This window comes from Mesorhizobium sp. WSM3879 (assembly GCF_002294915.1).
Classification (GTDB): Bacteria; Pseudomonadota; Alphaproteobacteria; order Rhizobiales; family Rhizobiaceae; genus Mesorhizobium.
In genome coordinates this window covers 573,892-671,854 of sequence record NZ_NSFZ01000002.1, presented here as the reverse complement: position 1 = coordinate 671,854, position 97,963 = coordinate 573,892, and the positions used below count along the sequence as shown (strand labels likewise).

The window sequence follows — 97,963 nt, the reverse complement described above, 5'->3', positions numbered from 1 at the left end:
CCGGACGACACCCGCCGAGTGCTCAAACTACTTCGCCAATGCAGGATACGACCGGAGATGACTTCATCCCGCTCTAGTCCGGCTATGGTGCGTCTTCGTTGTTTCTCGCGCAGCTTGCACCCACCCCTCGCCCACGCTACCAAGAAGCTCCTCTCAACCGAGCCCTTGCCATGCGCCCGCGCCCTTCCCTTACGCCGATCGTCGGCGCGCTTCCAACCACGGTGCCGTTTGTCGGGCCGGAGGCGCAAGAGCGCGAGCGCGGGCGGCCTTTCCGCGCCCGCATCGGCGCCAATGAGAGCAGCTTTGGGCCCTCGCCGCGCGTGATTGCCCGCATGGAGAGCGTCGCGCGCGACCAGTGGATGTATTGCGACCCCGACAATTTCGACCTCAAAGTCGCGGCGGCCGCGCATCACAATGTCGGCGTCGAGAACGTGGTGGTCGGCGAAGGCATTGACGGACTGCTCGGCCTTGTGGCGCGCATGTATGTCGCGCCGGGCGACGCGGTGGTGACCTCGCTTGGCGCCTATCCCACCTTCAACTTCCACATCGCCGGCGTCGGCGGCCGGCTGGTGACGGTTCCCTACGCCGACGACAAGGAGGACCTCGACGGACTGCTTGCCGCTGTCGCCAGGGAACGAGCGCCGCTCGTCTATCTCTCCAATCCGGACAATCCGATGGGAAGCTGGTGGGAGGCGCCGGACGTCGTCGGCTTCATCGAGGCGCTGCCGGAAACCACCATGCTGGTGCTGGACGAGGCCTATGGCGAGCTGGGACCGGCATCGGCGCAGCCGCCAATCGACGTCGCGCGGCCGAACGTCGTGCGCATGCGCACCTTCTCCAAGGCGTATGGGCTTGCCGGCATTCGCTGCGGCTATGCGGTGGCCGAACGGGAAGTGATCCGCGACTTCGAAAAGATCCGCAACCACTACGGCGTCAGCCGCATGGCGCAGATCGCCGGGCTCGAGGCGCTGGCCGATCAGGACTATCTGAATTCGGTGGTGGCGCGCGTGGCCGCGGGGCGCCGGCGCATTGCGGCCATCGCCGAGGAAAACGGTCTGAAGCCGCTGCCCTCGGCGACCAATTTCGTCACCATAGACTGCGGCCGCGACGGCGCCTTCGCGCTGAAGGTGATGCAGGCGCTGCTCTCGCGCGACGTCTTCATCCGCAAGCCGATGGCGCCGCGGCTCGACCGCTGCATCCGGGTCAGCGTCGGCCTCGACCATGAGCTCGACATCTTCGCCGAGGAATTGCCTGGCGCGCTGGCGACGGCGCGGGGGAACTAACGGCGATCCACAGCCGTTGCGTTTGCGCGGCGCCGAGCCGGATTCCGTAAGGCTTCGAAGGCGGAGACGAGCATGGTCGAGCAGAAGAGAACCGTTCGGGCGCGCATCTCCGGCAAGGTGCAAGGGGTCAGCTACCGGGTTTGGGCGCGGGACGAAGCCGTGCGCCTCGGACTGACGGGCTGGGTGCGAAACGAGCACGACGGTTCGGTCACGGCGCTCATCGCCGGCGCCGACGCAGCGATCGACTCGATGGTCGATCGGCTGTGGCGGGGGCCTAGGGGCGCGACGGTCATCAGGGTCGAGGTCGAAGAACGCACGGACGACAGTGCACCTATCGGCTTCAGGATCATCGCCTAGGCAAGTCCGCCGAAATCAGCTTCCATCCACCGATCGGCAAACCGTCCGACATTGCTTCTGGTGCGATACGCACACGATATATGTGTGTATATTCCGATTTGTTACTTTAGCGCCGCATGATGAACATATTTGCTCCATAGCCGGAAAGGCGGGTGAGGGAGATCAGGGGGCTCACCAAACAGTATCAACGGGGACATCCGATGCCGCAGCACAGTGCCAACGAGCAGTATCTGCTCGAGCTCATCAATGCTGAGCGCGCCAAGGCCGGCGCCCAGCCCCTGGCCTTCGACAACGATCTCAGCGAAGCCGCCGAGGGCCACGACAAGTGGATGCTGGCCACCGACACATTCTCCCACACCGGCTCCGGGGGTTCGTCGCCGACGACGCGCATGACGAATGCCGGTTATACGCTGAGCGGCTCATGGGCCACGGGCGAGAACATCGCCTGGGCAACGACCCGCGCGCCGACCGGCTATGTCGACGAGGTCAAGCTTCTCCACACCAATCTGATGAATTCTCCCGGGCACCGGGCCAACATCCTCAATTCCAACTTCCGTGAAGTTGGGCTCGCCTTCGAGGTCGGCGACTACAAGGGCCGCAGCAGCGCCTTCGTCACCGAGGATTTCGCCAAGAGCGGCACGGATCTCTTCCTCACCGGCGTCGCTTTCGACGACAAGGACGGCGACCGTTTCTACGATCCGGGCGAAGGGCTGGGCACCATCACGGTGACCGCCAGAAACTCAGCCGGCCAGACCTTCAAGACCACGACCTCGGCCGCCGGCGGCTATGATCTAGCGCTGAAGCCCGGCACCTATAGCGTCACTTTTTCGGGTGCCAATATCGTCACTTCGACGCAGACGGCGACAATCGGCACCAAGAACGTCAAGCGCGACCTGATCGACCCGGCAATGAAATCGGGCACGCTCGCGGCGACCGGCATCGGCAGAAGATTCAGGATCCGATTCAGGCCACACCCCGGCCGCGCAGACCAGCGGATCGAACACGGGCAACGGCACCAAAAATTGGCTCGCAGACTTCTTCGGTAAGCATCCTATTGGCGACCGGGGCACGCCTGGTCTCACCGACTCCACCGACGCGCCCAAGCATGATGCGGTGGCCTTGGACGGCGACCAATTCTTGTTCCGTCACGCCTCGCACGCCAATCCGGACAACGCGCCGGATCCGTCGGACCATGTCCAGCAGGCTGTGGAACGGGCGGCAGCGGGGCTGCACGACCACCTGCCGGCCGACAATCCGGTCTTTGCCGACGCGGCCGATGCGGCGCAGTCCGCGATCACCAAGATCCTGGCGCAGATTGCCGGCCATTCCGACCATCAAACGACGGCACTCGTCGGCTGATCTTGACCGCGGGCCGCGCCTCGATCGCGGCCCGCCAACCCGCCTCAAGCCGGGCGCGGTTTTTTCGGGGGTAACCATCTGACACGCTCGCCTTTAGCTGACCTGAAACCTTCCGAGCTTCGCAAGGCGCTCGCCTCCTTCCGCGGCCCGTATGCGGCCGTCGCCGGCCTCAGCGGCCTCATCAACGTGCTGATGCTGTCCGGTTCGCTGTTCATGCTGCAGGTCTATGACCGCGTTCTGCCTAGCCGCAGCGTGCCGACGCTGGTGGCGCTGATCATTCTGGTCGCCGTGCTTTATGCCTTCCAGGGCGTCCTCGAAGCGATCCGTGCGCGCGTGCTGACACGCATCGGCGCCGGCATCGACGAGCTCATCGCCGGCCGCGTCTTCAACTGCCTCGTGCGGCTGCCGCTCAGAACGCCTGATCGCGGCGAAGGCCTGCAGGCGCTACGCGATCTCGACCAGGTCAGCGGCTTCCTTTCCAGCCCCGGCCCGGGTGCGCTGTTCGATCTGCCATGGATGCCGCTCTATGTTGTGATCTGCTTTCTTTTCCATCCCTGGATCGGCGTCGCGGCGCTCATCGGCGCGCTGCTGCTGATCGCGCTGACGGGGCTCACCGATCGCCTGGTCCGCGCCCCGACCAAGGCAATGTCGGGCTTCGGCACAAGGCGCGGCGCGATCGCGCAGGCGAGCGCCCGCAACGCCGAAGTGCTGGCCGCCATGGGCATGGGCGAGAGGCTGGCCGGGCGCTGGAGCCAAGCAAACAACGCCTTCCGCGAGGCGCAGGCGCAGGCGAGCGACCTGACGAGCGGATTGGGTGCGGCTTCGCGCATCATGCGCATGATGCTGCAGTCGATGGTCCTGGCGCTCGGCGCCTATCTGGTCATTTACCAGCAGGCCACGCCCGGCATCATCATCGCCAGTTCAATCCTGACATCGCGGGCGCTGGCGCCGATCGAGCTCGCCACCGCGTATTGGAAGCACTTCCAGCGCGCGCCAGAGCTGGCAGAGGCTGGTCGATCTGTTTGCCGCCTTTCCGGTCGACGATGGCGGCATGGAGCTTCCGGCGCCAAACGCGACACTCGCTGTGGAAACCGTCGGGGTGACGGCGCCTGGTGGACGGCGCATCCTGCTGGAGGATATCGACTTTTCGCTCGACGCCGGCTCCGGCATGGGCCTGATCGGCCCGAGCGGCTCCGGAAAATCCTCGCTCGTGCGCGCGCTCGTCGGCGTATGGCCCACGATGCGCGGCAAGATCCGTCTCGACGGCGCTGCAATCGAGCAGTGGCCGGCGCAGGCGCTTGGCCGCCATATCGGCTATCTGCCGCAGGATGTCGAATTGTTCGCCGGTACGGTCGCCCAGAACATCAGCCGCTTCGACGAGAACGCCATGCCGGAGGCGATCATCGAGGCCTCCCAGGCTGCCGGCGTGCACGACATGATCCTGCGCCTGCCCGAAGGCTATCAAACCGAGATCGGCGAGAGCGGCGCGGCACTTTCCGCCGGACAGCGTCAGCGTGTAGGCCTGGCGCGCGCGCTGTTCGGCAATCCGTTCCTCGTCGTGCTCGACGAGCCGAATTCCAACCTCGATGCCGCGGGCGACCAAGCGCTGACGCGTGCCATCGAAGGCATCAAAGCGCGCGGCGGCATCGTCATCGTGGTCGCGCATCGTCCCAGCGCCCTCGCCGCGCTCGACCACTTGCTGGTGCTGAATGGCGGCAGACAGCAGGCATTCGGGCTGAAGAGCGAGATCGCACGGCAGGCTTTGCAGCCGGTGACGAAACCGCTGCATGCGGTCGGATCGGCGGGCTGAGATGAGGTCGGCAACTCCCTATTTCAAAGCCGATGCGTTGCGCGTGGTGCGCGACATCGCATTGTCCGCCAGGGCGCGCGCGATCGCGCTGCTCGACCGCGGTTCGAAGCCGATCGAAGGTGCTTCGCCCCAGCAGCAGCGCTTGCGTCAGGCCATTCGCAGGAACGTCCGGGCGGGAGCGATCGCAGCGGCGCTGCTTGTCGGCGGGCTCGGCCTTTGGGCGGCATCAAGCAGTCTTGCTGGAGCCGTGGTCGCAGGCGGCCATCTGGTCGTCGGCTCGAACGTGAAGTCCGTCCAGCATCCGCAAGGCGGCGTCGTCGGCGCTCTCAACGTGCAGAACGGCAGCACGGTCGAGGCGGGCGACGTCCTGGTGCGGCTGGACGACACGGTGGCGCGTGCCAATCTCGCCATCGTCGACAACGGTCTCGACGAGCTCTCTGCCCGCCGCGCCCGGCTGATTGCCGAACGCGACGGCGCCCAGGCGGTGCTCTATCCCGAGCAGCTGTCGGGAAACGCGCATGCCCCTCAGATCGGTCATCTCATCGACGGCGAGAACAGGCTGTTCGCGCTGCGGCGGCAGGCGCGCGAGGGCAAGATTTCACAGCTACGCGAGCGCATCGTGCAGTTCCGTCAGGAGATCGCGGGTATCGAGGCCCAGCTCAGGAGCAAGCAGCAGGAGATATCCCTCACCAAGATCGAGCTCGAGGGCATGCGGGACCTCTGGAAAAAGAAGCTGGTGCCGATCTCGCGTCTGGCCGATCGCGAACGCGCCGAGGCAAGGCTCGACGGCGAAAACGGGCAGTTGATCGCCGCCGCCGCGCAGACGCGCGGGCGCATCAGCGAGATGGAACTGGCGATCATCCAGATCGATCAGGACCTGCGCAGCGAAGTGGCGGGCGAACTGAGGGAGATCGACGGCAAGATGAGCGAACTGCGCGAGCGTCAGATCGCGGCCGAGCAAACGCTGAAGCAGATCGATATCCGCGCCCCGCAATCGGGCCGGGTGCATCAGCTGGCCGTGCACACGATCGGCGGCGTGATCGCGCCCGGCGAGGCGATCATGCAGATCGTGCCGAGCGCCGACGCGCTGGTGGTCGAGGCGCGCGTCGCGCCGCAGGACATCGACCAGGTGCGCATCGGACAGAACGCCACGCTTCGCCTTTCGGCCTTCAGCCAGCAGATCACGCCGGAAGTCGAGGGCCAGGTTGACCGTATCTCGCCCGACCTCATCGAAGACCAGAAAGCCGGGGTCGCCTATTACGCGGTGCGCATCGTGCTGACGCAAAGCAGCCTCAAACAGGCGGGATCGCTGGAACTGAAGCCGGGAATGCCGGCGGAGGTGTTCCTGAGAACCGGCGACCGCACGGTGCTTTCCTATCTGCTTAAGCCCCTGACCGATCAGGCGAGCCGCGCTTTCCGCGGCGACTAAGTCGCTCCGCTCTACAGATCCAGCCGAGGCTTGCGTCAGACCGATTGCAGGCCATTGCCCTTCGGCCTGAACACCATCGCTTGCCCCCTTGAATTAATTGAACGTTCGTTTTATTATCTGCTTCGCAGAGGCAAACATGGCACGCACCACGGGTTCAGATGGCGAAAAAACCGAGGCGGCCGTTCGCGAGGCGGCGGTCGGGCTGATCGCGCGGCTCGGCTATGAGGCGATGTCGATGCGCCAGCTGGCGACCGAAGTCGGCGTGCAGGCCGCCGCGCTCTATCGCTATTTTCCCACCAAGGAGGATCTGCTGTTCACGCTGATGCGCGAGCATATGGAAGGCCTGCTCAAGGCCTGGGATGACGCGCGCCCGGCACCGGCCGATCCGGCGGCGCGGCTCGCCGCCTATGTCGAGAACCACATTGCCTTCCATATCGAGCGGCGCCGCGCCACCCATGTCTCCAACATGGAATTGCGCAGCCTCTCGCATGAGCGGCTGACGCAGATCCTCAAGATGCGCACGGCCTATGAGAAGGAATTGCGCGCGATCCTGCGCGACGGCGCCGACGCCGGCATCTTCGAGATCGACGATGTCGGCCTGACCGCCATGGCGCTGATCCAGATGATGACCGGCGTCATCGTCTGGTTCCGTCCGGGCGAGCGGCTGTCGATCTCTGAAGTCACGGAGACATATCTTTCGATGACAAGGCGGCTCGTCGGCGCGAAGATCGGCGCCGGCAGCGCAACGCGTCCCGTCCGACGCGCAAAGGAGGCCACGGCACTTTGATTTCGCGCATTATCCTTATCGAAGTCGATTTCGGGGTCATGCGCCGGGAGGAACGCCATGTACACGAATACGCTGAACTTCGGGCTTGATGCCGACATTGAGGCGTTGCGCGATACCGTAAGGCGCTTCGCACAAGACAGGATCGCGCCGATCGCGGCCGATATCGACCGCTCCAACGAATTCCCGGCACATCTGTGGGGGGAGCTCGGCGCGCTCGGCCTGCTCGGCATCACCGCCGATGCCGAGTTCGGCGGCAGCGGTATGGGCTATCTCGCGCATGTCGTGGCGATGGAGGAGATTTCCCGCGCATCCGCCTCGGTCGGCCTCTCCTACGGCGCGCATTCCAATCTCTGCGTTAACCAGATCAACCGCTGGGCAACGCCGGCACAGAAGGAGAAATACCTCCCTGCGCTCTGCTCGGGCGAAAAGGTCGGCGCGCTGGCAATGTCGGAGTCCGGATCAGGCTCGGACGTCGTGTCGCTGCGGCTGCGCGCCGAAAAGCGCAACGACCGCTATGTGCTCAACGGTTCGAAAATGTGGATCACCAACGGACCCGATGCCGAGACCTTGGTGGTCTATGCCAAGACCGATCCGGAGCGCAATTCGCGCGGCATCACCGCCTTCATCATCGAAAAAACCTTTGCCGGGTTTTCGGTGGCCCAAAAACTCGACAAGCTCGGCATGCGCGGCTCGAACACCGGCGAGCTCGTCTTCGAGAATGTCGAGGTGCCGTTCGAGAATGTGCTGCATGAGGAAGGGCGCGGCGTCGAGGTGCTGATGTCGGGCCTCGACTATGAGCGCGCCGTGCTCTCCGGCGGGCCGATCGGGCTGATGGCGGCCTGCCTCGACGTGGCGGTGCCTTACGTGCATGAGCGCAAGCAGTTCGGCCAGCCGATCGGCAGTTTTCAGCTGGTGCAGGGCAAGCTTGCCGACATGTATTCGACGATGAACGCGGCGCGCGCCTATGTCTACGCCGTGGCCGGTGCCTGCGACCGCGGCGAGACCACGCGCAAGGACGCCGCCGGCTGCGTGCTCTTCGCGGCCGAAAAGGCGACGCAGATGGCGCTCGATGCCATCCAGCTGCTCGGCGGCAACGGCTATATCAACGATTATCCGACCGGGCGGCTTCTGCGCGACGCCAAGCTCTACGAGATCGGCGCCGGCACCAGCGAGATCCGCCGCTGGCTGATCGGCCGCGAGATCATGGCGGAGGGAGTGTGATGTCTCCCTCCGTCACCTCAGCCGAACGCCTTGGGCAGGTCGTCGGTCGGCTTGGCGACGATCTGATGCTCATCGCGCCACAGAACCTCACGCTGGCGCCGGGACGTGATCGAGCGCACAGGCAAGCCGCCCTCCTCGATCAGCCAGGCGCAATAGCGCGCACGGCTGATGGCTTCCTTGGCGTTCGGGTGGAACCAGCAGACGCCCCAAATCGACTCACGGCGCTTGAAATGCCGCCCAACCCGGCCAGGAATGGGCAAATGCCGATTGAACCAGTCGAACTGATCCTCCAGTTCGCCATGGATCCAGTCCGGGCAGCCATTCCGGTACAAGTACCAGGACGCATGGAAAAAGCCGCTCTCTACCCGGCTCTTCGGATGGATCAGCGGCGTTACAAACCGCACATACATAGTGACACCCACAGCGCTTGCAGGCGCCGTGTTCCTTTTGCTCGAATCCGGGACGTGGAAAGCCGCCCTTCGGCGGCGTCAGGCCATGGCCGAGGGGAGACATTTGGTGAAACGCATATCGATGCCTTTCATCGTCGCCTCCTGAGGTGTCATTCGTACAAAAGATGCCGCGCTGCGCACGCAGCATCCGGGTGCGGGCTGTTACACTGGTTGCGTTGCGGCATCAAGAGGTGTGAGGAATAACGTGGCCACACTCCAAACCCAAATCTCCCCCTCCTCGGAAAGCTTCCGCGCCAATGCCGAGCGCATGCGGGCGCTGGTCGACGATATCGCCGAGAAGGCGGCGGGCATCGAGCGCGGCGGCTCGGACGAGGCGCGCGAGCGCCACCAAAGCCGCGGCAAGCTGCTGCCGCGCGAAAGATTGGCGCAACTGCTCGACACCGGCTCGCCTTTTCTCGAGGTCGGCCAGTTCGCGGCATGGTCGATGTATGGCGAGGATATTCCGTCGGCCGGCATCATCACCGGCATCGGCCGTGTCGAAGGCCGGGAGGTCATGGTCGTCGTCAACGACGCGACGGTGAAAGGCGGCACCTATTATCCGGTGACGGTGAAGAAGCATCTGCGCGCGCAGGAGATCGCGCTGCAGAACAAGCTGCCTTGCGTCTACCTGGTCGACAGCGGCGGCGCCAACCTGCCCAACCAGGACGAGGTCTTCCCCGACCGTGAGCATTTCGGCCGCATCTTCTACAACCAGGCCAACATGTCGGCAGCCGGCATCCCGCAGATCGCTTGCGTCATGGGCTCCTGCACGGCGGGCGGGGCCTATGTGCCGGCGATGTCGGACGAAACGATCATGGTGCGCAACCAGGCGACCATTTTTCTTGGCGGCCCGCCGCTGGTGAAGGCTGCCACCGGCGAGGATGTCAGCGCCGAGGAGCTCGGCGGCGCCGAGGTCCACACCAGGCTTTCCGGCGTCGCCGACCACTATGCCATGGATGACGAGCACGCGCTGGCCATTTGCCGACGCATCGTCAAGAACCTGAATCGGAACAAGGCCGTAAGCCTGAACTTACAGAAACCGGTATCGCCGCTTCACGATCCGCATGAACTCTACGGCATCGTGCCGACGGATTTGCGCCAGCCCTATGACGTTCGCGAGGTGATCGCGCGTCTGGTCGACGGTTCCGAGTTCGACGAGTTCAAGCAGAATTACGGCACCACCTTGGTCACCGGTTTTGCGCATCTGCACGGCATGCCGGTCGGCATCCTCGGCAACAATGGGGTGCTGTTCTCGGAAAGCGCGCTGAAGGGCGCGCATTTCATCGAGCTCTGCTGCCAGCGCGGCATTCCGCTGATCTTCCTGCAGAACATCACCGGCTTCATGGTCGGGCGAAAGTATGAGGCCGGCGGCATCGCCAAGGACGGCGCCAAGCTGGTCACGGCGGTCGCCACGGCACGCGTGCCGAAGCTTACGGTGATCATCGGCGGTTCGTTCGGCGCCGGCAATTACGGCATGTGCGGCCGCGCCTATTCGCCCCGCTTCCTGTGGATGTGGCCGAATGCGCGCATTTCGGTGATGGGCGGCGAGCAGGCGGCGACGGTGCTCGCCATGGTCAAGCGCGAGGGCATCGAGCGCAAGGGCGGTGAGTGGAGCGCCGAGGAGGAAGCGAAATTCAGGAAGCCGATCCTGATGAAATACGAGCATGAGGGTCACCCGCTCTATTCTTCGGCAAGGCTTTGGGACGACGGCATCATCGATCCGGCCAAAACACGCGAGGTGCTGGCGCTCAGCCTCTCGGCGGCGCTCAATACCGGGGTCGAGGAAACGAAGTTCGGCGTGTTCAGGATGTGACGATGAGCGGCGTCAGCGATAGGATCCGCGTGCATACCGGCGACATCACCAGGCTTAAGGTCGATGCCATCGTCAATGCCGCCAATTCCTCGCTGCTCGGCGGCGGTGGTGTCGACGGCGCTATCCACCGCGCCGCCGGGCCGGAGCTGGTCGCCGAATGCCGGACGCTGAACGGCTGCAGGACCGGGGATGCCAAACTGACGAAAGGCTACCGGCTGCCGGCGCGCTATGTCATTCACACCGTCGGCCCGGTCTGGCACGGCGGCGGCGAGAGCGAGGCGGAGTTGCTCGCCTCCTGCTATCGGCGCTCGCTGGAGATTGCCACCGGTAAGGACTGTCGAACGATAGCATTTCCGGCGATCTCGACCGGCATCTACGGCTATCCGAAAGATCAGGCTACCGAAATAGCCGTCGGCACGGTTGCTGTTTTTCTAGGCGAAAACGCCATCCCCGAGACCGTAACTTTCTGCTGCTTCGACGATCTGACTGCCAAACTATACAGCTCAACCGTTGCTGCGATTGGGGGAGCCTGAACTTTATGACAAAGACGTTCCACCCGTTCACGAGATCGAGATTCTTGAGTGACCATCTAGCGGCGCCGGCAAATATTCGATATTGCTCATCCTGCATTGTCTTATGGGGATGGGGTAAAAATGACACGAGAATATCTGCGGAAAGCATCCGCGTCGATACTTGCAGGAATGCTTATATTCGCCTCGTGCGGCGCTGTCGTCGCCGGGTCGCTGGCTGGAAGCGAGGGGGACAAGCGCTTTCCACCTTACATCCCACGCAATCCCAAGGATCCGTGCAACAGGGCATACAAGGCCTATTTGGCGGCGAGCGGCCATTCAGCCTACGCGACCACGCCTTATGCCCGGATCATGTCGTCTTACATCATCTGTGGTGGACACCTGAATGCGCCGTCCCAAAAAGTTGCGGAAGAGCTGGCGATGAAATCCTGCCTGGCCACGCGCGCGCACTACAAGGTGACTACGGGCGGCGCCTGCGAGATCGCCGCATCGAAGTAGGCCCGCGCCTGCCGAATTGGCGCTGCCCGTCGCAAACTCGGGAGGCTCCATGTTCGGCAAGATCCTGATCGCCAATCGCGGCGAGATCGCTTGCCGCGTCATCCGCACCGCGCGCAAGCTCGGCGTGCGAACAGTCGCCGTCTATTCGGATGCCGACGCGCGAGCGCTGCATGTCGAGATGGCCGACGAGGCGGTGCATATCGGCCCCTCGCCGGTCGGTGACAGCTATCTGCGCGGCGACAGGATCATTGCCGCGGCGCTTGCCACAGGCGCCGAGGCTATCCACCCCGGCTACGGCTTCCTTTCGGAGAACCCCGACTTCGTCGACCAGGTGACGGCGGCGGGCCTCATCTTCATCGGCCCGTCCGCCGCCTCGATCCGCGCCATGGGGCTGAAGGACGCCGCCAAGCGGTTGATGGAAAAGGCCGGCGTTCCGGTGGTGCCCGGCTATCACGGCGAAGCGCAGGAGATTGTGCTGCTTGCCACAAAAGCGCGCGAGATCGGCTACCCGGTGCTGATCAAGGCGCGCGCCGGCGGCGGCGGCAAGGGCATGCGGCGCGTCGACCATCCGGACGACTTCTCCGAGGCGCTGTCCGGAGCGCGGCGCGAGGCCAAGGCTGCCTTCGGCGACGACCGCGTTCTGGTCGAAAAATATGTCGACAAGCCGCGCCACATCGAAGTCCAGGTGTTCGGTGACAATTTCGGCAATGTCGTGCATCTTTTCGAGCGCGACTGCTCGGCGCAGCGCCGCCACCAGAAGGTGATCGAGGAGGCGCCCGCCCCCGGCATGACGCCGGCGCTGCGCAAGGCGATGACGGAAGCGGCGGTGAAGGCCGCCAAGGCAATCAGCTATTCGGGCGCCGGCACGATCGAGTTCATCGTCGATGCTTCCGAGGCCCTCAAAGCCGACCGCTTCTGGTTCATGGAGATGAACACACGGCTGCAGGTCGAGCATCCCGTCACCGAGATGGTCACCGGCGTCGATCTGGTCGAATGGCAGCTTCGTGTCGCCGCCGGCGAAAAACTGCCGAAGGCGCAGAACGAGATCGCCCTTGCCGGACATGCTTTCGAGGCGCGCATCTACGCCGAGGACGCGGCCAGGGGATTCCTGCCGGCGACGGGCACGCTTTATCATCTCAAATTCCCCGACACGCCGCCGGAGGATGCCGCCATGCGCATCGAGACCGGCGTGCGGTCCGGCGATGCGATCTCGCCCTTCTACGATCCGATGATCGCCAAGCTGGTGGTGCACGCTAGGGACAGAACCACCGCGCTTGGCGCGCTGCGCAAGGCGCTGGCCCGAACCGAAGTTGCCGGCTCGACGGTCAACACCGCCTTCCTTGCAGCACTCGCCGCCGACGCCGATTTCGCGGCGGGCGATATCGACACCGGCCTGATCGGCCGGCATCAGGATGCTCTCGTCGCTGTTCCCGCGCCAAGCGATGAAGCGATCGCCGCGGCGGCGCTGGCAGCGACCGACGCAAGCACGGCGGGTCCGGCCGCCGATCCGTGGTCCTCGCTCGCCGGCTATGCGCATTTCCATACGCTGGCGCGCCGCACCCGGTTGCGTTACGGCGAGGAGAACATCCTGGCCCGGGTATCGGCGCGGCCTGACGGCCGCTTCCAGGTGGCGCTGGAGGCGCCGCATAACGCGCTCAACGCGCACGACCTCAGGAGCATGCCGCGCAGCGCGCGCTGGCCGGGCCATGTCACGGTGTTCGAAGGAGCGGTCGGATATACATTCACGGTGCCGGATCCGCTGGCCAAGGCGGATGAGGCCGCGGCCGCGTCGGACAGCCTGCGCGCGCCGATGCCGGGATTGGTCAAGCTGGTGCGCGCGGCAGCGGGCGATAAAGTTATCAAGGGCCAGCCGCTCCTAATCCTCGAAGCGATGAAGATGGAGCACACGATCGCCGCACCCCATGATGGGGTGATTGCCGAGATCGCGGCCGAAGGCGCGCAAGTGAGCGACGGCACGGTGCTGGTGCGGTTCGAGGACGCACGGGGCTGAGCTGCCGGTCGCCTTGGATCGGCAACGGGACAAACTGGCTGGGGCAGCAGGACTCCAGGGGGGCGCCGTAGAGCGCCGAACTGGCCTCCAAATCAGTGCCAAGGCACATACGAAAACGGCCGGGACAAATCCCGGCCATTTCCAATCGATCTGCAGAACGAATTACGGCTTGATCGGCGCGTATTTGCCGTCGTGCCACTGGTTGATGTCGTAGCTGGCGTTCTTCAGGTCGCCCTTCTCGTCGAAGATCACGTCGCCGACCACGGTGCTGATCGGCTTGCCGTCCTTCAGCGCCTCGGCGACCTTGGCCGGGTCGTCGGTGCCGGCGCGCTTGACGCCTTCGGCCACCGCCTGGATCACTGCATAGGAGAACAGCGTGAAACCTTCCGGTGTGAAGCCGCCTTGCTTGATCTTGGCCACGGCCTCCTTCGCTTCCGGCTTCGACTGCGGATCCGAGGGGAAGACGAACATCGTGCCTTCACCGGCCGGGCCGGCGATCTGCCAGAATTCCGGCGAGGCGATCGAGTCCGGCATGATCAGCTGGAACTTGACGTTCTGCTCCGCTGCCTGGCGCAGGATCAAGCCGGCCTCCGGATGGTAGCCGCCGAAATAGACGACGTCGGCCTTGAGCTCTTTCAGCTTGGTGACCAAAGCCGAATAGTCCTTCTCGCCGGCATTGATGCCTTCATAGTCGACCTCCTTGAGGCCGCCTGCATTCATGGTCGCCTTGACAGCATCGGCAACGCCCTGACCGTAGGCGCTCTTGTCGTGCAGGACGACGACGTTCTTGCCGGCATATTTCTTGGCGATCCATGGACCGATGAAAGCGCCCTGCGCATCGTCACGCGTGTAGAGGCGCATAATCGTCGGCCAGCCGGCCTTGGCCGCGGCGTCGGTCAGTTCCGGATTAGACGAGGCCGGGCTCATCATCAGGGTGCCGGCTTCGGCGTAGACGGCGGAAGCGGGAATGCTCGAGCCCGAGCAGGCATGGCCGTCGACGAACTTGACGCCGTTGGCGACGATGCGGTTGGCGACCGACACGGCCTGCTTCGGATCGCATTGGTCGTCCTGGATGTCGATCTTGATCTTGTTGCCGTTGACACCTCCGGCGGCATTGATGGCATCCGCCGCGGCCTGCGCGCCCTGCTTGAACTGGTCGCCGATGTTGGCGAGCTGCCCGGTCATCGGGCCGACCACCGAAATCGTGATGTCGTCGGCGAAGGCAACCGATGCGCTCATCGTCAGGCCCAATGCGGCCGCGCTCAAAATACCCAATCTTTTCATGACAATAGAACTCCTCCACTTGCGCGCGGCCGTTCCGGCCACGCTTCTTCCAGAGAGCCGGGACAATTTCACCCTTCGCCGGAACTGTCGAGAGCACAATGTATCGGGATTTGGTTCATTTCGACGGGGAGTTCTTGGGCCAAGCCGCCGTTCCGGAGACTGCGCAAATGCAAAAGCCGTGCCGGCCTTGTCCCGGCCGGTCGCGGCTTTTGCAGTCGAGCTTCCCGGCGCCCCGCGCGCCTGAACCCGCTCGCTTCCCTGTGTTGTCGCACGGCTTGAGTTCGTTGACCTGCCGCGTTCTTGGTCTGGTTAACCGGCCGTCTTTTTGCGGCCTTGTCCCTTTAAGAGCTTTCGGGCCTTACCCCGCAAAATCAGTGCATCGTCATCCATTCGCGCGCTTCGCGCAGCGCCTTGGCGATCTCGGCCTTCGACATCGATGCCGACAATTCCGAGCGCAGCTCGGCGGCGCGGAGCGATCCCTTGATCGCGGCGATGTTGAACCATTTGTGGGCGGCAATGACGTCGGTCTCGCAATCGCGGCCGGTCGCATACATCATGCCCAGTTCAAAAAGAATGTCGGCCTGGGCAGTTGCCCCCATGGCGCCGAAGCCGGCTTCAAGCATTTCAAAGCGTGCCATTTCAATCCCCTGTCTGCTCCCGAGAGCTGCCTCCTTCTGTCCCTGGAAGTCCCCTGGGCGGGCCGCTCTTTCGATGCTTTCGAGGATGACGGCTCGCCTTGAATCCGTCGTTAAATGGCTTGCTTAATTTGAAGAAAACAAAGCTAAAACAAGAGGTAAACGCGAAGAACCGTTAAGCATAGGAATCCAGCAATTCAGCCGATCTGCGCCAAATTCGTCGAAAATTTGGGGCGCGGGAATCAAGACTTCGCTAACCACGGAAACCGAAGCCTTTTTCGCCATCCGTTCATTTTCAACGATCGACCCGGCCAAAATCCTTGCAAGCTTCCGTCGGGGCACGGCTTTCGTTTTGGCGATGGCTGGATTAGCTTTACGTTTGCGTAAGGGACAGAGAGGCGGAACGAGGCCCGCCGGAACCCTAAAGGGAGGACAAGCATGTTTCGAAAAGTCAGCCTGGCCCTGGCGGCCACCTTGATGATGGCAGGCGCCGCGTCGGCCGACCCGATCGAGGGCAATTGGAAGACGCAGGCCGGATCGACAGCGGCGATCGCCGGCGGCGGGGCGTTTTCCATCACGCTCAAGTCCGGCAAATATGCCGGCAAGACGATCGGCTCCTTCAAGGCGGCCGGCGACAACAAGTACACCGGCACCATAACAGACCCGGAAACCGACAAGACCTATTCCGGCAAGGCGACGCTTTCCGGCACCTCGCTAAAGATGAGCGGCTGCGTTCTGGGCGGACTGATCTGCAAGACCCAGACCTGGCACAAGCTCTGACAGTCGAACGGATGACGATGCAAAAACGGGGCCCGGCGCCCCGTTTTCCTTTTGAGCGCCGTTTCTGAGCCTGGACAAGGCACTTCGCAGGCCTTCGGCCGGTCATGACCCCATCAGCCAATTTGAACCGCAGATGAATATTGGTCTCAGAACCGGTTCAGAGGCGTTCGGGCATTCTCCTCGCCATCGAAGGAGAGACCAATGCTTGTCCGCCGCTTCACCATCGTCTGCCTGCTGATGAGCCTGTTCGGCATGTTCTTCGCCATCCTCGTGGCCGAAGCCGGCCGTCCGGCGCGCTCACCGCGAATGGCCGATACCTGCCGGCTGGACTGCATGAACCATTTCGGCCGCTGAAACGACCAATACTCGAAACCGGAACGACCACCATGAACCGCATCGCTGCCTCCACCCTCAAAGCTCTTCGGCTCCTGCCGCGGGCGATGCTCATCCTGATGGTGCTTGCCGCTCCTGTGCTGGCGGTGCCGATGATGCGCGCCGACGCCGGTTCGGTCATCGAGGCGCCAACGCCGAAGAAGGCAGGCATCGGCTTCGTGCTGCTGGTCAGCCTGCAGCGTGGCTGACACGGCCAGAGAAAAATACTCCGCAAGGCGGGCTTCGCGCCCGCCTCCCCCTCCCAAGCGCTCTTCCAAATCCCTATATTGGGCCATGGAAAAGCGAATCTACCCCCAAGCCATCGAATCGGTCGTCATGCCGGAGCCTTTCGGCAGGCAGAGTTTTGACGACGCCAAGAAGGCGGTCGCGGCGCTGGAGGCGCTCTACGACCGCAACACCAAATTCCTGCGCGATTCCTTCGCCAAGCTCGCCGCCGGCGGCGACGAGAGCAGGCGCTACCGGGCCTTCTATCCGCAGATCGGCGTCACCACCACCTCGTTCACGCAGATCGACTCGCGCCAGGCCTACGGCCATATGCCGACGCCCGGGCATTTTGCCACCACCATCACCCAGCCAAAGCTGTTCGAGAACTATCTCGTCGAGCAGCTTCGGCTCATCATGCGCAATCACGGCGTCCAGGTCACGGTGTCGGAATCGACGACGCCGATCCCGCTGCATTTCGCCTTCCTGGAGGGCACCTATGTCGATGGTACGGCTGCCGAGCGGATCAGGCGGCCGATCCGCGACCTGTTCGACGTGCCGGATCTCGACGGCACGGACGACCAGATCGCCAACGGCACTTTCGAGGTCGCGTTCGGCGAGCCGAGGCCGCTGGCGCCGTTCACGGCCCAGCGCATCGACTATTCGCTGCACCGCATGACGCACTACACGGCGACCAGCCCGCAGCATTTCCAGAATTTCGTGCTGTTCACCAATTACCAGTTTTACATCGACGAGTTCGTGGCGCGGGCCCGCGAGCTGATGGAGAGCGGCGGCGGCGGTTACAGCGAATTCGTCGAGCCGGGCAACCTCGTGACCAAGGCCGGGGCCGGCGCGGCGAGCGAAGGCACCCCGCCACAGCGCCTGCCGCAAATGCCGGCCTACCATCTGAAGAAGTCGGGCCATGGCGGCATCACCATGGTCAATATCGGCGTCGGCCCGTCCAACGCCAAGACCATCACCGACCATATCGCGGTGCTTCGGCCACATGCCTGGGTGATGCTCGGCCACTGCGCCGGCCTGCGCAATACGCAGGCACTGGGCGACTATGTGCTGGCCCATGCTTATGTGCGCGAGGATCATGTGCTCGACGACGACCTGCCGGTCTGGGTGCCGATCCCGCCGCTGGCCGAGATCCAGGTGGCGCTGCAGGAAGCGGTCGCCGAGGTAACGGGACTTTCCGGCTACGATCTCAAGCGCATCATGCGCACCGGCACCGTCGCCACCATCGACAACCGCAACTGGGAACTGCGTGACCAGCGCGGACCGGTGCAGCGCCTTTCGCAGTCGCGCGCCATCGCGCTCGACATGGAATCGGCGACGATCGCCGCCAACGGCTTCCGCTTCCGCGTGCCCTACGGCACGCTGCTGTGCGTCTCCGACAAGCCTTTGCATGGCGAACTGAAACTGCCCGGCATGGCGACGGAATTCTACAAGCGGCAGGTGGCGCAGCACCTCACCATCGGCATCAGGGCGATGGAGAAGCTGGCCGAAATGCCGATGGAGCGGCTGCATTCGCGCAAGTTGAGAAGCTTCTCCGAGACTGCTTTCCAGTAGCCGGGGCAACTCATCGTCTTGCCCGGGCCGCAATTTTGCCGATAAGCAGGCCTGAGCGAGACTATGTCGCTGCAAAAAGATGCCGGCGACATTCAGCAGAACACGACTGACATGACAACAGGCGGCGCGCGCTCAAACATGATGGCTGGGGTGGCATTCCTGGCGATGACGGCACTCACGGCCGCGCTGCTGGCCGGATTCCTCGGCGCGCTGCATCCAGCCCTCGATTCGTTCTCGCATTTTCGTATTCATCTGAGCGTGCTCACGGCGCTGCTGGCGGTGGCGCTGCTTGCCAGTTCGTACCGGCTGCAAGCGGCAGCAGCGCTGCTCTTCGCCCTCGCCTGCCTTGCCACGACGGCCAGCGCACTGCCCAGGTTGTGGCCGCAGCAGGCGGTCGCCAAACCTGCCGACCGTATCGTCTACAGCCTGCTGCAGATCAATCTTCGCTTCGACAATCCGACACCCAAGAAGGTGCTGTCGCTGATCGGCCGCACCAATCCTGACGTGATCACCCTCGACGAGGTGTCGGGAATGTGGACGAGAGAGCTCGGCTATATCACCGGCGCCTATCCGTACCGCATCCTCTGCCCCTACCCCAACGGCGTATTCGGGGTCGCGCTGCTCTCGCGACGGCCTTTTGCCGCCGGCACGGCGCCGCATTGCGAGCCGCGCGGCGCGATGGCTACCGCCACGATCGATTTCGGCGGCACCGGCGTCGATGTCGCGGCAATCCATTTGAGCTGGCCGTGGCCGCGCGAGCAGTACTGGCAGATCGGCGAGCTGGCGGAGCCGCTTGCCGCGCTCGGCGAAACCGCCATCATGGCCGGCGACTGCAACGCCGCGCCGTGGAGCGCTGCGGTGCGTCGTGTCGCCTCGCTCGGCGGACTGAGCGTTATGCCGTCGGCCGGGCCGACCTGGATCCATCGGAAGCTACCGGATTTCATCCGGCGCTTCGCCGGCCTGCCGATCGACCAAGTGTTCAGCAAGGGCGCCGTGACCATCCACTCGGCGACGCGGCTGGAAGACGCCGGGTCCGACCACTTGCCGGTGCTGATCGAGTTCTCGTTGCGGTCCGACGGCCGACAGCCCGAGCACGAGCATCAGTCGGCGCTGGCCGCAAACGCACAACTTGGCAAGACGGGCAGTTAGCGTCGCATTGCTTCCCGCCGCATCGCCGGTTTCTGCTTGTGCCGCTAGGGCCTGATCAAAGCAGCGACCAGGTGCTCGACATGACCGCCTTCGCGGTGCTCGCGGGCATCGAAGGCATTTTGCCTGGCCTCGTATTCGGCATAGACGGCCTGGATGCGCCGGCGCGCCTCGCTGCGCGCCTTGTAGCAATAGGGGTCGTTAGCGACCCTAAGACCGGTGATCGAGCGATCGGTGACGCGCATCATTTCCCGGGCAATGCGGCCATGGGTTCCCTCGTGGGCGCGCACGCCGGCGAAGAACCGGTTCCAGCGCTTCTTCAATGCAGGCGTGGCTGGCGACGCCAAGCGGGGGAAAGTGTAGAAGAGACTGAGCGTTCCGTTTGCCTGCCGTATCCGGCACGAGCCCTTGTCCTGGATAACGCCAAGCTCCCAGTCGGCCGTATAGGCGGTCTGGGCGATGGCATGCGTCATGAAGCCGTGCTTGGGACCTTTGCTGCCCATCGCCTCGATGAGCGCCGCGCCCGAATTGCCGGCAATGTCATAGGTGCGCGTCTGGACCAGCACCCTGGTGCCGGCCGAAGCCTGCGGCGCGCAGAGCGCGCCGAGAGCGACAAGGCATGTCAGAACCGCCATGCGCATAACCGTCTCCTCCCTATCCTTAGGGAAAGGGAACACAGGCAGGCAGCGGATTCAACAGCCTTGAGGTTGCGCCGTCGCAACCGGTATTGCTCGTAGGTGCCGCCTGTTACCCGGCTCTCGCCAGCCGCAGGATGGCGGCTGTCGAGCCGGCCCGGCCAGACGTGGGGCTCACATGCCTTGGTAGACCGGCCCCTCTCCGCCTTGCGGGGGTACCCAATTGATGTTCCGGTTCGGGTCCTTGATGTCGCAAGTCTTGCAGTGGACGCAGTTCTGCGCGTTGATGACGAAGCGCACATCCTTGGCGGACGGATCGGCGGCGGCGTTGCCGTCCTTGTCCACCCACTCATAGACGCCGGCCGGGCAGTAGCGGGTCGATGGCCCGGCAAACACGTCGTGCTCGGAACGCTGCTGCAGCGCCATGTCGCCGACGATGAGGTGCACGGGCTCATTTTCCTCATGGTTGGTGTTGGACAAAAACACCGAGGAGAGCCGGTCGAAGGTCAAGACGCCATCCGCCTTCGGATAAGCGATTTTCTGGTGCTTGGAGGCGGGCTCGAGCGTCGCATAGTCGGCCTTGCCGTGCTTCAGCGTGCCGAAGGGCGAGAAGCCGAACAGCGTGTTCAGCCACATATCGAGACCACCGATGCCGACACCGACGATGGTGCCGAAGCGCGACCACAGCGGCTTCACGTTGCGCACCTTCTTCAGGTCCCTGCCGATGTCGCTGCCGCGCCAGGCGTCTTCATAGGAGGCGAGCTCGTCATTGGCCCGGCCGGCGGCAATGGCGTCCGCGACATGCTCGGCCGCCAGCATGCCGGACAGCACCGCATTGTGCGAGCCCTTGATGCGGGGCACGTTGACGAAGCCGGCCGCGCAGCCCATCAGCACGCCGCCCGGGAATGAAAGCTTCGGCACCGATTGCCAGCCGCCCTCGGTAATGGCGCGCGCGCCATAGCCGATCCGCTTGGCGCCCTCGAAGGTGCCTCTGATCGCCGGATGAGTCTTGAAGCGCTGGAATTCCTCGAAGGGCGAGAGCCAGGGGTTCTTATAGTTCAGATGGACGACGAAGCCGACCGCCACCTGGTTGTCTTCGAGATGGTAGAGGAAGGAGCCGCCGCCGGTTTTCATGTCGAGCGGCCAGCCGAAGGAGTGCTGCACCAGCCCCGGCTTGTGGTTCTCAGGCTTGACCTGCCAGAGTTCCTTGAGACCGATGCCGAATTTGCCGGGCTCGCGGCCGTCGGCAAGCTGGTATCTGGCGATCAGCTGCTTGGCCAGAGAGCCGCGCGCGCCCTCGCCGATCAGCACGTATTTGCCCATCAGCGCCATGCCAGGGGCGTAGGCCGGGCCATGCGTGCCGTCCTTCTCGACGCCCATGTCGCCAGTGATCACGCCGGCCACGGCGCCGGCTTCGTTGTAGACAAGGTTCGCCGCGGCAAAGCCCGGATAAATCTCGACGCCGAGCGCCTCGGCCTTGGTCGCCAGCCAGCGGCAGACATTGCCGAGCGAGACGATGTAGTTGCCGTGGTTGTTCATCAGCGGCGGCATCAGGAAGTTGGGCAGGCGGAAGGACCCGGCGGGGCCCAGCACCAGGAAATGATCGTCGGTGACAGGGGTCTTGAAAGGGTGCCCTTCCTCCTCGCGCCAGCCCGGCAAAAGGCGGTCGATGCCGATCGGGTCGACGACGGCGCCGGACAAGATATGGGCGCCGACCTCGCCGCCTTTTTCCAGCACGACGACGGAAAGGTCGGGGTTGAGCTGCTTCAGACGGATCGCCGCGGCAAGGCCGGCCGGACCGGCGCCGACGATGACCACGTCGAATTCCATGCTCTCGCGTTCGATTTCGCTCATCTGCCCCTCGCTGGCTTGCCCTATTCTCGCATTTTGCTGGCTCACGCGCTGCATAGCGCATCAATTCGCGACGCGAAACCGGCGCTGACGTGACAAAGCCGATTTCGACAAAAAGTCGCGGTGTTCCATACGAAACGGCCATCGGACAGGCGACGGCGAAGCATAGGCCAGGGCCATGCAGTTGGAAGGCCAGGCCCGTCCGGCACGTTTTTAATTGTTCGACGGCTTGCTTATCGGCAATACTTGGCCCCATGCGCACTCCCGAGCCAACCGGCTTTTCATTGAAGCGCTTACTCTTCACGCCCGGCGTGCTCTGCCGCGCGGTTCTTCCGCTCCTCTTTTCGCTCGGCGCGGCCCAGGCCGATCCGCAGAAAGTCTGGGCGGCCGGCGCCTACTCCTTTTCCGACGAGCTCGGCGGCTTCCGCATCACCGGCGCTTCCGGAATCGGCACCAAGGATGACCCGCTGGTCATCACCGAGGAGCTGAATTCGGCGACGCCAGTGACGCTGACCATCCGCGCGATCAGGCCGATCGAAGCCTTCGGCAGGGCCGGCAACGTGGCCAATGGGGTTATGTACATGCGCATCGACGTGCTCAACAACAGCTCCCTGCCCTGGGTCGAGTTCCAGTTCGAGCTGCAGGAAATCCTCGACCAGCCGAGCGTGTTCGGCGACGGTCTCTCCTTCGACCAGCGCAACAAGAGTCCCGACAACATCGTCTCGAGCAACTTCGCCGATTTCGACCGCCAGTTCGAACCCTATGACCGGCTCTTGTTCAAGAACGGCAAGGTCGACCCGCTGAAGACGGCGACGTTCGAGTTCCTGATCACCGACTACACGCCGCGCTGGACATTTTTCCTGGTGCAGGATCCGCGCATACCGACGGGCTGACAGACATTGCGCTGAATGGCGAATTCCGAGCGGTTGCAAATCTTTGCCGCGCGGACGATGGTGGCGCCATGACTGCCGCCTCCCCCAACAACCCGATCGATATCGCAGAGCTGCTGGCCTTCTATGCCAGCGCCGGCGTAGACGAGGCGCTGGAAGACACGCCTGTCAACCGCTTCGCCGAGGCCAGGCCGAAGCAAGCCGAGCGCGCGCCTGCGCAGGCGGCCACCGCGCGTGAAAGCATGCCCCTGGAGCGGCCGGCATCGGAGCCCGGATTGGAGGCGGGCCGGGCGGCGGAACGGCCGGCGGCATCGACGGGACTTGACGCAAGCCAAGTGCCCGATGCGCCGCGGCGCCCGACGCTCACCACCGCCACGGTCCCCGACGAGGGGCAGATCAAGCTCGCGCGGCAGCTGGCGGCGAGCGCCTCGACGCTTGACGAGCTGCGTCAGCAGATGGCGGCGTTCGACGGCTGCAATCTCAAATTCACCGCCAAGAACCTGGTCTTCGCCGACGGCAACCCGAATGCCGACCTGATGCTCGTCGGCGAGGCGCCGGGCCGCGACGAGGACCTCGAAGGTCTGCCCTTCGTCGGCCGCTCCGGACGGCTGCTCGACAGCATGCTGGCAGCGATCGGCCTCGACCGGACATCGGCCTATATTGCCAACGTCATCTCGTGGCGCCCGCCGGGCAACCGCACGCCGACGCCGCACGAGACCGAGATCTGCCGCCCGTTCATCGAAAGGCAGATCGAGCTGGTCAATCCGAAGGTGCTGGTCAATCTCGGCGGCCCTTCCGCCAAGACGCTGCTCAACACGACCGAGGGCATCCTGCGCCTGCGCGGCAATTGGCGCGTCCACACCACCCAGTCGGGCATTGCCATTCCAGCGATGCCGACGCTGCATCCGGCGTATCTGCTTCGCACGCCTGCACACAAGAAGCTGGCGTGGCGCGATTTTCTCGAGGTGAAGGCGAAACTGAGGGCGTCGGGGTGAAGCACCTCCCCTTCTCCCACAACAAGGGAGAAGGGGAGCGATAACCTCTCAGGTAATTGAATTACTCCCCTCGCCGGCCTACTCATCCCCCATGACAACACCCGACGTCTCCGCCGGCAGCCTCATTCGCGAGTGGCGCACGCGCCGGCGCATGAGCCAGCTCGACCTCGCCATGGAAGCCGATATCTCGCAGCGGCATCTCTCCTTCGTCGAAAGCGGCCGCGCCCAGCCTTCGCGCGAGATGGTGCTGCATCTGGCCGAGCAGCTTGCCATTCCTCTACGCCAGCGCAACCAGCTTTTGCTCGCGGCCGGCTTCGCGCCGACCTTCAGCGAAAGGCCGCTGACCGATACGACGCTGGCGCCGGCGATGGCTGCGGTCGAGACGGTGCTCAAGGGCCACGAGCCCTTCCCGGCGCTGGCGGTCGACCGGCACTGGAACCTCGTTTGCGCCAACGCGGCGATCGGCCCGTTCCTGGCCGACGTCTCGGAGCCGTGGCTGCTCAAGCCGCCGGTCAATGTGCTGAGGCTCAGCCTGCATCCCGGTGGCGTCGCGCCGCGCATCGTCAACCTCGCGGAATGGCGCGCGCATCTGCTCGAGCGCCTCAAGCACCAGAACGACGCCACCGGCGACTCCATGCTGATCGAGTTGGAGAAGGAATTGCGCGGCTATCCGTCCGGGCTGAGGAGCAGCCGGCCGGCGCCGGTCGAGCCAAGCGGCATCGTCCATCCGCTCAGGCTCGCGCATGGCGATCAGGTGCTGTCCTTCATCAGCACGATCACCGTCTTCGGTACGCCGCTCGACGTGACGCTGTCGGAGCTGGCGATCGAATCCTTCTTCCCCGCCGACGACCAGACGCGGACCGTGCTGGTGCGGCTGGCGAAGGAGCGGACGGCCGCTTCGTAGGCTTACCCCTGCGGCGGCGTCGCCCTTCGGGTGCGCGTGCGCTCGAGGCCAAGTTGCCTTTCGCGCCAGATGATGAAGATGCCGGCGGCAACCACAATCACGCCGCCGATCAGCGTGTTGAGCGACGTCACATCGCCGAACACAAGATAGCCGATGACGACGCCGAGAATCATCGAGCTATATTCGAAAGGCGCCACGACCGAAGCCTCGGCGTGGCGGTAGGCGGCCGTCATCAGGATCTGACCGAGCCCGCCGCAGAAGCCGGCCATGACAAGCAGCGCGGCTTGCATCGGCGTCAGCATCTGCCAGCCGAAAGGCAGGGTGAGCAGCGCCAGCACGCTCGCCGTCGAGGAAAACCACAGCACGATGGTCGCCGTCTTCTCGGTCTGCACGAGATTGCGTACCAGAAGCATGGCGACGGCCGAGATCGCCGCGGCGATCAGCGCCGCCATGACGCCAAGCACCTCCTGGTCGTCGAGCGCCTCGTCGGAATTCAACAGCGTCAGTTCCGGCCAGGAAACGATCAACAGGCCGACGAGGCCGAAGGCGACCGCGCTCCAGCGATAGACGCGGATCGTCTCGCCCAGGAAGATCGAAGAGAACACCACGACCAGCAGCGGCTGGGCATAATTCAGCGTGATCGCTTCGGGAAGTGGCAACCTGGTCAGCGCGAAGAAGCCGAGCCCCATGGCGCCGACGCCGACGACGCCGCGCGCGATGTGGTTGAACGGCCGTTTCGTGGTGAATGCGGTGGCGAGCTGTCCCTTGAAGGCCAGAAAGGCGATGATCGGCAAGATGGCGAAGAAGGAGCGGAAGAAGACGATCTGTCCGGCGGGCACGGCGCCGGCCGCCTTGATACAGGTCTGCATGCCGACAAAGACCGCCACGGAGACGATCTTCAGCGCAATGCCGCGCAGCATATTGTGGCCGACGGCATGATCGACGGTCATCTTGCCTCGTGACGATGGTCGGAAAACGAAGCCCAGAAATAGACCTTGGCGCAGTTTTGTCGAGTGACCGTTTGGTGTAAAGAGCGCGGACTTTAGAATTCCCCCACCAGCAAAGCCTGCTGCCCACCCGAATTGATAGGAAAAACGACGGAATGCGCACAGATACCGGCCATGTCTTCAAGCTCGAAGACTACCGCCCCAGCGACTATCTCATTCCGCGGACCAGCCTCGATTTCCGTCTGTCTCCGGATGCCACCCGCGTCACTGCCGTGCTCACCGTCGAGCGACGCCAGGGGGTCGCCGCTTCCGCGCCGCTGGTGCTCGACGGCGACGGGCTGAAGCTGCTCGGCGTTGCCATCGACGGGCAGGTTCTCCCGGAAGCCGACTATCAGGCTACGCCCGACCAACTGACCATTCCGACGCCGCCGGCGGCACGGCGCTTCGAGCTTCGTCTCGAGACCGAGATCGCGCCGTCCAGCAACGAGTCGCTGATGGGCCTTTATCGCTCCAACAATGTCTATTGCACCCAATGCGAAGCGGAGGGGTTTCGCCGCATTACCTATTTCCTCGACCGTCCAGACGTCCTCTCGGTCTACACCGTGCGCATCGAGGCGCCGCACGCCGAGGCGCCGCTGCTGCTGTCCAATGGCAACCCCGTAGAAAGCGGGGCGCTCGCGGATGGCCGGCACTATGCCGTCTGGCACGACCCCTTCCCGAAGCCTTCCTATCTCTTTGCGCTGGTGGCTGGCGCGCTCGGCAAGGTCGCGGGAAGCTTCACCACCCTATCCGGCCGCAAGGTCGAGCTCGGCATCTATGTCGAGCCCGGCAAGGAGCGGCTCGCCGGCTACGCGATGGATGCGCTGAAGCGCTCGATGAAATGGGACGAGGAGGTCTTCGGCCGCGAATACGACCTCGACGTCTTCAACATCGTCGCCGTGTCAGACTTCAACATGGGCGCCATGGAGAACAAGGGCCTCAACATCTTCAACGACAAATATGTGCTGGCCGACGAGGAGACGGCGACCGATGCCGATTTCGCCAACATCGAGGCGATCATCGCGCATGAATATTTCCACAATTGGACCGGCAACAGAATCACTTGCCGCGACTGGTTCCAGCTCTGCCTGAAGGAAGGGCTGACGGTTTACCGCGACCACGAATTCTCGGCCGACCAGCGCTCGCGCGCGGTAAAGCGCATCGCCGAGGTGCGCACGCTGCGCGCGCATCAGTTCCCCGAGGACCAGGGGCCATTGGCGCATCCGGTCAGGCCGCGCCGCTACCGCGAGATCAACAACTTCTACACTGCAACAGTCTACGAGAAGGGCTCGGAAGTGGTGCGCATGATCCGCACCATCCTCGGCGCGGAGACCTTCCGCGCCGGCATGGACCTCTATTTCGAGCGGCATGACGGCGAAGCGGCGACGATCGAGGACTTCCTCAAAGTGTTCGAGGACGTTTCTGGCCGAGACCTCACGCAGTTCGCTCTCTGGTACCATCAGGCCGGCACGCCGAACCTGACGGTGAGTTCCTCCTACAATGCGGCGGCCAAGGCATTGACGCTGGAGATCGAGCAGTCGGTGCCGCCAACGCCGTCTGAAAGCCGCAAGCGACTGATGCATATTCCCCTAGCCTTCGGCCTAGTCGGCGCCGGCGGCAAGCCTGTCGCCTGGACAGCCGTCGATGGCGCCACCGTCGAGGACGGCATCATCCATGTCCGAAAGCGGCGGCACACGGTGCGCTTCTCGGGGGTTTCGGAGCGGCCTTCGGTGTCGCTCAACCGCGACTTCTCGGCGCCAATCACGCTCTCGGTGCAGCAGAAGGCCGACGACCAGTTCTTCCTGGCCAGCCATGACAGCGATCCTTTCTCGCGCTGGCAGGCCTTCAACACGCTGCTCACCGACGCGCTCATAGCAGCGTTCCGCCAGCTGCTGGGCGGCAAAGAGTCGGCCTTCGACGCAAAGCTCGCCGAGCTTGCCGGAAGCATTGCCCGCGACGAGACGCTGGAGCCGGCCTACCGGGCGCTGGCTCTGTCGCTGCCCGGCGAGGCCGATATTGCGCGCGACATCGGCCAGGGCATCGATCCCGACGCCATTTTCGCCGCCCGCGAGGCGCTGGCGCGGACGATTGCCATGGCGAACCGCGAGATCTTCTCGGCCCTTTACGCCAGCCTGGCCGACAACGGTCCGTTCACGCCCGACTCGGCAAGCGCTGGGCGCCGCGCGCTGCGCAACATCCTGCTCGATTACCTGTCGCTCCTGCCCGAAGGCACGGCGCTTGCCGCGCGGCATTTCAACGCCGCCACCAACATGACCGACCGCGCCGCGGCGCTGACCGTGCTGGCACACCGTCATGCCGGCTCCGCGCAAGCGGAGGAGGCACTGTCGGCCTTCGAGATGAGATACCGCGGCGATGCGCTGGTGCTCGACAAATGGTTCCAGATCCAGGCCGGAGTGCCGGGACCGCTGACCGTCGAAAACGTGCGCGCGCTGATGCAGCACCCTGCCTTCTCGATCGCAAATCCGAACCGGGTGCGCTCGCTGATCGGCACCTTCTCCAGCGCCAACCAGACCGGCTTCCATCTCGCCGACGGTCAGGGCTACCGCTTCTTCGCCGAGACCGTGCTGGAGGTCGAGAAGCGCAACCCGCAAGTGGCAGCACGGCTGGCGACGGCGCTCAGGTCCTGGCGCTCGCTGGAACCGGTCCGGCAGAACAAGGCAAGGCAGGCACTGCTGCAGATCGCGAACGCCGACAACCTGTCGGCCGACCTGCGCGACATCGTGGAGCGGACGCTGGTGTGATTAGCACTCTTCCCCCCTGGTGGGGGAGATCAGCAGTTTCGACGAATTTCAATCAACTTTTAATCTTTTTTGGCCGCGCCTCTGGACAAGGCGAATCACCTTTGATTCCTTATTGACGATTCGGACGTGCGGCGTAGCCGGATCGTCAAGTATGCGGCAAATCGGGGAGTGCCATTTATGGCGAAGACGGACGCGTGGGGCGCGCCCGGAGGGAGAGCTTTTGCGCGTCGCGAGGCAAGGAGCGGCGGGCCTGCCGGCAATGCGCGTCTGATCGCCGAACCCGCCTACCAGCGGCTGCTGGCGGCGGAACCGCTGCTGCGCCGCTCCATCCCCGCACTGATCATCATCTTCCTGATTGTCATCGCCGCACTGCGCTTCCTGTCGCTGGTGAACGACCGCGACGAGGTCGAACGCGACGCCAAGTCGGTGCTGGCGTTAGCCGCCGGCCAGATGGCACAGGCGATTGCGGCCGACCCGAACGCAGCCGGCGTGAATGCGACGGACCTTCTGGAGAAGACCAGCCGCCAGGGCGCCATGGGCCGCAGCCACGTGCTGGCCATCACCGACGGCGCTTTCAAGATCGTCGCGGTATCGCCATTGTCGACCGGCTGGCAGGGACGCTCGCTGGACAGCCTGGTGCTCGGCGGTCAGCCGCTGTTCATGTTCGGCGACCGCGCCGGCGTTATGGATGTCAGCATCGGCGGCAAGGACTGGTTCGCCGCCGTCAGCCTCACCGGCGACCGCAACAACGCCGCGGCGGTGCTGGTGCCCAAGGAGGCGGTGTTCGACAGCTGGCGCAAGACGGTGTCGCTCAACGTCACGTTGTTCGTGCTGACGGCCGGCGTGCTGATCGTCATCCTTTACGCCTATTTCGGCCAGGCGGCGCGCGCCCAGGCGGCCGACCGCATCTATCTCGAAGCGCATCAGCGCATCGACATGGCGCTGGTGCGCGGCCGCTGCGGGTTGTGGGACTGGGACATGGTGCGCGGCAAGATGTACTGGTCGCGCTCGATGTACGACATGCTGGGCTACGAGCCTTGCGATACGATGCTGTCCTTCGGCGAGGTCGACGAGATCATCCATCCCGACGACGGCGACCTCTTCGAGCTCGCCAACCGCATCGTCGAGCGCGAGATCGACCATATCGACCAGGTGTTCCGCATGCGCCACGCCGACGGGCAGTGGGTGTGGATGCGCGCCCGCGCCCAGGTGATCGACCCGGAAGCGCCCGAGATCCAGCTGATCGGCATCGCCGTCGACGTCACCGAGCAGCGGCATCTCGCGCTGCGCTCGGAAGCGGCGGACATGCGGCTGCGCACGGCGATCGAAAACATCAACGAATCCTTCGTGCTATGGGATGCCGCCGAACGGCTGATCATGTGCAACTCCAAATTCCAGCAGGACAACGGGCTCTCGGACCGCGACGTGATGCCGGGCGCAACCCGCGACATGCTGGAGGAGCGCATGCTCGCCTTCGCCTCGGAGCGCAGGCTGGCCAACGCCAACGGGCCGCATGGCGGTGTGACGCTGGAGCGCCAGCTCGCCGACGGACGCTGGCTGCAGGTCAACGAGCTCAGGACCAGAGACGGCGGCATCGTCTCGGTCGGCTCCGACATCACCCAGATCAAGCTGCATCAGGAAAAGCTGGTCGACAGCGAGCGCCGCCTGATGGCGACCATCCACGATCTTAGCCTCGCCCGCCGGGCCGAGGAGGAACGCGCCAAGGAGCTTGTCGAGCTCAATCGCAAATACATGAAGGAAACCGAGCGCGCCGAGGCCGCCAACCGGGCGAAGTCCGAATTCCTCGCCAATATGTCGCATGAACTGCGCACACCGCTCAACGCCATAATCGGCTTCTCCGAGCTGATGCAGCAAGGCCTGTTCGGACCGCTCGGTTCCGAGCGCTACGAGGAATATGCCAGCGACATCAACGGCAGCGGCAAATACCTGCTCGGCGTCATCAACGACATTCTCGACATGTCGAAGATCGAGGCCGGCCAGTTCTCGCTTGACCGCGAGGAAATCGACCTCTGCCCGCTGATCAGGGAAACGGTTCGCGTCATCTCGCTGCAGGCGGCGGAGAAGTCGATCACGGTAGAGACGCGCATCGCCGATGCGATGCGGCTCTACGCCGACCGCCGCGCGATCAAGCAGATCGCAATCAATCTGCTCTCCAACGCGGTGAAGTTCACCGGACAGGGCGGCAAGATCACGGTCAGGGCGCGCAGCGCCTCAGGCGCGCTGGTGCTCACCATCGAGGACAATGGCTGCGGTATCCCGAAGCAGGCGCTGAGCAAGCTCGGGCGGCCGTTCGAGCAGGTGCAAAACCAGTTCTCCAAGAACCACACCGGTTCCGGCCTGGGCCTCGCCATCTCGCGTTCGCTCGCCGAACTGCAGGGCGGCGCGCTGAAGATTCGCTCCACCGAAGGCGTCGGCACGATCGTGTCGGTCCGCATCCCGCTGAAGAAGGCGCCGCCCATGGTCAAGGTGGCGGCTTAGTTGGCGCGCTGAAATTCGAAACGCCGGCGCCAGGAAATGACGCGTGGATTAACCTCGCGAGATCGACGCTCCCGCGCGAAGCAGAAGGTCGAAATCCTTCCGAACCTTCCGCGACGTCTCCTTGAGATGCGCTTCGAGCACACCGAAATCCGGCAGGTCGGTGGCCGCCAGAAGCAGATCAGAAAGCCCCGGCGGAACATCGTCGCGCTGGAACTCGCCGGTAAGGCAGAGCCTGATCATCTGGGTCAGCGCGAGATAGAGCCTCCAGGCCTCGCAAAGCTCCTGCCGAACATCAGGCGCCGCGTAACCGGGGGCCAGTCGCGCCAGCACTTCCGCCGTCGCGGTTGCCCGCCTACCAGCCTCGACCGCGCCGGTGATGACCGCGACCTGGGCGATGAATTCAAGGTCGATCAGGCCGCCGGGGATCAGCTTGATGTCCCAGAGATCGCGCGGCGGCTTTTCCGTGTAGATCAGCGCCCGCATCTCGGAGGCATCCGCCTTCACCTTGGCGCCGTCGCGCGGCTGGGCGAGAACCGCCGCAACCTCGTCCTCGACCTCGGCGCAAAGCGCTGCGTCACCGCCGATGGCGCGTGCTCGTGCCAGCGCCATATGCTCCCAGGTCCAGGCATCCTGCCGCTGATATTTCTTATAGGCGTCGATATGGGTGGCGACTGGCCCCTTGTTGCCGGAGGGGCGCAAGCGGAGGTCGAGCTCATACAGGACGCCTTCGGCCGTCGGCGCCGAGACGGCGGCGATCAGCCGCTGCGTCATGCGGGTGTAGTAGTGTGAGGGCGCCAGCGGCTTCTCGCCATCGGAGTCTTCCGCATCCGAATCGTGGTCATAAAGCAGGATCAGATCGACATCCGAGCCGGCAGTGAGCTCGCGGCTGCCCAGCTTGCCCATGCCAAGCAGCGCGACCCTGCCCCCGGCAATCCTGCCATGGCGCAACGCGAACTCGGCGATGACCGCGTTGAGCGCCGCTTCAATCGTGAGGTCGGCCAGGTCCGAGAAGGCGCGACCGGCGCGCGCGGGATCGATGGAGCCTGCAAGCAGCCGCACGCCGATCAGGAATTTCTGCTCGGACGCGAAGATGCGCAGCCGGTCAAGCACATCCTCATAGGCGCGGTCTCCCTCGATGAAAGCCGCAAGCCGCGCGGAGAGATAGGCACGGTCGGGCAGTTCCGCGAGCAACGCCGGATCGAGCAGACCGTCGAACACATGCGGACGGCGCGTGATGATGGCGGCGAGCCGCGGGGCGGCGCCCATGATCGTCGCCATCAGCTTGAGCAGTGCCGGATTGGACTGCAAAAGCGAGAAGAGCTGGATGCCTGCCGGCAGCCCCGCGAGAAACTCGTCGAAGCGGATCAGCGCCTCGTCGGCGCGGCGCGTCTGGCCGAAGGCTTTCAGCAGCGCCGGCGTCAGTTCCGTCAGCCGCTCGCGCGCCTCCGCCGACTGGGTGACGCGGTATCGGCCGAAATGCCAGCCGCGAATGACACGGCAGATGTCGCTCGGCCGCTGAAAGCCCAGGCGATGCAAGGTCTGCAGCGTGTCGGGATCGTCGACATCACCGGTGAAGACCAGATTGCCGACGCCGGCCGACAGTTCGGGTGCCGTCTCGAACAGCGCCGCATAATGGCGTTCGACCTGCTGCAGCGAGGCGCGGAAAGCTTCCGCGAATTCCGCCTCGCCGGTGAAGCCGAGCATCAGCGCGACACGCTCCAGTTCCTCGTCCTCTTCGGGCAGGACGTGCGTCTGCTCGTCGGCCACCATCTGGACGGCATGCTCGACACGGCGCAGAAACCAGTATTGCCGGGTGAGCGCATCGCGCGCATCGGCGGTGATCCAGCCGCGCGCGGCGAGCGCGTCCAGCATTGGCACCGTCTCGCGGCCGCGCAGCTCCGGGAAGCGGCCGCCGGCAATCAGCTGCTGCGTCTGGACGAAGAACTCGATCTCGCGGATGCCGCCGCGGCCGAGCTTGACGTTGTGGCCTTTCACCGCGATCTCGCCGTGACCCTTGTGGGCATGGATCTGGCGCTTGATCGAATGGACGTCGGCGATCGCGGCGTAATCCATGTATTTCCGCCAAACATAGGGCTGCAATTCCTTGAGGAAGGCCGAGCCCGCGGCAAGGTCTCCGGCCACTGGCCGCGCCTTGATCATGGCGGCGCGCTCCCAGTTCTGGCCGCGGGCCTCGTAGTAACGAAGCGCCGCCTCGACCGGGATCGCCAGCGGGGTCGAGCCGGGATCGGGGCGCAGCCTCAGATCGGTGCGGAAGACATAGCCATGCTCCGTGCGGTCCTGCAGGATGCGCACGAGACGGCGGGTGAGGCGCGAGAACAGCTCCGTCGCATCGAGCGGATCGACCACCGCCGGCGCCTCCGGATCGAAGAAGACGACGAGGTCTATGTCGGAGGAAAAATTCAGCTCATGCGCGCCGAGCTTGCCCATGCCGAGCACAATCCAGCCCGAGCCGCGCGCCGGGTCTTCCGGATGGGGCAGCTTGAGCTTGCCCTGCCCGTGCGCGTCGAGCAGCAGGAAATCGACGGCGGCGCGTGTGCAAGCATCCGCCAGGTCGCTCAGACGGCGCACCGTCAGCGCGGTTTCGGCTTCGCCGGACAGATCGGCCAGCGCGATCAGGAAATGCGCTTCGACCTTGAACTGCCTGAGTTCCATCATCAGGCTCGATTCCGAAACATTGTCGGCCCGCGCAGCGCGATCGACCGCCTCGCCGATCTCGTTGAGACGCGCTTCGATCGTCTGGTCGAACAGCGTGTCGAGAATGGCCGGCCGGCGGCGGGCCGTATCACGCAGGAACGGCGACAGGTCGAAGATGGCGGCGAGCAATTCCTGCAGTGCTCCCTGGCCGGCGAGGAACGCGGCCAGACGCGGAAGGCCGTCTTGCTCGGCCGCGTCAGCGATCTCGGACAATTCCCTCCGGGCATGGTCGCCGCCGAGCGGGCGAAGCGCCAGCGTCGGTTGGAGTTGCCATTCCGTATCGATCTTCTTTTTTGCCATCCTGGCCGCCATCAATGCGTCTCCCGGGCCGGGAAACTCATGACTACGGACAATCCGGGATTGGCGGGCAGAAGATCAAGCCTGCCGTTATGGAAAGTCATGATCGCCTTGGCGAGGCTAAGGCCCAGACCCGAGCCCGGCTGCGAACGGCTCTTCTCCAGCCGCACGAAACGCTCGGTGACCCTGGCGCGGTCGGCATCGTCGGGAATGCCAAGGCCATTGTCGGAAACGGCGAGCTTGACCTCGCCGCCGATGCGCTCCAGCGTGACGCGCACTTTCGGGCTCTCGGCGGCGCCGGTCGAGTATTTGATGGCGTTGTCGACGATGTTCGACAGTGCCTGGCCGATCAGCTCGCGATTGCCGTTGATGGTCACCGCTTCCGGCACCGCGGTTTCCAGCACGACGCCCGCCTCTTCCGCCACCGGCTCGTAGAGCTCGACGACATCGCTCACCGTAGCGGCGAGGTCGACCGGGCCGGTTGTCTCGGAGGAATAGCCGGCCTCCAGCCGCGAGATCATCAGGATGGCGTTGAAGGTCTTGATGAGCTGGTCGGACTCGGCGATCGTTCCCTCCAGCGCCTGACGGTAGTCCGTCGTCTTGCGCTTGCCGGCAAGGGTGGCTTCGGCGCGGTTGCGCAGCCTGGTCAGTGGCGTCTTCAGATCGTGAGCGATGTTGTCGGAGACCTGCTTCAGCCCCTCGTTCAGCATGGCGATACGGGCAAGCATCGCGTTGAGGTTTCCGGACAGGCGGTCGAATTCGTCACCGGCGCCGGTCACCGGCAGCCGTCCGCTGAGATCGCCGCCCATGATGCGGCGGCTTGCGTCGGAGACGCTGTCGATGCGCTTCAGCGCGGCGCGCCCGACGAAGAACCAGATCAAGAGGCCGCCGAGCCCCATCATGCCCAGCGCAAGCATCAGCGCGCGGCGGATGACGGCGCGGAAGCGCTCGGGCTCGCCAAGATCGCGCCCGACCAGCAAGATCATCTGATTGGGCAGTCGCAGCACCAGCGCGATAGCGTTATGGCCTTCTTCGCCTTCCGACCGAGCGCTGCTGTCGCCCGGGGACGGCGCGCTCTGATCGGTGCCACCACCACGCAACCGGTCGAGTTCGCCCTCACCGAAGCGATGGTACGAAAAGGGCTCCGTCGTCCAGCCCTCGGTTTCGATGATTCCCGGCTCCAGGCTCTGCACATTGCCGGTCAGGATCTGGCCGTTGGCGTCGGCGATCAGATAGAGGTTGGCGCCAGGCTGGCGCGAGCGGGCTTCAACCACGCGCACCAGCAACGGCAGGCCGCCATTTTTGTATGCGCGAGCCAAGCCGAGGATCTCGTCATTGATCGTGTCCTGGGTCTGCGCCGTCAGCATGCGCGCCGAGAGCGACGTCATGTAAAAGACGAGCAGCACGGCGCAGAGAGCGAAAAGCAGAAGGTAAAGCGCCGAGAGCCGGGCCGCCGTCGTCTTCATGATGGCCGGCAGGGAAAGAGCCATGTGCGTCTAGATCAGGATGACGATTGGCTGCACGGTAACCCCTTGTTGCAGCATCTTTTCCGAAACGTTCCCTGACTTTCGGTTTGGGATCATGCTCTAGCCGCCTTTCAGCATGTAGCCCGCGCCGCGGATGGTGTGCAGGATCGGTTTGTCGAAACCCTTTTCGATCTTGCCGCGCAGGCGCGAGACATGAACGTCGATGACGTTGGTCTGCGGATCGAAATGATAGTCCCAGACATTTTCCAGCAGCATGGTGCGCGTCACCACCTGGCCGGCGTGGCGCATCAGATATTCCAGCAGGCGGAACTCGCGCGGCTGCAGCGTGATCTCGCGGCCGGCGCGCTTGACCGAATGCGACAGACGGTCGAGCTCGAGATCGCCGACGCGGTAGACGGTCTCGGTTTCCCGGGCGCCGGCGCGACGGTTCAACACCTCGACGCGGGCAAGCAATTCGGAAAAAGCGTAGGGTTTGGTGAGATAATCGTCGCCGCCGGCGCGCAGCCCGGTGACGCGGTCGTCGACCTCGCCCAGCGCCGACAGGATCAGCACCGGCGTGGTGTTGCCGCGCGAGCGGAGCGCTGCGATCACCGACAGCCCGTCGCGGCGCGGCATCATGCGGTCGACCACCATCACGTCATAGTCGCCGGCGTCGGCAAGCGCGAAGCCGGTCTCGCCGTCCCCGGCGACATGGGCGGTGTGGCCCGCCTCGGCGAAGGCTTTCTGCAGGTAGTCCGCAGCCTCGCGGTCGTCTTCCATGACGAGAATCTTCATGGAGCCGTTATACGCGATTTCACTGGAAGGTTGAGGGGCAGCCATGACTCAGCGCCTTTGCGTTCGCCAGCCGCATGTCGTGATCCCAGACCGGTACCCACTTGCGGGCACCGTGCTTGGCAAGCGGCAGCGGGTGATGGGAAACCCGCTGCCGCAGGAGCGAAACACGGTGACTGACTGACGTGCTCGGCCCCATGTTTTCCCGGCGGCGGCTCGGGGGTGTTGAAACCGCCGCAAGGAAAAGTCGCTGAGCAATTCCAGGAAAGGCGTGAAGCGGGTTGCCGTCCGGAATTGCGTCAAACAGAGAGTTAGAGCGGTTCTGCGTTCTCGAGGAGCGATTGAACCGCTCTATCAGATCAGCCCTTACCGACCGGCAGCGCGACGAAGCGGTTGCTATCGTCGCGGGTGATCTGCATCAGCACGGCCTTGCGGCCCGACTTGGAGGCATCGGTCATGGCCTTGGAAACGTCGTCGGTAGTGTTCACCTCGTTCGAATTGATCGAGGTGATGACGTCGCCGGGCTGAATGCCGCGGTCGGCCGCATCGCTGTCCGGATCGACATCGGTCACCACCAGGCCCTTGCCGTTTTCCGACTTGGTGACGGTGAGGCCGAGATCGGCAAGCGTATCGGCCTTGGCGGGAGCCGCCTGCTTGTTGCTGCCTTCGTTCGAGGCCTGCTTGTCGCTCGAAGGCAACGTGCCGAGGTCCACCTTGACCGTCTCGTTCTTGCCGTTGCGCCAGACAGTGACATCAACCGACTTGCCCGGCGCATAAGCGCCGATCATGCGGGCGAGTTCCTTCGGCGAGGCGACGTCCTTGCCGTCGACCTGGGTGATGACATCGCCGGCGACGATGCCGGCCTTCTTGCCGGGACCAGCGTCCTGCGCGCTCGAAACCAGCGCGCCCTTGTCCGACTTCAGGCCGAGCGACTCGGCAATGTCGGAGGTGACCGGCTGGATCTCGACGCCGAGCCAGCCGCGCTGGACTGAGCCGTTCTTCATCAGGTCTTCGACCACCTGCTTGGCGGTCGAGGCCGGAATGTCGAAGGCGATGCCGACACTGCCGCCCGACGGCGAGAAGATGGCGGTGTTGATGCCGATCACCTGGCCGTTGAGATTGAAGGTCGGACCGCCCGAATTGCCGCGGTTGACCGAGGCGTCGATCTGGATGAAGTCGTCATAGGGGCCGGCGCCGATGTCGCGGCCGCGGGCCGAAACGATGCCTGCGGTGACGGTGCCGCCGAGGCCGAACGGGTTACCGACCGCGACGACCCAGTCGCCGATGCGGATCTTGGAGTCGTCGGCGAAGTCGACATAGGTGAACTTGCCGCCGCCATCGACCTTCAGCACGGCGAGGTCGGTGCGCGGATCGGTGCCGATCAGCTTGGCGTCGAGCTCCTTGCCGTCATTGGTGACGACGGTGAAGTCGGAGCCTTCCGAAACCACGTGATTGTTGGTGACGAGGTAGCCGTCCTCGGAAATGAAGAAGCCCGAACCTTGAGCCACGGGGCGCGGCTCGCCATTGCCGTGGTTGCGGTGGTTGAAGCGGGGCATGCCGAACTGGCCGCCCTGATCGCCGAAGCCGCGGAACTCCCTGAAGAAGCGACGCAGCTGCGGATTGTCGGGCAGGTTGTCGAAGCCGTTCTGATCGTCGGAGCCGTCATCGGCCGTCGGCTGGATCTTGGCCTTCACCTTGACGCTGACCACCGCCGGCGAGACGCGCTCGACGACGTCGGCGAAGCTCGGAACCTGCGGAGCCTCGACACGCACAGCATCGGCCAGCACGGGCGCAGTGCCGGTGGCAAGCGCGCCTGCGCCGACCGCACCGATGACGGCCAAGGACGCGACAGCCGCCATCAGGCGCTTGCGGGTGCTTGAATATGAATCGGGGGCAATATTCATGGGTCTCGTTTCCTCTTTCGAAGTGGATGCGCTCAGGAGAGCATCCTCGGAAAAGAGACTTAGTGAGGCGCACATTACGGCGCCATTTCCGATATATGAAAATTTTGTAATGTTGGCGCTTTAATCGCGCAGCAGCTTGTCCAGCGCCGCCTGTTCCTCGGCGCTGAGCGTGCTGTCCGGCGCCGGGCGGCGCGAACGGGTGCTGAGCACGATGAAGATGCCGCCGGCCAGAAGCAGAAGCGCCGGGGTGCCCCACAAAAGCGCGTTGCGCAGGCTGAAGCGCGGCTTCAAGAGAACGAATTCGCCGTAGCGCGACACGATGTAATCCATCACCTGCTGGTCGGTATCGCCGGCGACGAGGCGCTGGCGCACGAGGATGCGCAGGTCGCGGGCCAGATCGGCGTCGGATTCATCGATCGACTGGTTCTGGCAAACCATGCAGCGCAGGCCTTCGGAAAGCGCGCGTGCGCGAGCCTCCAGCGCCGGATCGGGCAGCACCTCATCGGGCTTCACCGCCTGTGCCGCGCCGGCGAAGACCAACGCCAGCAGGAGGATCAGCGGGGCGAGCGAAAACTTCGCTTTCATGTCGGGCTCGCGGGTAAGGCAGCGGCAGCCGGCTTGCGGCGCCTCGCGGGGGCGCCAACGCGCAGGCGGCGGTCGAGCAGCGACATGGCGGCGCCCGCCATCATCACCAGTCCGCCGCCCCAGATCAGCGTCACCAACGGCTTCCACCACAGGCGCACGACGACCGAGCCGTCCTTGCCCTCATCGCCGAGCGACAGATAGAGCTGGTTCAAACCCAGCGTCCTGATGCCGGACTCGGTCGTTACCGTCTGCCGCACCGGATAGAAGCGTTTAGCCGAGGTGATCTCGCCATCGGCGTTGCCATCGGCGCCAATCAGCAGGAAGCGGCCGCGCTCCTCAGTGAAGTTTGGGCCTTTCTGAGGAAACAGTCCTTCGAAGCGCAGCGTGTGGCCGGAAAGTTCCACCGTCTCGCCCGCGCGCATGGTGAGAATCTTCTCGGTGCCGAACGAAAGCGTGCCGACGATGCCGAGCAAGGTGAGCCCGAGGCCGAGATGGGCAAGCGCGGTGCCGAAGACCGAGCGCGGCAGGCCGGCAAAGCGTCTCAGCATGACGGCCGGCGCCACCGAGCCTATGCCCGACTTGACGGCAAGGTCGGTCAGCGCGCCGGCAACAAGCCAGACGGCGAGGCCGACGCCAAGCGCAGCGAAGACCGAGGCGCCATCGACGAACAGGCCGGTGACCAGCATCGCGGCGATCGCCAGCCCGAAGGCCGCCATCAGGCGCTGCGAGGCGGCAAGGACGTCGCCGCGCTTCCAGGCAAGCAGCGGACCGAACGGCACTATGGCGAGCAGCGGCAGCATCAGCGGGCCGAAGGTCAGGTCGAAGAAGGGCGCGCCGACCGAGATCTTGCCGCCGGTGATGGCCTCAAGCGCCAGCGGGTATAGCGTGCCGACGAGCACCGTCGCGGTCGCCGTGGTCAGGAACAGATTGTTGAGCACGAGCGCGCCTTCGCGCGAGATCGGCTGGAACAGGCCACCTGCGGTCAGGGTGGAAGCGCGCAGCGCAAACAGCGCCAACGAGCCGCCGATGAACAGCGTCAGGATGCAGAGGATAAAGACGCCACGCGCCGGATCGGTGGCGAAGGCATGCACGGAAGTCAGCACGCCAGAGCGGACAAGAAAGGTGCCGAGCAGCGACAGCGAGAAGGTGAGAATGGCAAGCAGCAGCGTCCAGATCTTCAGCGCCGAGCGCTTTTCCATGACGATTGCCGAATGGAGGAGCGCCGTGCCGGCCAGCCAGGGCATGAAGGAGGCGTTCTCGACCGGGTCCCAGAACCAGAAGCCGCCCCAGCCAAGCTCGTAATAGGCCCAGTAGGAGCCCATGGCGATGCCGCCGGTCAAAAACATCCAGGCGACCAGCGTCCAGGGCCGCACCCAGCGCGCCCAGGAGGCGTCGATGCGGCCTTCGATCAGGGCTGCGACCGAGAAGGAGAAGCAGATCGAGAAACCGACGTAGCCGAGATAGAGCAGCGGCGGATGGATGGCGAGACCGAGGTCCTGCAGGATCGGGTTGAGATCGCGGCCCTCGATCGGCGCCGGGTTCAGCCGGATGAAGGGATTGGACGTCGCCAGGATAAACAGGAAGAAGGCGGCGCCGATCATGCCCTGCACGGCCAGAACATTGGCTTTGAGCGTCGCCGGCAAGTTGGAACCGAAGACAGCGACGAGCGCGCCGAAGAAGGTCAGGATCAGCACCCAGAGCAGCATCGAGCCTTCGTGGTTTCCCCAGGTGCCGGTGATCTTGTAGATCATCGGCTGCAGCGAATGGGAGTTTTCCCAGACGCTCGCCACCGAGAAATCGGAGCCGGCATAGGCGGTGGCAAGAGCGGTGAAGGACAGCGCGGTCAGCGCAAAGCCGGTGACCGCGACCGGGCCGCCGACCGCCATCAGCCGCTGGTTGCCGGCGCGGGCGCCGACCAATGGCACCAGCATCTGCACCAGCGACAGCGCGAAGGCGAGGACGAGCGCGAAATGTCCGGTCTCAACCATTATTGGCTCTTGCTCTCCTGCCAGACGCCCTTGGCTTTCAAGCCGTCGGCGACCTCCTTGGGCATATAGCGCTCGTCGTGCTTGGCTAAAACGCTATCGGCGACGAAGACGCCGTCCGGGCCGAAAGCGCCCTCGGTGATGACGCCCTGCTCCTCGCGGAAGAGGTCGGGCAAGATGCCGGTATAGGTGACCTTGACCGATTTCTGCTCATCGGTGACCGAGAAGGCGACGGTCGCGCCCTGACCGCGAACGATGGTGCCTTTTTCGACGAGCCCGCCAAGGCGAATGCGCTGCCCGGGCTGGACGGTTGCGGCGGCGAGGTCGGCGGGCATGTAGAAATACGAAGCCTTCTGGCCGAGCGCGTAGAAGGTAAGACCGGCAGCAGCGCCGAGGAAGGCCAGCCCTGCGAGGATCACCGACAATCGCTTCTGCTTGCGCGTCATGGCCTACTCCGTCGCCGTCACGCCGAGGGAGGCGGCAAAGGCGGTGAATTTCTTGGCCTGCTCGCTGTCGGCGCCGAAGACGGCAACCGCGCGGCCGAGCGCGTCGCGCGCCCGGTCGGCCTTGCCGAGCACTACATAGGAACGAATGAGCCGCATCCACCCTTCCTCGTCGCGCGGATTTTGTTTCAGCCGGTCGTCGAGGCTGGCGACCATGGTCTCGATCATTGCCTGCCGGTCCTGCGGCGCCATCGCTGCGCCGCCTCGACCTGCCCGGCATCCGGGCCGGTCGCCGGCTTGCCTGCCGCCGCCGGCGGCTCGGCCGTTTCGGCGAGCGCCTGCTGGACGGCGCTGCGCCAGGGCGAATCGGGCGCAAGCTGACCGAGCATCTTTTGCCAGGCGGCGGCGGCTTCCGCCTTCCTGCCTTCCTGGGCCAGGCCCATCGCCAGATAGAAATTGGCCTTGGCGTTGGCGGGATCGAGCTTCAAGGCCGCGTCGAAGGCGCCCTGAGCCTCGGCCGTGACGATCCCGCCGGCAGCGTTGGCGATCGCCTCGCCAAGGCCGGCCTGGCGCACGGCGCTGTCGCCGTCGAGGCGGATGGCGTTGCGATAGGCGGTCACCGCGTCGGCGTAGCGCTGCAGGCGCAGATAAACCGGCGCAAGCACGTCCCAGCCCTTGCCGTCCGAAGGGTTGGCGGCGAGATGCGCCTCGGCGCGGGCAACCAACTCGTCGACCGAGGACTCGGCAGGGTTCTTGGCCAGCCGCTCGGCCAGCGGCTGCGAGGGCAGATCCGGCGAGCCGAGTGAGCCGTAGAGCCCCCAGCTGACCAGCGGCACCGCCAGCACGGCGGCGGTGGCGACCAGCCTTGCGGCGCGCGAAGGGCGCGGCGCTCGCGCGCTTGGCAGGCTGTCCGAGCCGAGACGCAGAATGCGGCGGCCGATCTCGGCGCGCGCTTCCTCCGCCTCACCCGGCTGGATGAGACCGCGCGCCATGTCGCGGTCGAGTTCCGAAAGCTGATCGCGATAGACTTCGAAATCGTGATCGCCGGCGGTCGATGCGGCTTTCGTGCCGCCGGCCAGTGGCAAAAGCACCGCCAGGCTGGCGCCCAGCGTAAGGATTGCAGCTATGACCCAGAACAGCATGGCTATTCCAATAAAGGCAGAGCCCTGCCCTGCCAACACGGACGCCCTGCGACGCTTTGGCGGCAGACGCGCCGGCCGTCCTTGATCAATGTCAAATTGCACCGATCGTTGCTAATTCAGGTCAGCGGCGTCCAGCTGCCGTCGGCATTGCGGCAGGCGGTGCCGCGCGCCGTGACGCCCGAACCGCTCGTGTAAACGGTGTGGGTGTATTGGCGGCAGTCCTGCGAGCCGACCCGGTAGGGCTGGGCGGCAACGACCTCGCCATAATGGGTCGAGCTGTCGCCCTTCCACGTCACCTTCTGGCCGCTGGCGTTGTATTCCAGCGCCTTGTACTCGGCCTCGAGGCCTTTGCGCTTTTCAGCATCGCTCAGACCCGAACCGATCGAGCCGCCGATGAGCCCGCCATTCATGGCCGCGACGATGCCGGCTCCCACCTTACCGGCGGCCGGCGGCGTGGCGACGGGTGTGACCGGAGAGGTCGGGCCGGTCCTGCCCAGCGTGGTGCAGCCCGACACGGCCATCAGGGCGGAAACGAGCGCAACGCGAATCTTCATGCCAGCAACCGGTTCTCTTGAGCGGGATGGGCTTCTTGGGCGAAAAGCACTTCTGAAGCGAGATGGATCGGGAACCGCGCCAGCGGGAAGGATAGCGAGCCCATAGTATTGATATTTGTCGGAAATTTGGCCGCAAGCGGCCGCACGGAAATCGATAAAAACATTATTGAAGGCTCCGCAATCTTACCACCGCCCTCAAGCCGCCCATGCTGGACCGTTCCAGCGCCAGGGCGCCTCCATACTCGTTGACGAGGTCGGCGACAATGGCCAATCCAAGCCCCGTTCCCGGCTTCGTCTCGTCGAGTCTCTTGCCGCGTTTCAACACTTCCCGCGCGCTGTCCTCGGGAATGCCGGGGCCGTCGTCCTCTATGACAATTTCAAACAGGTTGGGGCTTCCCGCAACGGTGGCGACCGAGACGGCAACGGCGCTTTTCGCCCATTTCATGGCATTGTCGAGGAGATTGCCGAGCAATTCCTCAAGATCCTCGCGCTCGCCGGCAAAGACGATCCCGGCGGCCGGCGGCGACAGCGAAAGCTGTGTCTGCGGGTTGAGCTTGCGCAGCACGCGCACCATGCGCTCGACCAGCGGCGCCACCGGCGTGCGGAAGACGACGCTGTCGCGCTGGGCGGCGACGCGGGCGCGTTGCAGATAATGGTCGACCTGCTTTTGCATCGAGGCAGCCTGCTCGGCGATGAGCTCGCCCTTGGCGCCGCCGAGCGCGCGGCCCTCGTTGATCAGCACGGCAAGCGGCGTCTTCAGGGAATGGGCGAGGTTGCCGACCTGGGTGCGCGAACGCTCGACGATGCGCCTGTTGTTCTCGATCAGCGCATTGGTCTCGCTGGCGAGAGGCTCGATCTCGGCCGGAAAGCGCCCGTCGAGCCGCTGCGCGGTGCCCTCGCGCACCATCGCCAAAGCATTGCGCACGCGGCGCAAAGGCTGCAAGCCGAAAAGGATGGCGATGGCGTTGATGGCGATCATGCCGACGCCGAATAGCGACAGATAGGTGAGCAGCCGGCGCTGGAAGCTCGCGATCTCCTGCTCGAGCTCGCTGTGATTGCCCATCACCCGGAAGCGCGCGGCGCGGTTCTTGGCATCGAGCACGAACTCGCTCTCGAAAACCTCCAACTCCTCGCCCTTGATGCCCTCGGTCGAATAGCTGCGCTGGAAGTTCGCGTTGAACGGCACCTCGGCGACGCTCGGCGACAGGATCGAGGAGGTCATCGAGGAGGAATGGAGTTCGCCGTGAACGTCTTCGGAGGTCGGCTCGACCGACCAGTACCAGCCGGAATTCGGCTCCGAGAAGCGCAGATCGCCAAGGTCGGGCGAGCCGATGAGCGCGCCATTGTCGGAAATGCCGACTGAGCCGATCAGGTTGAACAGATGCGCCGAAAGCAGACTGTCGAAGCCGCGCTCGCTGGCCTGGCGGTAGAGCGTGGTTATGAGGGTGAAGATGACGACGAGCGTCAGGATCGCCCAAATCGTGGAAAAGGCGATGACGCGGAAGGTCAGCGAGCGCGGCCAGAGCCGCAGCTTTGAAAGCCACGTTCTCATCGTCGGCTTCAGCGGTTCCGCGTCACGCCTCCGGCTCTCGCATGCGATAGCCCATGCCTCGCACGGTTTCGATCATATCGATGCCCATCTTCTTGCGAAGCCGTCCGACAAACACCTCGATGGTGTTGGAGTCGCGGTCGAAGTCCTGGTCATAGAGATGCTCGACCAATTCGGTGCGCGATACCACCTCGCCCATATGATGCATCAGATAGGCAAGCAGCCGGAACTCGTGGGAAGTGAGCTTCAGCGGCACGCCGTTGACGTCGGCCTTGGAGGCCTTGGTGTCGAGCCGCAGCGGCCCGCAGGTGAGCTCAGAAGAGGCATGGCCGGCGGCGCGGCGGATCAGCGCCCTCACCCGGGCCAGCACCTCCTCGATGTGAAAAGGCTTGGTGACGTAGTCGTCGGCACCGGCATCGATGCCGGCAACCTTGTCGCTCCAGCGGTCGCGCGCGGTCAGGATCAGCACAGGCATCTTGCGACCGCCGCGGCGCCAGCGCTCGACGACGCTGATGCCGTCCATCTGCGGCAGGCCGATGTCGAGGACGACGGCGTCGTAAGGCTCGGTGTCGCCGAGGAAATGCCCCTCTTCGCCGTCATAGGCGCGGTCCACCACATAGCCGGCATCGACCAGCGCATCCGTAAGCTGCCGGTTGAGATCCTTGTCATCCTCGACGACGAGCACGCGCATGGTTCGTAGCCTGTTGAAGGGTGGAGGTATAGGCCGATTCCGCCGGCCAGGAAACTTAAGCCTGTTAAAGGGAATTGGGCGTCAGTCCAGCGGCACCACGATCTCGGTACGGCGCGGCCGCTGGCCCTCCTTGCCGGGGACCAGCACCACGATCACGCAGACCTGCTGCCCGCCGCGGGTCGCCTGCGAGGCCTTGGCGAGCGTGCCGCCGTTCTGCGCGGCGATCTGCTGGCCGATCGCATAGCAATCGCTGGCAGCAAGTACGACCGGCTGGTCGACCGATGGCTCGACGAGCGGCATCGCCGTCGCCTGCGACGCAAAAAGCCCGGCTGCGGCAAGCGCCAGCGCCGCGGCGCGAGTAAGGAAGCGGAGCGTTTTCATGATCACGGTACTAACGCATTTGTGCTGAACATGAAATGAACGGTGAACGGCCGAAAATCCATGCCCGCCATACCCCCTGCCCGCGAGACGAACAAATGCGAGTCCAAGTGCCTGGGCCCCATCAGGACTAGCCATGGATTGATAGCCGGAAAATCACGGGCGCGGCTACGGTTTTCGCGGCTTGCATATGCTCTAATTTGCGCCGTGAAGCAGTTGAGGACGGGGAGAATGCCATGAGCCATGACGACCTTGCCAATCTTTACAAGGACTACATTGCCTGCCTCAACGAACAGGATTGGGACAATCTCGGCCGGTTCGTCGGCGAGGAGGTGCAGTATAATGGCGAGACGGTGGGGCTTTCGGGCTATCGCCGGATGCTGGAAGGCGATTTTCTGGCCATTCCCGATCTGCGTTTCAACATCGAGCTTCTGGTTTCAGAGCCGCCGCGCGTGGCGGCCCGCCTGCATTTCGACTGCAGGCCCAAGGGCATGCTGTTCGGCCTAGCGGTGAACGGCAGGCGAGTCACCTTCGCGGAGAACGTCTTTTATGAAATCCAGGACGGGCGAATACGCGAGGTCTGGTCTGTCATCGACAAGGCCGCCATCCAGGCCCAGCTCTAGAGAAGTCCATCGTTTCAAGGAAACGCGGAATTGCTCTAACTCTTTGTTTTTTCGCACTTCCGGACGGAAAACCGCTACGCACCTTTCCTGGAATTGCTCAAGGAAAAGCTGGTCTCTCAGGCACCTTCTTGCGTCAGCGCGCGGAAGCGCAGCAGCCCGTGGTGCACCGCGAGATCGTCGTCATAGCGCGCCTCGGCGAATTCCAGCGACAGCCGCGTCTGGCCACGCGGGCCGATCGAGAGGGCCGCGCCGTCGAGGCGCGCCTTGATGCTGTCCATGATGAGCCGCGTCTCGGCCTCGCCCTGCGCCTTCGACCAGATGTGGAGCGTGATGAGTTGGTCGTCGTTGTCGTCGGCGCCGGTGTCCAGGTCGAAGGCGCTGGTGCGACCGTAGGTGACGTGCGGAAATGCGGCCTTGGCGTCGGCGCGCTCGAGCAGGCCGGCGCCGCCCAACAGCGCCGACAGCGACGCATCGGTCTTCAATCGCAGGAACAAGGCCTGCATCAAGTCGCCAGGCGTCGTCATATGTGCTTCCTCTCGCCTGCCTTGTCCTCATCACAGCGTAGCCGCCTTGCACCCGTTTCGCCAGATCGTCGGACGGCGGCTTGAGGCAATGCGATCAAGCCTTGCTGCTGATCACCCTTGCCTGATCCCTGATCACCGCGGTCACGAAACGGATGACGGCGCGCACAGGCGCCTCATCACCGATCTCGCGGCGATAGACAAGCAAAACCGGGTGGCTGCCGAGAATTTCGGGGGTGACCCGCACCGTGCGCGGTTCCGGTTCGGCCAGCATGCAGGGCATCACGCGTGTCCCGATGTGGGGCGGCACGGTTTTTGAGGAAGGCGCCGCGCAGGGTCTGGTGGAGCAATGCGACTACGTCTACACAAGGCTGCTGCCCGGCCCGACTGGAGCGCGGGTCGCTTTCGTCGCGGGGCGCAAGCTTGGCTGACGAGCGGGGCAGACTGGCCAGGGAGGCCGGAAATGAAACTTCTGATCTTTGGCGCCTCGGGCGCGACCGGCCGCGCCCTCGTCTCGGCGGCGCTGGCGGAAGGCCATCTGGTCACCGCCTTCGTCCGCACCCCGCGCAAGCTCGCCATCAGCCACGACCGTCTGAGCGTGATCGTCGGAGACGTCGCCGACTGCAAGGCGGTGGAGGGCGCGATTGCCGGTCACGACGCGGTGTTGAGCTGCCTCGGTGTCGGCGTGCCACTGAAGCACGACGCGGCGGTGATTGCCGGTATCGGCTTCATCGTCGAGGCGATGCAACGGAGCGGGCCAACCCGGCTCATTTATCAGTCCTTCCTCGGCGTCCGCGACAGCCGGCGGCAATTGGGGCCACTGCTCGGCGGCATCGTCGTGCCGCTCGTGCTGCGCCATGAAGCGGCGGATCACGAAGCGAAGGAAAGGCTCATCGCGCAGTCCGGCCTCGACTGGACGATCGTGCGACCGCCAAAGCTCGGCAACGGTCCAGCCATCGGCCGGTTCCGCCACGGCCACGGCATCCGGGCCAGATCCTTGTTGCCGACGCTGGCGCGCGCCGACGTGGCGGCGTTCATGCTTTCCCAGGTCAGCGACAAGACCTATTCGCGTACAGCGGTTGCCCTGCTGCCTTGACCTCACGACACCGGTGCCGCGCCGCCCTCTTCGGTGCGACGTGCGATGAAATCGTCGAGCACGCCGGCGGTGGCGGCAGCGGATGCGGGCGGCTGGAAATCGGAAAGAATCCGCTTCCAGATGCCGGTGGCGCGCTCCGTCGCGGTCTTGCCGCCGGATTGCGTCCAGTTGCCGAAATTCGACCAGTCGGCCACCAGCGGTTCGTAAAAGGCGGTGCGGTAGCGGACCATGGTGTGGGCGGCCGAGAAGAAATGGCCGCCGGGCTGCACCTCGGCAATGGCGTCGAAACCAATGGCGTCGGCATCACCCGGTGTCGTGGCGCAAAGCTCGGCGACCGTCTGCAGCGCCTCGATGTCGGTAATCAGCTTTTCGAACGAGACGCTCAAGCCGCCCTCCAGCCAGCCTGCCGCATGGATGCAGACGGTGGCGCCAGCAAGCACCGAGCCCCATAGCGCGAACTGCGTCTCATGCGCCGCCTGCGCGTCGGAGACATTGGCGGCGCTGCCGCCGCCGGAACGCCAAGGCAAGCCGGTGAAGCGCGCGAGCTGGCCGGCGCCCAAGGTCGCCTTGATGTGCTCCGGCGTGCCGAAGGCCGGCGCGCCCGACTTCATGTCGACATTTGAGGAAAACGAGCCATAGACCACCGGAGCGCCGGGGCGCACGATCTGGGCGAGCGTCAGCCCCGCCAGCGCCTCCGCATGCTGCAGGGTCAGCGCGCCGGCGACCGTGATCGGCGCCATGGCGCCCGCCAGGCAGAAGGGCGTGATGATCGACACCTGGCCGAACCTGGCGAAGTCGATGATGCCTTGCGCCATCGGGATATCGAGCTGGCGCGGCGAATTGGTGTTGATGACGGTGTAGCAGTAGGCGCCGTTACGAAATTCCTCCTGCGAGAGGCCGCGCGCCAGCCGGACCATCTCGAAGCTGTCCTCGACCTGCGGTGTGCCGCGGGCGAAGACGAAGGGGAACTTGTCGGACAAGGTGAGCTGCGCGCGGCCGGTGGCAAAGTGGCGAAAGCGCGTGTCGACGTCCTGCGGCTCGATGCAGGGGCCGAGCATATGCAGCACGTCGAAATGCTGCAGCAGCTTCATGAATTCCTCGAAGGCGGCGAGCGTGCCGGGCCGCCTTCCGCGCTGGAGATCGGTGACGTTGGGCGCGCCGGAGCCGGCGAGGAATGTCATGGACCCAAGCTCGAGGATAAGGTCGCGGGAGCGGTCGCCGCCATAGGCCGGGATCGAGCGCGGCGCGGACGCCAAGCCTGCCTCGACCGTGTCGCGGCCGATCCGCACCATCTGGCTGTCCTCGTCGACCAGGGCGCCGGCCTTGGCAAGAATGGCGCGCGCCTCCGGCAGCAGCACCTTGATGCCGAGTTCTTCCAGCACGCGCAGCGCCGTGTCGTGGATCGCGGCGACCTGATCGTCGGAAAAGACCGGCTGCGGCAGGAAGGGGTTCTTCAGCGAACGATAGTTCGGGCGGCGGCTGGACTCGCTACCGGCCTCGCCGGTGCGTCCGCGCCGGCGTTCGCGCCTCTGATCGCGTGCGGCCTCATCAATCATGCCCAATCCTCCCTATTGCCGCATTGCCTCGCCCTTGGGGTCATAGGGCGAGGCCGCGATGACGCGCGCCGGCCGTTCGACGCCGACAATGTGTACGGAAAGTTGCGTCCCCTCCCCGGCGAAATCGTCATCGAGCAACGCCAGGGCGACGCTCTTGCCAACCGTGTAGCCGTAGCCGCCGGAAGTGACGAAGCCGACGCGCCGGCCCTTGTGCCAGACAGGCTCGAAACCGCTGGCGTCGGCGTCGACGGCATCGACTTCCAGGGTCACGATCCGCCGGGCGACGCCCGCCTTGCGCTCCTTGAGAGCTGCTTCGCGGCCGACAAAATCGCCCTTTTCGAAGGCGACGAACCGATCGAGCCCGGTCTGGCCGGGCGTGTAGCCTTGGGTAAACTCGCGCGACCAGATGCCGAAACTCTTCTCCAGCCGCAGCGCGTTGAGCGCGTAGTAGCCGATCTCGGCGAGACCAAGATCTTCGCCGGCGGCGAGCAGCGTCTCGCGCAGCGCCCCGTGCAGGGTGGCCGGGCAATTGATTTCGAAGCCGAGCTCGCCGGCGATCGACAGCCGGGCGACCCGGGCGCGAACCATGCCGATGTCGAACTCGGCGCAGGCCATGAACGGCAGGGTTTTGGCGGAGACGTCCTGGTGCGTGGTGCGTTCGACGACCTTCCTTGCATTCGGCCCGGTCACCAGGAAGCCGGACATCGCGTCCGAGATGTCGTTAACCGAGACGCCGTCCGCCATGTGCGCCTCGAACCAGCGCATGTGGAATTCGCGCAGGTAATAGGAGCCCATGATCCAGTAGTCGCCGCCGCCCCAGTTGAGCACGGTAAGGTCGCCCTTCAGCCTGCCGTCATGGCCGAGCATCGGGGCAAGCTTCGCGCGCCCAGGCTTCGGCAGTTTGCAGGCAAGCAGCCGGTCGAGCCAGGCCTCGGCGCCGGGACCGGACACGGCGTAGCGCGAGAAGGCCGTGGTGTCGACGAGGCCGGCGGCGCGGCGCACCTGCAGCACCTCATCGCCGACGATGTCGAAGGCGTTGGAGCGCTTCAGCGTCGTCTCCTCGCGAAAACCCATTGGCGCGAAATAGGCCGGGATTTCCAGCCCCCATGAGGCCGTCCACTCGGCGCCGGCCGCGCTCATGCCGTCATAGGCGCCGGGCCGCTTCAGCGGCCGGCCCGCCGGCAGCCGCTCGTTGGGGAAGGTCATGACGAAGCGACGGGCGTAGAACTGGCGCGTGGTTTGCCTGAGATACTCGCGGTTGGCGGCGAAGGCGCCGTAGCGGGCGATGTCCATGCCGAAGATGTCGGCCTGCGGCTCGCCGTAGATCATCCAATCGGCCAGCGACTTGCCGACGCCGCCACCCTGGCTGAAGCCGGCCATGACGCCGCAGGCGACCCAGTAGTTCTTCAAGCCACGCACCGGGCCAACCAGTGGATTGCCGTCGGGGGTGAAGGTGAAGGCGCCATTGACCCATTTGCGGATGCCCGCCTTGGCCAGGCAGGGGAAGCGCTGATACGCCTTCGAAAGCTCCGGGCTGATGCGGTCGATGTCCTCGGGGATCAGCTCGATGCCGTAGTCCCAGGGCGCACCGTCCATGTTCCAATGTTTTGGGTTCTGCTCGTAGACACCGAGCAGCACGCCTTTGCGCTCCTGCCGAAGATAGGAGAAGCCGTCGAGATCGACGGCAAGGCCGAGCTCCTTGTCGAGGGCAGCGACCTCCGGAATGTCCTCGGTGACGAAATAATGGTGCTCCATCGGCGTCACCGGCAGGTCGACGCCTGCCATGAGGCCGACCTGCTTGGCCCATAGGCCGCCGGCGTTGACGACATGCTCGGCGACAATCGCGCCCTTCTCCGTAACCACATCCCAGCCGCCGTCGGCGCGCTGCCTGAGCTCGATCACGCGGTTGCGCAGGATCACATCGGCGCCGCGCTTCTTTGCGGCGCCCGCATAGGCGTGCGTCGTGCCGTAAGGGTCGAGATGGCCTTCGTTGGAATCGTAAAGGCCACCCAGCACATCGCTGACGTCGACGATCGGGCAGATCTCCTTGATCTCCTCGGGCGTCACCAGGCGGGCCGTCTCGATGCCGACCGACTGGAACACCGCCCAGGCCGATTTCAGCCATTCCCAGCGCTGCGGATCGCTTGCCATGTTGACGCCACCGGTCATGTGCAACCCGGCATCCTGGCCGGACTCGGCCTCGATCTCGCGGTAGAGCTTGATCGTGTAATCCTGCAGCGCCGCGACATTGGGGTCTGCGTTCAGCGCATGGAAGCCGGCCGCCGCGTGCCAGGTCGAGCCGGCCGTCAGCTCGGCGCGCTCGATAAGCGCCACGTCGCTCCAGCCGAAGCGCGTCAGGTGATAGAGCACCGAGGCGCCGACCACGCCTCCCCCGATGACGACTGCCCGGTAATGCGATTTCACGAGCCTCTCCCTCTCGTTGGAGAGCCTTACGATACACCTCCTGTACACAAGTGTCTAGACACAAGTGTACAGGTCGCTTGCGCGCCGCTTCCCGCCATGCCTATTGTGCGGCCATGATCATGACCGCCCCGCAGGCCGAACCGGTTCCCGGCAACATCAAGGTCACGCGCTCGGACTGGATCGATCTGGCGCTTGAGACACTGATTTCAGACGGTATCGAGAGCGTGCGCGTGCTCACCCTCGGCCAGAAGCTCGGCGTGTCGCGCTCGAGCTTCTACTGGTATTTCGAAAGCCGACAGGATCTGCTCGACCAGTTGCTCAAGCATTGGCACGACACCAACACCACTGCGATCGTCGAGCGCGCCCGGCGCCCCGCCGAAACCATCATCATGGGCGTGATGAACGTATTCGAATGCTGGGCCGACGAGCGACTGTTCGACCCGAGGCTCGATTTCGCCGTACGCGAATGGGCGAGGCGCTCGGCCGACGTGCGGCAGATGATCGACCAGGCCGACGACGAGCGCCTCAGCGCCATCCGCGACATGTACCGCCGGCACGGCTACGACGACGAGGACGCCTTCATCCGAGCGCGTGTGCTCTACTACATGCAGATCGGCTATTACGTTCTCGACCTCAAGGAACCGGTCGAGGCCCGCGTCAGCCATCTGGCCGCCTATCTGCGCTCCTTCACCGGCCAGGAGCCGACCGAAGCGGATGTGGCGCATTTCATGCGCTTCATCGCGGCGCGGTGATAACTACCCGCCGTTCACGGCCGATTGACCTCTATTCAACAAAGCTTGTGCTGTGGCTTCGCTGCCCTTGTGAGCAGTGATAAAATGGTCGAATAGTTTGGCAGGGTGCCACCTGAAACTGCCCGCATGCTGTTTTCGGGCGAAAGCGCATTGGGGCGGAAGTCTGGAATGCCAACTCCTTCGAAACCACGCAAGAGAAGAGGCCGGATCGCCTCGGCGGCTCTTGCCGTCGATGCGTGGCTCGATTCCTCGCTCTACGAGATCAGCTTCAAAGCGCGCGAATTCTGGGAGGCGGCAACCATCTTTTCCCGCCGCTTCCGCCTGCATGGCTGGCGACGCGCCATCATCGAGGTGCTGAGCGAAGGGTTCACCATGGGAGCCGGCGGCTTCGTGGTGCTGTTGGCGCTGGCCATGCCGGCGTTTGAGATCACCGCCGGCGATTGGCGCAACCAGGGCGATTTCGCCGTCACCTTCCTCGACCGCTACGGCAACGAGATCGGCCAGCGCGGCATCATCCAGCGCGATTCCGTGCCGGTCGACGAGATGCCGGACATCGTCATCAAGGCGGTGCTGGCGACCGAGGACCGCCGCTTCTTCGATCACTACGGCATCGACGTTCTCGGCCTGTCGCGCGCGATCTTTGAGAATGTGCGCGCCAATTCGGTGGTCCAGGGCGGCTCCAGCATCACCCAGCAGTTGGCCAAGAACCTGTTCCTGTCCAACGAGCGCACCTTGGAGCGCAAGATCAAGGAAGCTTTCCTGTCGCTCTGGCTGGAGGCCAATCTCTCCAAGAAGGAGATCCTTCAGCTCTATCTCGACCGCGCCTATATGGGCGGCGGCACGTTCGGCATCGAGGCGGCGGCGGATTTCTATTTCGGCAAGAGCGTCAAGGACCTGAACCTCGCCGAGGCGGCAATGCTGGCCGGCCTGTTCAAGGCGCCCACCAAATACGCCCCGCACATCAACCTGCCGGCCGCCCGTGCGCGCGCCAATGTGGTGCTCTCCAACCTTGTCGACGCCGGCTTCATGACCGAGGGCCAGGTGCTGCAGGCGCGGCTGCATCCGGCAGATGTCGTCGACCGCGGCGAGCAGAAGAGCCCTGACTATTTCCTCGACTGGGCCTTCGACGAGGTCAAGAAGATCGCCAAGCCCGGCCAACACTCGCTGGTCGCCCATACGACCTTCGACGCCAATATCCAGAAAGCGGCCGAAGAGTCGGTTGAATTCCATCTCCGCCAGTTCGGCAAGGAATACAACGTTACCGAGGGCGCGGTGGTGGTGATCGAGACCAACGGCGCGGTGCGCGCCATCGTCGGCGGCCGCGACTATGGCGCCAGCCAGTTCAACCGCGCCACCAAGGCGCTGCGGCAGACCGGGTCGTCGTTCAAGCCTTATGTCTATGCCACCGCGATGGAGCACGGCTTCACGCCGGACTCGGTGGTTTCCGGCGGCGCCGTCAGTTGGGGCAGTTGGTCGCCACACAATTACAATGGCGGCTCGGCCGGAAACGTCACGCTGCTCACGGCAATCGCCAAGTCGATCAACACCGTGCCGGTGCGGCTTGCCAAGGACTATCTCGGTATCGGCCCGATCAAGGCGATGGCCGAATCCATGGGTGTCGAATCGCCGCTGGAATCGCACAAGACCATGGTGCTCGGCACGTCCCTCATGACGGTGATGGACCAGGCGACAGGCTACAGCGTCTTCGCGCAGAACGGCTTCGTCGGCTCCCGGCACGGCATCACGCAACTCGTCACCCGCACCGGCGACGTCGTCTATGACTGGGCCAAGGACGCGCCGCCGCCGCACCGTGTGCTGTCGGAAAAAGCTCTGAAATACATGAACACCATGCTGGCCGCGGTGCCGGCGATCGGCACGGCGCGGCGCGCGCAGCTTCCCAACATCGTCGTCGCGGGCAAGACCGGCACCACGCAGTCCTACCGAGACGCCTGGTTCGTCGGTTTCACCGGAAACTACACGGCCGCCGTCTGGCTCGGCAATGACGATTTCACGCCGACCAACAACATGACCGGCGGGTCGCTGCCGGCGATGGTCTGGCAGCGGCTGATGGCCTATGCACACCAGAACATCGATCTGAAGCCGATCCCTGGCCTCGATCATCCCTGGGTCGACCCGGAGGTCGCGGCCAAGGCCGAGGAAGAGGCGAAGAAGGAGGCCGCGGATGCCGCGGCGCAGGCAGAGGCCGAGCGCCCGCCGGTGCTTTCCAGCCGCACCACGCAGACGCTGAGGGCAATGACCAAAGCCTTCCAGGCGGCGCCGGTTCTCAACGCTCCTACCCTACCGGAGACACTGTCCGCGCTTTGAGCCTTCGTTCGACGCATGCGCTTGCCCCGAAACCGGTCCCACTTTCGCGGGAAAGCTTAGCGGAGACTAGGCAATTTGAGCCCGACCCATTCGCCGGGTGGGATCTCGGCCCCGACACGGAAGTTGAACGACAAGACCCTTGTCGCATCGGCGTCGACCTCGCACCGGAAGCTTAGGCGGTACCATGTGGTTGCCGTGCTGAAGGCGGCCACCGAAGGGTTAAGGACATTGCCCACCTTCAGCGGAATGGATGGCAGCCATTTGGGAGAATAGGAGGCGCCCTGCAATTCCTCGTTCAAAACGCTGCCGCAAAGATTGGCAACCCGCTGGTCGCGAGGCACCTCGCTCATAGAGCTTGTGGCCAGCGCATCACCGGTAGCGCCCTGCGAATAGAGCTTTCGAACACCCGGAAGGCCGGAATAGATCGGCGACGCAGCAACGGCGGCGTTGGTAGAACTTGGCGTTCCGGCGCTCTTGCTTCGGGATTTCGAGAGCTTTGCAGGCCTGAACTTCAGCGCATTTGCTTGCTTGGGCTTCTGCTTTTCGGTCGCGGCCGGAAGCTCGACCTTACCGCCGCTCTTGGCATCCATCGGCGTCGGCGCCGCGGCTGTTTGCTTTTCGGCGGTTGGCGCTCCTGCCTCTTGCTTGGCTGCCTGCCGTTTGTCCGTGTCCTGGGCTGTCTTCTCGTCACTTTGCGCGGGCTCGGCGTCCGTCGCGGCGATTACCGGCTTCTCGTCAGCCGTGCTTTGATCCGCCGGCTGATCGGCATCTGCCGGCGCGGCAGATTGCTTCTGTGCAGGCTTCGCCACGGCGGGCGGCTTGGTATCGCTATCGTTGGCCGGCGACGGCGTGTTGTCCCGGTTGCCGGCTCCATCCAGGGATTTCCTGGGGCCGGTGTCCTTGTTGCCGTACTGGAAAACGGGCTTTAGCACTGCGATCGGCGGTGGCTTCGGCGGCTGCTTTTCCGGCACTGGCGGCTTTTCGACTTTTTGCTCGGGAGGTTTTTCGGGTTCCGGGAGCTTGTCGGCCTTGAGTTGCTTCGGCTGCGGTGCGGGCGGAGGCTTCGGCTTAGGTTGCTCGGGCGGAGGCACAAGCGCGACATTGACCGGCTGTTCCTGATCCGGCTGTTGGGCGGGCTTGGGCAAGGTATAGACCAGAAACGCTGCGATCAGCGCATGCAGCATCAGCGATGCGGGCAAAGCCCACGCCAAATTCCGACGCCGCTCTCCTGTCTCGCCCTTCATCCCGACCGATGTGGAACGAAATGGCGGCGGCTTCAAGCACAGGCATCGGATCGGCGCCTGACAAGTCAGTGATTGGATGGCCACGTGCAGCGCCGCCGAGAATCAGAAGGGGCGCGGTGCGGACTTGTCCGTGACAGGCCGGTCGCCGACATGGGAACGTCATACTACTGCAGGCCGCAACCACCTGAATATCGCCATGCCCAAGGCAAGCCGGCTTGCCACGAGGCCCCGCGCCGCGATATCCCGGGCAACCCTCTCAGTTCCGGCCTTCCATGCTCAAGACCGTCTCCCTCACGCTGCTTTCGCTTGCCATGGCCATCGGCCTTGGCGGCGGCAGTGTCTGGTACGCGCTCAACGCGCAGGACGGCGTCGGTGCGATCCGCATCGGCCAATGGACAGCTTTTCCTGAAATCGGCACGGAAGGCTCCGACCCCTACTCCAAGGCGCGCGTGGCGCGTGAGGGCGTGCTGGCGCTCGGCCGGGCGGAAGGGTTGTCCTTCGTCGCCGAGCGCGACGCAGCCGGCCAGCCGCTGAAGCGGGAATGCGCCTATTCGATCGAAGGCGGCTATCCGACGGCCCGGTTCTGGACGCTTTATGCCGCCGACCAGTCGCTCGGCGTGATCGACACCGGCAAGGCGAGACAGGCGGCCCTGCAATCCTACGAAGTGCTGCGCCGGCCCGACAATTCGGTCGTCATCTCCGTCGGCGACCGCCCTGCCCCGGGCAACTGGCTGCTGACGGCCGGCTTCGGCAAGATGTATTTCGTGCTGACCTTCTACGACACGCCGATCGCGAGCAGCACCGGGCTTTCCGACGTGACGCTGCCGCGCATTCTGAAGGCGGGCTGCCATGCGTAGCCTGCTGCACGCCCTGGTCCTCGGTCTGCTCGGCGCCGGCATCGTGCATATCGCGGTGCTGTTTTTGGTGCCGGAATTTTCCGAGCGCGATGCCTGGTCGCGGCTGGCAATGGCCTCCGACCTCTACAAGATGACGCGCCTGGACGCGGAGGCCGGCGGTGCACCTGTGGTGAAGTCGGTCGACCCCATGTTCTACGCGGCCGCCTGCCGCTTCAATCTCGCCGACGGGCTGGTGCGGATCCGGGCGCCCGGCAACGTGCCGTTCTGGTCGGCCTCGGTCTATGACCGCAGCGGCCATAACATCTATTCCTTCAACGACCACAATGCGAACAGCGAGAAGCTCGATGCCGTGGTGCTGACACCGGCGCAGATGATCGACGTGCGGCGCGATCTTCCCGAGGACTTGCAGGGCGCGATCTTTGTCGAGGCGCCGATCGAGGAGGGCATCTTTGTCGTCCGCGCCTTCGTGCCGGACGATAGCTGGAAGCCGATCGTGTCGCGCTTTCTCGAACAGAGTGCCTGCGAGCTGCAGGAATACTGAAGAGTCAGCTCAGTGATGCGGCATTAGTGGCGACCCAGGCTTGTCCGGGCCGTCCGGACGCGCCGCGCCGACCTGCGGCTGTGGCTCATAGCGGACGCCGGGGAAGATGATGACAGCCGCTGCCGTGTCGGTGTCGTGGGTTACTCGATTGACGGGTGCCGCTCGCGGCACGAAAGACAAGACCATTCCCATGGTTCGCGTATTCCTCTCGGTTTGACCGGAGCACAACGCAACGCCTCCAAGTCGATTAAGGCGGGCAGAGGGTTAACGGAGCGCTAACGGATCGCGGCTAATTTGATGTTTGTTCCCTGGAGACGCGAAACCGGCCCGGCCGGAGGCGCGGGGCCGGGTCTGTGTCGAGTATCGGGCGTATCCTCCGTGTCTTCTTCGGATTTCAGGCACATCGCTATCCGGACCGAAGCGGGAAAAGCCGAAAGGCTGTTCCGCGCCGCCGTGTCGGCCTTCTGCTCGCTGACGCGCCCGTCGCGGCGCGAAATCGCCCAACTCGAGGATCTGACGCTGCCGCTGTTCGACGAAGTGTCGGTCGAATCGCGCCGCTATGTCGCCGCCGCCCTTTCCGAATGCGAATATGCGCCGGCCGCGTTGGTGCGGCGGCTGGCCGAGGAGCCGGTCGAGATCGCGGCGCCGCTGCTTATCCGCTCGAACGCGCTGAGCGACATCGACCTCATCGCGCTGATCGGCCGCCATGGCCTGCCGCACGCGCGCGCAATCGCTCGCCGCAAGGAACTCAACGCAACCATCGCCCACCTGATCCGCGCGCTGGAGAAGCCGACGCTGGTCAACACGCGGCCGCCGGAGACGGTCACGAAACTCGCGCCGGTGAAACCGGCCGCTTCCGCAACAGAAGACAGCCGCCCGGATCCCGGCGTATCTGAGGAAAGCGCGCGGCGACGCCTGCGCTCGATGATGCGGCCCGCCGGCGAAAGTGCCGCTGTCAACCCGTTCCTCGGACAGCCGACTTATCTGAAGCTGCGCGAGACGGCGCTGACCGGCAACCTTGCTTTCTTCCAGACAGCGCTTGCCGACGCGCTCGACATCGATTTTGCCACAGCCCGCTCAATCACAGAGCAATCGGGCTACGCAGCGCTGCTTGCGGCGCTCAAGGCGCTCGACCTCAGCGAAGACAGGGCCTTCCTGATCGCGGTCGCGATCTATCCCGGCGAGTTCCCGCATCCCCAGGCAATCCGTCTGTTCCTCGACCGCTATCGGCTGCTGCATCGCGAGGCAGCGCTCGACATGGTGCGGGCCTGGAAGGCCGAAACGATGTCTCGGGCGATCCGCGGCAACGCCATCGAGACAGGGCGCCACGCATCGAACAGCGATGACAAGGCCGCCGGCCGCAAGGCGTCCTGACCCAATTCCAGGGAAGTGCACAGCGTTTCCGTGGCCGGTCGGGACGCCGGGCCGCCGCCTCTATTCCGCCTTCACGGACACAAGCTCCTCGACCGGAACGGAGCCGGCCTCGATCTCGACCACCCAGATGTCGGGATCGAATCTCTTTTCCTTTTCCAGCCTTGCATCGAATGCCGAGCTATCGTCGCCAGAATCGAGCAAGGTGAAGAAGCGCTCGTCGGGCTTGGCCGAATCGTAGCTCGTTTGCGGCGCCGGTCCGTACAGAGCCACCTCGCCCAGCCGGCCGCGCGACAACACGAAGACGGCGCCAGCCTCGGTCGCGCCGCGCTTGACCACGGCAGCAAAACCGCCGGCGGTGAAGACACGGCGCAGAAGGGCCGATACCCACAGATCGGTAGTCACGCGCATGGCAGGGTTCCGGATGGCATGCGCGGTTCCTTACAGCATCGGCAATGGAACCGAAAAGCCGGCAGCCCTCAGTTTGTCAGGCCGATCTCGCGCATCTTGGCATAGACCACTTCGTCCGGCTCACCGGTTTCGGGCAGGCCGAACAGCGCCTGGAACTCCTTGATCGCAGACTTGGTCCGGGCGCCTACGACGCCGTCGAGCTGCATATCGTCATTGCCGAAGGCCTTCAGGCCAGCCTGGATCTTGACGATGCGGGCGTCGGGGGCCTGCGTTGCGCCGTTGGCCGGAGAGGAGACCGGAATGGCCGCCGGTCCGGCGGCCTGGGCCGCAGCCCTGTCGGCCGGTCTCGGGGCCGGATGCGGAATGGCCGCAGTCGTTTGCCTGGCGCCAAGCTGATCGAGCAGCGCGCCGTCGATATCGCCGGAGGCGGGCAGCCCGACCTTGAGCTGATAGGCCTGGATGGCCTTGCGCGTGGCTGGGCCCGTGAGGCCGTCGACGGTGCCGTCGTAGAAATTGAGGTCCTTCAATATGCCCTGCACCTGCTGGACGACCGGATCGGGCTTGGGAGTGGGCTGCGCCTGCCGCACGATGTTGATGGTGGTCTCCGGCTCATCCGAGACGGCATGCGGGAAATTCTCGATGCTCCTGGTGGCGAAGAAGGCGCTCGTGTGTGGAAAAGGCTGGTACCAGAGCGCGTTGGCCGAAACGTAGAATAGCGTCACCAGGAAGGCGGTCGAGCCGCCGACCAGAACCGGGTTGCGCGAGATCATCTGGCCAACCGCCGCAGCGCTCTCGGCAAGCAAGCCACGCTCGGGTTCGACCACTTTAGGCCGTCTTGCGGAGCGAGCCATTGCTGTCCCCATTTGCATCCCCCTTCGGCTTTGCAATCGGCACCGGCAGCACGTCGGCCGGCGCGCCCGAGCGCCGCTTCGGTCCGTTCACCGGCAGGCTGATCGTCACCGTCGTGCCTTCGCCCGGCGCGCTCTCGATCGACATCGTGCCCTCATGCAGCGCCACCAGCCCCTTGACCAGCGACAGGCCGAGCCCGGTTCCCTCGAAGCGGCGCGTATAGTCGTTCTGGATCTGCATGAACGGCTTGCCGAGGTTGGCCATATCCTCGTCGGCGATGCCGATGCCGGTGTCGCTCACCCAGAAATGCAGCCGCGAGCCGACCCGCTTGGCGCCGATCACCACGCTGCCGCCGTCAGGCGTGAACTTCACGGCGTTCGAAACGAGATTGATCAAGATCTGCTGCACGGCGCGGCGATCGGCATTGATCTCGCCGGCGTCAGGCGCGATCTGGGCGCCGAGCGCGATGCTCTTGGCCTCCGCCAGCGGCCGCATCATCGAGCGGCACATGTCGGCCGCATCGGCGAAGCGGAACGGCTCGAGCTCGGTGGCATAGGCGCCTGCCTCTATGCGCGAGACATCGAGGATCGAGGTGACGACGGACAAAAGATGCTGGCCGGACTCCCTGACCAGGGCGACATATTCCTTCTGGCGCGGATCGCGGAAGGCGCCGAACATCTCGTGCAGCAGCATGTCGGAGAAGCCGATGATGGCATTGAGCGGCGTGCGCAGCTCGTGGCTGACCACCGCCAGGAAACGCCCCTTGGCCACTTCGGCGGCAGCCGCAGCCTCCCTCGCCGTGGCAAGCTCTTCGCGGAGCGCAGCGACCTCGTCGTTCTCACGAAGGACGAAGGTCAAGATGTCCTGCTCCCGCGCGCCGCGCAGCAATTCAAGGCGGAACGGGCGGAAATTGTCGGCCGAGCCGCCACCGTCGCGCGGCAAGCGGATGCGCAGGTCGAGCCGGCGCTTCGGCGCGCCGTCGCGCATGTCCGCGAGGGCGGTGAGATAGGCGACGCGATCGGAAAGATGGACGCGCTCGAACAAGCCGGTACCGAGCAGGAGTTCCGGCGCCAGCTTCAGAATGGAACGCGCCTTGGCCGAAGCGTCGAGTACCTCGCCCTGGCGGCCGACGCGCAGCACGACGGCATCGATCGTCTCTTCGAGACGGTCCACCGCAGGCTCAACCTGACGCGCATCGGCGGGATTGGCGAAGGCCGCCGCGCGCGGCAGGAGCGTAAGCGCCCAGGCAAGCGGCAGCAGCCAGTGCCAACCGGCGATCGCGGCCTCGCCGAGCGGCAGGAACTGGTTTGCGAAAGGCTGCAGCAGGATGGCGCCGAATGCCGCCAGCGCGCCCGAAATTGCTGCGCGGCGCGACCCGGCGATCCACCAAGACTCGACCGGCAAAGCCACGGCAAGCAGCGCGACGGGCGACGCCAGACCACCCGCCGCGGCAATTGCGCCGGCAAGCGCGAGGCCGCCCGTCGCCACCGAGGCACGGCCGGCGAGCGTCATGCGGCCGGTGGCGGCAACCAGAAGCGCTGCGAACCAGCACAGACCGAAAGCGCCGAAGATCGCAGCCACGGTAACGGCGGCACCCAGGCTTGAGGTGACCAGCGTCACCGCCGCACCCGCGGCGAGGAAGGGAGCAGCGAGCATGACGCCGATGAAGCGGCGCTGGCGCTGGCGCTCAGCCTCGTCCGTGACGGTCGGATGAACCATGCGTTCGCAGCCGGCGGCAACCGCGCCAGGCAGAGGAACGTATCTGGCCGTAATCGAACTCAACGCACTCGGACCCGGTCGTGAATTGCCCTGCTTCTGCAGGTGACTCTTGATTGGACTGAAAGTCGCATCCAGCGTTTAAGGAATGGATAAGGCAGGGAAGGCGAGCGCCCCGCCCGCGGCAAATATCGGGACGCCGGCACCCCAAAGCCCGTCGATCTGCCGCCATGGTAAATGGAGCGTTAGCCACAGCCCGGCTCGCCTGGCCTCCCGAAAACCCAGTGCCGATGCTCGCCCTTTCCAAAGTTTTTCTTTTGAAACAGCCGCATAGATGGTTATTTCAAAGTTAATACAGTGGATCAGATTTGAGTTAGATCAATAGCGTGAAAACCAATCCTTTCGACTTTATCTAAAATTTGAAGAAAATTCGCGGCTTCGGCGCAAGCCACGCTTCGCGCCTTCGTGCCATTGTCACGTCCATAAAAAGAGGTCATGCCGATGGATGCATGATCCGATCACGACGAGGCATCGAGATGGGCTTTCTGATCAGGATGGCTTTCTGGTTTTCGCTGGTGCTCTTGGCGCTGCCGCTCAGCGTCGGCCCCGACGAGGATGGCCGCGAGGCGGTCGGGCCGATCCAGGCGCTGTTTGCGGCGCGCGAGGCGGTCGGCGACATTGCCGGCATCTGCGAGCGCAAGCCGGATGTTTGCGAGACAGGCAAATCGGCCATGCACACCATCACCGTGCGCGCCAAGGAGACAGCCAAGATCGCTGCCGCCATGCTTGATGACCAGCAGTCGGAAAAGACGGCCGCGCCCGCTGCGAAGGTAGCGGAGACGTCTGGCGAGACCACCGGCAGCGTCGCCGAGGACATCGTCCTGCCCGCCAAAGTCAACATCCCGGTTATGCTGACGGCGAAGAACTGAGATTCCTTTTTCTGGAAATGCTCTAACGCCGCGGGCCCGCCCGACCTCTCGACGCCCGCGGCGTCTTTCTTTTTCCGTGACGTGGCGGCGCCGGGTCACTATATGCGGGCAATGACGACCTCGATCGAAACGATCCGCGACGATTTCTCCCTGCTCGACGAGTGGGAGGACCGCTACCGCTATGTGATCGAGCTCGGCGAGGCGCTGCCTCCGTTTCCCGAGGCGGAACGCACACCGGCCAACAAGGTGCCGGGCTGCGTCAGCCAGGTGTGGCTGACCACCGAGCAGGGAGAAGGCGTCGATCCGGTGGTCAGCTTTCGCGGCGATTCCGACGCCCACATCGTGCGCGGCCTTGTCGCCATCATGCTGGCGCTGTTCTCGGGCCGGCCGGCCAGTGAAATCCAGAACACCGATGCGGAAGTGACGCTGAAAGAGCTCGGCCTCGACGAGCATCTGTCGCCACAGCGCGCCAACGGCCTTCGCTCAATGGTCAAGCGCATCAAGCGCGACGCCGAAGCCGCCTTGAAGCAAACCGCCTGACTCTGCCCCAAGCCCGGCAACAAGCCGCACTGCGGCGGGTTCACCCGTTCGCAGCAAGACATCCGTGAAATACCTCAAAAGCAAAACGGCGCCCCGCGGGCGCCGTCGCTTTTGCCGACTTGCGGAAGCTGCTACCGGCGACCTTTGGGCTTGCGGCCGAGGCCCATCTTCTTGGCCAACTGCGAACGAGCGGCTGCGTAGTTGGGAGCAACCATCGGATAGTTGGCGTCCAGGCCCCACTTCTCGCGGTATTCTTCCGGGGTGAGGTTGTAGTGCGTCATAAGGTGGCGCTTCAGCGACTTGAACTTCTTGCCGTCTTCGAGACAGACGATGTAGTCGTCATGCACGGAGCGCTTCGGGTTGACGGCCGGCTTCTGCTTCTCTGCCGAAGGCTGCTCCGTCGTGCCGCCGACGCGGCCGAGCGCAGCATGGACGTCGGCAATCAGGTTCGGCAGTTCGCCGACCGGCACCGGGTTGTTGCTGACATAGGCCGCGACGACATCGGCAGTCAGCTCGATTAGCGCGTCCCCATTCCTTGAAGGTGTTTCGACGATATCCATTGTGCTCAGGCCCCAACGAGAGTTTGTTTTCTAGACTGCGCCCTTTTTCTGGATCGGGCATCGCGCGAAATTCATGCAGGCAAGCCCTGCGATTCGCGTCGCGTCATCTTAATGACCCTGTGCTGCAAGTAAGTCAATTCACCTATTGAATTATATTCGGCGATATTCATCAAATATTGCCCGTTCAGCTTCAAAAATTCGTGTGCCGTGTAACTTAGCGAGATTTTTTTGGCCGGACCAGTGCAGCCTGACGTGGCGCCAAGCACGCTTTTACACCTCTGGTCGCGTCAAAACAGGTTCTTTATGCTTGGCTAAACTAATGTTTGGCCGCCCGGTGGGCGAAGAATCCTATGGATCATGGCGCGGACATTCATCCTCGCGTCAAACAGCCAAGTCGCCTCGACGAACCTCTCAGTGGGGTTTGATGTACTTGCCGTAGACCCAGCCGGTAACAAAATCACCGTTCTGCGCCGGATCGTGCCAGACCTCGCACCAGCGGTAGCGGATCGCCTGCCGCTGCTTCCAGTGCGGTTGGCCGGCAATGTCGAGCAGATCTATCCCGCCCGTGCAACGGCCGGTCATCTGCAAGACAGTGCCATTCGGATAGGCCGCCTGTCTTTGCGATGTGTTTGACGGATACTTGCGCGCGTTGAGCGTGTCGCCGAACGGCACGCCAGCCACTTGCCAGGCCGCGAACACGGTTGCATGAGACTGGCCGGAAAAGGCCAGGACCGCCGAAGCGACAGCAAAAGCCACGGCGGCTCGAACATAGGATTTCATCTTTTCCCCTTTCGACTTACCTTGTGTAGACCACCTTAAACCCCGCCCTTTGAACCGCTGCTGAGCGACGCGTTCATTCGCCATTCAAGCAAATTTCAGGCAATTCCATAGCGAGACGCAATGACCAGAACCTCCGTCTTCCCGACCGCCATCCCGCCGCGGCCCGAGAAACGCCCCATCTTCGACGTTCATCACGGCATCACCCGCACCGATGACTACGCCTGGATGCGGGCCGCCAACTGGCAGGCGATGTTCAGGGACCCTGCACTGCTCGACGGCGCGATCCGCGCTCATCTCGAGGCCGAGAATGCCTACCAGGCAACGCTGATGGCCGACACGGCCGAGCTGCGCCGCAAATTGTTCGCCGAGATGAAGGGGCGCATCAAGGAGGACGACTCCACCGTGCCGATGAAGGACGGTCCCTACGCCTATGGCTCGTCGTTCAAGCTCGGCGGCGAGCAACCGCGCTACTTCCGCACGCCGCGTGATGGCGGCATTGAGGAGATCCTGCTCGACGGCGATGCGGAAGCCGAAGGCAAGCCCTATTTCCGTCTTGGCGGATTCGACCATTCGGCCGACCATCGCAAGCTGCTCTGGGCTTTCGACGACAAGGGCTCGGAGTTCTTCGCGCTGCGCGTGCGGGACATCGCCAGCGGGAAAGAACTCACCGATCAGATTCCGGATACAGGTGGCGGCGGCGTGTGGAATGCCGGAGACGACGGCTTTTTCTACACCCGCCTCGACGACAGCCACCGCCCGTCAAAAGTGTTCTTCCACGCGCTTGGCGACAATCCGGACAACGACCGGCTGATTTACGAAGAGACGGATGCCGGCTTCTTCATGGATGTCAGCGGCACGCGTTCCAACGACTGGATCATGATCGGCATCAACGATCATGAAACCTCCGAATACCGGCTTCTGCGCGCCGACGAGCCGTTCGCCGAGCCGAAGCTGGTGGCGGCGCGCGAGACCGGCCTGCAATATGACCCGGAGGAAGGTGGTGACGTCTTTTTCATCCTCACCAATGCCGACGGCGCCAAGGACCTCAAGATCATGACCGCGCCGGTCGAAGATCCGGTGCAGGCCAACTGGAAGGAACTGGTGCCGCACGAGCCCGGCCGGCTGATCCTGTCGGTGCTCGGCTTCAGGCACCACATGGTCAGGCTGGAACGCAAGGAGGGCCTGCCGCGCATCGTGGTGCGCGATCGGGCAAACGGCGAGGAGCACCTCATTGCCTTCGACGAGGAGGCCTTCTCGCTCGGCCTTTCCGGCTCCTACGAATACGACACCGAAGTCATGCGCTTCACCTATTCGTCGATGACGACACCGGCACAGGTGTTCGACTACAACATGCGCAGCCGCGAGCGCGTTCTCTTGAAGACGCAGGAGGTGCCATCGGGCCACGATCCGGAGCATTATGTCACGCGCCGGCTGATGGCGCCGGCTGCCGACGGCGAGCTGGTGCCGATCTCGCTGATCCACCATCGCGACACGCCGCTTGATGGCTCGGCGCCCTGCCTGCTCTACGGCTATGGCTCCTATGGCATCACGGTTCCTGCCGCCTTCAACACCAATTGCCTGTCGCTGGTCGACCGCGGCTTCGTCTACGCCATTGCCCATGTGCGCGGCGGCAAGGACAAGGGCTACGGCTGGTATGACGACGGCAAGCGCCGGCACAAGCTGAACACCTTCACCGATTTCATCGCCTCGGCGCGCCATCTCGTGGCCGAGCGCTACACGTCGCACGATCGCATCGTCGCGCAGGGCGGCTCGGCCGGCGGCATGCTGATGGGGGCGATCGCCAACATGGCACCCGAAAGCTTCGGCGGCATCGTCGCCGAGGTGCCGTTCGTCGACGTGCTCACCACCATGCTCGACGCCAGCCTGCCGCTGACGCCGCCGGAATGGCCCGAATGGGGCAATCCGATCGCCTCGGCCGAGGACTACGCGACGATCGCTGCCTATTCGCCCTACGACAATGTCGCGGCGCTCGACTATCCGCCGATCCTGGCGCTGGCAGGTCTGACCGACCCGCGCGTCACCTATTGGGAGCCGGCCAAATGGGTGGCGCGGCTGCGCGACCGCAAGGCGGGCGACAATCCGGTGCTGTTCAAGATCAACATGGAGTCCGGCCATGCCGGCGCCTCGGGCCGGTTCTCGCGCCTGGAGGAGATCGCGTATATCTACGCCTTTGCGTTGAAAGTGACCGGCAAGGCCTGATTTTTCCCTCGCAATCGCGAGCACCTCGCGCTACGCAATGCGCCTCGTTTTGGTCGCGGCCGGTTCGGGCCGCGCCATCCGTCATTCGCAGGGTTCGTCATGCTGCTCGTCGACGTCTATCTCGACAAATCGCCCATCCAGGGCATCGGTGTCTTCGCCAAACACCGCATTCCAAAGGGCACGTTGATCTGGAAGCTCGATCCAAGATTCGACCGCCGCATTTCGGTCGACACTTATGAGAACGAAAGCGGCCCGGTGAAGTCCTACCTCGATCGGTACTCCTATCCGGACAGGCGCGACCGGAATTATATCGTCTTCGAGGCGGACGATGCGCGCTACATGAACCATGCCGACGAGCCGAACTGCGACGTCTCCTCGCCGGAGGAAACCTACGCGCTGCGCGACATCGCGCCCGGCGAGGAACTGACCTGCGACTACAACCACTTCTTCGAAAACGGCTTCGATTTTTTGGGCGACCGCCACGCGTAATCGGAGCGACCGCGGACGAGGCGTCTCACGCCGAGAGCAATTCCGGCAAGCGCTCCATGGCCAATCTGCCGCGCAGATGTCGGATGGCGGCCAAGGCTTTGCCGGCGATGACGCCCAAAGCGACGCCGCCGGCGATCGCAAGCAGTTGGAAGCCTGGAGCCGGCAGCCAGCCTGCGACGGGTGCCATCAAAAGCTCCGGGACGAAGCGATGGACCAGGTAGATCGGGAAAGCCGCGACGGCTACCTGCATAACCGCCTGCCCCACACCAGCAGGCAGGCGAACACGCGGCAGGTAAAGAAGAGCCGAGAGCGCCGCGAAGATCGTCAAATACTTGACCGTCGTACCCAGCCAGACCGACTCCCAAAAGGCTAGATACCCCAATACGGCAGTGGCAAATGCGGTCACGACGACTTTTCTGGCGGGAGTGTCGGCCAAACCGGCGCACCAGCCGAAGACCGCAAGGTGGAAGACCCAGTAGATCGCGAAGATCTGGCGGCTGCCTAAGTCCAGGAACAATGGGACTGCAAAGCGCGCAGCGGCGGCAAACGCCAATAGTCCGATCGAGAAGGCAAAGGGTCGAGCCTGGGCGAGCTTGCGTAGAACCGGAACGGCAAAGGCGAGGGCGAAGACCAGCAGCGTCTGAGCATAGGCCTCGATGAACCAGTAGAGATACGGGATCATCTCGTGACGTTCCGGTTCGGCATAGCCAAAGTTGCCGGTAAGGGTCATCGAGGCCCAAGGGATCGCCTGCCAGGCGAGGGAGTAAGCGGCGACTATGAGAAAATAAGGGATCAGGACGCTGATCGCAGGTTTCAGCGCGTGCCGGATCCGACCGGCAAGCAAATGGACCGACTGAAAACGCGCAAGGCTGTAGCCGACAAGCAGCATCATGATGCCGGAGCCGCCCGGGATAGGCCACAGCGTCTCGTGATGCACGACCACCAGCAGGATGGCGAAGGCCCTCAGCACGATATCGACAGGCGTCTCGTTTGCCTGGTCCCGCATGAAAGACCGTTTCGCCGAATGAAGATTTGTCAGGTCTCCAACACTTAGCCGTTCCCAGCCGTCCGGCAATTCCAAGCCGAGCCGTTCGAGTTCCAGAGCCAATTGCAAAAAGCGAACGGAATCTCCGCCGAGCGACACAAAGCTGTCAGCGCGGCCCACCGGAAGCGGATAGAACACGCGGGCATAGGCTCCGGGCACGCCGCCACGTTCGGAGCGGATTTCCGCCCGTCCCAGCAACATCTCGCGCTGCAGGCAGCCATAGTCGATCTTGCCCGAGGCTAGCCTGGGAAGGTCGACACGCGTCGAAACTCGAACCAGATTGGCGGGCAAGCGGCTGACTTCGGCCAGGATACGCTGTGCCCGACCGGCCGAGCCGGCGCCGGTCACATAGGCTTCTAGGCCTCGATCGTCGCCGAGCACCGCGGCCGCAATGCCGGCCCGCTCCAGGGCCCGCTCCATGATATCGAAGCCGATCCTGAGGCCGGCGATCTTGGCAAAGCGGCTCTTGCGCCCGACGATGCGGAAGAAACCTTGCTCGTCCTGGACGGCAATATCGCCGGTGTTCAGGATCTCGACCTCAGCCCCGCGCGCCAGATCACAACGCTGCTCGGCGTAACCCATCATGACGTTCGGGCCGCGATAGACAAGTTCTCCCGGGATGCCCGAGCGGCTGACCGGCTCCCCCTTGTCGTCGACAATGCCGAGGCTGCCGCCTGGGATGGCGACGCCGATCCGCTCCTCCCGGTCGGACAGGCTCTCCGGCGGCACGAAGGCGATACGCGCCGTCGCCTCGGTTTGACCATACATGACGAAGAAACGCCCACCCACGGCGCGCAAATGATCCCTGTACAGGCGGATGACGTCGGGGCTGAGCTGTCCACCCGCCACCGTCATCATGCGCAAACCCTTGAGCTTAGCGTTGCGGAAACGCATCCGTTCCAGGAGTTCGTAGGAATACGGGACGCCGGACAGATTGGTGCAGCCACCGTCGGCGATTATCTGGAGGAAATCGCCGTCCATCGCGGAAACACCGGGGAAGAGGATGCTGCCGCCGGCAATCAGATGCGAATTGAGAACCGACAGTCCGTAGGAATAGTGCAGCGGCAGCATGAGAGCGGCCCGGTCGGCGGACGAGAGTTCGAGATAAGTCGTGATGGCGCGCGCATTGGCTTCGAGATTGGCATAGGAGAGCCTGACCGCCTTGGCGGCGCCCGAGCTGCCGGACGTCATCAGCAGCAGCGCGAGATCGGGATGCAGCGGCTCAATGTTCCTCGCGGGCCAGGCTTCCGTCACGAGACGCCAGCGGCCATCGGCTCGGCGATAGGTGAAATCCGGCTGGAAGGCTGCCAGGAAATCGTCCCAGACCCTTTTGTCGCAAGGCGGCAGCATGGCCACCGCATGACCCGCCCGCAGGGCTCCAAGATAGGCGACGACCGCATGCTCGCAGGGTTCCGCTGAGATGGCGACGAGCTGCTTTCCCTCATCCCCCAGCCGTGTGGCGAAGTGCTGCGCAAGGTCGTCAAGCTCCGCATAAGACAGGCTGCGCCCGTCGGCGAAGAGAAGTGCTGCGCGCTGCTCGCCACGGGCGAATTCAAACACAAGGTCGAGAGAGTGCATGGGCAAGGCTTCGGTCCGCCTGGAAACTGGCCGAAGCGCGTATGATACATGACTATTAAAGTCAACTAATATGGACCTGAGACATCACAGGCAGATCGCACCGATGGTGTGGCGCAGCCGATATGCGTCGGTCAGCTCGCCGGCTTGCGCGCCGGATAGCCGTTGGGATGCGGCGGAACGGCCTTCAGATAGGCGGCGATCGCGGCGCGGTCGTCGGCCGTCAACTGAGCTATGTTGCGCTGCACGTCGACCATGGCGCCGCCGACGGAATCGAAATCCGGCGTGAAACCGGTTTCGAGATAGTTGGCGATGTCGGCCTCCGACCAGGCCTTCGTGCCGCCTTGCGGGGTGATATTGGGCACCACGCCCGAGCCTTCGGCGGCCACGGCTCCCGCCAGCCATTCGGCCTTCTTGACGCCGCCGGCAAAGTCGCGCGGCGTGTGGCATTCGCCGCAATGGCCGGGGCCCTCGACCAGATAGCGGCCGGCCAGCACCTTGTCGGGCGCGCCCTCGGGCAAGGCAATGACCGGTTCAGGGCTGACATAGAGCCGCTTCCAGAGACCAATGCCGCGACGGATGTTGAAGGGGAAGGAGAGTTTGTGGCCGGGCGCCTTGCCGGCGACCGCCGGCAGCGTCTTCATGAAAGCATAGAGGTCGGCGACATCGGCCGGCTTCATGCGAGCATAAGAGGCATAAGGGAAGGCCGGATAAAAATGCTCGCCGGAGGGCGAAACGCCCTTCAGCATCGCATTGGCGAAGTCCTCCTCGCTCCAGGCGCCGATGCCGTCCTTTTGATCCTGCGAGATGTTGGGCGGTACGAAGGTGCCGAACGGCGTCTTCAGCTCCAGCCCGCCGGCAAGCTCCAGGCGGGCATCACCCTTGGACCCCGGTTTGGCGTGGCAGGATGTGCAGCCGCCGGCAAAGAAGATGCGCTTGCCTTTCGCAGCATCACCGGGGCCAAGCTGCGCGACGGTCGCGGCATCAAGCCTGACGGGCGCTGACAACGCCCAGCCGGCGACCGCGCCGGCGCCGCCCAGCACGATGACGGCGCCGACGAGCTTCTTCAGCCACGCCATATCAGGCGATCAGCCCTTCTTGATCCTGTAGGTCTCATGACAGGCGCCGCAGTCGCCGCCGATGGTGTTGAGCTGCGCCTTGAGCGCATCGACATCGGCCGGCGGCGAAGCCACTGCCGCCTTGACGTCGGCCAGGAACTTGTCCCCGGCCGCCTTGAAGCCCGGCATGTCTTCCCAGATCTTCGGCGCCGCCGTGGTGTCGCCCTTGTCGCTGCCGGCCGGGAAAAGTTTCTCGGCATCGAATTTTTCGGCGTTCGCCTCCAACGCCTTTAGCGCCGTCAGCACAGGGGCGGCGTCGAAAGCCTCCTCGCCTTTGACGACCTTGGACAACTGGCCGGCGAGCTTGCCGCGTTCCTTCATCAGGGCCTGGCGATCCTTGATCGGGTCGGCATAAGCGGCCGAACCGGCAAAAGCGAGCAAAGAGATGGCGATGACAAGCTTTTTCATTCAATTGGCTCCATGGTGAAGAGAGTTCGCGACTAGACGTTAACGGGCGTTGCAGTGGAATTATTCCCTCCGCGCCGCAACGATTTTCTTGACTGGAATTGCCCTCCTGCGCCGGCAAAAGAAAAGCCCCGGTCATGCCGGGGCTTTTGTCGAGATGGTCAGCCTTTCGCCTTCTCGTAGAGTTCCAGGACATAATCCCAGTTGATCAGGCTGTCGACGAATGCTTCGAGATATTTCGGCCGCGCGTTGCGGTAGTCGATGTAATAGGAGTGCTCCCACACGTCGACGCCGAGGATCGGCGAAGCGCCATGGACCAGCGGGTTCTCGCCATTGGGGGTCTTCGAGATCGCGAGCTTGCCGTCCTTGACCGAAAGCCAGGCCCAGCCGGAGCCGAACTGGGTGGTGCCGGCGGCGACGAAGTCCGCCTTGAACTTGTCGTAGCCGCCGAGATCGGCATCGACGGCCTTCTGCAGCGCGCCCGGCAGCTTGTTGCCGCCGCCGCCCTTCTTCATCCATTTCCAGAAATGGATATGGTTGTAGTGCTGGGCGGCATTGTTGAAGAGCCCGGCATTCTTGCCGAAGGACTGTTTCACGACCTCTTCGACCGACAGGTCGCCCATTCCAGCCTCGGCGGCCAGCTTGTTGCCGTTGTCGACATAGGCTTTGTGGTGCTTGTCGTGGTGATACTCCAGCGTCTCCTTCGACATGTAAGGCTGCAGGGCCTCGTAGTCGTAGGGCAAAGCGGGCAACTCAAAAGCCATGGATGGTACTCCCTCAGGAAAAGTCCGGTGAAACTACCGGACTAAGATAGGTCTGGAATGGGTTGGGACAACTCCGGAACGAAGCGCCGAACGCCTTTTTATCTGCTCAGGCGGCGGAAGTCGAATGTGCCCAATCCCAATAGAGCTCGCGCGCCTTCTTGGCGACCGGTCCAGGCTGAAGGCTGCGGTCCTCGATGCGCGTGATTGGCACCACCTTGGAATGGTTGCCGGTCGAGAAGATCTCGTCCGCCTCGAGGAAATCGCGGATCGACAGCGTCTTCTCGGTGGTCCTGAAACCATAGTCGCCGAGCAGGCTGATCGTGCGCGAGCGGGTGATGCCGGAGAGGAAGGTGCCGTTCGCGGCGGGCGTCATCACATGGCCGTCCTTGACCAGGAAGATGTTGGAGGTGCCGGTCTCGGCGACATTGCCCAGCATATCGAGCACCAGCGCGTTGTCGAAGCCGCGCATCTTGGCCTCGAGGATGGCGCGGCCATTGTTGGGATAGAGGCAGCCGGCCTTGGCGTTGGTCGGCATGGTCTCGATGGTCGGCCGCCGGAACGGCGAGACGCCGATCGAAAAGCCCGAAGGCGGAATCATCGGCGCTTCGTAAAGGCAGAGACAGAAGCGGGTCGAGGACGGGTCGGCCGGCACGCCCATATAGCCGCCATGCTCGGCCCAGTACATCGGCCTGATATAGACGGCGGTCTTGCCGTCGAATTTCTTCAGGCCGTCCCATGTCAGCCCGACGATCTGCTCCGTCGTCATGGAAGGCTTCAGGCCGAGCGCGATCGCCGAGGCGTTGACGCGCGCTGCGTGACGATCGAGATCGGGCGCCACGCCTTCGAACCAGCGAGCGCCGTCGAAGACGCTGGTGCCCAGCCACATGGCGTGGCTGCGCGGCCCGAGAATGGCGACATTGCCCTCGTACCAGTCGCCGTCCACATAGGTCCATGTCGCGGACTGCGCCGCTGCCGCCAGTGTCATCGTTTGCCGTCCGTATGGATGATTTCAGGCCGCCATAGGACGATGCTTTGACGGCCGGCGTCAACCGACATCGGAAAAAATCCTTGAGGCCAGAGGTACTTAAAGCGCGGCGCAGGCAAAGGGATGGGCCCATGCGTGTTGGGTTTTTGTCTTGATGCAATCCTTTCCGAAAACCGCTGCCCACTTTTGAGCGACATGCATTAACCGCAATCAGCGCTTGCGCGGCAAGGCCGGGCGCCGCAAAACTCCTCCTATGCATCATGCAGCCTATGTCTTCGACGCCTATGGCACGTTGTTCGACGTGCACGCCGCGGTACGCCGCCATGCCGGCGAGATCGGGCCGGACGGCCAGCTTCTCTCCGAAATCTGGCGCGCCAAGCAGCTCGAATACTCCTGGGTGCGGACGCTGATGGGCGCCTATGCCGATTTCTGGCAACTGACCGAGCAGGCGCTGGACTTCGCGCTGCGCAAGGTGCCGTCGGCCGATCCGGCGCTCAGGGCAAGGCTGCTGGAAGCCTATTGGCGGCTCGACTGCTATCCGGAAGTGCCGGCGGTATTGAAGGCGCTGAAAGCAGCGGGAGCGAAGCTCGCGATCCTGTCCAACGGGTCGCCGGAAATGCTGCGGGCGGCGGTGAAATCGGCCGCCCTCGACCAGATCCTCGACGACGTCTTCTCGGTTGACGAGATCAAGCGCTTCAAGACCGATCCTTCGGTCTACGACATGGTGGTCACCGGCTGGCGGCTCTATCCGGGGGCGGTGTCGTTCCAGTCCTCCAACCGCTGGGACGTCGCGGGCGCCGCCAGGTTCGGCTTCCGCACCGTCTGGATCAATCGCGCCAATCAGCCCGACGAATACCGGGACTTTCCGCCGGGGCTGATCCTGCCCTCGCTCGAAGGCCTTCTGGCAGGGGTTTGAGGGTGCTGTTGCTGCAGTGCAACAGATGTGTCGCAGTCACAGCTTCGCCTTTGTTTGTCCACCCTGAGGCCAGAATTGGAACCGCCTATCACCGCCGACTGTTAACAGCTGCCGGCGGCCGGCCCGCGGATTCATGCATTCTTGCGATTAAGACCTAGAAAAGGCAACCATGTCAGACGCTTCCTTCCGCATCAGCCGCCGTGGCTTCCTCAATCTCACGGCTCTTGGAGCTGCTTCGGCGGTTTCCGCCTGCTCGACCACCGGTCCTCGCCCGGCAGCCGTGCAGCCGCCACCGCCGGCCTCTGTCGAGCCGCCGCTCGGCGACTACGCCACCATGTATGGGCCGATGTCCGACAACGGCTTCGACCTGCCGGCCATCCCGGTAAACAAGATCGACCACAGATATTTGCGCCAGATCGTTCCCGATCCGACCGGACAGCGCCCGGGCACCATCGTCGTCGATACCACCAACCACTTCCTCTATCTGGTGCGTGAGGGTGGCCAGGCGATCCGCTACGGCGTCGGTCTCGGCCGCGCCGGCTTCGAATGGTCGGGCGATGCGGTCGTGCAATGGAAGCAGAAGTGGCCGAAATGGACGCCGCCGGACGAGATGGTCGCCCGCCAGCCGGAACTGACGGAATACAGCGCCAAGAACGGCGGTATGCCCGGCGGGCTCAAGAACCCGCTCGGGGCGCGTGCGCTCTACCTCTTCAAAGGCAACCAGGACACGCTCTATCGTCTGCACGGGTCGCCGGAATGGTGGTCGATCGGCAAGTCGGTCTCGTCGGGCTGCGTGCGCCTGATCAATCAGGACATCATCGACCTCTATGACCGCGTGCCCAACAAGACGCCGGTCGTGGTCACAGCAGATGTCGGCCAGCCGATGGCCGATATGCCCGAACGCCGGGCCATTCCGATCGACAACGGCGTGCCGGACGACTCTGTCCTGCTGGGGCCGGTGCCGCAGGAGAGCAACGAGGTCTTTTGATCCGGCGTTCGTCAGCGGTGCCTGGCGAGGATGTCCGCCAGCACCGCAACGCCGCGTCGCAACGCCTCCGCGTCGAGACCAGCATATCCCATGATGAAGCCCGTCGTTTCGGGCCGCGGCTCGGCCGGATCATAGAGCGGCGATACCGGATAGAGGCCGATCCCCGCAGCACGTGCGTCGGCGACGATCGCCGGCTCGCATCCAGGATCGATGCCGTTCAACCAGGCCACGAGGTGCAGGCCCGTGTCGGCCCCAGCAACAGTCACCTTTGGCCCGATATGATCGGCCAGCGCCCGCAGCAGGACCTCTCGGCGCTCGGCATTTTTCCTGCGGATGCTGCGGACGTGGCGCTCGTAAGCGCCGCTCGTCAGCAGGTCGGCCAACACATCCTGCTCCAGCATCGGAGCATGCCGGTCGGTCAGGCGCTTTGCCTCGCTGAAGGCCCGACGCAGGCCGGCGGGGACGACGAGATAACCGAGCCGCAAGGTGGGCGAGAGCGTTTTGGACAGCGTGCCGACATAGATGACCGAGCCTGGATCGAGCGTCTGCAGAGGCGGGATGGGGGCTATGTCGTGGCGGTATTCGCCGTCGTAGTCGTCTTCGACGACATAGGCGCCTGATGCCGTGGCCCAGGCCAGGAGGGAATGCCGCCGCGTCGCCGAAAACACGCCGCCGAGCGGAAACTGGTGCGATGGCGTGACGTAAGCCAGACGGGCCGGCGGCAGCGCATCCGTCCTTATCCCGTCAGCGTCGACCGCAACTGGCACGGCGACGCCGCCCGCAGCCGTGAAGGCATGGCGGGCCAGCAGATAGCCCGGATTCTCGATCACGAACGGATCGCCGGGGTCGAGCAGCAGCCGCGCGCAGAGGTCGAGCCCCTGCTGGGAGCCGTTGACGACGGCGATCTGGTCTGGCGCGCAGCTGATGCCGCGTGCGCGCCAGAGATAGGTTTGCAGGGCGCTGCGAAGAACAAGCGATCCCTGCGGGTCGCCATAGCGCAGCCGCGCGCCGCGCCGCAGAATGGCTTTGTTCGAGGCCCGTCGCCAAGCCAGGACCGGGAAGTCCGCCCCGGACAGGTCGCCATAGCGGAAATCCGCAACCTTGGCCGGCTGCTGTTCCACCGGCGAAGGCAGAGCCAGCAGCCTGCGCGCGAACGTCGAGAGGTTGCGTGGCGAGGCAGCCGCGATGGAAGCCGCCCCTGACGGCCTCTCCAGTCCCGGAGCCACAATGGCACGCGCGCCCTGCCGAATGATCAGATAGCCTTCGGCGTCGAGCTGGTTGTAGGCCGCCGTCACCGTGGTTCGCGACGCGCCCCATTCGGCGGCAAAGGCCCGCGATGACGGCAGCCGATCGCCGGGCCGGTAAACGCCGCTGTGGATCTGCGCCTTGATCGCCGCGATGATCCGGCGCGCCACGCCTTCCTGCTCCAACTGGACCATCGAAAACCTGCAAAACTGGATGTTCCAAGCAAGCCAGCTTTCCTGCATCTTTAAATGCAATGCAAGGAGTTTCCGCCATGTACATTCCGCCCGCCTTCCGCGATGACGACAGGGAGAGCCTCATGGCGACGATCCGCGCGGCACGGCTGGCGACGCTGGTCACCGCCACGGCGGAAGGACCGCAGGCGACGCCATTGCCGCTTTTGCTCAACGAGAGCGAGGGCGAGCATGGCACGATCTACGGCCATGTTGCGAAGGCAAATCCGCAGTGGCGCGCACCGGTTCTGGGCGATGGCCTGGCGATCTTCATGGGGCCCGACGCCTACGTGACGCCGGCCTGGTGCCAGACCAAGCAGGAGACCGGAAAGGTAGTGCCGACTTGGAACTACCTCGCCGTTCATGCCTATGGGCCGATCGAATTCTTCGAGGATGCCGACAGGCTGCTCGAGATCGTTACGCGCCTGACCAATCTGCATGAAGGCGGACGCCCCTCGCCTTGGTCCGTATCGGATGCGCCGCCGGATTTCATCCAGGCGCAACTCAAAGGCATTGTCGGCTTGCGCATGCCGATCACGCGGCTCCAAGGCAAGCGCAAGATGAGCCAGAACCGCAACGCGGCCGATCGCGCCGGTGTCGCCACCGGTCTAGCAGCGAGCGACCGGCCTTCGGATCGCGACGTCGCCCGACTCATCCCGTCATGAGATACGATCCAGTCCAATTGCCAGCGAGCCGATCATGCCGGACCTGACACAATTCGCCTTGTACTTCGCCGCGGCGCTGCTGCTCGCCATCACGCCCGGACCGGGCATCTTCTATGTCGCCGCGCGCACCCTGGCCGGAGGCCGCGCTGAAGGCATCGCCTCCAGTTTCGGGACGGGCCTGGGCGGCATGGTTCATGTGCTTGCCGGAAGCCTGGGCGTTTCCGCCCTCGTGCTCGCGAGCGCCGAACTCTTTACGGCGCTGAAGCTGATCGGCGCCGTCTACCTCGTCTGGCTCGGCTTGCGCACCTTCCAGTCCGCCCGCCGCGAGGCAAAGGCAATGCTGGAAGGTGGCGCGCCGACGCCTGCGGTCGGCGCTGGCCGAGCGTTTCGCGAAGGGGTGCTGGTCGAGGCTCTGAACCCGAAGACGGCCGCCTTCTTCCTGGCCTTCATTCCGCAATTCGTGGATCTCGGCGCCGGCCACGTCGCCTTGCAGTTCATGGTGCTCGGCTTCGTGTCGGTGACGCTCAACACGCTGGCCGATATCGTGGTCGCCTTCGCGGCCGGCCGCATCAGCGATGGCGCGGCAGGCCGGTCCGGCATGGTACGTCGGCTCCGGGAGGCGTCCGGCGGCGCGATGATCGCGCTGGGCATCGGCCTTGCCGTAGCCAAGCGCCCTGTCCTCTGATCGCCGCGCCTCAGTTGGGCGCTACCGCCCGCGCGCCAGGCTGCCTAGTATCCCGCGCACGATCGCGCGGCCGACGGAAGAGCCCACCGAACGCACCACCGACTTGATCGCGGCTTCCGCCACTGTCTGACGGTTGGAGGACCGGCGGCCCGACCCTCCCAACACATCGTCGAAGCCCGGAATTGTCCAGCGCGATCCGCCGGTGCCCGCCTGCTGCGCCTGCGCTTCGGCTTCCTGCGCCTCCCTGGTCTTCTTCTGCAGTATCTCGAAGGCCGAGTCGCGATCGACCGCTTGATCGTACTGCCCAGCGACCGGGCTCTCGGCAAGGACCTTGCGGCGCTCGTCGGGTGTGATCGGCCCGAGCCGCGACGACGGCGGACGAATCAATGTGCGCTGGACCATGGCCGGCACGCCCTTGTCCTCCAGCATCGAGACCAGCGCCTCGCCGGTGGCGAGCTGGGTGATCGCGGTGGCGCAGTCGAAATCCGGGTTGGGCCGGAAGGTTTCGGCCGCCGTCCGCACCGCCTGCTGCTCGCGCGGCGTATAGGCGCGCAACGCGTGCTGCACGCGGTTGCCGAGCTGGGCCAAAACCTTTTCCGGAATGTCGAGCGGGTTCTGGGTGACGAAATAGACGCCGACACCCTTGGAGCGGATCAGCCGCACCACCTGCTCGACGCGATCAACCAGCACCTTCGGCGCGTCCTCGAACAAAAGATGCGCCTCGTCGAAAAAGAAGACCAGCTTCGGCCGCTCGAGATCGCCGACCTCGGGCAGTTCCTCAAACAGCTCCGACATCAGCCATAGCAGGAAAGTGGCGTAGAGCCTGGGATTCATCATCAGCTTGTCGGCGGCCAGAACGCTGATCGCGCCGCGGCCGTCGCGGGTGGTGCGCATCAAATCGGCGATGCGCAGCGCCGGCTCGCCGAAGAAGTTCGCGGCGCCCTGCTGCTCAAGCACCAGAAGCGTGCGCTGGATGGCGCCGACGGAAGGCTTGGTGACATTGCCGTAGCGTGCGCTGAGCTCGTCGGCACGCTCGGCGATGTTGGCGAGCAGCGCCTGCAGATCTTTGAGATCAAGCAGCAGCAGGCCCTCTTCGTCAGCGATGCGGAAGGCGATGTTCATGACACCTTCCTGCGCTTCGGTGAGGTTCATCAGCCGCGACAAAAGCAGCGGCCCCATTTCCGAGATGGTGGCACGGATCGGGTGACCCTGCTCGCCGAACAGATCCCAGAAGATGACCGGGTATTCCTGAAACTGATAGGGATCGAGCTTCACCTGCTCTGCACGCTTGACCAGGAAATCCTTGGCCTCGCCCATCATGGCGATGCCGGAAAGGTCGCCCTTGATGTCGGCGCAGAAGACCGGGACGCCGGCATTTGAAAAGCCCTCGGCCAAGACCTGCAGGCTGACCGTCTTGCCGGTGCCTGTGGCGCCGGTAATCAGGCCGTGGCGGTTGCCGTAGCGCAGCAGGAGTTCCTCGGCGCGCTGGTAGGAATCATCAGGCTTGCGGCTGGCGCCGATGAAGATGCTGTTGTGGTCAGCCATATGTCTGGTCTCCGCAATCTCTTCCGCCAAAAAACGCCCGGTCTCATGGAGGATAGTAACGCGATCGGCGGGCGACAATGCCCATCATCAATTTTGGCGCTATTCGAATTTGACGCTGGCATCGAAATCACCTTACTGAGCTTGCGGATTTTGCGCATGTTTGGCAATCGGTTAGCGGCTGCCGGAACAACCGCGACGGATGTCGCATTGTGATATGCGGCGGGGGACCATAGACTGGTGGCTGATGCGGCCGAGAGACGAGGAGTGCGATGGGCGCCGGCGCCTTGACTAGGGATGTCGACCTTCCCAACCCGGACGCCAGGCGCTGGCTGGCGCTGGCGGAAAAAGCGCTTGCCGGCGGCGCTTTCGAAGAGAAGCTTGTTTCGCACACGGATGACGGTATCCGCATCGAGCCGCTCAGCGAGCGTTCGACGACAGCCGAGCCGCTGGTGCGCACCAATCCGAAGTCGCCATGGATCGTCAGCCAGCGCATCGACGATCCCGATCTCGCCCGCGCCAGCGCCCAGGCGCTGCAGGACATCGCCGAGGGCGCGACCGGCCTGTCGCTGGTTTTCGAGGGTGCGCCGAATGCGTTCGGCTACGGGCTGCCGAGAACCGCGGAGGCGCTGGAAACGGTGCTCGACGGCGTGCCGCTCAACCGGGTCCAGGTGCGCATCGATGCGCATCCGTGGAGCCGCGCCGTGGCGGATTGGCTGCTCGCCTTCCTGACCCGGCGCCGCTCCGATCCGGCGAAGCTCAACCTTTCCTTCGGCATCGACCCGGCGGCGATCTTCGCCGGCACCGGACGGCTGCGCACCTCGATCGAGGCGCTGCAGGAGTCAATGCCGCAATCGCTGGCGCATTTCTTCTCGATGGGCGTGCCCGGCGTGCTGCTCGAAGCGGACGGCCGCGTCTTCCACAATGCCGGCGCCACCGAAGCGCAGGAGCTCGGCACGATGATGGCTTCCGCCGTGTCCTATCTCAGGATGTTCGAGAAGGCGCGCCAGCCGCTGGTCTATGCCGCGCCCTATATCGGCTTTGCCCTCAGCGTCGACCAGGACCAGTTCCTGTCGATGGCCAAGGTGCGGGCGTTGCGCAAGCTCTGGGCGCGGATCCAGGAAGCCTGCTCGATCCCGGCCTCGACGGCGAACGTCCACGCCGAGACCTCCTATCGCATGATGGCGATGGCGGATCCGGAAACCAACATCCTGCGCACCGCGATTGCCGCTTTTGCCGCGGCGACCGGCGGCGCTGATTCCGTCTCGATCCTGCCGCATACCATCGCGCATGGACTGCCGGCCGGTTTTGCGCGCCGCGTCGCCCGCAACGCGCAGCTGATCCTGGCGCATGAGAGCCATCTCCATCACGTGGCCGATCCGGCCAGCGGCTCCGGAGCGGTCGAGGCGCTGACCGACGGTCTTTGCGCGGCGGCCTGGGAAGAATTCCAGCGCATCGAGGCCGAGGGCGGCGTGCTCAACAGCCTGCAGCAGGGCTATATCCAGAACCGTGTGCAGACGGCCGCCGCGAAGCGCAATGCCGTCTATCGGGCCGGCGAACGCGGCATCATCGGCACCACCTTGTTCCGCACCGGCAGCGAGCGCCCCGTCGAGACATTGAAAGCCGAACGCCGGCCCGCGCTGACAGAGGGCGTGGCGACCTGCGAGCCGCTGTTTCCAGTTCGCATCGATCAGTCGATCGGAGCCGGCTCATGATCCCGGATTTCAGCCAGATCGGCTGGTCGGCGCCGCGCCGCGCGCCGCTCGAGCTCAAGGGCCAGCGGATGACGCCGGAAGGCATCGCCCTGAAACACCTCTACACGCAGGGCGACCTCAAGGGCCTGGCCAATCTCGACAGCTATCCGGGCCTGCCGCCCTTCGTGCGCGGCCCCTACCCGACCATGTATGTCCAGCAGCCCTGGACGATCCGGCAATATGCCGGCTTCTCGACGGCGGAGGAATCCAACGCTTTCTACCTGCGCAACCTCGCTGCCGGCCAGAAGGGCCTGTCGGTCGCCTTCGACCTCGCGACCCATCGCGGCTATGACAGCGACCATCCGCGCGTCGCCGGCGATGTCGGCATGGCGGGCGTGGCGATCGATTCCATCCTCGACATGCGCCAGCTGTTCGACGGCATTCCGCTGAACGAGATGACGGTGTCGATGACCATGAACGGCGCCGTGCTGCCGATCATGGCGCTCTATATCGTGGCGGCGGAGGAACAGGGTGTCGCGCAGAAGGACCTTGCCGGGACCATTCAGAACGACATTCTGAAGGAGTTCATGGTCCGCAACACCTACATCTATCCGCCGAAGCCTTCGATGCGGATCGTGTCGGACATCTTCGCCTATACCTCGCGGCACATGCCGAAATTCAATTCAATCTCGATCTCCGGCTATCATATGCAGGAGGCGGGCGCGACGGCCGACCTCGAACTCGCCTACACGATCGCCGACGGCATCGAATATGCGCGCGCCGGCGTCGCCGCGGGTCTCGACATCGACCGGTTCGCGCCGCGCCTTTCCTTCTTCTGGGCGATCGGCATGAACTTCTTCATGGAGGTCGCCAAGCTCAGGGCCGCGCGGCTGCTCTGGTCGAGCCTGATGAAGAAGAATTTTGCGCCGAAGGACGAGCGCTCGCTGTCGCTGCGCACCCATTGCCAGACATCGGGCTGGTCGCTGACGGCGCAGGATCCCTACAACAACATCACGCGCACGATGATCGAGGCGATGGCGGCAACGCAGGGACATACCCAGTCGCTGCACACCAATTCCTTCGACGAGGCGATGGCGCTGCCGACCGACCATTCGGCCCGCATTGCCCGCAACACGCAGCTCATCCTGCAAAAGGAATCCGGCACCACGCGCATGATCGACCCGTGGGGCGGCTCGGCCTATGTCGAGCGGCTGACACATGATCTGGCGGCCCGCGCGCTCGCCCATATCGAGGAGGTCGAAAACCTCGGCGGCATGGCGGCGGCAATCGAGAAAGGCATTCCGAAGCTGCGCATCGAGGAAGCGGCGGCGCGCACCCAGGCACGCATCGATTCCGGCGAGCAGCTGCTGGTCGGCGTCAATGCGCATCGCCCGGAAGCCGACATCGAGGTCGATGTGCTGAAGATCGATAATGCCGAGGTCAAGGCCCGGCAATTGGCGAAGCTGCAGCGGCTCAAAGGCACGCGCGACGTCGCGGCCCTGGAGGATGCGCTAACCGCCCTCACCCGCGCGGCTGAAAGCGGCGAGAACCTGCTCGAATTCGCGATCCGCGCGGCGCGGGCCAATGCGACCGTCGGCGAGATCTCGCTGGCGCTGGAGAAAGTGTTCGGGCGCCATGCAGCCACCGTGCAGACCATCTCCGGCGTCTACCGCGACGCGCTCGGCGACAATCCGGCGGTCGATCGGCTCAAGGAAAAGCTCGAAGCCTTCGAGAAGAAGTTCGGTGCAAAGCCGCGCATCCTGGTCGCCAAGATGGGCCAGGACGGCCATGATCGCGGCCAGAAGGTGATCGCCAGCGCCTTTGCCGATCTCGGCTTCGACGTCACCGTCGGACCGATGTTCCAGACGCCGGAGGAGATCGCAAAGCTGGCGGTGCAGCATGATGTCGACATCATCGGCGCGTCCTCGCTCGCGGCCGGACATCTGACCCTGATCCCCGAGCTCAAGGAGGCGCTGAGGAAGCTCGGCCATGGCGACATCCTGATCGTCGCCGGCGGCGTCATCCCGCCACAGGACTACGATGCGGTGCTGAAGGCGGGAGCGGCCGAAATCTTCCCGCCGGGCACCGTCATCCCGCAAGCGGCGGACAGGCTGATGGATCGATTGCTGGCGGTTGGATAGCCTACATCTTCGGCATCGCCAGAACCGTGCCTTTGTGGACGGGAACAAGCGTACGGCGATGGTCGCTGCCGGTGCTGCATCAACGGCTACCACCTTACAGCTGATAACGGCACGATCTACGAATTCGTGATGGATGTCGCGGCAGGTGAAATGAGATCGGAGCCGCGGCGTTTTTCCGCGACCATACGGTCAAGCTCAAGGGCTAGTTCTCGGCCTTGTCCGACAGCTTGACGATCTCCCACTCCTTGCCGTTGACGGCAACGACCTCGCCGACCTTCTTGCCGAACAGGGCCATCGCCATCGGCGAGACGTGGGAGATGCTGCCTTTCGACGGGTTGGCCTCGTCCTCGCCGACGATGCGCCAGTGGACCTTTTTGCCGTCGCCGTTTTCCAATGTGACGCCCATGCCGAAGCGGACCACATTGCTGCCGGACTCCGGCACCGAAAGCTCCGCGCTCTCGCGCCGCGCGGTCCAGTAGCGCAGGTCGCGGGACACTATTGCGAGGCGCTCGCGATCGCCGCGTCTTTCGGCCTTGGCCATCTGATCTCGCAATTCGGAGAGGTTCTCTTCGATCATCGCGAGTCCCCGCTCCGTTACCAGATTGCGGTGCGGACTGATCGGCCGTTCGCCGACACCGGCAATGGCGTTTTCGCTGTCTTCCTCGCGGGTGAAAGCTCTACTCATAACATGAACTTAAGCTTGGTGAGGCAACTGCACAAGCGGTTTGCCTGCGAGCCGGCCTTGGCACGATTCCTGCGATGGAGCGGTTGAAACGCCAGGACCTGTGCCGATGTTGAACAGACGAACGCTGCTTGCCCGCACCACCGGCCTCGCCGCTGCCGGCCTCCTTGCCGACAAGGCATCGGCGAAGATACTGCCCGGCATCGAGAAGGCCACGATGCGCGGCTCGATCAATGCAATCGAAATCGGCTTGCAGCCGGGCGCGCTGGACGATCAGAGCAAGGCCTTCGCCAAGATGCTCAGCGACGCCAGCGACCGCGGTGCGCCGGTTTTTCTGCCGCCCGGGACCTATCTTGTCTCCAACCTGAAGCTGCCTGCCCGCGTGCGCCTTTCGGGCGTCCCGGGGGCGACCCGCATCGTCTATGGCGGCAACGGCCACCTGATGATGGCCGAACAGGCCGAGCATATCGAGCTCAGCGGGCTGGTGCTGGACGGCAGCAACCGCTGGCTGGCCGACTATACGCAAGGGCTGCTCGATCTGCGCCGCGTCGCGCATCTCGCCATCGACAATTGCCAGGTCACAGGCAGCGGCAAGAACGGGCTGGCGCTGGAACATGTTTCAGGCCGCATCGGGCGCTGCGATGTTTCGGGTGCGGCAGACGCCGGCATCTATTCGGTCGAGGCCGGCGGGCTGGAGATCTCGGGCAATACCGTCTCAGATTGCGCCAATGGCGGCATTCTGGTGCATCGCTGGCAACAGGCGGAGGACGGCACCATCGTCAGCGGCAACCGCGTGCAGCGCATCGGCGCGAGGAGCGGCGGCACCGGCCAGAACGGCAACGGTATCAACGCCTTCCGCGCCGGCAATGTCATTATCTCCGCCAACGTCGTGTCGGACTGCGCCTTCTCGGCGATCCGCGCCAACAGCTCCAGCAATCTGCAGATCACCGGCAACACCTGCTCGCGCTCGGGCGAGACGGGGATTTATTCGGAGTTCTCCTTCGAGGGCGCGATCCTCAGCAACAATCTGGTCGACGGTGCCGCCAACGGCATCTCGATCGTGAACTTCAACGAAGGCGGCCGCATGGCCGCGTGCTCGAACAATATTGTGCGCAACCTCTCGACGGTCGGCCCCTACACCGCCGACCCGCCGGGCTTCGGCGTCGGCATCAGCGCCGAGGCCGAGACCTCCGTCTGCGGCAATGTGGTGGAGAACGCGCCACTCTACGGCATGCAGCTCGGCTGGGGACCTTATCTGCGCAATGTGGTTGCAACGGGCAACATCATCCGCAAGTCCGGCACGGGCATCGTCGTCAGCGTCGTCGAGGGTTCCGGCAGCGCGGTCATTTCGGACAATATCATCGACGCCGCGCAGAACGGCGCCATCATCGGCCAGCGCTGGGCCAATCCGGTGACGGGCGATCTGGCAAGATCAACCTTTACCGGCTATGCGCATCTGACCGTCGAGCGGAACAAGGTCAGTTAGGCCAGCGCCGCCGTCGGCCGCAGCAAGCCCACTTTGGCGCCGATACGGCTTTCGACCGGCGGATTGGCAAGTCCGGTAAGCTTTGCCGCGAGCGCTTCGTCGCTGCGCAGCAGCTTGGCCAGCACGGCGGCGATCATCACCTCGGAGGCGCGGCTGGCGCCGTCATCGCATTTCAAGGCGATGCCGAGACCGAGCTCGGGCAGGGCCGCGCAATAGACGCCCTCGGCGCCGGTCTTGACGAAGATGCGGCCGGGCGCGGCCCGCATCAGCGCGAGGTCCGCCTTACCGGTGCCGGCCACCAGGAACGGTTCGGCCATGCAGGCCGAGAGCAGGCGCTTCGCCGCCTTGGCGCGTTCGGGCGCAAAGCCCCTGCCCGTCGCCATACGCGCAAAGCCCAGCGCAAAGCTCTTCAGCGGCACGGCATAGGTCGGGATCGAGCAGCCGTCGGTGCCGCAATGGTCGACATCATGCGCGGCGCCGGTCACCGATTGCATCGCGTCGCGCACCATCTCCTGCAGCGCATGGCCGGCCTTGACGTAGCCGCCATGGGCAATGCCGGAATAAACGCAGGTACAGAGGAAACCGGCATGCTTGCCGGAGCAATTGTTGTGGAGCGGGTTGGGCGCGCTGCCGGTGCGCGCCAGCGCGATCGTCGCAACGTGGCTCGACGGCCAGTGCGCGCCGCATTCGAGCGCCGTCTTGTCGAGACCGGCCTTGGCGAGCATTGCTTGCGCCAGTTCGACATGCGCCGGCTCGCCTGAGTGCGAGGCGCAGGCCAGCGCCAATTCGCGATCGCCGAAGCCGTAGGCGTCGGCAGCACCGGATTCGAGCAGCGGCAGCGCCTGGATCGCCTTCACCGCCGAGCGCGGAAACACCGGTCGCGCCGTATCGCCGATCTCCCAGACGGGCTTGCCGTCGGCGTCGAAGACAGAAACCGCGCCCCGATGGGCGCTTTCGACCACCGCGCCGCGCGTGACTTCGACCAGAACCGGATTTGCCATGCTGCCTCCCGCACGCGCGCGCCGGCGGCGGCGCTTTGATGCGGGCCGCTTCTACCTGATCCGATCGAGGATGGAAACGTAGTTGGCCACCGCAGCACCGCCCATGTTGAAGATGCCGCCGAGTTTTGCCCCAGGCACCTGAATGCCGCCGGCCTCGCCGGTCAGCTGCATGGCGGTGAGCACATGCATGGAGACGCCGGTGGCGCCGATCGGATGGCCCTTGGCCTTCAGCCCGCCGGACGGATTGACCGGCAGCCGGCCGTCCTTGGCCGTGACGCCTTCCAGCGCGAGCTTCGCGCCCTCGCCGGGCTTCGCCAGGCCCATCGCCTCGTATTCAATAAGCTCGGCGATGGTGAAGCAGTCATGCGTCTCGACAAAGGAGAGGTCGTCGAGCGTGACGCCGGCCTTTTTCAGCGCCTGTTCCCAGGCCCGCTCGCAGCCCTCGAAGGCAAGGATGTCGCGCTTCGACATCGGCAGGAAATCCTGGACATGCTCATTGGCGCGGAAGGTCACGGCGCGGCGCATCTTCAGCGCCGTCGCGGTGTCGGTGAGGACGAGCGCCGCAGCGCCATCCGAGACCAGCGAGCAGTCGGTGCGCTTCAGCGGACCGGCGACGAAGGGGTTCTTCTCACTTTCCTGACGGCAGAACTCGTAGCCGAAATCCTTGCGCATTTGGGCATACGGATTTTCGACGCCGTTTTTGTGGTTCTTGGCGGCAATCATGGCGAGCGCATCCGACTGGTCGCCATAGCGCTGAAAATATGCCTGCGCGATCTTGCCGAAGACGCCGGCAAAGCCGGCCGGCGTTTCGCCATCCTCGGGCAGATAGGAGGCTTTCAGCAGGTTCTTGCCGATCTCGGGCCCAGGCGTGGTGGTCATCTGCTCGGCGCCGACCACCAAAACGACGCGGGCGGCGCTGGAATCGATGGCGCGGACGCCTTGTCTCACCGCAGCCGAACCGGTGGCGCAGGCATTCTCCACGCGCGTCGCCGGCTTGAAGCGCAGCCGGTCGTCGGCCTGCAGCACCAGGCTCGCGGTGAAATCCTGCGGTGAGAAGCCGGCGTTGAAATGGCCGAGCACGATCTCGTCGACATCGTCAGGGCCGATCCCGGCATGATCGAGCGCGTCCACGGCGACCTTGGTGATCAAGCCCTCCAGCGTCTCGCCTTCGAGCTTGCCGAAACGCGAATGCGCCCAGCCGACGATGCATGCGGTCATGACAGCCTCCATCTGCCGCGCAGCCTAGCACGTCCGGTCGCGGCATGACATTCAATCTAGTGAACCGTTTTCCAGACCAAGGGATGGGGCCAGAGCGATACGATCGATTGATCCGATGCCGATTTTTTATTGATTGATCCGTCAATAAAAAATAATCTCGCTTCAAACCGGGCCCCTCGCATGCCGAAAATCGGAATGGAACCGCTGCGCCGCAAGGCCCTGATCGACGCGACGATCTCGGCAATCGGCGAGCGCGGTTCCCTGGACGTCACCATGTCGGAGATCGCCGGCCGCGCCGGCGTGTCGTCGGCGCTCGCCCATCACTATTTCGGTGCCAAGGACGAGCTGCTCTTCGCCACGATGCGGCACATCCTTGCCGAGCTCAACATCGATACAAGACGAGCGCTTCGCGTCGCCGCGACACCGCGCCAGCGCGTCTCGGCCGTCGTTGCGGTCAGTTTCTCCGACGAGCAGTTCCAGCCGGAGATCATCGCGGCCTGGCTCGCCTTCTATGTCGAGGCGCAGAAATCGACCGAGTTGCGGCGGCTGCTTCGCATCTATGCGCGGCGGCTCAATTCCAACCTGATGAGCGGGCTGACCGGCATTCTGCCGAGGGCCGAAGCGGACCGCGCTGCGGAAGCGACGGCGGCGCTGATCGACGGACTCTACATCCGGCGCGCGCTGAAGGACGGCGTGCCCGATGCGCAGACAGCGATCGCGCTCGTCGAAGATTATCTCGAAACCAAGCTCAGCGGACGGAGCCTGCCTTGACCACCGAACGACCCAATTTCCTGATCGTCATGGTCGATCAGCTCAACGGCACGCTCTTCCCCGACGGCCCGGCGGATTTCCTGCACGTGCCGCATCTCAAGGCGCTCGCCGCTCGCTCGGCGCGTTTCGCCAACAACTACACCGCCTCGCCGCTTTGCGCGCCCGGCCGGGCTTCCTTCATGAGCGGCCAGCTGCCGTCGCGCACCGGGGTCTATGACAACGCCGCCGAATTCTCCTCCTCGATCCCGACCTTCGCGCATCATCTGCGCTCCGCCGGCTATTACACCTGCCTGTCCGGCAAGATGCATTTCGTCGGACCGGACCAGTTGCACGGCTTCGAGGAGCGGCTGACCACCGATATCTATCCGGCCGATTTCGGCTGGACGCCGGATTACCGCAAGCCCGGCGAGCGCATCGACTGGTGGTATCACAATCTCGGCTCGGTCACCGGCGCCGGCGTTGCCGAGACCACCAACCAGATGGAGTATGACGACGAGGTGGTGTTTCTGGCCGAGCAAAAGCTGTACCAGCTTTCGCGCGAGCAGGACGATGCGGGACATCGGCCCTGGTGCCTTACCGTTTCGCTATCGCACCCGCACGATCCCTATGTCGCGCGCAGGCAGTACTGGGATCTTTACGAGAACTGCCAGACGCTCGATCCCGAAACGCCGTTCATCCCGCATGATGAACAGGACACGCATTCGCAGCGCCTTTACCGGGCAAGCGACTATCAGTCCTTCGCGATCACGTCCGAGCAGGTGCGCCGTTCCCGGCGCGGCTATTTCGCCAACATTTCCTATGTCGACGACAAGCTCGGCGAGCTTCTGGACGTCCTCAAGCGCACCCGCATGCTTGACGACACCATCATCCTGTTCTGCTCGGATCACGGCGACATGCTGGGCGAGCGCGGCCTGTGGTTCAAAATGAGCTTCTTCGAGGGCTCGGCGCGCGTGCCGCTGATGATCGCCGGCAACGGCGTGCCAGCCGGCCTCATCGAGGCGCCCGTCTCCAATCTCGACGTCACGCCGACGCTCTGTGACCTCGCCGGCATTGATATCGCTGCAATCGCGCCCTGGACCGACGGCCAGTCGCTGCTGCCGCTGCTCGGCGGCAAGCCGCGCACCGCGCCCGTTCTCATGGAATATGCCGCCGAAGGCTCCTATGCGCCGCTGGCCGCGATCCGCGACGGCAAATACAAATTCGTCCATTGCGAGCTCGACGCGCCGCAGCTGTTCGACCTGGAGGCCGACCCGCTCGAACGGAACAACCTCGCTGAGGATCCGGCGAACGCTGCCCTGGTGGCGGCGTTCATGGAAAAGGTCCGGGCGCGATGGGACATGGCCGCATTCGATGCCGCGGTGCGCGAAAGCCAGGCGCGCCGCTGGGTCGTCTACCCGGCGCTGCGCAACGGCGCCTATTACCCCTGGGATTTCCAGCCGCTGCAGAAAGCCTCGGAGCGCTACATGCGCAATCACATGAATCTCGACAACCTCGAAGAGAGCAAACGGTATCCGCGAGGCGAATGATGGAAGACGTTCTGGTTCCCACCCTCGACCGCCTGAAGCAGGCCTATGCGGTGACCTCGACGGCGACGCAAGTCACGCCGCTGTTGGACTCGGCCGCACTTGCCCGGGAAGCCGGCGCCGCGCGGGTGTTCGTCAAGCCGGAATCGCTGCAATGGGCGGGGTCCTTCAAGGTGCGCGGCGCCTATTGGCGCCTTAAGCGGCTGTCACCGGACGAAGCGAGGAAGGGCGTGGTCGCCTATTCCTCCGGCAATTTCGCGCAAGGGCTTGCGGCTGCCGGCCAGGCGCTCGGCATTCCCGTCACCATCGTCATGCCGATCGACGCGCCTGCCGCCAAGTGCGACGCGACCGCCGGCTATGGCGCGCGCGTGGTGCTAACCGATCATGGCGAGCGTGCCCGCGAGGAAGTCGCCGCCGCCAAGGCGCGCGAGATCGCCGAGACCGAGCAGCTCACCTTGCTGCATCCCTTCGACGATCCCGAGATCGTCGCCGGCCAGGCAGGGGCCGGGCTGGAAGCGCTCGACCAGTTGGCGGCGAAGAAGGCCCACGCCGATCTGGTGTTCTGCTCGGTTGGCGGCGGCGGGCTGATCGGCGGCGTTTCGCTCGCCTTCCATTATCTGTCACCGAACACCGAGATCATCGCCGTCGAACCGGAAGGCTTCAACGGCATGGGCGCGTCGCTGGCGCATGGCGCGATCGAGACGATGCCGATCGGGCCGAGATCGATCTGCGACGGGCTGATGGCGCGCAAGCCAGGCGAGGCGCCCTTCGCGGCGGTGAGTGCTGCCGGCGTTCGCGGCGTCACCGTCGAGGATGCCGCGGTGCGGGGTGCAATGAAGATCGCCTTCGAGCGGCTGAAGCTGGTGCTGGAGCCTTCGGGGGCGGCGTCGCTTGCCGCGCTGCTCGGCGGCAAGGTGGATTTGGCGGGCAAAACCGTCCTTGTGGTGGCTACCGGCGGCAATGTCTCGCTCGCCGAATTTATGGCGCATATGAACAATGCTTGAAGCGGATTTCGTCATCATCGGATCCGGCTCCGCCGGCTCGGCCATCGCCTACCGGCTGTCGGAAGACGGCAAGCATTCGGTGATCGTCATCGAGTTCGGCGGCACCGATATGGGGCCGCTGATCCAGATGCCGTCGGCGCTGTCGATCCCGCTCAACATGAGCCTTTACGACTGGGGCTTCGCCAGCGAGCCGGAGCCGCATCTCGGCGGCCGTGTGCTCGCCACCCCGCGCGGCAAGGTGATCGGCGGTTCGTCCTCCATCAACGGCATGGTCTATGTTCGCGGCCATGCGCGCGACTTCGACCATTGGGCCGAACAGGGTGCTGCCGGATGGGGCTTCGCCGACGTGCTTCCCTATTTCAAGCGCATGGAGGATTCCGACGGCGGCGAGGACGGCTGGCGCGGTCACGGCGGCCCGCTGCATGTGCAGCGCGGCACGCGCAAGAACCCGCTCTACGGCGCCTTCCTCGAGGCGGGCCGGCAGGCCGGCTTCGAGCTCACCGACGACTACAACGGATCGAAGCAGGAAGGCTTCGGGCCGATGGAGCAGACCATCTGGCGCGGCCGCCGCTGGTCCGCGGCCAACGCCTATCTGAAGCCGGCTCTCAAACGAAAAAATGTTAGCCTGCTTAAGGGTTTCGCGCGACGCGTGGTGATCGAGAATCAACGCGCCGTCGGCGTCGAGATCGAAGCTCACAAACAGATTCAGGTCGTTAAGGCGCGACGTGAGGTGATTGTGGCCGCGTCGTCGATCAATTCGCCGAAGATCCTTATGCTGTCCGGCATCGGTCCGGGCGCACATCTGCAGGAAAACGGCATAGAGGTCATTGCCGACCGGCAGGGCGTCGGCCGCAATCTGCAGGACCATCTGGAGCTTTATATCCAGCAGGAAGCGACCAGACCGATCACGCTGAATTCGGTGCTCAACCCGTTCTCCAAGGCAATGATCGGCGCGCAGTGGCTGTTCTTCAAGACCGGCCTCGGCGCCACCAACCATTTCGAGGCGGCGGCCTTCGTGCGTTCGCAGGCCGGTGTCGACTACCCCGATATCCAGTATCACTTCATCCCGGCGGCGGTGCGCTATGACGGCAAGGCGGCGGCGAAGTCGCATGGCTTCCAGGCGCATGTCGGTCCAATGCGGTCGAAGTCGCGCGGCTCGGTGAGCCTGCGCTCGCCCGATCCGAAAGCGAAACCAGTGATCCGCTTCAACTACATGTCGCATCCCGACGACTGGAGCGAGTTTCGCCACTGCATCCGGCTGACGCGCGAGATTTTTGGCCAGAAGGCCTTTGACGGCTTCCGCGGCAAGGAGATTTCGCCGGGCGCCCATGTGCGGACCGACGACGAGCTCGACGCCTTCATCCGCGATCACGCCGAGAGCGCCTATCACCCTTGCGGCACCTGCAGGATGGGCCGCGCCGACGACCTGACCAGCGTCGTCGATCCGGAATGCCGGGTGATCGGCGTCGAGGGGCTGCGCGTTGCCGACTCCTCGATCTTCCCGCGGGTGACCAACGGCAACCTGAACGCGCCGTCGATCATGACCGGCGAGAAGGCGTCCGACCACATCCTTGGCCGCACGCCGCTCGCGCCATCCAACCAGGAACCCTGGATCAATCCGCGCTGGCAGGTGGCAGACAGATAGCGCATGATCCGGCGGGCGCCCTCCCCCGCCCCGGCGATTACGAACGGAGAAGACCATGCGCGCCCAGCCAACGGCATCGCACTACGTCAACGGCCGCTACATCGAGGACGAAGGCGGCGCGCCACTGCCGGTGATCTATCCGGCGACGGGCGAGACCATCGCCACGCTGCATTCGGCGACGCCGAACGTGCTGGAGTTGGCGATCGAGGCCGCGCGCACGGCGCAGCCGGCCTGGGCACGGATGAAGCCGGTCGAGCGCGGCCGCGTCCTGCGCCGCGCCGCTGATATCCTGCGCGCCCGCAATGCCGACCTGGCGCGCATCGAGACGCTGGACACCGGCAAGGCGATCCAGGAGACGCTGGTGGCGGACGCGCCTTCGGCCGCCGATTGCCTGGAATATTTCGCCGGCGCAGTGGCGGCCTTCAACGGCGAGATGATCGAGCTCGGCGGACCGTTTGCTTACACAAGACGAGAGCCGCTTGGTGTGTGCGTTGGCATCGGCGCCTGGAACTATCCGATCCAGATCGCCGGCTGGAAGTCGGCGCCGGCTTTAGCCATGGGCAACGCCATGGTGTTCAAGCCGTCGGAGAACACGCCGCTCTCGGCACTGGCGCTGGCCGAAATCTACAGCGAGGCGGGCCTGCCCGACGGGCTGTTCAACGTCGTGCAGGGCTATGGCGATGTCGGCGCCGGCCTCGTCGGCCATGATGTCGTGGCCAAGGTCTCGGTGACCGGCTCGGTGCCGACCGGCCGCAAGGTGCTGTCGCTTGCCGGTTCGAAAATGAAGCACGCCACGATGGAGCTCGGCGGCAAGTCGCCGCTGATCGTCTTCGACGATGCCGATCTCGAAAACGCCATCGGCGGCGCCATGCTCGGCAATTTCTATTCGACCGGCCAGATCTGCTCCAACGGCACGCGCGTCTTCGTGCAGAAGGGCCTGCATGACCGCTTCGTCGAGCGGCTGATCGAGCGCACCAAAAAAATCCGCATCGGCGATCCACTCGATCCGGAAACGCAAATGGGGCCGCTGGTCAACAAGGCGCAGCAGGAAAAGGTTGTTTCCTACATCGCCGCCGGCAGAGAGGAGGGTGCGACGCTTGCCTGCGGCGGCAACGTGCCGTCGCTGCAGGGCTTCGAAGGTGGCTTCTTCATCGAACCGACCGTGTTCACCGGCGTGACCGATGGCATGCGCATCGCGCGCGAGGAAATCTTCGGACCGGTGATGAGCGTGCTGAAATTCGACAGCGAGGACGAGGTGATCGAACGCGCCAACAATACCGAATTCGGCCTCGCTGCAGGCGTCTTCACCCGCGACCTGGCACGCGCCCATCAGGTGATCGCCGAGCTGCAGGCAGGCACCTGCTGGATCAACGCCTACAATCTGACGCCGGTGGAAATGCCCTTCGGCGGCGTCAAGCAGTCCGGCATCGGCCGCGAGAACTCGCTGGCGGCGCTGGCGCACTATTCGCAGCTGAAGGCGGTCTATGTCGAGACTGGGGATGTGGCGAGCCCGTATTGACTTGGCGATTGGCCAAAAGCCCGCAGTGACAGCAATCTCCCCCGGGTAGAGATTGGCAGCTTCTGCGTTGCCGCCAGTTGCCCCCTCACCCCTTCTCCGCCGTTCCGTCCAGATACTGCGTCAGCGCGCAAACCAGATGGTAGAAGATGCTGGCCGGCACGTCGCTCGCCAATGACCGGCCGCGCTCGTCGATGCGGTCAATCCAGAGGCCGACCGGCGCCGGGTCGATGTGCCAGCGGAACAGGTGGCCGACGCGCGCCTCGATCTCCGGTTTGAGGTCCGGCCCACCCGAGCCGTCGAGCGCGATCGCAGCCTTGATCGCCTCGGCCTGCGGCCAGCTGCGCGAGACCGTGTCGAGCGGAAGGCCCTGGCGCGAGACGGCGCCATAGGCAAGGCCGGTGGCGCGGTTGAGGCCGTTGGCGACAGCCGAGGCATAGAGCTTGCGGGCGAAGCCGGTGAGTTCGGCCTGGCCGCTGCGGGCGGCGAAATCGACGAGCAGCGAGGCCCATTCGAAATGGTGGCCGGGTTCGGTCCATGTTCCTTTCTCGCCCGCCACGGGCTTCCAGCCGTCGTCGAAATACTCGCCCAGCGTCCAGCTTTCGGCATCGAAGAAATGACTGCGGAAGAGATCTATGACGCGCGCCGCGCGGCGCAGGTAGGCGCGCTCGCCAGTGGCTCTGTGCCAAGCGAGAAAGGCTTCGAGCAGATGCATGTGCGGGTTGGAGCGACGCTCGCCCTCGCCGTCGGAGGTTTCGAGGAAACCTGTCATGCGGCTGTCCTCGAGATGAGCATCGAGGAAAGCAAAGGTTTCCTCGGCGAGCCGCAACGCATCGGGATGACCCGACATATGCGCGTGCGCCAGCGCCAACAGCACGCAGGAATGGTCGTAGGCATCCTCGACCGGATCGGCGACCGAGCCGTCGATATTGAGCGTGCGCACCCAGCCGCCTTTGTCGGTGCGGCCCCGGCCTGCCATGAAGTCAAGGCCATGAGCGATCAGCCGATCCGCCGGTCCATCCCAGCCGCGCTCCTTGGCGACGGCGAAGGCATAGATCTGACGCGCCTGGGTGCGCATGCGTTTTGGCTTCATCAACGGCGCGGCGTCGAAGCCCAGCGCCTCGTGGAAGCCGCCATGGCGCTCATCGACGCCTGACCTCGACCACAGCGGCAGCGTCTCCTCGAACAGCCAGTGCCGAACGCGGCGCCGCCAGGCGCCGCTCTCGATGACGCGGTCATGCGCCGGCGTGAACCTCGTCTCCAGCCGGCCGGATTTCTCCAGTTGCTCGACGATCTTCTTGACGTGCTGGCTGTGGCTGACCGGCGCCACGAAGGTGGCGTCTGCCGTCGAGACGATCGCCACGTCCTTCATGCCGATGGCCGACAGCAGCCGGCCGTCGCCGCGGATGTAGGAGTTCTCGCAATCTATGGCCAGGACATCGCCAAGGATGACGTTACCGTGGCTGTCGGACGGGCCGACATCGAGCAGCGACTGCCACGAACCGAGATCGTTCCAGCGGAATCCGGCCGGCACCATGGCGATGTCCTTGGCCCGCTCCATGACAGCGTAGTCGATCGAGGTCGACGGGATCGCCGAGTAGAGTTCCAGCGGCATGTAAAGCCCGGAAAGATCGTTGGTCGCCGCGTGATACGCGGCTTCCGTCGCCTGCCAGATCTTGGGCTCGAACGCGGCGAAGGCAGCGCGCATGACGCCGGCGCGAAACAGGAAAATGCCGGTATTCCAGTAGAAACTGCCGGCGTCGAGATAACCCCGCGCGGTGGCGAGGTCGGGCTTCTCGACGAAGCGAGAGACGTCGAACACGCCGTCGCGGTCGGCCGCGACCTCGATATAGCCATAGCCGGTTTCGGGCTGCGTCGGCTTGATCCCGAACACCACCAGGCGACCGGCTCTCGCCGCCGCAGCACCCGCTTCAACGCTCTGCCAGAACTGGCGCGCGGTGGAGATTTCGTGGTCGGAGGGCACCACGAGAACAAGCTCGTCGCCAAATTCGGAGAGGGTGCGCAGGCTGGCAAGCGCCACGGCAGCGGCGGTGTTGCGCCCCGTGGGCTCGAACAATGGGCCGCCGCCGGCGAGATCAATGCCGGCAAGATCGGCATGGACGCGCTCGGCATGGCGCTCCGATGCGATGAGAAAGATCGGTGTCTGCCCTTCAGGCCGCGCGGCCAGCCGGCGCAAGGTCTTGGCCAGCATCGAGCCGTCGCCGGAAAGGTCGTGGAATTGCTTGGGATTGTCCTCGCGCGACAGGGGCCATAACCGCGAGCCGACGCCGCCGCTCATGACGAAACTGACGATGCGCTGGCTCATGGCTGCCCTGTCAGAAGGTCTGGTTGTAGGCGCCGACTTCGGGACTGCGGCGCAGCACGGCGTCGACGGCTTCGAACATCTGCCGGCGCCGCTCGGACGATACCGGGCTCTCGACCACCACGACAAGCTCGGGCTTGTTCGAGGAGGCGCGCACCAGGCCCCAGGTGCCGTCCTCCGCGACGACGCGCACCCCGTTGACGGTGATGAGCGTTGCGATCTTCTGGCCGGCGAAGTCAGCACCTTCGCGGTGCATCGTCTGAAAATCCGCCACGACGCGGTCGACCACGCCGTATTTCACCTCGTCGGGGCAGTGCGATGACATGGTCGGCGTACCGTAGGTCAGCGGCAGCGCGCGGCAGAGATCGGCCATCGAGCTCCGCGGATTGCGGTCGAGCATCTGGCAGACGACGATCGCTGTGATCAGCCCGTCGTCATAGCCGCGGCCGATTGGCGGGTTGAAGAAGAAATGCCCGGATTTCTCGAAGCCGGCGACGGCACCGAGCTCGGCAACGCGGCGCTTGATATAGGAATGGCCGGTCTTCCAATAGTCAGTTGTGGCGCCGTTCGCCCTGAGCACATGATCGGTGGCGAAAAGCCCCGTCGACTTGACGTCGACGACGAAGGCCGAGCCCGGATGGAACGATGAAATATCGCGCGCGAGCATAAGCCCGACCTTGTCGGCGAAGATCTCGTTGCCCTCGTTGTCGGCGACGCCGCAGCGGTCGCCGTCGCCATCGAAGCCCAGTCCGACATCTGCGCCCGTCTCCAGCACCTTCTCGCTGATGGCACGCAGCATCTGCATGTCCTCGGGATTGGGATTGTAGCGCGGGAACGCATGGTCGAGCTCGACGTCGAGCGGGATCACCTCGCAGCCGACACGCGCCAGCGCTTCCGGCGCGAAGGCGCCAGCCGTGCCGTTGCCGCAGGCGCAAACGACGTTGAGCTTTCTCGAGATGTGTTTGCCCTTGGTAAGATCATCGACATAGAGCTCCCGGAAACCGGAGATGAACTCGTAGGCACCGTCGCCGCGGAGGTCGAAGTCGGCTTCGAGCACGATCTTCTTCAACGCGCCCATCTCTTCCGGACCGAAGGTGAGCGGCCGCGCCGCCCCCATCTTGACGCCGGTCCAGCCATTCTCGTTATGCGAGGCGGTGACCATGGCGACCGAGGGTGTATCGAGCGCGAACTGCGCGAAATAGGCCATGGGGGACAAAGCCAGGCCGATATCCTTCACCCGGGCGCCCGCCGCCATCAGGCCGGAGACCAGCGCCAGCTTGATCGACAGCGAATAGGAGCGGAAATCATGGCCGGTGACGATATCCGGCCCAACGCCCAAGCGCCGGATCAGCGTGCCCAGACCCATGCCGAGCGCCTGGACGCCGATCAAATTGAGCTCCGGCGCCTT

The 97,963-nt window shown here is 64.5% G+C and carries 86 protein-coding genes and 2 pseudogenes (1 of these 88 cut by a window edge); 46 read left to right on the top strand and 42 right to left on the bottom strand.

Translation table 11 applies throughout. The annotated features are described in order from the left end of the window. Positions 1–170: 170 nt before the first annotated feature. From CK218_RS06510 to CK218_RS06480, 8 genes and pseudogenes are all read left to right on the top strand, one after another. Entirely contained in the window at positions 171–1,283 is a 1,113-nt protein-coding gene (locus tag CK218_RS06510) for a pyridoxal phosphate-dependent aminotransferase (RefSeq protein ID WP_095827203.1), read from the top strand. Positions 1,284–1,355: 72 nt separating this feature from the next. Further along, on the top strand, positions 1,356–1,640 hold the full coding sequence (locus CK218_RS06505) for an acylphosphatase (RefSeq protein ID WP_095827202.1): 285 nt from the start codon (positions 1,356–1,358) through the stop codon (positions 1,638–1,640). Positions 1,641–1,840: 200 nt separating this feature from the next. Next, positions 1,841–2,686 (top strand): CAP domain-containing protein, encoded by an 846-nt coding sequence (locus CK218_RS06500; protein ID WP_245434929.1) that lies wholly within the window; start codon positions 1,841–1,843, stop codon positions 2,684–2,686. A gap of 91 nt (positions 2,687–2,777) precedes the next feature. Continuing rightward, complete coding sequence (locus CK218_RS31055) at positions 2,778–2,999, top strand: hypothetical protein (protein WP_245434926.1); 222 nt, start codon at positions 2,778–2,780, stop codon at positions 2,997–2,999. 192 nt (positions 3,000–3,191) lie between these two features. Then, a pseudogene (locus CK218_RS06495) lies at positions 3,192–4,809 on the top strand (type I secretion system permease/ATPase). Position 4,810: 1 nt separating this feature from the next. Beyond that, positions 4,811–6,238, top strand: coding sequence for an HlyD family type I secretion periplasmic adaptor subunit (locus CK218_RS06490; RefSeq protein WP_095823693.1), 1,428 nt, complete (start codon positions 4,811–4,813; stop codon positions 6,236–6,238). 136 nt (positions 6,239–6,374) lie between these two features. Beyond that, entirely contained in the window at positions 6,375–7,025 is a 651-nt protein-coding gene (locus CK218_RS06485; RefSeq protein ID WP_066997517.1) for a TetR/AcrR family transcriptional regulator, read from the top strand. A 57-nt stretch (positions 7,026–7,082) separates the two neighbouring features. Next, on the top strand, positions 7,083–8,246 hold the full coding sequence (locus tag CK218_RS06480; protein WP_066997520.1) for an isovaleryl-CoA dehydrogenase: 1,164 nt from the start codon (positions 7,083–7,085) through the stop codon (positions 8,244–8,246). A gap of 17 nt (positions 8,247–8,263) precedes the next feature. Here the strand turns inward: CK218_RS06480 and CK218_RS06475 are convergent, their stop codons facing one another. Further along, complete coding sequence (locus CK218_RS06475; protein ID WP_066997523.1) at positions 8,264–8,656, bottom strand: hypothetical protein; 393 nt, start codon at positions 8,654–8,656, stop codon at positions 8,264–8,266. A 244-nt stretch (positions 8,657–8,900) separates the two neighbouring features. On the opposite strand from CK218_RS06475, the gene CK218_RS06470 reads away from it, so the two are divergent. From CK218_RS06470 to CK218_RS06455, 4 genes are all read left to right on the top strand, one after another. After that, positions 8,901–10,508: a carboxyl transferase domain-containing protein gene (locus CK218_RS06470; protein WP_066997526.1), complete on the top strand. Its 1,608-nt coding sequence runs from the start codon at positions 8,901–8,903 to the stop codon at positions 10,506–10,508. Between the two features lie 2 nt (positions 10,509–10,510). Beyond that, a complete protein-coding gene (locus tag CK218_RS06465) occupies positions 10,511–11,041 on the top strand; it encodes an O-acetyl-ADP-ribose deacetylase (protein ID WP_066997529.1) in 531 nt (176 codons plus the stop codon). A 120-nt stretch (positions 11,042–11,161) separates the two neighbouring features. Beyond that, the gene (locus tag CK218_RS06460) at positions 11,162–11,536 is read left to right on the top strand and encodes a hypothetical protein (protein WP_066997532.1); all 375 of its coding nucleotides are present in this window, start codon (positions 11,162–11,164) and stop codon (positions 11,534–11,536) included. Between the two features lie 49 nt (positions 11,537–11,585). Then, positions 11,586–13,547: an acetyl/propionyl/methylcrotonyl-CoA carboxylase subunit alpha gene (locus CK218_RS06455; RefSeq protein WP_095827201.1), complete on the top strand. Its 1,962-nt coding sequence runs from the start codon at positions 11,586–11,588 to the stop codon at positions 13,545–13,547. Positions 13,548–13,709: 162 nt separating this feature from the next. Here CK218_RS06455 and CK218_RS06450 read toward each other — a convergent pair whose 3' ends face one another. Next, positions 13,710–14,831, bottom strand: a complete 1,122-nt coding sequence (locus CK218_RS06450) for an ABC transporter substrate-binding protein (protein WP_067321025.1) — start codon at positions 14,829–14,831, stop codon at positions 13,710–13,712. A 371-nt stretch (positions 14,832–15,202) separates the two neighbouring features. After that, positions 15,203–15,469, bottom strand: a complete 267-nt coding sequence (locus CK218_RS06445; RefSeq protein WP_066997543.1) for a sel1 repeat family protein — start codon at positions 15,467–15,469, stop codon at positions 15,203–15,205. A gap of 435 nt (positions 15,470–15,904) precedes the next feature. Here CK218_RS06445 and CK218_RS06440 point away from each other — a divergent pair, with 435 nt between their 5' ends. The 5 genes from CK218_RS06440 to CK218_RS06425 all read left to right on the top strand — a co-directional run bounded on the left by CK218_RS06440 (position 15,905) and on the right by CK218_RS06425 (position 19,564). Beyond that, positions 15,905–16,246 carry a DUF2147 domain-containing protein gene (locus CK218_RS06440; protein ID WP_066997546.1) on the top strand — a complete coding sequence of 114 codons (342 nt, stop codon included), beginning with the start codon at positions 15,905–15,907 and terminating at the stop codon, positions 16,244–16,246. 201 nt (positions 16,247–16,447) lie between these two features. Next, positions 16,448–16,600 carry a hypothetical protein gene (locus tag CK218_RS30500; RefSeq protein ID WP_164747131.1) on the top strand — a complete coding sequence of 51 codons (153 nt, stop codon included), beginning with the start codon at positions 16,448–16,450 and terminating at the stop codon, positions 16,598–16,600. A gap of 32 nt (positions 16,601–16,632) precedes the next feature. Beyond that, positions 16,633–16,827, top strand: a complete 195-nt coding sequence (locus CK218_RS06435; RefSeq protein WP_067321018.1) for a hypothetical protein — start codon at positions 16,633–16,635, stop codon at positions 16,825–16,827. Between the two features lie 127 nt (positions 16,828–16,954). Then, on the top strand, positions 16,955–18,415 hold the full coding sequence (locus CK218_RS06430; RefSeq protein ID WP_245299647.1) for an AMP nucleosidase: 1,461 nt from the start codon (positions 16,955–16,957) through the stop codon (positions 18,413–18,415). 138 nt (positions 18,416–18,553) lie between these two features. Next, entirely contained in the window at positions 18,554–19,564 is a 1,011-nt protein-coding gene (locus CK218_RS06425) for an endonuclease/exonuclease/phosphatase family protein (RefSeq protein WP_095827238.1), read from the top strand. Positions 19,565–19,608: 44 nt separating this feature from the next. Here CK218_RS06425 and CK218_RS06420 read toward each other — a convergent pair whose 3' ends face one another. Further along, complete coding sequence (locus CK218_RS06420; RefSeq protein WP_066997555.1) at positions 19,609–20,202, bottom strand: DUF922 domain-containing protein; 594 nt, start codon at positions 20,200–20,202, stop codon at positions 19,609–19,611. A 168-nt stretch (positions 20,203–20,370) separates the two neighbouring features. Next, a complete protein-coding gene (locus CK218_RS06415; protein WP_095827200.1) occupies positions 20,371–22,050 on the bottom strand; it encodes an electron transfer flavoprotein-ubiquinone oxidoreductase in 1,680 nt (559 codons plus the stop codon). Positions 22,051–22,301: 251 nt separating this feature from the next. On the opposite strand from CK218_RS06415, the gene CK218_RS06410 reads away from it, so the two are divergent. The 3 genes from CK218_RS06410 to CK218_RS06400 all read left to right on the top strand — a co-directional run bounded on the left by CK218_RS06410 (position 22,302) and on the right by CK218_RS06400 (position 24,836). Then, a complete protein-coding gene (locus CK218_RS06410; RefSeq protein WP_066997558.1) occupies positions 22,302–22,940 on the top strand; it encodes a hypothetical protein in 639 nt (212 codons plus the stop codon). Positions 22,941–23,008: 68 nt separating this feature from the next. Then, positions 23,009–23,932: a uracil-DNA glycosylase gene (locus CK218_RS06405; protein WP_095827199.1), complete on the top strand. Its 924-nt coding sequence runs from the start codon at positions 23,009–23,011 to the stop codon at positions 23,930–23,932. 91 nt (positions 23,933–24,023) lie between these two features. Continuing rightward, entirely contained in the window at positions 24,024–24,836 is an 813-nt protein-coding gene (locus CK218_RS06400) for a helix-turn-helix transcriptional regulator (RefSeq protein ID WP_095827198.1), read from the top strand. Between the two features lie 2 nt (positions 24,837–24,838). Here the strand turns inward: CK218_RS06400 and CK218_RS06395 are convergent, their stop codons facing one another. Beyond that, on the bottom strand, positions 24,839–25,786 hold the full coding sequence (locus CK218_RS06395; RefSeq protein ID WP_095827197.1) for a DMT family transporter: 948 nt from the start codon (positions 25,784–25,786) through the stop codon (positions 24,839–24,841). A 152-nt stretch (positions 25,787–25,938) separates the two neighbouring features. Here CK218_RS06395 and pepN point away from each other — a divergent pair, with 152 nt between their 5' ends. Further along, positions 25,939–28,584 (top strand): aminopeptidase N, encoded by a 2,646-nt coding sequence (gene pepN, locus CK218_RS06390; RefSeq protein ID WP_095827196.1) that lies wholly within the window; start codon positions 25,939–25,941, stop codon positions 28,582–28,584. Positions 28,585–28,761: 177 nt separating this feature from the next. Continuing rightward, positions 28,762–31,083: a PAS domain-containing sensor histidine kinase gene (locus CK218_RS06385; RefSeq protein ID WP_095781549.1), complete on the top strand. Its 2,322-nt coding sequence runs from the start codon at positions 28,762–28,764 to the stop codon at positions 31,081–31,083. Between the two features lie 48 nt (positions 31,084–31,131). On the opposite strand, the gene CK218_RS06380 is transcribed toward CK218_RS06385, so the two are convergent. The 13 genes and pseudogenes from CK218_RS06380 to CK218_RS06325 form a co-directional block, all read right to left on the bottom strand. Further along, positions 31,132–34,110: a bifunctional [glutamine synthetase] adenylyltransferase/[glutamine synthetase]-adenylyl-L-tyrosine phosphorylase gene (locus CK218_RS06380; RefSeq protein WP_179294442.1), complete on the bottom strand. Its 2,979-nt coding sequence runs from the start codon at positions 34,108–34,110 to the stop codon at positions 31,132–31,134. Further along, positions 34,110–35,585 carry a HAMP domain-containing sensor histidine kinase gene (locus tag CK218_RS06375; RefSeq protein ID WP_095827195.1) on the bottom strand — a complete coding sequence of 492 codons (1,476 nt, stop codon included), beginning with the start codon at positions 35,583–35,585 and terminating at the stop codon, positions 34,110–34,112. Before CK218_RS06375 ends, CK218_RS06380 begins: the two co-directional genes overlap by 1 nt. 96 nt (positions 35,586–35,681) lie before the next feature. Next, positions 35,682–36,356, bottom strand: a complete 675-nt coding sequence (locus CK218_RS06370; protein ID WP_066997584.1) for a response regulator transcription factor — start codon at positions 36,354–36,356, stop codon at positions 35,682–35,684. 356 nt (positions 36,357–36,712) lie between these two features. Further along, a complete protein-coding gene (locus CK218_RS06365; RefSeq protein ID WP_095827194.1) occupies positions 36,713–38,257 on the bottom strand; it encodes a Do family serine endopeptidase in 1,545 nt (514 codons plus the stop codon). 120 nt (positions 38,258–38,377) lie between these two features. Continuing rightward, positions 38,378–38,842 (bottom strand): cytochrome c-type biogenesis protein, encoded by a 465-nt coding sequence (locus CK218_RS06360; RefSeq protein WP_095827193.1) that lies wholly within the window; start codon positions 38,840–38,842, stop codon positions 38,378–38,380. Continuing rightward, positions 38,839–40,830, bottom strand: a complete 1,992-nt coding sequence (locus CK218_RS06355) for a heme lyase CcmF/NrfE family subunit (RefSeq protein WP_095827192.1) — start codon at positions 40,828–40,830, stop codon at positions 38,839–38,841. Before CK218_RS06355 ends, CK218_RS06360 begins: the two co-directional genes overlap by 4 nt. After that, positions 40,830–41,273 carry a cytochrome c maturation protein CcmE gene (gene ccmE, locus CK218_RS06350; protein ID WP_066997599.1) on the bottom strand — a complete coding sequence of 148 codons (444 nt, stop codon included), beginning with the start codon at positions 41,271–41,273 and terminating at the stop codon, positions 40,830–40,832. The genes CK218_RS06355 and ccmE overlap by 1 nt, the downstream gene beginning before the upstream one ends. Before the next feature lie 3 nt (positions 41,274–41,276). Then, a pseudogene (gene ccmI, locus CK218_RS06345) lies at positions 41,277–42,412 on the bottom strand (c-type cytochrome biogenesis protein CcmI). A 116-nt stretch (positions 42,413–42,528) separates the two neighbouring features. Next, entirely contained in the window at positions 42,529–42,966 is a 438-nt protein-coding gene (locus CK218_RS06340; RefSeq protein WP_066997605.1) for a hypothetical protein, read from the bottom strand. After that, positions 42,963–43,130: a hypothetical protein gene (locus CK218_RS30495; protein ID WP_179294441.1), complete on the bottom strand. Its 168-nt coding sequence runs from the start codon at positions 43,128–43,130 to the stop codon at positions 42,963–42,965. The genes CK218_RS06340 and CK218_RS30495 overlap by 4 nt, the downstream gene beginning before the upstream one ends. Further along, a complete protein-coding gene (locus tag CK218_RS06335; RefSeq protein ID WP_066997606.1) occupies positions 43,130–44,518 on the bottom strand; it encodes an ATP-binding protein in 1,389 nt (462 codons plus the stop codon). Before CK218_RS06335 ends, CK218_RS30495 begins: the two co-directional genes overlap by 1 nt. Before the next feature lie 22 nt (positions 44,519–44,540). Next, the gene (locus CK218_RS06330) at positions 44,541–45,206 is read right to left on the bottom strand and encodes a response regulator transcription factor (protein WP_067320964.1); all 666 of its coding nucleotides are present in this window, start codon (positions 45,204–45,206) and stop codon (positions 44,541–44,543) included. A gap of 81 nt (positions 45,207–45,287) precedes the next feature. Continuing rightward, positions 45,288–45,587, bottom strand: a complete 300-nt coding sequence (locus CK218_RS06325) for a hypothetical protein (protein ID WP_095827191.1) — start codon at positions 45,585–45,587, stop codon at positions 45,288–45,290. 233 nt (positions 45,588–45,820) lie between these two features. Between CK218_RS06325 and CK218_RS06320 the strand changes: the two genes are divergently transcribed. Further along, positions 45,821–46,207, top strand: a complete 387-nt coding sequence (locus tag CK218_RS06320; RefSeq protein WP_095827190.1) for an ester cyclase — start codon at positions 45,821–45,823, stop codon at positions 46,205–46,207. Between the two features lie 116 nt (positions 46,208–46,323). Here the strand turns inward: CK218_RS06320 and CK218_RS06315 are convergent, their stop codons facing one another. Continuing rightward, a complete protein-coding gene (locus tag CK218_RS06315) occupies positions 46,324–46,731 on the bottom strand; it encodes a DUF3168 domain-containing protein (RefSeq protein WP_095827189.1) in 408 nt (135 codons plus the stop codon). A gap of 94 nt (positions 46,732–46,825) precedes the next feature. Next, positions 46,826–47,002: a hypothetical protein gene (locus tag CK218_RS30490; protein WP_179294440.1), complete on the bottom strand. Its 177-nt coding sequence runs from the start codon at positions 47,000–47,002 to the stop codon at positions 46,826–46,828. Here CK218_RS30490 and CK218_RS30485 point away from each other — a divergent pair. Together CK218_RS30485 and CK218_RS06305 are read left to right on the top strand one after the other, a co-directional pair. Then, positions 47,001–47,159, top strand: coding sequence for a hypothetical protein (locus tag CK218_RS30485; protein ID WP_179294439.1), 159 nt, complete (start codon positions 47,001–47,003; stop codon positions 47,157–47,159). The genes CK218_RS30490 and CK218_RS30485 overlap by 2 nt on opposite strands. 32 nt (positions 47,160–47,191) lie before the next feature. Further along, a complete protein-coding gene (locus tag CK218_RS06305) occupies positions 47,192–47,824 on the top strand; it encodes an NAD(P)H-binding protein (RefSeq protein ID WP_179294438.1) in 633 nt (210 codons plus the stop codon). Between the two features lie 2 nt (positions 47,825–47,826). Here CK218_RS06305 and CK218_RS06300 read toward each other — a convergent pair whose 3' ends face one another. Next, positions 47,827–49,380, bottom strand: a complete 1,554-nt coding sequence (locus tag CK218_RS06300) for a trimethylamine methyltransferase family protein (RefSeq protein WP_095827186.1) — start codon at positions 49,378–49,380, stop codon at positions 47,827–47,829. A gap of 12 nt (positions 49,381–49,392) precedes the next feature. Further along, entirely contained in the window at positions 49,393–51,804 is a 2,412-nt protein-coding gene (locus CK218_RS06295; protein ID WP_095827185.1) for an FAD-dependent oxidoreductase, read from the bottom strand. 113 nt (positions 51,805–51,917) lie between these two features. On the opposite strand from CK218_RS06295, the gene CK218_RS06290 reads away from it, so the two are divergent. Then, positions 51,918–52,556: a TetR/AcrR family transcriptional regulator gene (locus tag CK218_RS06290; RefSeq protein WP_095777895.1), complete on the top strand. Its 639-nt coding sequence runs from the start codon at positions 51,918–51,920 to the stop codon at positions 52,554–52,556. 168 nt (positions 52,557–52,724) lie between these two features. After that, entirely contained in the window at positions 52,725–54,881 is a 2,157-nt protein-coding gene (locus CK218_RS06285; RefSeq protein WP_095827184.1) for a penicillin-binding protein 1A, read from the top strand. A gap of 56 nt (positions 54,882–54,937) precedes the next feature. Here CK218_RS06285 and CK218_RS06280 read toward each other — a convergent pair whose 3' ends face one another. Next, on the bottom strand, positions 54,938–56,125 hold the full coding sequence (locus CK218_RS06280) for a DUF930 domain-containing protein (RefSeq protein ID WP_095827183.1): 1,188 nt from the start codon (positions 56,123–56,125) through the stop codon (positions 54,938–54,940). A 272-nt stretch (positions 56,126–56,397) separates the two neighbouring features. Between CK218_RS06280 and CK218_RS06275 the strand changes: the two genes are divergently transcribed. Next, entirely contained in the window at positions 56,398–56,982 is a 585-nt protein-coding gene (locus CK218_RS06275) for a DUF1214 domain-containing protein (protein WP_067320932.1), read from the top strand. Then, a complete protein-coding gene (locus tag CK218_RS06270; protein WP_095827182.1) occupies positions 56,975–57,523 on the top strand; it encodes a DUF1254 domain-containing protein in 549 nt (182 codons plus the stop codon). The genes CK218_RS06275 and CK218_RS06270 overlap by 8 nt, the downstream gene beginning before the upstream one ends. 9 nt (positions 57,524–57,532) lie before the next feature. Here the strand turns inward: CK218_RS06270 and CK218_RS06265 are convergent, their stop codons facing one another. Next, positions 57,533–57,715 (bottom strand): hypothetical protein, encoded by a 183-nt coding sequence (locus CK218_RS06265; RefSeq protein ID WP_095777899.1) that lies wholly within the window; start codon positions 57,713–57,715, stop codon positions 57,533–57,535. A 186-nt stretch (positions 57,716–57,901) separates the two neighbouring features. Here CK218_RS06265 and CK218_RS06260 point away from each other — a divergent pair, with 186 nt between their 5' ends. After that, the gene (locus CK218_RS06260) at positions 57,902–58,897 is read left to right on the top strand and encodes a DUF2336 domain-containing protein (RefSeq protein WP_095827181.1); all 996 of its coding nucleotides are present in this window, start codon (positions 57,902–57,904) and stop codon (positions 58,895–58,897) included. 60 nt (positions 58,898–58,957) lie between these two features. On the opposite strand, the gene CK218_RS06255 is transcribed toward CK218_RS06260, so the two are convergent. The 3 genes from CK218_RS06255 to CK218_RS06245 all read right to left on the bottom strand — a co-directional run bounded on the left by CK218_RS06255 (position 58,958) and on the right by CK218_RS06245 (position 61,873). Then, positions 58,958–59,305 carry a DUF1491 family protein gene (locus tag CK218_RS06255; RefSeq protein ID WP_066997648.1) on the bottom strand — a complete coding sequence of 116 codons (348 nt, stop codon included), beginning with the start codon at positions 59,303–59,305 and terminating at the stop codon, positions 58,958–58,960. Between the two features lie 68 nt (positions 59,306–59,373). Beyond that, positions 59,374–60,156: a peptidoglycan-binding protein gene (locus tag CK218_RS06250; RefSeq protein ID WP_066997651.1), complete on the bottom strand. Its 783-nt coding sequence runs from the start codon at positions 60,154–60,156 to the stop codon at positions 59,374–59,376. Continuing rightward, positions 60,131–61,873 (bottom strand): PAS domain-containing sensor histidine kinase, encoded by a 1,743-nt coding sequence (locus CK218_RS06245; RefSeq protein WP_066997655.1) that lies wholly within the window; start codon positions 61,871–61,873, stop codon positions 60,131–60,133. The genes CK218_RS06250 and CK218_RS06245 overlap by 26 nt, the downstream gene beginning before the upstream one ends. Before the next feature lie 533 nt (positions 61,874–62,406). Here CK218_RS06245 and CK218_RS06240 point away from each other — a divergent pair. Both CK218_RS06240 and CK218_RS06235 read left to right on the top strand, forming a co-directional pair. Next, complete coding sequence (locus CK218_RS06240) at positions 62,407–62,799, top strand: DUF5330 domain-containing protein (RefSeq protein ID WP_095781564.1); 393 nt, start codon at positions 62,407–62,409, stop codon at positions 62,797–62,799. Between the two features lie 111 nt (positions 62,800–62,910). Next, complete coding sequence (locus CK218_RS06235; protein WP_066997661.1) at positions 62,911–63,339, top strand: SufE family protein; 429 nt, start codon at positions 62,911–62,913, stop codon at positions 63,337–63,339. 131 nt (positions 63,340–63,470) lie between these two features. On the opposite strand, the gene CK218_RS06230 is transcribed toward CK218_RS06235, so the two are convergent. Both CK218_RS06230 and CK218_RS06225 read right to left on the bottom strand, forming a co-directional pair. Next, positions 63,471–63,899 (bottom strand): MucR family transcriptional regulator, encoded by a 429-nt coding sequence (locus CK218_RS06230; RefSeq protein ID WP_067320912.1) that lies wholly within the window; start codon positions 63,897–63,899, stop codon positions 63,471–63,473. Between the two features lie 411 nt (positions 63,900–64,310). Continuing rightward, positions 64,311–64,679: a hypothetical protein gene (locus CK218_RS06225; protein WP_066997667.1), complete on the bottom strand. Its 369-nt coding sequence runs from the start codon at positions 64,677–64,679 to the stop codon at positions 64,311–64,313. Between the two features lie 120 nt (positions 64,680–64,799). Between CK218_RS06225 and CK218_RS06220 the strand changes: the two genes are divergently transcribed. Further along, positions 64,800–66,899 carry a S9 family peptidase gene (locus tag CK218_RS06220; RefSeq protein ID WP_095827180.1) on the top strand — a complete coding sequence of 700 codons (2,100 nt, stop codon included), beginning with the start codon at positions 64,800–64,802 and terminating at the stop codon, positions 66,897–66,899. 99 nt (positions 66,900–66,998) lie between these two features. Beyond that, positions 66,999–67,388, top strand: a complete 390-nt coding sequence (locus tag CK218_RS06215; RefSeq protein ID WP_066998147.1) for an SET domain-containing protein-lysine N-methyltransferase — start codon at positions 66,999–67,001, stop codon at positions 67,386–67,388. Positions 67,389–67,413: 25 nt separating this feature from the next. Here CK218_RS06215 and CK218_RS06210 read toward each other — a convergent pair whose 3' ends face one another. The 5 genes from CK218_RS06210 to CK218_RS06190 form a co-directional block, all read right to left on the bottom strand. Next, positions 67,414–70,011, bottom strand: coding sequence for an AMP-binding protein (locus CK218_RS06210; RefSeq protein WP_095827179.1), 2,598 nt, complete (start codon positions 70,009–70,011; stop codon positions 67,414–67,416). Between the two features lie 131 nt (positions 70,012–70,142). After that, positions 70,143–71,087 carry a cytochrome c gene (locus CK218_RS06205; RefSeq protein ID WP_095827178.1) on the bottom strand — a complete coding sequence of 315 codons (945 nt, stop codon included), beginning with the start codon at positions 71,085–71,087 and terminating at the stop codon, positions 70,143–70,145. A 9-nt stretch (positions 71,088–71,096) separates the two neighbouring features. Next, positions 71,097–71,534 (bottom strand): cytochrome c, encoded by a 438-nt coding sequence (locus tag CK218_RS06200; RefSeq protein WP_095827177.1) that lies wholly within the window; start codon positions 71,532–71,534, stop codon positions 71,097–71,099. Between the two features lie 158 nt (positions 71,535–71,692). After that, complete coding sequence (locus CK218_RS06195) at positions 71,693–72,295, bottom strand: superoxide dismutase (RefSeq protein WP_095827176.1); 603 nt, start codon at positions 72,293–72,295, stop codon at positions 71,693–71,695. Positions 72,296–72,401: 106 nt separating this feature from the next. Then, positions 72,402–73,280, bottom strand: coding sequence for a branched-chain amino acid aminotransferase (locus CK218_RS06190; protein ID WP_095827175.1), 879 nt, complete (start codon positions 73,278–73,280; stop codon positions 72,402–72,404). 253 nt (positions 73,281–73,533) lie between these two features. Here CK218_RS06190 and CK218_RS06185 point away from each other — a divergent pair, with 253 nt between their 5' ends. Both CK218_RS06185 and CK218_RS06180 read left to right on the top strand, forming a co-directional pair. Further along, the gene (locus CK218_RS06185; protein ID WP_067320889.1) at positions 73,534–74,196 is read left to right on the top strand and encodes a haloacid dehalogenase type II; all 663 of its coding nucleotides are present in this window, start codon (positions 73,534–73,536) and stop codon (positions 74,194–74,196) included. 169 nt (positions 74,197–74,365) lie between these two features. Continuing rightward, entirely contained in the window at positions 74,366–75,184 is an 819-nt protein-coding gene (locus CK218_RS06180) for a L,D-transpeptidase (protein ID WP_066997692.1), read from the top strand. Between the two features lie 11 nt (positions 75,185–75,195). Here CK218_RS06180 and CK218_RS06175 read toward each other — a convergent pair whose 3' ends face one another. Then, a complete protein-coding gene (locus CK218_RS06175; protein WP_095827236.1) occupies positions 75,196–76,623 on the bottom strand; it encodes a PLP-dependent aminotransferase family protein in 1,428 nt (475 codons plus the stop codon). Between the two features lie 77 nt (positions 76,624–76,700). Here CK218_RS06175 and CK218_RS06170 point away from each other — a divergent pair, with 77 nt between their 5' ends. Together CK218_RS06170 and CK218_RS06165 are read left to right on the top strand one after the other, a co-directional pair. Further along, on the top strand, positions 76,701–77,324 hold the full coding sequence (locus tag CK218_RS06170) for an FMN-binding negative transcriptional regulator (RefSeq protein ID WP_095827174.1): 624 nt from the start codon (positions 76,701–76,703) through the stop codon (positions 77,322–77,324). 34 nt (positions 77,325–77,358) lie between these two features. After that, positions 77,359–78,009, top strand: coding sequence for a LysE family translocator (locus CK218_RS06165; RefSeq protein WP_095827173.1), 651 nt, complete (start codon positions 77,359–77,361; stop codon positions 78,007–78,009). Positions 78,010–78,030: 21 nt separating this feature from the next. Here CK218_RS06165 and CK218_RS06160 read toward each other — a convergent pair whose 3' ends face one another. Continuing rightward, on the bottom strand, positions 78,031–79,554 hold the full coding sequence (locus CK218_RS06160; RefSeq protein WP_095827172.1) for a helicase HerA-like C-terminal domain-containing protein: 1,524 nt from the start codon (positions 79,552–79,554) through the stop codon (positions 78,031–78,033). Positions 79,555–79,823: 269 nt separating this feature from the next. Here CK218_RS06160 and CK218_RS06155 point away from each other — a divergent pair, with 269 nt between their 5' ends. Together CK218_RS06155 and scpA are read left to right on the top strand one after the other, a co-directional pair. Beyond that, positions 79,824–81,266: a methylmalonyl-CoA mutase family protein gene (locus tag CK218_RS06155; RefSeq protein ID WP_095827171.1), complete on the top strand. Its 1,443-nt coding sequence runs from the start codon at positions 79,824–79,826 to the stop codon at positions 81,264–81,266. Next, a complete protein-coding gene (gene scpA / locus CK218_RS06150) occupies positions 81,263–83,386 on the top strand; it encodes a methylmalonyl-CoA mutase (protein WP_095827170.1) in 2,124 nt (707 codons plus the stop codon). The genes CK218_RS06155 and scpA overlap by 4 nt, the downstream gene beginning before the upstream one ends. 202 nt (positions 83,387–83,588) lie before the next feature. Here the strand turns inward: scpA and greA are convergent, their stop codons facing one another. Then, positions 83,589–84,071 carry a transcription elongation factor GreA gene (gene greA, locus CK218_RS06145; RefSeq protein WP_066997710.1) on the bottom strand — a complete coding sequence of 161 codons (483 nt, stop codon included), beginning with the start codon at positions 84,069–84,071 and terminating at the stop codon, positions 83,589–83,591. Between the two features lie 106 nt (positions 84,072–84,177). Here greA and CK218_RS06140 point away from each other — a divergent pair, with 106 nt between their 5' ends. Beyond that, positions 84,178–85,554, top strand: a complete 1,377-nt coding sequence (locus CK218_RS06140) for a TIGR03808 family TAT-translocated repetitive protein (protein WP_095827235.1) — start codon at positions 84,178–84,180, stop codon at positions 85,552–85,554. Here the strand turns inward: CK218_RS06140 and CK218_RS06135 are convergent. Then, positions 85,551–86,555, bottom strand: coding sequence for an asparaginase (locus CK218_RS06135; protein WP_095827169.1), 1,005 nt, complete (start codon positions 86,553–86,555; stop codon positions 85,551–85,553). The two genes, CK218_RS06140 and CK218_RS06135, sit on opposite strands and share 4 nt — an antisense overlap. 51 nt (positions 86,556–86,606) lie before the next feature. Next, positions 86,607–87,773 carry an acetyl-CoA acetyltransferase gene (locus CK218_RS06130; RefSeq protein WP_095827234.1) on the bottom strand — a complete coding sequence of 389 codons (1,167 nt, stop codon included), beginning with the start codon at positions 87,771–87,773 and terminating at the stop codon, positions 86,607–86,609. A gap of 180 nt (positions 87,774–87,953) precedes the next feature. Here CK218_RS06130 and betI point away from each other — a divergent pair, with 180 nt between their 5' ends. Genes betI through betB form a run of 5 tightly spaced genes read left to right on the top strand, consistent with a single transcriptional unit; the run spans position 87,954 to position 94,235 of the window. Then, positions 87,954–88,544 carry a transcriptional regulator BetI gene (betI, locus tag CK218_RS06125; RefSeq protein WP_067320854.1) on the top strand — a complete coding sequence of 197 codons (591 nt, stop codon included), beginning with the start codon at positions 87,954–87,956 and terminating at the stop codon, positions 88,542–88,544. Beyond that, positions 88,541–90,070: a choline-sulfatase gene (betC, locus tag CK218_RS06120; RefSeq protein ID WP_095827168.1), complete on the top strand. Its 1,530-nt coding sequence runs from the start codon at positions 88,541–88,543 to the stop codon at positions 90,068–90,070. Before betI ends, betC begins: the two co-directional genes overlap by 4 nt. Then, positions 90,067–91,071: a threonine/serine dehydratase gene (locus CK218_RS06115; RefSeq protein WP_179294437.1), complete on the top strand. Its 1,005-nt coding sequence runs from the start codon at positions 90,067–90,069 to the stop codon at positions 91,069–91,071. The genes betC and CK218_RS06115 overlap by 4 nt, the downstream gene beginning before the upstream one ends. Continuing rightward, entirely contained in the window at positions 91,064–92,716 is a 1,653-nt protein-coding gene (gene betA / locus CK218_RS06110) for a choline dehydrogenase (protein WP_095827166.1), read from the top strand. Before CK218_RS06115 ends, betA begins: the two co-directional genes overlap by 8 nt. A 55-nt stretch (positions 92,717–92,771) precedes the next feature. After that, entirely contained in the window at positions 92,772–94,235 is a 1,464-nt protein-coding gene (gene betB, locus CK218_RS06105) for a betaine-aldehyde dehydrogenase (RefSeq protein ID WP_095827165.1), read from the top strand. A gap of 85 nt (positions 94,236–94,320) precedes the next feature. Here the strand turns inward: betB and CK218_RS06100 are convergent, their stop codons facing one another. Together CK218_RS06100 and CK218_RS06095 are read right to left on the bottom strand one after the other, a co-directional pair. Further along, positions 94,321–96,558: an AGE family epimerase/isomerase gene (locus CK218_RS06100; RefSeq protein WP_095827164.1), complete on the bottom strand. Its 2,238-nt coding sequence runs from the start codon at positions 96,556–96,558 to the stop codon at positions 94,321–94,323. 10 nt (positions 96,559–96,568) lie between these two features. Continuing rightward, on the bottom strand, positions 96,569–97,963 hold the 3' portion of the coding sequence (locus CK218_RS06095; protein ID WP_095827163.1) for a phosphomannomutase/phosphoglucomutase. Its footprint extends 126 nt past the window's final position; only the last 1,395 of its 1,521 coding nucleotides appear in the window; its start codon lies beyond the right edge, outside the window; it ends in the stop codon at positions 96,569–96,571.

Coding starts and splice junctions, on each gene's coding strand:
- CK218_RS06510 (WP_095827203.1), top strand. CDS start 171: ATGCGCCCGCGCCCTTCCCTTACGCCGATCGTCGGCGCGCTTCCAACC.
- CK218_RS06505 (WP_095827202.1), top strand. CDS start 1,356: ATGGTCGAGCAGAAGAGAACCGTTCGGGCGCGCATCTCCGGCAAGGTG.
- CK218_RS06500 (WP_245434929.1), top strand. CDS start 1,841: ATGCCGCAGCACAGTGCCAACGAGCAGTATCTGCTCGAGCTCATCAAT.
- CK218_RS06490 (WP_095823693.1), top strand. CDS start 4,811: ATGAGGTCGGCAACTCCCTATTTCAAAGCCGATGCGTTGCGCGTGGTG.
- CK218_RS06485 (WP_066997517.1), top strand. CDS start 6,375: ATGGCACGCACCACGGGTTCAGATGGCGAAAAAACCGAGGCGGCCGTT.
- CK218_RS06480 (WP_066997520.1), top strand. CDS start 7,083: ATGTACACGAATACGCTGAACTTCGGGCTTGATGCCGACATTGAGGCG.
- CK218_RS06475 (WP_066997523.1), bottom strand. CDS start 8,656: ATGTATGTGCGGTTTGTAACGCCGCTGATCCATCCGAAGAGCCGGGTA.
- CK218_RS06465 (WP_066997529.1), top strand. CDS start 10,511: ATGAGCGGCGTCAGCGATAGGATCCGCGTGCATACCGGCGACATCACC.
- CK218_RS06460 (WP_066997532.1), top strand. CDS start 11,162: ATGACACGAGAATATCTGCGGAAAGCATCCGCGTCGATACTTGCAGGA.
- CK218_RS06455 (WP_095827201.1), top strand. CDS start 11,586: ATGTTCGGCAAGATCCTGATCGCCAATCGCGGCGAGATCGCTTGCCGC.
- CK218_RS06450 (WP_067321025.1), bottom strand. CDS start 14,831: ATGAAAAGATTGGGTATTTTGAGCGCGGCCGCATTGGGCCTGACGATG.
- CK218_RS06445 (WP_066997543.1), bottom strand. CDS start 15,469: ATGGCACGCTTTGAAATGCTTGAAGCCGGCTTCGGCGCCATGGGGGCA.
- CK218_RS06440 (WP_066997546.1), top strand. CDS start 15,905: ATGTTTCGAAAAGTCAGCCTGGCCCTGGCGGCCACCTTGATGATGGCA.
- CK218_RS30500 (WP_164747131.1), top strand. CDS start 16,448: ATGCTTGTCCGCCGCTTCACCATCGTCTGCCTGCTGATGAGCCTGTTC.
- CK218_RS06435 (WP_067321018.1), top strand. CDS start 16,633: ATGAACCGCATCGCTGCCTCCACCCTCAAAGCTCTTCGGCTCCTGCCG.
- CK218_RS06430 (WP_245299647.1), top strand. CDS start 16,955: ATGCCGGAGCCTTTCGGCAGGCAGAGTTTTGACGACGCCAAGAAGGCG.
- CK218_RS06425 (WP_095827238.1), top strand. CDS start 18,554: ATGATGGCTGGGGTGGCATTCCTGGCGATGACGGCACTCACGGCCGCG.
- CK218_RS06420 (WP_066997555.1), bottom strand. CDS start 20,202: ATGCGCATGGCGGTTCTGACATGCCTTGTCGCTCTCGGCGCGCTCTGC.
- CK218_RS06415 (WP_095827200.1), bottom strand. CDS start 22,050: ATGAGCGAAATCGAACGCGAGAGCATGGAATTCGACGTGGTCATCGTC.
- CK218_RS06410 (WP_066997558.1), top strand. CDS start 22,302: ATGCGCACTCCCGAGCCAACCGGCTTTTCATTGAAGCGCTTACTCTTC.
- CK218_RS06405 (WP_095827199.1), top strand. CDS start 23,009: ATGACTGCCGCCTCCCCCAACAACCCGATCGATATCGCAGAGCTGCTG.
- CK218_RS06400 (WP_095827198.1), top strand. CDS start 24,024: ATGACAACACCCGACGTCTCCGCCGGCAGCCTCATTCGCGAGTGGCGC.
- CK218_RS06395 (WP_095827197.1), bottom strand. CDS start 25,786: ATGACCGTCGATCATGCCGTCGGCCACAATATGCTGCGCGGCATTGCG.
- pepN (WP_095827196.1), top strand. CDS start 25,939: ATGCGCACAGATACCGGCCATGTCTTCAAGCTCGAAGACTACCGCCCC.
- CK218_RS06385 (WP_095781549.1), top strand. CDS start 28,762: ATGGCGAAGACGGACGCGTGGGGCGCGCCCGGAGGGAGAGCTTTTGCG.
- CK218_RS06380 (WP_179294442.1), bottom strand. CDS start 34,110: ATGGCGGCCAGGATGGCAAAAAAGAAGATCGATACGGAATGGCAACTC.
- CK218_RS06375 (WP_095827195.1), bottom strand. CDS start 35,585: ATGGCTCTTTCCCTGCCGGCCATCATGAAGACGACGGCGGCCCGGCTC.
- CK218_RS06370 (WP_066997584.1), bottom strand. CDS start 36,356: ATGAAGATTCTCGTCATGGAAGACGACCGCGAGGCTGCGGACTACCTG.
- CK218_RS06365 (WP_095827194.1), bottom strand. CDS start 38,257: ATGAATATTGCCCCCGATTCATATTCAAGCACCCGCAAGCGCCTGATG.
- CK218_RS06360 (WP_095827193.1), bottom strand. CDS start 38,842: ATGAAAGCGAAGTTTTCGCTCGCCCCGCTGATCCTCCTGCTGGCGTTG.
- CK218_RS06355 (WP_095827192.1), bottom strand. CDS start 40,830: ATGGTTGAGACCGGACATTTCGCGCTCGTCCTCGCCTTCGCGCTGTCG.
- ccmE (WP_066997599.1), bottom strand. CDS start 41,273: ATGACGCGCAAGCAGAAGCGATTGTCGGTGATCCTCGCAGGGCTGGCC.
- CK218_RS06340 (WP_066997605.1), bottom strand. CDS start 42,966: ATGAAGATTCGCGTTGCGCTCGTTTCCGCCCTGATGGCCGTGTCGGGC.
- CK218_RS30495 (WP_179294441.1), bottom strand. CDS start 43,130: ATGTTTTTATCGATTTCCGTGCGGCCGCTTGCGGCCAAATTTCCGACA.
- CK218_RS06335 (WP_066997606.1), bottom strand. CDS start 44,518: ATGAGAACGTGGCTTTCAAAGCTGCGGCTCTGGCCGCGCTCGCTGACC.
- CK218_RS06330 (WP_067320964.1), bottom strand. CDS start 45,206: ATGCGCGTGCTCGTCGTCGAGGATGACAAGGATCTCAACCGGCAGCTT.
- CK218_RS06325 (WP_095827191.1), bottom strand. CDS start 45,587: ATGAAAACGCTCCGCTTCCTTACTCGCGCCGCGGCGCTGGCGCTTGCC.
- CK218_RS06320 (WP_095827190.1), top strand. CDS start 45,821: ATGAGCCATGACGACCTTGCCAATCTTTACAAGGACTACATTGCCTGC.
- CK218_RS06315 (WP_095827189.1), bottom strand. CDS start 46,731: ATGACGACGCCTGGCGACTTGATGCAGGCCTTGTTCCTGCGATTGAAG.
- CK218_RS30485 (WP_179294439.1), top strand. CDS start 47,001: ATGCAGGGCATCACGCGTGTCCCGATGTGGGGCGGCACGGTTTTTGAG.
- CK218_RS30490 (WP_179294440.1), bottom strand. CDS start 47,002: ATGCTGGCCGAACCGGAACCGCGCACGGTGCGGGTCACCCCCGAAATT.
- CK218_RS06305 (WP_179294438.1), top strand. CDS start 47,192: ATGAAACTTCTGATCTTTGGCGCCTCGGGCGCGACCGGCCGCGCCCTC.
- CK218_RS06300 (WP_095827186.1), bottom strand. CDS start 49,380: ATGATTGATGAGGCCGCACGCGATCAGAGGCGCGAACGCCGGCGCGGA.
- CK218_RS06290 (WP_095777895.1), top strand. CDS start 51,918: ATGATCATGACCGCCCCGCAGGCCGAACCGGTTCCCGGCAACATCAAG.
- CK218_RS06285 (WP_095827184.1), top strand. CDS start 52,725: ATGCCAACTCCTTCGAAACCACGCAAGAGAAGAGGCCGGATCGCCTCG.
- CK218_RS06280 (WP_095827183.1), bottom strand. CDS start 56,125: ATGAAGGGCGAGACAGGAGAGCGGCGTCGGAATTTGGCGTGGGCTTTG.
- CK218_RS06275 (WP_067320932.1), top strand. CDS start 56,398: ATGCTCAAGACCGTCTCCCTCACGCTGCTTTCGCTTGCCATGGCCATC.
- CK218_RS06270 (WP_095827182.1), top strand. CDS start 56,975: ATGCGTAGCCTGCTGCACGCCCTGGTCCTCGGTCTGCTCGGCGCCGGC.
- CK218_RS06265 (WP_095777899.1), bottom strand. CDS start 57,715: ATGGGAATGGTCTTGTCTTTCGTGCCGCGAGCGGCACCCGTCAATCGA.
- CK218_RS06255 (WP_066997648.1), bottom strand. CDS start 59,305: ATGCGCGTGACTACCGATCTGTGGGTATCGGCCCTTCTGCGCCGTGTC.
- CK218_RS06250 (WP_066997651.1), bottom strand. CDS start 60,156: ATGGCTCGCTCCGCAAGACGGCCTAAAGTGGTCGAACCCGAGCGTGGC.
- CK218_RS06245 (WP_066997655.1), bottom strand. CDS start 61,873: ATGGTTCATCCGACCGTCACGGACGAGGCTGAGCGCCAGCGCCAGCGC.
- CK218_RS06240 (WP_095781564.1), top strand. CDS start 62,407: ATGGGCTTTCTGATCAGGATGGCTTTCTGGTTTTCGCTGGTGCTCTTG.
- CK218_RS06235 (WP_066997661.1), top strand. CDS start 62,911: ATGACGACCTCGATCGAAACGATCCGCGACGATTTCTCCCTGCTCGAC.
- CK218_RS06230 (WP_067320912.1), bottom strand. CDS start 63,899: ATGGATATCGTCGAAACACCTTCAAGGAATGGGGACGCGCTAATCGAG.
- CK218_RS06225 (WP_066997667.1), bottom strand. CDS start 64,679: ATGAAATCCTATGTTCGAGCCGCCGTGGCTTTTGCTGTCGCTTCGGCG.
- CK218_RS06220 (WP_095827180.1), top strand. CDS start 64,800: ATGACCAGAACCTCCGTCTTCCCGACCGCCATCCCGCCGCGGCCCGAG.
- CK218_RS06215 (WP_066998147.1), top strand. CDS start 66,999: ATGCTGCTCGTCGACGTCTATCTCGACAAATCGCCCATCCAGGGCATC.
- CK218_RS06210 (WP_095827179.1), bottom strand. CDS start 70,011: ATGCACTCTCTCGACCTTGTGTTTGAATTCGCCCGTGGCGAGCAGCGC.
- CK218_RS06205 (WP_095827178.1), bottom strand. CDS start 71,087: ATGGCGTGGCTGAAGAAGCTCGTCGGCGCCGTCATCGTGCTGGGCGGC.
- CK218_RS06200 (WP_095827177.1), bottom strand. CDS start 71,534: ATGAAAAAGCTTGTCATCGCCATCTCTTTGCTCGCTTTTGCCGGTTCG.
- CK218_RS06195 (WP_095827176.1), bottom strand. CDS start 72,295: ATGGCTTTTGAGTTGCCCGCTTTGCCCTACGACTACGAGGCCCTGCAG.
- CK218_RS06190 (WP_095827175.1), bottom strand. CDS start 73,280: ATGACACTGGCGGCAGCGGCGCAGTCCGCGACATGGACCTATGTGGAC.
- CK218_RS06185 (WP_067320889.1), top strand. CDS start 73,534: ATGCATCATGCAGCCTATGTCTTCGACGCCTATGGCACGTTGTTCGAC.
- CK218_RS06180 (WP_066997692.1), top strand. CDS start 74,366: ATGTCAGACGCTTCCTTCCGCATCAGCCGCCGTGGCTTCCTCAATCTC.
- CK218_RS06175 (WP_095827236.1), bottom strand. CDS start 76,623: ATGGTCCAGTTGGAGCAGGAAGGCGTGGCGCGCCGGATCATCGCGGCG.
- CK218_RS06170 (WP_095827174.1), top strand. CDS start 76,701: ATGTACATTCCGCCCGCCTTCCGCGATGACGACAGGGAGAGCCTCATG.
- CK218_RS06165 (WP_095827173.1), top strand. CDS start 77,359: ATGCCGGACCTGACACAATTCGCCTTGTACTTCGCCGCGGCGCTGCTG.
- CK218_RS06160 (WP_095827172.1), bottom strand. CDS start 79,554: ATGGCTGACCACAACAGCATCTTCATCGGCGCCAGCCGCAAGCCTGAT.
- CK218_RS06155 (WP_095827171.1), top strand. CDS start 79,824: ATGGGCGCCGGCGCCTTGACTAGGGATGTCGACCTTCCCAACCCGGAC.
- scpA (WP_095827170.1), top strand. CDS start 81,263: ATGATCCCGGATTTCAGCCAGATCGGCTGGTCGGCGCCGCGCCGCGCG.
- greA (WP_066997710.1), bottom strand. CDS start 84,071: ATGAGTAGAGCTTTCACCCGCGAGGAAGACAGCGAAAACGCCATTGCC.
- CK218_RS06140 (WP_095827235.1), top strand. CDS start 84,178: ATGTTGAACAGACGAACGCTGCTTGCCCGCACCACCGGCCTCGCCGCT.
- CK218_RS06135 (WP_095827169.1), bottom strand. CDS start 86,555: ATGGCAAATCCGGTTCTGGTCGAAGTCACGCGCGGCGCGGTGGTCGAA.
- CK218_RS06130 (WP_095827234.1), bottom strand. CDS start 87,773: ATGACCGCATGCATCGTCGGCTGGGCGCATTCGCGTTTCGGCAAGCTC.
- betI (WP_067320854.1), top strand. CDS start 87,954: ATGCCGAAAATCGGAATGGAACCGCTGCGCCGCAAGGCCCTGATCGAC.
- CK218_RS06115 (WP_179294437.1), top strand. CDS start 90,067: ATGATGGAAGACGTTCTGGTTCCCACCCTCGACCGCCTGAAGCAGGCC.
- betA (WP_095827166.1), top strand. CDS start 91,064: ATGCTTGAAGCGGATTTCGTCATCATCGGATCCGGCTCCGCCGGCTCG.
- betB (WP_095827165.1), top strand. CDS start 92,772: ATGCGCGCCCAGCCAACGGCATCGCACTACGTCAACGGCCGCTACATC.
- CK218_RS06100 (WP_095827164.1), bottom strand. CDS start 96,558: ATGAGCCAGCGCATCGTCAGTTTCGTCATGAGCGGCGGCGTCGGCTCG.